56 protein-coding genes (1 of these 56 cut by a window edge) are annotated in these 115343 nt (G+C 72.7%); 12 read left to right on the forward strand and 44 right to left on the reverse strand.

Annotated features, from left to right (window positions below):
• Window positions 1-136 precede the first annotated feature (136 nt).
• Window positions 137-700: a hypothetical protein gene (locus ACQUFX_RS12515; RefSeq protein ID WP_428966937.1), complete on the reverse strand. Its 564-nt coding sequence runs from the start codon at window positions 698-700 to the stop codon at window positions 137-139.
• A gap of 217 nt (window positions 701-917) precedes the next feature.
• Here ACQUFX_RS12515 and ACQUFX_RS12520 point away from each other — a divergent pair, with 217 nt between their 5' ends.
• The gene (locus ACQUFX_RS12520; RefSeq protein ID WP_428966191.1) at window positions 918-2144 is read left to right on the forward strand and encodes a trypsin-like serine peptidase; all 1227 of its coding nucleotides are present in this window, start codon (window positions 918-920) and stop codon (window positions 2142-2144) included.
• 135 nt (window positions 2145-2279) lie between these two features.
• On the opposite strand, the gene ACQUFX_RS12525 is transcribed toward ACQUFX_RS12520, so the two are convergent.
• Window positions 2280-2870 carry a TetR/AcrR family transcriptional regulator gene (locus ACQUFX_RS12525; RefSeq protein WP_428966192.1) on the reverse strand — a complete coding sequence of 197 codons (591 nt, stop codon included), beginning with the start codon at window positions 2868-2870 and terminating at the stop codon, window positions 2280-2282.
• A gap of 71 nt (window positions 2871-2941) precedes the next feature.
• Between ACQUFX_RS12525 and ACQUFX_RS12530 the strand changes: the two genes are divergently transcribed.
• Entirely contained in the window at window positions 2942-3991 is a 1050-nt protein-coding gene (locus ACQUFX_RS12530) for a zinc-binding dehydrogenase (protein ID WP_428966193.1), read from the forward strand.
• 74 nt (window positions 3992-4065) lie between these two features.
• Here ACQUFX_RS12530 and ACQUFX_RS12535 read toward each other — a convergent pair whose 3' ends face one another.
• On the reverse strand, window positions 4066-4905 hold the full coding sequence (locus ACQUFX_RS12535) for a helix-turn-helix transcriptional regulator (protein ID WP_428966194.1): 840 nt from the start codon (window positions 4903-4905) through the stop codon (window positions 4066-4068).
• A 197-nt stretch (window positions 4906-5102) separates the two neighbouring features.
• On the opposite strand from ACQUFX_RS12535, the gene ACQUFX_RS12540 reads away from it, so the two are divergent.
• The gene (locus tag ACQUFX_RS12540) at window positions 5103-6047 is read left to right on the forward strand and encodes an SDR family oxidoreductase (protein WP_428966195.1); all 945 of its coding nucleotides are present in this window, start codon (window positions 5103-5105) and stop codon (window positions 6045-6047) included.
• A 25-nt stretch (window positions 6048-6072) separates the two neighbouring features.
• On the opposite strand, the gene ACQUFX_RS12545 is transcribed toward ACQUFX_RS12540, so the two are convergent.
• The 9 genes from ACQUFX_RS12545 to ACQUFX_RS12585 all read right to left on the reverse strand — a co-directional run bounded on the left by ACQUFX_RS12545 (window position 6073) and on the right by ACQUFX_RS12585 (window position 16793).
• Window positions 6073-8007: a TOMM precursor leader peptide-binding protein gene (locus tag ACQUFX_RS12545; RefSeq protein ID WP_428966196.1), complete on the reverse strand. Its 1935-nt coding sequence runs from the start codon at window positions 8005-8007 to the stop codon at window positions 6073-6075.
• Window positions 8004-10004, reverse strand: a complete 2001-nt coding sequence (locus ACQUFX_RS12550) for a TOMM precursor leader peptide-binding protein (RefSeq protein ID WP_428966197.1) — start codon at window positions 10002-10004, stop codon at window positions 8004-8006. Before ACQUFX_RS12550 ends, ACQUFX_RS12545 begins: the two co-directional genes overlap by 4 nt.
• Window positions 10001-10885 (reverse strand): TauD/TfdA family dioxygenase, encoded by an 885-nt coding sequence (locus tag ACQUFX_RS12555; RefSeq protein WP_428966198.1) that lies wholly within the window; start codon window positions 10883-10885, stop codon window positions 10001-10003. The genes ACQUFX_RS12550 and ACQUFX_RS12555 overlap by 4 nt, the downstream gene beginning before the upstream one ends.
• Window positions 10878-12494 carry a nitroreductase family protein gene (locus ACQUFX_RS12560; protein ID WP_428966199.1) on the reverse strand — a complete coding sequence of 539 codons (1617 nt, stop codon included), beginning with the start codon at window positions 12492-12494 and terminating at the stop codon, window positions 10878-10880. The genes ACQUFX_RS12555 and ACQUFX_RS12560 overlap by 8 nt, the downstream gene beginning before the upstream one ends.
• A complete protein-coding gene (locus tag ACQUFX_RS12565; protein ID WP_428966200.1) occupies window positions 12494-13291 on the reverse strand; it encodes an ABC transporter permease in 798 nt (265 codons plus the stop codon). Before ACQUFX_RS12565 ends, ACQUFX_RS12560 begins: the two co-directional genes overlap by 1 nt.
• Before the next feature lies 1 nt (window position 13292).
• On the reverse strand, window positions 13293-14087 hold the full coding sequence (locus ACQUFX_RS12570) for an ABC transporter permease (protein WP_428966201.1): 795 nt from the start codon (window positions 14085-14087) through the stop codon (window positions 13293-13295).
• Window positions 14084-15109 carry an ABC transporter ATP-binding protein gene (locus ACQUFX_RS12575; protein WP_428966202.1) on the reverse strand — a complete coding sequence of 342 codons (1026 nt, stop codon included), beginning with the start codon at window positions 15107-15109 and terminating at the stop codon, window positions 14084-14086. The genes ACQUFX_RS12570 and ACQUFX_RS12575 overlap by 4 nt, the downstream gene beginning before the upstream one ends.
• A 19-nt stretch (window positions 15110-15128) precedes the next feature.
• Entirely contained in the window at window positions 15129-16478 is a 1350-nt protein-coding gene (locus ACQUFX_RS12580) for a glycosyltransferase family 2 protein (RefSeq protein WP_428966203.1), read from the reverse strand.
• Between the two features lie 114 nt (window positions 16479-16592).
• Entirely contained in the window at window positions 16593-16793 is a 201-nt protein-coding gene (locus ACQUFX_RS12585; RefSeq protein ID WP_428966204.1) for a hypothetical protein, read from the reverse strand.
• A 979-nt stretch (window positions 16794-17772) separates the two neighbouring features.
• On the opposite strand from ACQUFX_RS12585, the gene ACQUFX_RS12590 reads away from it, so the two are divergent.
• Window positions 17773-18447, forward strand: coding sequence for a hypothetical protein (locus tag ACQUFX_RS12590; protein WP_428966205.1), 675 nt, complete (start codon window positions 17773-17775; stop codon window positions 18445-18447).
• Window positions 18448-18701: 254 nt separating this feature from the next.
• On the opposite strand, the gene ACQUFX_RS12595 is transcribed toward ACQUFX_RS12590, so the two are convergent.
• The 14 genes from ACQUFX_RS12595 to ACQUFX_RS12660 form a co-directional block, all read right to left on the reverse strand.
• Complete coding sequence (locus ACQUFX_RS12595) at window positions 18702-19427, reverse strand: thioesterase II family protein (RefSeq protein ID WP_428966206.1); 726 nt, start codon at window positions 19425-19427, stop codon at window positions 18702-18704.
• A 114-nt stretch (window positions 19428-19541) separates the two neighbouring features.
• Window positions 19542-20273 carry an ABC transporter permease gene (locus ACQUFX_RS12600; protein WP_428966207.1) on the reverse strand — a complete coding sequence of 244 codons (732 nt, stop codon included), beginning with the start codon at window positions 20271-20273 and terminating at the stop codon, window positions 19542-19544.
• The gene (locus ACQUFX_RS12605; RefSeq protein ID WP_428966208.1) at window positions 20260-21213 is read right to left on the reverse strand and encodes an ABC transporter ATP-binding protein; all 954 of its coding nucleotides are present in this window, start codon (window positions 21211-21213) and stop codon (window positions 20260-20262) included. The genes ACQUFX_RS12600 and ACQUFX_RS12605 overlap by 14 nt, the downstream gene beginning before the upstream one ends.
• A 27-nt stretch (window positions 21214-21240) precedes the next feature.
• Complete coding sequence (locus ACQUFX_RS12610; protein WP_428966209.1) at window positions 21241-27162, reverse strand: beta-ketoacyl synthase N-terminal-like domain-containing protein; 5922 nt, start codon at window positions 27160-27162, stop codon at window positions 21241-21243.
• 2 nt (window positions 27163-27164) lie between these two features.
• The gene (locus ACQUFX_RS12615) at window positions 27165-30437 is read right to left on the reverse strand and encodes a non-ribosomal peptide synthetase (RefSeq protein WP_428966210.1); all 3273 of its coding nucleotides are present in this window, start codon (window positions 30435-30437) and stop codon (window positions 27165-27167) included.
• A gap of 92 nt (window positions 30438-30529) precedes the next feature.
• Window positions 30530-37285 carry an amino acid adenylation domain-containing protein gene (locus tag ACQUFX_RS12620; RefSeq protein WP_428966211.1) on the reverse strand — a complete coding sequence of 2252 codons (6756 nt, stop codon included), beginning with the start codon at window positions 37283-37285 and terminating at the stop codon, window positions 30530-30532.
• The gene (locus ACQUFX_RS12625) at window positions 37282-41988 is read right to left on the reverse strand and encodes an SDR family NAD(P)-dependent oxidoreductase (protein ID WP_428966212.1); all 4707 of its coding nucleotides are present in this window, start codon (window positions 41986-41988) and stop codon (window positions 37282-37284) included. Before ACQUFX_RS12625 ends, ACQUFX_RS12620 begins: the two co-directional genes overlap by 4 nt.
• Window positions 41985-46574 carry an SDR family NAD(P)-dependent oxidoreductase gene (locus tag ACQUFX_RS12630; protein WP_428966213.1) on the reverse strand — a complete coding sequence of 1530 codons (4590 nt, stop codon included), beginning with the start codon at window positions 46572-46574 and terminating at the stop codon, window positions 41985-41987. The genes ACQUFX_RS12625 and ACQUFX_RS12630 overlap by 4 nt, the downstream gene beginning before the upstream one ends.
• A complete protein-coding gene (locus ACQUFX_RS12635; RefSeq protein WP_428966214.1) occupies window positions 46571-47818 on the reverse strand; it encodes an ACP S-malonyltransferase in 1248 nt (415 codons plus the stop codon). The genes ACQUFX_RS12630 and ACQUFX_RS12635 overlap by 4 nt, the downstream gene beginning before the upstream one ends.
• The gene (locus ACQUFX_RS12640; RefSeq protein ID WP_428966215.1) at window positions 47815-57828 is read right to left on the reverse strand and encodes an amino acid adenylation domain-containing protein; all 10014 of its coding nucleotides are present in this window, start codon (window positions 57826-57828) and stop codon (window positions 47815-47817) included. The genes ACQUFX_RS12635 and ACQUFX_RS12640 overlap by 4 nt, the downstream gene beginning before the upstream one ends.
• An 89-nt stretch (window positions 57829-57917) precedes the next feature.
• The gene (locus ACQUFX_RS12645) at window positions 57918-59057 is read right to left on the reverse strand and encodes an acyl-CoA dehydrogenase family protein (RefSeq protein WP_428966216.1); all 1140 of its coding nucleotides are present in this window, start codon (window positions 59055-59057) and stop codon (window positions 57918-57920) included.
• Window positions 59050-59346 carry a phosphopantetheine-binding protein gene (locus ACQUFX_RS12650; RefSeq protein ID WP_428966217.1) on the reverse strand — a complete coding sequence of 99 codons (297 nt, stop codon included), beginning with the start codon at window positions 59344-59346 and terminating at the stop codon, window positions 59050-59052. Before ACQUFX_RS12650 ends, ACQUFX_RS12645 begins: the two co-directional genes overlap by 8 nt.
• Window positions 59339-60364, reverse strand: a complete 1026-nt coding sequence (locus tag ACQUFX_RS12655; protein WP_428966218.1) for an HAD-IIIC family phosphatase — start codon at window positions 60362-60364, stop codon at window positions 59339-59341. The genes ACQUFX_RS12650 and ACQUFX_RS12655 overlap by 8 nt, the downstream gene beginning before the upstream one ends.
• 109 nt (window positions 60365-60473) lie before the next feature.
• Window positions 60474-61328, reverse strand: coding sequence for a 3-hydroxyacyl-CoA dehydrogenase family protein (locus ACQUFX_RS12660; protein ID WP_428966219.1), 855 nt, complete (start codon window positions 61326-61328; stop codon window positions 60474-60476).
• Between the two features lie 1022 nt (window positions 61329-62350).
• Between ACQUFX_RS12660 and ACQUFX_RS12665 the strand changes: the two genes are divergently transcribed.
• A complete protein-coding gene (locus tag ACQUFX_RS12665; RefSeq protein ID WP_428966220.1) occupies window positions 62351-63091 on the forward strand; it encodes a methyltransferase in 741 nt (246 codons plus the stop codon).
• Window positions 63092-63215: 124 nt separating this feature from the next.
• On the opposite strand, the gene ACQUFX_RS12670 is transcribed toward ACQUFX_RS12665, so the two are convergent.
• Both ACQUFX_RS12670 and ACQUFX_RS12675 read right to left on the reverse strand, forming a co-directional pair.
• The gene (locus ACQUFX_RS12670; RefSeq protein WP_428966221.1) at window positions 63216-63845 is read right to left on the reverse strand and encodes a DUF1707 SHOCT-like domain-containing protein; all 630 of its coding nucleotides are present in this window, start codon (window positions 63843-63845) and stop codon (window positions 63216-63218) included.
• A gap of 214 nt (window positions 63846-64059) precedes the next feature.
• The gene (locus ACQUFX_RS12675) at window positions 64060-64743 is read right to left on the reverse strand and encodes a hypothetical protein (RefSeq protein ID WP_428966222.1); all 684 of its coding nucleotides are present in this window, start codon (window positions 64741-64743) and stop codon (window positions 64060-64062) included.
• A 55-nt stretch (window positions 64744-64798) separates the two neighbouring features.
• On the opposite strand from ACQUFX_RS12675, the gene ACQUFX_RS12680 reads away from it, so the two are divergent.
• Window positions 64799-65548 carry a MerR family transcriptional regulator gene (locus ACQUFX_RS12680; protein WP_428966223.1) on the forward strand — a complete coding sequence of 250 codons (750 nt, stop codon included), beginning with the start codon at window positions 64799-64801 and terminating at the stop codon, window positions 65546-65548.
• 122 nt (window positions 65549-65670) lie between these two features.
• Here the strand turns inward: ACQUFX_RS12680 and ACQUFX_RS12685 are convergent, their stop codons facing one another.
• Both ACQUFX_RS12685 and ACQUFX_RS12690 read right to left on the reverse strand, forming a co-directional pair.
• Window positions 65671-65985, reverse strand: a complete 315-nt coding sequence (locus ACQUFX_RS12685) for a hypothetical protein (RefSeq protein WP_428966224.1) — start codon at window positions 65983-65985, stop codon at window positions 65671-65673.
• Window positions 65986-66138: 153 nt separating this feature from the next.
• The gene (locus ACQUFX_RS12690) at window positions 66139-66708 is read right to left on the reverse strand and encodes a winged helix-turn-helix domain-containing protein (protein ID WP_428966938.1); all 570 of its coding nucleotides are present in this window, start codon (window positions 66706-66708) and stop codon (window positions 66139-66141) included.
• A 315-nt stretch (window positions 66709-67023) separates the two neighbouring features.
• Here ACQUFX_RS12690 and ACQUFX_RS12695 point away from each other — a divergent pair, with 315 nt between their 5' ends.
• From ACQUFX_RS12695 to ACQUFX_RS12720, 6 genes are all read left to right on the forward strand, one after another.
• A complete protein-coding gene (locus ACQUFX_RS12695; RefSeq protein ID WP_428966225.1) occupies window positions 67024-67821 on the forward strand; it encodes a thioesterase II family protein in 798 nt (265 codons plus the stop codon).
• 72 nt (window positions 67822-67893) lie between these two features.
• Window positions 67894-68106 carry an MbtH family protein gene (locus tag ACQUFX_RS12700; RefSeq protein WP_428966226.1) on the forward strand — a complete coding sequence of 71 codons (213 nt, stop codon included), beginning with the start codon at window positions 67894-67896 and terminating at the stop codon, window positions 68104-68106.
• Window positions 68107-68233: 127 nt separating this feature from the next.
• A complete protein-coding gene (locus ACQUFX_RS12705) occupies window positions 68234-68989 on the forward strand; it encodes a thioesterase II family protein (RefSeq protein WP_428966227.1) in 756 nt (251 codons plus the stop codon).
• A 43-nt stretch (window positions 68990-69032) separates the two neighbouring features.
• A complete protein-coding gene (locus tag ACQUFX_RS12710; RefSeq protein ID WP_428966228.1) occupies window positions 69033-76778 on the forward strand; it encodes an amino acid adenylation domain-containing protein in 7746 nt (2581 codons plus the stop codon).
• On the forward strand, window positions 76775-78001 hold the full coding sequence (locus ACQUFX_RS12715; RefSeq protein ID WP_428966229.1) for a cytochrome P450: 1227 nt from the start codon (window positions 76775-76777) through the stop codon (window positions 77999-78001). Before ACQUFX_RS12710 ends, ACQUFX_RS12715 begins: the two co-directional genes overlap by 4 nt.
• A complete protein-coding gene (locus tag ACQUFX_RS12720; protein WP_428966230.1) occupies window positions 77998-78519 on the forward strand; it encodes a hypothetical protein in 522 nt (173 codons plus the stop codon). The genes ACQUFX_RS12715 and ACQUFX_RS12720 overlap by 4 nt, the downstream gene beginning before the upstream one ends.
• Window positions 78520-78597: 78 nt before the next feature.
• Here the strand turns inward: ACQUFX_RS12720 and ACQUFX_RS12725 are convergent, their stop codons facing one another.
• The 14 genes from ACQUFX_RS12725 to ACQUFX_RS12790 all read right to left on the reverse strand — a co-directional run.
• Window positions 78598-79293: a hypothetical protein gene (locus tag ACQUFX_RS12725; protein ID WP_428966231.1), complete on the reverse strand. Its 696-nt coding sequence runs from the start codon at window positions 79291-79293 to the stop codon at window positions 78598-78600.
• On the reverse strand, window positions 79256-80290 hold the full coding sequence (locus ACQUFX_RS12730; RefSeq protein ID WP_428966232.1) for a GSCFA domain-containing protein: 1035 nt from the start codon (window positions 80288-80290) through the stop codon (window positions 79256-79258). The genes ACQUFX_RS12725 and ACQUFX_RS12730 overlap by 38 nt, the downstream gene beginning before the upstream one ends.
• On the reverse strand, window positions 80287-81951 hold the full coding sequence (locus tag ACQUFX_RS12735) for an AMP-binding protein (RefSeq protein ID WP_428966233.1): 1665 nt from the start codon (window positions 81949-81951) through the stop codon (window positions 80287-80289). Before ACQUFX_RS12735 ends, ACQUFX_RS12730 begins: the two co-directional genes overlap by 4 nt.
• A 73-nt stretch (window positions 81952-82024) precedes the next feature.
• Complete coding sequence (locus ACQUFX_RS12740; protein ID WP_428966234.1) at window positions 82025-95953, reverse strand: amino acid adenylation domain-containing protein; 13929 nt, start codon at window positions 95951-95953, stop codon at window positions 82025-82027.
• A 57-nt stretch (window positions 95954-96010) separates the two neighbouring features.
• Complete coding sequence (locus ACQUFX_RS12745; protein ID WP_428966235.1) at window positions 96011-96979, reverse strand: quinone oxidoreductase family protein; 969 nt, start codon at window positions 96977-96979, stop codon at window positions 96011-96013.
• A 16-nt stretch (window positions 96980-96995) separates the two neighbouring features.
• On the reverse strand, window positions 96996-97979 hold the full coding sequence (gene ilvE / locus ACQUFX_RS12750) for a branched-chain-amino-acid transaminase (RefSeq protein ID WP_428966236.1): 984 nt from the start codon (window positions 97977-97979) through the stop codon (window positions 96996-96998).
• Window positions 97976-98650 (reverse strand): RraA family protein, encoded by a 675-nt coding sequence (locus ACQUFX_RS12755; RefSeq protein ID WP_428966237.1) that lies wholly within the window; start codon window positions 98648-98650, stop codon window positions 97976-97978. The genes ilvE and ACQUFX_RS12755 overlap by 4 nt, the downstream gene beginning before the upstream one ends.
• Window positions 98651-98653: 3 nt before the next feature.
• On the reverse strand, window positions 98654-100600 hold the full coding sequence (locus ACQUFX_RS12760; protein WP_428966238.1) for a transketolase C-terminal domain-containing protein: 1947 nt from the start codon (window positions 100598-100600) through the stop codon (window positions 98654-98656).
• A gap of 23 nt (window positions 100601-100623) precedes the next feature.
• Window positions 100624-101427: an SDR family oxidoreductase gene (locus ACQUFX_RS12765; protein ID WP_428966239.1), complete on the reverse strand. Its 804-nt coding sequence runs from the start codon at window positions 101425-101427 to the stop codon at window positions 100624-100626.
• 13 nt (window positions 101428-101440) lie between these two features.
• The gene (locus ACQUFX_RS12770; protein WP_428966240.1) at window positions 101441-102487 is read right to left on the reverse strand and encodes an N-acetylneuraminate synthase family protein; all 1047 of its coding nucleotides are present in this window, start codon (window positions 102485-102487) and stop codon (window positions 101441-101443) included.
• Window positions 102488-102595: 108 nt separating this feature from the next.
• Window positions 102596-105073 (reverse strand): ATP-binding protein, encoded by a 2478-nt coding sequence (locus ACQUFX_RS12775; RefSeq protein WP_428966241.1) that lies wholly within the window; start codon window positions 105071-105073, stop codon window positions 102596-102598.
• Window positions 105074-105235: 162 nt separating this feature from the next.
• Window positions 105236-106516 carry a (3,5-dihydroxyphenyl)acetyl-CoA 1,2-dioxygenase DpgC gene (gene dpgC, locus ACQUFX_RS12780; protein WP_428966242.1) on the reverse strand — a complete coding sequence of 427 codons (1281 nt, stop codon included), beginning with the start codon at window positions 106514-106516 and terminating at the stop codon, window positions 105236-105238.
• Window positions 106517-106615: 99 nt separating this feature from the next.
• Window positions 106616-107374 carry an FkbM family methyltransferase gene (locus ACQUFX_RS12785; protein ID WP_428966243.1) on the reverse strand — a complete coding sequence of 253 codons (759 nt, stop codon included), beginning with the start codon at window positions 107372-107374 and terminating at the stop codon, window positions 106616-106618.
• Window positions 107331-115343, reverse strand: partial view of a non-ribosomal peptide synthetase gene (locus ACQUFX_RS12790; RefSeq protein WP_428966244.1) — the 3' portion only. The gene runs 2202 nt beyond the window's last position; 8013 of the gene's 10215 nt are visible here — the last part of the coding sequence; the start codon falls outside the window, past its right edge; the stop codon is at window positions 107331-107333. The genes ACQUFX_RS12785 and ACQUFX_RS12790 overlap by 44 nt, the downstream gene beginning before the upstream one ends.

A 115343-nucleotide genomic window follows, 5' to 3' on the forward strand; every position in this document is an offset into this window, starting at 1 on the left:
TGTTCACGAGTCGGGTGGCAGCTCGCGACCGTCCGGGCGGTGCCGCACGGGGCGTCCGGCGCGGCGCACCACGGCGACGTGACGGCGGACGACGCCACGCGGCTCCTCCGCGACACGGTGCTCGCGGCGCTCGCGGTCACCCCGTGAGGGTGACCACGAGGACGCCCACCCCGAGCAGCACGTCCAGGACGCCACAGAACTCCGCGAGGGTGCGCGGGACGACGCGCCCGGTGCGGTGATGCCACACGTCCCATGCCGCGTGCGCGAACAGGGCGACACTGACGACGACGCCGCCCGTGACGTGGTCGGCCCGTACGGCGAGGAGCGCCGCCGCCCCGAGGACGAGCATCGCCGCCGCCTGCGACGGCAGGGACCACGCCGGCCGCAGGCCCGCCCGGGCGGCCCCGACGACGGCGAGGCCGAGCGCCGCCGCGCAGATCCACGGCACGGGGTCGAATCCGGTGGGCGCGAGGCCGAGGCCGACGAGGACGAAGGTGACACCGAACGCCGCCCACGCGGCGGCGGGGCGTCCGGTCGCCGCCGCGGCGAGGTAGACGAACCCGGACGCCGCCACGACGGAGGCGGCCTGGCCGCCGTGCTGGAGCAGGAGCACGGTACCGACCGCGACCAGCGCCCCCAGGGCCACAGGCCACCGTCGCAGCAGGGTTCCGCCGGGCGTGGCCGCCATCGCGCTCTCCATCTCGAACACGCGGGTGCACGATGAACGGTACGTCGGCGGGCGGGTCCTGTCACGGGCCGACCGTCACCCCTCGGCCGGCACCGTGGGCGCCTCTGGGCCGGCCTCGACCCGGTCGCGCCGTCGTCATCACATTAAATAGATAGTCTTGCATGTATTGATCTCATCGAGTAAGAAGTCTTAAGGCTCGTTAAGGTGCTGGTTCCTGGGAGGAACGACGATGAGACATGCCCTGCAACGCCTCCGGTCGGCTGCGGTCACGCTCGGCGCCTGCGCACTCGGGCTGAGCCTGCTGTCGGTACCCGCCGCCGCGGCACAACCGGACGCCCCGCTCACGCCGCGCTCCGAGCGGGCCCCCGAATCGCAGCAGTTCGCGGCAGAGGGCGTGACCACCGTCGGCGAGCTGCGCACCGTCGCCGCCACCGCGTCCACCGTCCGCACCGGCCGGACCCAGGTCGTCCGGCACCCCGGCGCCACGTACATCAAGGTGCACGTCAGCTCGCTGCGCCTGGCCCCCGGCGACCACCTCACCGTGGCCAGCCCGGACGGCCGCGAGAGCTACCGGTACGACCGGAACCTCGACCGGTCCACCGGCTCGGACTACACCACCGACGGGCAGCCGGGCTTCTGGGCGATGTCGGTCACCGGCGACACCGCGGTGGTGACCGTGCACAGCCGTACCGGACGCGGCAGCGCCGTGACCGTCGACAAGTTCTGGCGCGGCTACGACCGGGCGGAGATCGCCCAGCACAACTTCTCCACCCAGTCCGTCTGCAGCACCGACGCCCGCCGCGACGTGGCCTGCTACCAGAGCAGCCACCCCACCGAGTACGCCCGCAGCACCGCCGTGGCGCGGCTGCTGATCAGCGGCGGCGGGATGTGCACCACCTGGCGGGTCGGCAACACCAACCGGATGCTGACCAACAAGCACTGCTTCTCGACCCAGGCCGCGGTCAGCGGCAGCGAGATGCAGTTCAACTACCAGTGCGCCACCTGCGGCGGGTCCAACCCGGGCGCCGGCACCAAGGTGAGCGGGGCCACCCTCTACGCGGTCAGCGCCGGCGGCTCCAGCCAGCTCGACTACGCGCTGTTCTCGGTGAACAACTTCGCCGCCATCCAGGGGTTCGGCACGCTGTACCTGGCGACGACCGCCACCACCACCGGCACCCAGATGTACATCCCCGGCCACGGTGACGGCAGCCCGAAGCGTCTGTCCATCTTCGAGGACAGCCAGAACGGCGCGCGGTGCACCGTCCGCAACGCCAACTACAACACCTGGAACATCAGCTACAGCTGTGACACCTCCGGCGGCAACTCCGGCTCGCCGGTGCTCAACAGCAGCCACCGGGTGATCGCCCTGCACCACCTCGGCGGCTGCCCGTCGAACCAGGGGGCGAAGGCCCATCTCATCTACAACGAGATCGCCAGCCTGATCGACAACGGCTGACCGCCGTCGGGTCGGGTGGGCTCCTCCGGGGCGCCCACCCGACCCGGATCCGTCGACCGGGTCGACACCGCGCCGGGCCGCGCCCCCTCGACGGGGCCTGCGGTACCGGCCCCGGCCAGCCGGTGGCACACCGGCCTACCGCGGTCCGTCCGTCCCGCCGGCCGGGAGGCGTGCCCGAACGAGGTCCCGGGCCAGGTCGGTGCCGGCGGACAGCGTGTCGAGGGTGAGTGGTTGCGTGGCGAGCGCGCCCTCGTGCAGCACGAGGAGCCACACGGCGAGGGTGGCGGGTTCCGCGCAGCCCGCCACGGTGGCGAGTTCCTCGAACAGGGTCCGCAGCCAGTGCTTCTGGTCGGCGGCGATGCGGTGTGCGGGATGGGACGGGTCGGGCAGCTCGGCCAGGGCGTTGATGAACGCGCACCCGCGGGTGTTGGCCCCACCCCAGATCGCCAGCGCGTCGAACGGCGCGGTGACCGCCTCGACGGGATCGTCGCACGCGTCGACGGTGGCCCGCACGAGCGACCGCCACCGCTGGTCGCGTTCGGCGAGATAGGCCGCCACGAGGTGGTCCTTCGCACCGAACTGGTTGTACAGGGTCCGTTTGGTGACACCCGAGTGCTCCGCGATGAGATCCACGCCGACGGCGGTGATCCCCCGGTGGTAGAACAGCTCCTCGGCGGCCGCCAGGATCCGCCGGCCCGCCGGTGTCATGACCTGCGCCCCCGGCACGAGACCCTCCTTCACTGATCGGTATACCCTGGTGGTTCACCGATCAGTGTACGTGCGAGGGAGGATGAGAGATGACCGCGCCGGAGACCATGCAGGTGGTACGGATCACGCGCCACGGCGGGCCGGACGTGCTGGAGCGGGCGCGGGTGGCCGTACCCACCCCACGGACGGGCGAGGTGCTCGTCCGGGTCGGCGCGGCGGCGCTGAACAACACCGACCTGTGGACCCGGGAGGGCGCCTACGGCCGCCCCGGGGACCCGACGGCGCTGTCGGGCTGGCGGGGCCCCATCGACTTCCCCCGCGTCCAGGGCGCCGACGTGGCCGGCCGGGTCGCGTCGGTCGGCCCCGGCGTCGACGAGAGCCTCGTCGGACGCCGGGTGGTCGTCGATCCGGCGAGCTACGACGCCGACGGGCCGGACGCCAACCCGGTGGGCCTGATGGGCAGCGAACGGGACGGCGGGTACGCCGAGTACGTCACCGCGCCGGCGGCACAGGTGCACGACGCGACAAAGTCCCCGCTCCGCGACGACCAGCTCGCGGCCCTGCCGACCGCGTACGGCACCGCGCTGGGCATGATCGAGCGCGGCCGGGTACGCGAGGGCGAGACCGTGCTGGTCTCGGGGGCCTCCGGCGGCGTCGGCGTGGCGCTGGTGCAGCTCGCCCGGGCACGCGGCGCGCGGGTCCTCGCCATCAGCGGTGCGGCCAAGGCCGATCCGGTACGCGACGCCGGAGCACACGACGTCATCGACCGCGCACAGGACGTCGTCGCGCAGCTCCGCGCCGCAGCCCCGGGAGGCATCGACGTCGCACTCGACGTCGTCGCCGGGGACCTCGTCCGCGAGGGCCTGCCGCTGCTGCGCGACGGCGGCCGGTGGGTCGTCGCCGGCGCGCTCGGCGGCTACGACGTGGCCTTCGACGTGCGCCGGCTGTACCTGCACAACACGCAGTTGATCGGCTCGTCGATGCACACCCCCGCACACTTCGCGCTCCTCATGGACCTGGCCCGACGGGGCGCGATCGACCCCGTCATCGCCGCGACGTTCCCGCTGCACCAGGCCGCCCGCGCACAGGAGGAACTCGCCCGCCGGCACCACGTGGGAAAGATCGTCCTGCGGCCGTAGGGGCACGCGTCTTCACGCACCACACCGGCGACGCCGCCGGGCAGGCACGGCGGTGACATCGGCCACCGCGCGGATCAGCGCAGGGTCTGCGCGCCGATGACGGAGAGCACCCGGAGCTTCTCGTAGCTCTCGCTGCCGGGTACGGCGGTGTAGACCAGCAGCGCGTGCGCCTGGCCCGGGTCGACCAACTGCTGGCAGTTCAGCTCCAGCAGGCCGACCTCGGGGTGGAGGAACCGCTTCACCTCGCGGGGACGTACCCCGATCTCGTGGTCGTCCCAGACCCGCCGGAACTCCTCGCTGCGGGCCAGCAGCAGATCCGCCAGGTGGGCCGCCCGGGAGCCCGGTCCCCGGAGGGTGACCAGCTCGCGCAGCCCCGAGGCCCACATCCGGCTCAGGAACGGGTGCTCCTCGGGCGCGTAGCGCCGCCGGACGGCGGGATCGGTGAACCACCGGTACCCCGCGCTGCGGGCCGGCCCGGTGTACCGGGTCAGGTCCCCGGTGAGGGCGACGCCCATCGGCGACTGGCGCAGGGTCTCCCCCAGCTCGGTGACGATCTCGGCGGGGGTGTCGTCCAGGCGGTCGAGCACCCGCAACAGGCCCGGACTGATGTGGTCGGTGGAGCTGCCCCTGGGCGGCGGGTGGTGCCCGGCCAGCCGGAACAGGTGGTCCCGCTCGTCGATCGTCAGGTGCAGACCCTGGGCGATGGCGGCGAGCATCCGGTGCGACGGCTGCGGACCGCGTTCCCGCTCCAGCCGGGAGTAGTAGTCGGTCGACATGTGGCACAAGGTCGCGACCTCCTCGCGCCGTAGGCCGTTGGTCCGGCGGCGCTGCCCGCGCGGCAGGCCGACGTCCTCCGGTTGCAGTGCCTCACGCCGGTTGCGCAGGAACTCCGCCAGCCCGGTGCGATCGATCACGAGGCTCCCCCTTCGAGTACTGCCTCGTTTCTAGCGCCCGCACCCGGCGGTAGCCACGGCCCACCGATCCCCCCGTCGGAGGCGCAGGGGTGACCCCGCGAGCCTGTGATCGGTAGGCCGTGGTTACCGCTCCGCATTGCGCCGACGATCGACGGCGGAACCCGACGATCGCACCGTCAACCGGAGGAGCATCAGCCATGCCTCGTACCCCGATCGACATCACCCTGCCCGACCTGTCCGGGAAGCGCGCCGTCGTCACCGGCGCGAGCGACGGGATGGGCCTGGGGATGGCCACCCGGCTGGCGGCAGCCGGCGCCGAGGTGATCCTGCCCGTCCGCAACCCCCGCAAGGGCGAGGCCGCGATCACCACGATCCGACGGGCCGCCCCCGGCGCGACGTTCTCGCTGCGCAGCCTCGACCTGTCCTCGCTGGAGTCGGTCGCCGCCCTGGGCGACACCCTGCGCGAGGAGGGCCACCCGATCCACATCCTGATCAACAACGCGGGCGTGATGCGACCGCCGAACCGGCAGAGCACGGCCGACGGCTTCGAGCTGCAGTTCGGCACCAACCACCTCGGCCACTTCGCGCTGGTCGGCCGGCTGCTCCCGCTGCTGCGCGCCGGGGGCGCCCGGGTCACCTCGCAGGTCAGCATCGCCGCGCGGCGCGGCCGGATCAACTGGGACGACCTGAACTGGGACCGCTCGTACCACGGCATGCGCGCCTACAGCCAGTCGAAGATCGCCTTCGGACTGTTCGGCCTGGAGCTGGACCGGCGCAGCAGGGCGCACGGATGGGGCATCACCAGCAACCTCTCCCACCCCGGGGTCGCCCCCACCAGCCTGCTGGCCGCCCGTCCCGAACTCGGCCGCCGCCAGGACGTCCCCCAGTACCGCCTGATCCGGGCCATGTCGGCGCGGGGCATCCTGGCCGGCACGGTCGAGACCGCGAAGCTGCCCGCGCTCATGGCCGCGACCGATCCGACCGCCAGGCCCGGTGTCCTGTACGGGCCCAGCGGCCCCGGCAACCTCGGGGGCCCGCCGGCCGAACAGCGGATGTACCCCCCGCTGCGCAGCACCGAGGAGGCCGCGCGGGTCTGGGAGGTCTCCGAGCAGCTCACCAGGACCGCGTTCGTCGCCGCCTGACCACCGGCCCCGTCCCCGACCCTGCTCAGGGGAAGGGGTGCGGAAAGGGGTTGATCTCCTCGGGAGGCAGCGGTGTGGACCGGTAACCCAGCCGTACCGGAAGCTCCCGGAGCCGGGGCAGGTCGACCCGCCGGTTCCGGTGCCCGAAGACCATCGGCAGGGTACCCGGAATGAGGACCTTGACGCAGGTGAGGTCGACGGTGGCCTGCTCCCGGGCCGTCTGCTCGACGACCACCACGTCCAGACCGCTGTCGAGGTACCGGCCCACGATCCACCGCAGGTCCTCGAGCAGGTCCGGGGCCGGCCGGTACCGCTTCGCGGGCGGGAACGCGGTCTCCATCGACACGATCTCGTCGCGCTGGTAGAGGAAGCCGAAGCGGTCCCAACTGGCCGGGGAGGCGGCGACCAGGGCATGGTCCTCCATCGACCGGACCAGGTCGGAGTCGGCGACCAGCCCGGGGGCGGTGGTGTCGGTGGCCACCATCTCCCGCGTGGCGTCGGCGACGCTGGCCAGCTCGACCAGCCCGGACCACAGCGCCCGTTCGGGGTCGAGGTGCGCGCCCGCGCCGCAGAACGCCTTGGGTTGACCCGACCGTCCCGTCTCGTCCACCAGCATCAACCAGAGCGCGGGCACCCCCTCCGGCATCGTGATGTCGAAGACGTGCAACCGGCTGCCGGTGGTCCGCTCCAGCCAGCGCACCAGCAGTCGGGTCATCGGGTCCGCGGAGGTCAGCGGGTCGACCCGGGGGACCGGCAGCCGGGCGAACCAGGTGGCCAGGAAGGCGTCGCGCTCGGCCACCTCGAAGATGCCGTGCAGGATGGCCTCCTCCAGGTTCCCGCCGAGCGCGCACCCGTTGGAGCTCTCCAGGCCGAAGGCCGTCGCGTGGGAGCCGTAGTAGGCCGCGCTCTCCGGGACCAGGACCGGGCCGCCCTGGCGGAAGGAGTACCCGTACACCCACTCCACCGGCAGGTCCGGGTGGTAGCGCACCGCGTGTGGGTGCGGCGGGTCGTCGGGCAGCCCGAGGGTCGGTGGTGCGACCGCACGCTCGGGGCCGAGCTCGCGGAACGAGGCGCGGACCCGGGTCCGGCGGGACCGGGGCAGGGTGCCGCCCAGCCGCTCCAGCGCCTCGGCGACGGCGACCGCCACGCTGGCGGGATAGCTGAACGTGCGCCCGTACCCGGACAGGTCGGTGCAGCACGCCGCCCCGCCGATGGCCGCGGCCAGGATCATGGGGTGGTTGTGGTGGATGGTCATCGACGAGATCAGGCCGGTCTCGACGTTGACCATGGTGTCCAGCAGCCGCTGGTGCTCGGCGGCGAGACTGCGGGCGCGGTAGTCGTCCGGCGCCGACTTGGGCCGGGAGACCAGGGTGAAGGTGCCCGCCTCGGGACCGTCGTCGGGCAGCGCCGAGCACAGCGGACACTCGGGGTCGGCGATGAACCGGTGCCGGCTGACCGCCAGGGTGGCGGTGGTGACCTCCAGGACCGCGTCGGCGCACCGGGGGGCGGCACCGCGCGCCACGCGCGCCAGCTCGTCGGTCACCAACGCGACCACGGTGGCGAGCACCGGCGGGCCGAGGACGGGGGTCGGGGCGGTCACGGACCCCTCGTACAGGCCCTGCCAGAGGGCCGACCGCTGGGGTGTGCCGGTGACCCGCGCCCGGCCCTCGCGGACCCGGACGCAGTGGTGGCACCCGGGCCGCCCGGCCACGGTGAACGGACCGATCCGGACGCCGCGCGGGGTCGGGTAGACCGGGAGGAAGTCCCGTCCGTCCTGATAGGCGGCGCGGGCCGCGTCCAGCACCTGGTCGGCCCGGTCGACACCGTCGACGACGACCAGGTCGACGGGACGGTCGGGGCCGCTCCGGAGCCGGTCCGTCGCCGCCGCCACGGCCTGGAACAGGAGGCCGTCCCCGTGGACCCGAACGGATCGCGTCGGCGCGGTGATCGTCTCGGTCATCCGATGCTCCCGGTGTTCGGCGTCAGCATGGCTTGGACAAGGAACGGGAGCACGTCCCGGGTGCCGGGGAGGTCGTCGACCGGCCGCAGGAGCAGCCGCTGCCCGCCGTCGGTCACCTCCTTCAGCAGGGGGGTGAGGCAGGCGTCCCAGTCGCCCGCGCCGGGGTCCGGGCCGATGTCCGCGCCGGCCGGGCTGCGTCCGGTGAGCCCGGCGACCGCCGCCTGCATCGCCTGCTCCAGGGCGGTGTCGGCGTCCGGCGCGGTGGTGTGGGAGAGCCAGCCGGAGGCGGTACCGACGAAGACCGTCGGGGTGCTGGCCGCGTCGCGCCAGGCGACCAGCTCGTGTCCGAGGACGTCCATGTCCGCCGCCATGGTCCGGACCGGCTCGGGCCAGTGGGCCGGGTCGAGTACGGAGCCGTCCGGGACCGCCGGGTCGGCCGGCGCGGCGGGCAGGTGGCCGGGGTCCGGTGCCGTCGCCGCCGCACGGCGCAGCCGGAGCAACGCCCGGCCCAGGGCCTCCGCCCAGGTGAAGCCGGCGGCGACCAGCGGCGCGGTGGGCTCCGCGGTGACGATGTCGCCGGTGGCCGGGTCCCACCAGTGGGGCAGGTCGGTGGCTGCCGCCGCGGCGGCGTCCGTCACCGTGGCTGCCGCCGCGGCGGTGCCGGTCACCGTGGCCGCCTGCGCGGCGAGCGCCTCCACCGCCGCCACCGCCGCACGGCTCAGCGCCTGCCGGCGGCTGCTCCCGATGGCGGTGACGGTCGTCGGCCCGGTCCCGGTGCCGGCCACGTCGGCGACGGTCGCCTCGATGCAGCTCACCGACATCTGCGACTGCCGACCGGTGCCGATGTCGAGCACCGGCCCCAGCCGGGGGTCGATCAGGGTGGCCACCCGGGTCGCGAACGTCTCGGCGTCGACCGGGGTCCGGGCAGCCATCACCGCGACCCGTTCGGCGAGCCCGTCCGCCGGCACCGGCCTGCGGCAGGAGCGGCAGCGGGGATGGACGCCGAGCAGGTGCTCACTGGTGACCGCCGTCTCCAGGTCGATGTGGGTCATGCGGTTGGTGGCGGTGGTCTCGGCGCCGACGGCGTGCCGGAAGTAGCCGAAGCCGAGCGCCGTTCCGACGAGCGCGGCCACCGGTGGGGTGAGGTACTCCGGGACGAGGTCCGGCTGGTCCTTCTCCAGCGGCGCGTCGCCGGACCGGCTGGTGCCGTGCACGCTCCAGACCGCGCATTCCCAGCAGCCGCCGGCAGCTCCAGCGCCGGTGGGGCCGACCCAGGCGCTGCCGGCGGTGGCGAGGGCGTGCAGCACCGGTACGCCGTGCGCGCGGGCCACCCGGTTGAGGCTCAGCGCCCGGCCGGCCATCAGCCGGTCGGTGCAGTGCAGGACGGCGTCGTACGCACCGACCAGGGCGGCCAGCGCGGCGTCGTCGGCCAGGGCACCGGCGAGGTCCGGGCGCAGACTCAGCTCGACGGTCGGGTCACCGGCCCGGCAGCGGTCGAGGATCCGCTGACAGGCCGCCGGGTCGGTGGGCGACTCGGCGGTGTCGACCAGGGTCGCCGTCCGCAGGCCGAGGTCGAAGAGGGTCTGGACCAGGGCGACCAGGCCCGCTCCGGCGCCGATGAGCAGCACCCGGCCGTTCCGGAAGGACTCGAAGCGGTGCAGCGGGGCGTCGGCGGCGTGTTCGGCGAAGGCGATCGCCTGCCGGTACCGGCTCAGCTCCCAGTCCTGGAGCCGGTGTGGCGGCTCCCGGTCCAGGTCACGGGCGAGGCCACGGTGCACGAGCATGGTGACCAGGTCGGTGACGAGCCGCTGGTGGTGCGGAGGCAGGCTCCCGGTCAGCTCCGCGACGGTCCGGCTGCCGTCCAGGTGCGGGGCGATCCGGCGGATCAGGCCGTACGCGGCCCCGCCGCTGATCTCGGTGCTGGTGGTGCCCGTCTCCAGGTAGACGCCGTCCTCGGTCGCCACGTACATCAGGTCGTCGCGCAGCTTGGCCCTCATGCGGTCACCTCCCGGTCGAGCATGCCCATCCGGACGAGAACGGTGCGTCCGGTGTCCTGGAACGCCTGGCGGCCGTGCAGGTACCGGGAGTTGTCGACGACCAGGACGTCACCCGCCCGCCAGGGGACGGTGACGGTGAGGTCCGCCGCCGCCGTGGCGGCGGCGGCGACGAGCTGGTCGTCGACCGGCGTCCCGGACCGGGTCCGCACCCGCAGCCGCTGGTCCCGGTACTCGTCCTCGCCCGGCCGGCTGATGAACAGGGAGTTGCAGAAGGCCGGGAGCGCGCCGAACCTGGTCGGCGGGGTGCAGCGGGTGCCGAAGCCGGTCGTCAGCTCCTCGTCGGTGAAGTCGACGTGGATCGACTCCCACGGCCGCAGGTACGGCTCCCACTGCCGCAGCGCGCGCCGCGCCACGGCCCGGTCGGTGGTGCCGAACATCTGCTGCCAGGCGGCGGTCGGCATCCGGCTCTCCCAGATGATCTCCAGCCGTGCGAACTGCTCCCGCACCGGCTCGGGCAGGGCGGCGAGCAGCGCGACCCCGTCGCAGAGCGTCGTGCCGCCACCGTCGGCCGCCGGCCGTTCGCAGAGGAACGTCAGCAGGTCCGGTGAGCCCGGGGCGTACGACGCCTCACGGTGCAGCGGCATCCCCCGGGTGCCCCGGGTGACCGTGGTGGTGGTCGGGTCGTCGCCGACGACGTCCCGCTCGTCGTGGAACGCGCCGTCGTACGGCAGTGGCGTCATCAACGCGTCGCCGAGCCGCACGAACGTCTCGCGCCGCCAGTCGCCGTCGCGCAGCAGCACCGCCCCGTGCCGGGCCAGGGTCGCCAGGACCGTGTCCGGCGCCGGTCGACCGGTCAGCACCGGGATCCGGTCGTCATCCATCCGAGATTCCTTCCGTGAGTCCGACGGCCAGCAGTCCGGCACGCGGTTTCGGGGCACCGAGCAGGAGCTGCACCACGGGGGTGTGTCCGGGGGGCAGTCCCAGGTGCGCGGCGGCGTCGCGGGCCGAGAAACCGCCGATCGGGCGGGCCGCCGCGCCGACCGCCTGGCAGGCCAGGGCGGTCAGTTGCACGACGGCGCCGGTGAGCAGGTGGAGCCGGCGGAACGCCACGGGTGTCAGGTCGGCCACCGGTGGGTGCCCCCCGGCGACGACGAAGACGGTGACACCGGCCGTGGTCATGCGGCGTTCGACCACGGTGGTGGTCGGGGCCGGCTGCCCGGTGCCGGCCGACGGCCACAGCAGGTGCTCTCGCGGGTCGTACCGGTACGCGCCGGCCGGCAGCCCGTCCACCTGACTGACCAGGCACCACAGCGACGGGCGCAACGGATGCCGGGACAGGATCTCCAGTGCGCGGGTGGTGGCCCGGTGGCCGCCGCCGTACGCGAGGATGTCGGCGAGTTGCCCGAGGCGCAGGCCCGGGGCGAGGTCGCTGGCCGAGGCCCGGCCGGCGGCGGCGGCGACCAGGTCCAGCGGCGTGACCTCGGGCAGCCGGAGCGGTGCCGTGGTGGGCGGCGGTGCTGCCACCGGCCCGGTCTCCGGCGGATGGGGCTGGGCGGGGCCGCCGGCCGGGACCAGCGCGTCGGCCCCGGCCGGGACGGCCCGGTGCAGGGCGACCGCGTGGGGATCGGCGTCGGCCAGGGCGAGCCGGTCGTTGGTCAGGCCGACCGGGTCCGGCGGCGGGGTCCGGTCCGGCGGGGTGCCGGTCCCGACCGTGGCGGTGGTGGGGATCTCGACCACCGCGTAGACGCTCTCCACCAGGCCGTCGAGCCCCAGCAGGTCGTCGGCCGGGCGCGGGTCGGGGGCCAGGTGGACGGTGCCGGCCTGCGCCGACGTGGCCACCTGTCCGAGCAGGACGCCGACGTCGATGGTGCCGAGCTGGTAGCCGAACGCACGGTACTTGCTGCTGTTCTTCCAGGGCCGGCAGGCCAGCAGCAGGGCGCTGCGCCGTGCCCCGTCCGCCGGGGCCGACGTCGGGCCCAGCAGCCGGTCGAGGTCGGCGACCGGGTCCCCGGCGCGGAGCAGTTCCAGGCAGTGGTGGACGTGGTCGTAGTGGTAGACGCCGGCGGGCAGCGCACCGGACCCGGCCCAGGCGAGGTAGATCTCGCCGGGATAGTAGGCGCCCCCGGACGGTACGGACCAGCGCAGGGTGAACCAGGCGGGCAGGACGCGGGCGAAGGCCGGCCCGCTCGACGGGGTGCCGGTCAACGCCGACAGCCCGGCGGAGGTGAGCATCTCCACCCGGCGGGGCCCGTAGCCCAGCAGCAGGGCGCTGATCCGGTCGAGGCCGGTACCGGTCAGCGGTGGCGCCCCCGGCCCCGGCCAGGGCAGCGGGGTGCGCGGGCTGCCCGGATAGCGCTTGCTCTGCGGCGGCAGGTAGGCCGACGGTGCCGGGTTGGGCTGGGTTCGCACCGCCTCCAGGTAGCGGGCGACGACGCCCCCGACCTCCTCGACGGCTCCCGGCCCGGGCCGGTTCTGTGGTTCAGGTGCCATCAGTTCCCCGCGCTCTCGTAGCGACGCAGTCCGGCCTCGAAGACCCGCCAGGCACCGAAAGCGCAGGCCAGCGCGACGACCGGGGTCAGCGTGCCGACCGTGGCCGGGACGCCCTTGTCCAGCAGTGCCGCGGCGGGGAAGTAGCCCACGAAGGCGACCGGGACGACGGTCAGCAGCGCCCGGACGCCCGTGCCGTAGACGGTCAGTGGATACCGGGCCAGGTCGCCGAGCATGTGCACGCTGACCGCGATCGAGTTCGACGGGCTCAGCAGCCAGAACGCCGCCGCGTTGGTGGCGAGGTTGACGGCGACCTTCACCAGCAGCCCGCTGGCCAGCAGGAGCCCCGCCCACAGCGCGGTCACCGGTGACCAGGCCACGTCGATCCGCCCGACCGCCGCGACCAGCAGCACCGTGCCGAACACGACGTTGCCCAGGCCGTTGACGCCGACCGCCGCACCGGTCACCTGGAGCACCACCGGGTACGGACGGACCAGCAGGTAGTCCAGGGCGCCGAGGTTCACCATCCCGCTCAACTGCCAGGCGCCCTCGAAGAACAGGGAGCCGATCCCCTCGGCGAGCATCACCATCGCGCAGACGCAGAGGACCTCCCACTGCGTCCAGCCCTGCAGGACGGGCACCTGCCGGAAGATCGTGGCCACGAAGACCAGCCCGGCCAGTTGACCCAGCACGGCGGCCCCGACGGTGAGCACCGCGTCGGCCCGGTACTCCAGGACGGCACGCAGGTGCGCCCCGAGCAGCCTGCGGTAGATCCGTACCGCCTCGATCGGCCCGCTCACGTCAGCCCCCGTGCACCACGAGCCGACGGACCGCGACGCGCCAGAGCAGCCGGGCGCCGCCCCAGAGCACCACGACCCACAGCACCTGGGTGCCGATCAGGGCCAGCGCCTCGGCCCCCCGGGCCTGGCCGAGGAAGATCAAGGCCGGGGTGGAGACGATGCCGGGGAACGGCGACCAGGCGCAGATCGCCTGGAGCCAGCCGGGGTACAGGGCGATCGGCACCAGCGCGCCGGAGAGGATGTTGGTGATCGCGACCCGGGACAGGCTCAGCCCGTGGAAGTTGCCCGTCCAGAAGCAGGCCAGCCCGACCAGGTAGACCAGCGCGAACTTCAGCGGCACCATCGCGAGCAGACTGAGCAGGAACCACCCGGCCTGGGCGGGGTCGGGAAGCGGCATCCCCCCGAACGCCAGCAGGAGCACCGAGCCCATCACGGCGACCACGACCAGCTCACCGACGAGGTAGCCGACCGACTCCGCGAACCGCGCCACCTGGTAGTCGATCGGCCGGACCAGGTCGAGGGCCACCGACCCGTCCAGCACCCGCAGGGCGATCTGCCCGTCGGTGAAGCTGGACAGCAGGGTGCCGGTCAGGAAGGCGACGAAGAGGTACGCCTTCATCTGGTCCCAGGACAGTCCGGCCAGCTCTCCCCCGGGTTCGGCGGCGAACAGCGCCCGCCACACCGCGAACAGCGCCACGGTCTGCACCGCGACCCCGGCGAGCTGGAGCAGGAACTCCCCCCGGTACACCAGGACGGTCGACCAGGCCATCCGGGCCAGGCTCAGGTACGGTCTCATGCCGGCGTCACCGGGGTCGGCCGGCCGAGGTCGCCCGCGTACGCCCGGCGGACCACGTCCTCGATCGACGGCTCGTCGATCCGCAGGTCGACGACCGGGACCCGGGCGGCCACCGCCGCCACGATCTCGCCCGCGCCGTAGCTCGCGGGGTCGAAGGCGACCGAGATGTGCCGGGGTGACGTCCCCGGGGACAGGTGGGTGCCCGGCAGGGCGGCGTCGAGGCTCGCGCTCCAGTCGGCGTCCAGTGTCAGGTGCAGCGTGCGCTGCCGGGCGACCTGCTCGCGGACGACGTCGATCGGACCGTCGAAGATGACCCGGCCGCCGTCGATGATCACCAGGCGCTGGCACACCTGCTCGATGTCACCGATGTCGTGGGTGGTCAGCAGCACCGTCGTGCCGGCGCGGCACTGGGCCCGCAGGAAGTCCCGGACCGCCTGCCGGGCGATGATGTCCAACCCGATGGTGGGTTCGTCGAGGAACACCACGGGGGGCGAGTGCAGCAGGGCGGCGGCCAGGTCGGCCCGCATCCGCTGGCCGAGGGAGAGCCGGCGGGCCACCACCGGCAGCAGCTCCCCCAGGCCGAGCAGGGCGTCGAACTCGGCGAGCCGCTCCTCGTACCGGTGGCGTGGAATACGGTGGATGTCGCGCAGCAGCGACAGCGAGTCACGGACCTGCAGGTCCCACCAGAGCTGGCTGCGCTGGCCGAAGAGCACCCCGATGTTGCGCGCGTTGGCGAACCGGTCGCGGTGCGGGACGACGCCGCAGACCTCGACCTGCCCCGCGGTGGGCTGGAGGATGCCGGTGAGCAGCTTGACCGTGGTCGACTTCCCGGCCCCGTTCGGCCCGACGTAGGCGACGGCCTCCCCGGCCCCGACGGTCAGGTCGATACCGTCCACGGCGGTGTGCGAGCGGTGCCGTGGCCGGACGAGGTGGCGCAGTGATCCGGTCAGCCCCGGCCGTTTGTCCGGCATCCGGAAGGTCTTGGTCAGGCCGTGGGCCTCGATCACAGGGGTGGGCGTCATCAGCGTCGTCCGGCTCGGGTCACTCGGTCGCGGCGGCCGGTGGGAGGTGCGGACGCAGCCGCAGCACCGTGCCCAGGCCGTCGACCTCGCTGACGGTGGTCCCGAACGCGGTCCGCAGGACCCGGGTGAGGTAGCCGAAGGTCGCCGCGTCCGGGTCGACCGCGCCGGCGAGGGCGGCTCCGGTGCTGACCAGGTGGACCTCCCCGGCGAGCGCGCCGGCGACGTTGAGGAACTGGCAGAGGTCGTCCCACCGCAGGTAGCGCCAGAAGTCGACGCTGACCACGGCGTCGAGGCTGCCCGGGGCGATCGGCGGGTTCATGCCGATCAGGTGGTGGTTGGTGGGGCCGGCCGGGGCGGCGTAGTCGAAGGTCAGGGCTCCCTCGGGCAGGGTGGTCCGGTCACTGCCGGTGCCGATCCAGAGCACCCGGTGGCCGGGCAGACACGGTCCGAGCCGCTCGACGGCGGGCCCGATCCGGCACGCCGACCGGGCCAGGCAGTCGGCGATCGACGCGCGGTAGTGCACCACCCGCTCCGCCGAGTCGTAGGCCTCCAGCATGCCGACGAACTCCCACTCCACGACGGGGTACTTCTCGGCGACGAGACCCCGGTTGTTCGCGAAGTCCTGCCAGTTCCGGTCGATGTTGCGGTGGTGGGGCAGGTGGTAGGCGGCCGCCGCGTCGTCGTAGGCGAAGTTGCGGTCGAGCAGCCCGAGATGCCGGTGCACCCGGTAGAACAGCTCGATGTCCTCCAGCCCCCAGCGCAGCCCGAACCGCTCGTCGAACCCACCGACCTCGTCGAACAGCGCCCGGGAGACCGAGACGTTGTGGGTGAACGCGAACAGCCATCCCGCCTGCAACCACTCCTCGCCGGCCGGGTGCCCGGCCGGGAACCGCAGGTCACCGCCGCCGTCGGCGCGTCGGTGCGGTACCGGGATGGTGGGCTCGCCGGCGAGCGCGGCGTTGACGTGGGGCAGCCCCAGTTCGTCGCGCCGCCCGATGAGGACGGCGGGCCGGCCGGGGTCCCGGTGGTGCTCCAGGTGTCGTGCCACCAGTTCGGGGGTGGCGTACGAATCGGAGTCGAGGAACAGCAGCAGATCGGCCGAGGCGTGCCGGACCCCCGCGTTGCGCGCCGCCGCCCGGCCCTGACGCTCGGCCAGTTCGACCAGCCGCAGGTTCAGTCCCTTGCCGACGTCGGCCACGTCGGTGTAGTCGCCGCCGTCACCGCCGTCGCGCACCACGATCACCTCGAACCGCTCCGGTGCCAGGCTCTGCCGGCGCAACGACCGCAGCGTCAGCTCCAGGCACTGGGCGTCCTCGTGCGTGGGAATCACCACGCTGAGCTCGACACCGCCGTTCACGTCGGAAGCCATTCCCCGAATCCCTCCCCGGATCCTCGTGTGCAGTCAGGGGTTGGGGCGCCGGCGCCGACGCCCCAACCGGCCGCCGGCACACCGCGTCGCGGCATGTCGGCGCCCACTACCCGATCAGTGGCAGTTGATGCAGCACCACTGGATGGGCCGACCGCCGCAGCCACCGCCGCAGCAGCTCTTGCCGTCGCTCGCGCTCTCGGTCACGGCGACGCTGCCGACCGGCGCCACCGCGTACAGGCCGGTCGACTGCTCGTCGCCGTCCGCCCACGAGACGTCGGTGGCGTCCACACCGGACAGATCGAGTGCTCCACCCATCACGAACCTCCTTCAGGTGAGGTGATCTTCGCGACGAGTGTAGGGAGCGCTCCCAGCGTGTCTACATCGAAGAATGATCACGGGGAGATAACATGGTTTAACAAAAGTTAACAGCTTCCTCCGCCTGCGCGGCGAGGCGGCGCGGTGCGCCGGCACGGCGGACCCAAGGCGCCCGTGTTCCCCGGACCGGCGCTCCGGGTCACGGGGTCCGTGGCCGCCAGGACCTGTCGATCCCGTGATGGGCCCGCTCGCTGGCCGCGCCCGCACCCGGACCGACCGCCACCGAGGCGCGGGCCGGAGAAAATGCGGACACCCGAGATGGATCGAGCTATTTCTATAGTACTGGTGGCCGCGCTGCGAATCTATCCCTACCGGTTCCGCCACCCGCAGGGGGCACCCATGATCCGAATCCGCCCCGGATACCGGCGCGCCACAGTCGCGGTCGGCGCCGCGCTGATCCTCACGGCCGCACCGATCAGCACCCCACCGGCCTACGCCGCTGTTCGGCCGACATTCCGCCGGCGGGAAGATCGGTGGCGCGGGCGGCGGGGGCCGGCGTGAGGAGTACGGTCAACGTCAGCAGGACGACCAGGACGCCTCGCGAGCGGCGCCGCCGAGCGACGTCCGGTGGGTGAACGGGTTTCAGGTGCTCGCCACGGCGTCACGCGTTCTCACGTTCTCAGGGTGTCCTGCGGCTTGCGTAGGCCGATCGAATCTTGTCCGAATCCTGACGCCTCCACCGGGCGACGATGCCCACCCGGGCGGGCATGACGTCAGTCGGTGCACATCCCCGACTGCGCGGGGGCATGCGGAGCGGGCACCGACCGGCGGCTGTCTGACCGGGCACCCCTGCGGCGGCGTCCCGGCGCACCGCCGGCGCCAGATGCCGCCATGGATCCATCGTGGTAAATTTCCAGCCGCAGCGGGCACACGCCACCCGGGATGCGGAAGCGGACACGGGAAGACTCCTGGAGGACCGATGGGTTTCAGCTTCGCTCGGGCCGCCGTGGCCGTCGCGCTCGTCGCCGGGGTCGTCCTGACGCCGATCACCGCCGCCAGCGCCCACCCCGAGGCCGACAAGATCAACCTGTACCCGCCGGTGCAGGGCTCCTCCACCTGGGACCGGTTCGGGCTCTCCGCACCCGCCTCGCACCACATCGTCTTCGGCAACTGGGGCTACCCGAACGACTGGTCGGTGGACATCTACCGCAACCCGGGCGCCACCGTGGTCTCCCCCTTCGGCAGCAGGACCACCTCCGGACACCCGGTCACGGTCACCGTGGTGACCGTGCGACCCGGCTGCGCCACCGGCAACCTCGCCGACGGCGGCTACCGCATCGGCCTGGAGGCCCGCGACAACACCACGGGTCAGATCCTGGCCAGGGCCGACGTCATGCACGTGACCAACAAGCCCGGCGGCATCGTGGTCGGCGCGACCGTCGGCCCCTGGACCAAGCTCGGCGAGACCGGCAGGTTCCGCTACTCAAGCTGCTACCAGGTCAACGGCGACAGCGGAGCCCACCTCCACCTCGAAGTGATCAACCAGCACCGGTACTCCTGCTACGTCCGCCGGGCCGCCAACACCGCCCTCACCGACGAGACCGTGATCGGAGTGGCCGGCACGCATCACGGCGCGCAGCGGCAGGCGTGCTGACGGTCACCTCGACGGCCGGACGCCCCGGCCGGCGGAAGGCCGACCCGGGCCCCGACCCGACGCCGGCTCCCCATCCCCTGGCCGGCCTGCCGGCGAGGCTCCCGGGACGTGATCCACCCGACCGGTGCGCGGTCGGCGGCGGAGCAGGCGATCCCGGGGGCCGCGTCGCGTCCCGCCCCGTGCTCGCGGCAGGTCGGACCGCTGGCCTGTGGGCGACCGGCCGGCACTGGGCACGGCCGGGCGCCCGGCCCACGTCACCTGGCCGAAGCCGCCTTCCGCTGCCACATCAGCTGGATCTTCGACTCCATGAACGCGGCGATCTCCGGCCGTCGCTCCTCGATGAAGAAGTGCCCGCCGTCGAACTCGGTGGTCGCCACGGGGCGCTCGGTGTACCGCTGCCACTGGTCGGTGACGACCCGGTCGGCACGGCCCTTCATCACCACGATCGGGCACCGCAACTGTTCGACAGCCACGTCCTGGTAGCCGCCCAGCAACCTCAGGTCGCCCCCGATGATCGGCGCGAAGTAGTTCATGAAGTCCGCGTCGGCCAGGTTCTCCTCGGTGAGCCCGCCGTAGTCGCGCAGCACCTTCTTGATGCCCTCCGGGGTGTCCAGATCGGACACCGCCTGGAACCCCCGGTCGCAGGGCGCGGCCGACCCGGAGGTGAAGAACATCAGCGGGGGGTTGTCCAGGCGTTGCTGGCACAGCTTGGCGACCTCGTAGCCGACGATGCTGCCCATGCTGTGTCCCCAGATGGCGTACGTCCCACGGAAGGAGTCCACCAGCTCGGTGAAGATGTCCCGGGCGAGCAGGGGCAACGACGCCGGCATCGGCGTGTTGGTCCGCTGTTCCCGCAGCGGGTACTGGACCACCCGGACGTCGATGCCGTCGCTGAACGCGAACTTCCACTTGCTGTAGTACAACGTCCCCGAACCCGCGTGCGGGAAGCACACGAGCGGGAGGTTTTCCACGATGCTCACTGGCACTCTTTCCTGTCCTGCTGTCGAGCCGTCGACCAGATCACCCGGATCGCCGGGGAACAACGACACGGCCACGGCCACAGCACCGCGTGGCCGCGTCGCCGACCGACACGGTCATGCCCTCTCCAGGAACCTCGCGGCACCGAAGAACCCGATCACCGTCCACGCGCCGAGCATGATGTAGCTGATCGGCTCCGCTTCGAACGTCGTGTGCGCCAACGACGCTCGCATCACTTCCGCCATGTGGTAGATCGGCAACACCTCGTGGACGGCCTGGACCCAGCCGGGCAACCGTTCGATCGGGAAGTTGATCGGCGAGAACATCAGCGAGATGAACGCGATGAGCTGCGACAGGGCCATGGCGAGCTCGGCCGGCATGACGAACGAGTAGCCGTACCCGATGGCGAAGCAGGACAGCACCATGAGCACGAAGGCCGGGACGATCGTCCACGAGATCGCGTAGCCGGGCTCGAAGATCAGGTGCGCGACGAAGACCGAGATGGCGATGGCCGGAACGGTGACCAGGGCCCAGATGCCGACATCGGCGATCAGGAACAGCTTGCGGCCGACCGGCAGCGCCTTGACGAAGTCGAGGTAGCCGGTCATCTTCGCGCCCGCGTTCTGCATCGGCACGGTGACCAGAGCCGTCATGATCAGCACGATCGTCGGCGCGCCGGTCGCCAGGTACAGCATGTCGCCGCCCTCCGGCGACCGCATCAGGTACGAGAAGCCGATCGCCACGCCGAGGGCGATCACGATCATGATGATCGAGAAGACGACCAGGTAGCTGCCCTGCTTCCGGGCCTGGAGTTCGATCACGTACTTGAGCTTGCTACCGGTTGACACCTTCGACCGCTCCCTTGTTGCCGACGAGTTCGATGTACATGTCTTCGAGGGTGATCTCCGTGAGGGAGTACTCCGCCAGCAGGCCGCCGTCGCGCTGCTCGGCGGCCCACTTGAGGGCCTCGGCGGCGAGTTCGCGCTCGAATGCGAGGGTCAGTTTGGCGTCCGCGACCTTCAGGCTCTCGCCCCAGGCGGGCTTGACGAACCGGTCCTCGGGCGCCGTGGCGACGGCTTCCAGCTTCATCCGGTTGCCGGCCGTCTCGCTCTTGATCTGGTGGACGTCACCCTGCGTGATCACCTTGCCCTCGTTGAGGATGACCATGGTGTCGACAGCGCTCTCGGCCTCCCGGATGCTGTGCGTCACCACCACGACGGCCGTGCCGTCCTTGGTCAGGTCGCGGATCGCGCTCCACAGGAAGCGCCGCCGGACCGGGTCGACGTCGTTCGTCGGCTCGTCCAGGATCACCACCCGACCGGGCGCGACGGCGGCCATGCAGAACCCGGTGAGGCGCAGGACCCCGCCGGAGAGCTTGTTGCCCTGCACGTCCGCCCACTGCATGATGTCGAGCCGCTCGAACAGCTCGGTCGTGCGCCGGTCCACCTCGTCGGCGCTGATCCCGCGCATCTGACCCATGACGCGGGTGACCGCACGGGGGGTCAGCTCACCGAGCGGGGTCTTGGACTGGGGCTGCACCGAGCACAGGTAGCGCCCCAGGTTCCGGTTCTTCGTGATGTCCTTGCCGTCGATGACGATCGAGCCCGAGTCGGGCTTCAACAACCCGAGCAGCTGGTTCACGATCGTCGTCTTGCCCGCGCCGTTGTGGCCGAACAGGCCGAACACCTCACCCGCGTCGACGTGCAGGCTCACGTCGTCGTTGGCCACCGTCCGACGACCCCGTGACTTATACGTTTTCGTGACGTGGTCCAGTTCGATTACAGCCATTATCATCCTCCCTCGGTAATCACACACTTAGCCGGCGGAAACGCGGCCAGTCAGGTACTCGACCTCGTCATCCAGAATGCGGACCAGCTCGTGTGGGTCCTCGACCCACTTGCTCAGGAGGAGCAGATCCAGGCGTCCGTTGCCGACCTTCGAGACACAGTAGCAGTCCGCATAGTCCAGTTTGGCCTGATCGTCGGTCAATTGCGCGAGCGTCATGTCCCAAATTGCGTCGTATTCGTCCTCGACATTTCCGACAAAGTTCAGCAAGCACGTCGGCCGGAGTGTTTTGCCCATCACGGACAGTACTTTCCGGTGCTTCACAATCGACCGGACGTTCTGCACCAGGTTCAGGAAGCTGACGTTGTTCTTGTTCATCATGCGGACCTTGTCGGTGATGATCCCGTCGAGGTCACGCATCGTGTCGCGCTCGGCGGGCACCAGCACGGGGAGGCTGCCGAGGACCATGCCCATCACCTCGGAGTAGTCCTTGTCCTCGAACACGCGCGACTGCAGGAGCGTGATCAGCGCCACCTTGTCGATGTCGAGCAGGCGGCCGACGACGCGGGCGTAGAGGTGCACGACCAGGTAGAACAGGTCCGGCTCGGTGCCATCGGCGTTCCGGAGCCGGTCCAGGTCGACCGAGTAGCGGACGTCCCGGATCGGGCTGTTCGCGAACCGGGCCGATCTCTCCTGGATGGTCTTCGCGTACCGGACGTACTCCACCAGGTCGAACTTCTCGATCAACTCGTCCGAGGTGATGTCGACCGGGCCCTTGGCGATCTGGTCCTGCAGGTGCCGGTAGCTCTTGGCGATCGGCATCGCCCGACCCGTGCCGGCCATCAGCTCCTCGTAGCGCTTGAGGAGGTCGCCCCGGAACAACTGGCCGGACGCCGCGTCGAAGATCGAGTGGTCGAACTGGAACAGCAGGTCGTGCGAGCGGTCGTTGTACGTGATCAGGACGACCTGGTACATCGGCTTGTCGACGACCTTGAAGTCCATGCTCCACTCGCGCTTGACCAGCTCCGCCCGCAGCTCCTCCTGCTCGTGCGGCTCCAGGCCGGACATGTCCAGGCGCGGCAGCGCGATGACCTCGGGGGCCTCGAACTCCTTCCACCGGAACCGCCCGAACGACCGGGTCAGGAAGCTGCGCATGAGCCCGTGCCGCCCGATCACGTCGCACAGCGCCTGCTGGAGCACGTCGAGGTCGACGAGCTCACGGAGCTGGATCAGGTAGAGCTGGAGGCGCGACTCGGTGGCGAAGTGCTGCTTCTGCATCGCGCTGATCGGGTACGTCCACTTCACCGGCTGGGCGCCGATGGACCTGCGCAGCTCCTCCTGCCGGCGGTCGATCTCGTCGAAGACCGCGGCGTAGCCGCCCGGGTAGGACGGTAGCCCCGCGCTCGCCCTGAGCGCCTCGAAGTCCAGGCCCATGCCGATCTCCTCCGGGCCCCCCGCGACCACGTAGTGCGGCACGAACTCGGTCGGCACCCGCAGCTCGGTGAACTCCCGGACCACTCGCTTCTTCAGCTCGTCGTCCAGGCCGGCCACGGCCAGCACGACGAGCGTGTCCTCGTCCCGTCCCGACTTGACCTCACGGAAGACACACGGCGCGCCGAGGCGTTGTTCCAGCAGCACGGCGAGGCTGTCGAAGGACATGTCCTCCGGTCCGCCGCGCGCCACGGTCCGCTCGATGAAGGCGGCGAGCCCGGCGATCGTCGGGTGGTTGTAGACCTCCTTGGCGAGGACCTTGTAGCCGTTCCTGTCCAGCGCGTTGGTGAACTGCACCAGCTTCACCGAGTCGAGGCCGATGTCGAAGATGTCCGCGCGGCCGTCGATCTCGCTGAAGCCGAGCAGCGTCCGGATCTCACGCTCGATCACCGCCGCGATCGCCTGCCGCTCGTCGGCACGGCCGGACTCCACCTCGACGTCCACCAGTTTGGCCGCCGCCTGCGCCCCGAGGAGGTCCATGCCGTGGTAGGCCGTGCGGATACCGCCGTCGCGCATCCTGGGCAACAGGTCCAGGACCGAACGGTCGGCCTCCCGCAGGTCGGCGAACGAGTAGAGCCGCGTGACGCCCGCTTCGGTGCCGCCGCGCTCGTTGTCGGCGAACCAGGTGGTGACGTGCCGGTCCCACCCGTCCCGATCCAGACCGGGCCGGGACAGGACGTAGCAGGGAATCCGCCGCTCCCGGCTCACCTCGGTCAGCAGGCCGAGGAGTCGACGCTGGTCGAGACCGTCGGTGGCGCCGTCCCGGCCGGGCGTGTCCCAGAGCACGACCTCGTCGACGGTGGGCAGGGCACGCAACCCGCTCGACAGCGTGCCGGCCAGCTCCTCCCACGTGGAACCGGTGACCACGGGAAGCACGGTGATCCGCTCGTCCACCACGCCGACCCGGGTCCCCGCGGAGTCCGGGCCGAGGTCGAACGGCAGGATCTCGACGGTACGGGCGGCGTTCGCCCCCGTCAGGTCGCGCACCACGTCCTCGATGTCGCGGCGACGACCGAGGACCACCGTCCGCGCCGCCCGTCCGGCCGCCGCGAAGGCGCCGTCCAGCGGGACCATCCGGGGCACGAGTCGCCGACTCCGCTCGTAGCGGACCGCGACGTCGTCGGGCCGGTGCGCCTCCAGCTCCGTCTGGAGGTGTTCGCGCCACGCCGCCCGTCCGGCACGGTCGGCGAGGGAATCGTCGCACCGGACGGCCCGGACCCGGAACGTCGGGTACTCGTGGTTGGCGCCGATGAGCAGGGGCACGAAATCGCCGCGAGCGCCCAGGAAGTCCCCGGTGTCCAGCACCACGACGTCCTTCACGCACCGTTCCCGCATGTCGGGGATGGCCGCGCAGAGTCCGCGCAGGGTGGTCACCAGCGACGGGTAGTCGGCCCGGTCCACCACGACCGTGTCACCGGCCAGGGCGTGCCGTTCCAGGTCGTCCAGCAGCCGCTTGAGGTCGTCGTCGTGACCGGGGCGGACCACCGCGCCGGATTGCCGGTCGAACCGGTACTGCGGGCCGAACGACACGTACAGCGTCCGCCAGTGCGCGATCCCGTCCAGCACGCGCTTGATCCCACGACGGTCGTCGGTCAGGACGATCAGGACCTTCGGCTGTTCCTTCCCGGTCGACGACGGGCGCATCGACGGTGCCCACGCCATCCGCGACGCGGGCAGCGGCCCGGTCGTGGCGACGGGACCGGTGACGGCCTGCCGGGCGGGCTGCACGGTCGCGACGCGCGGGCCGCCGTCGGTCTGGCCCTCCACCAGCCGCTGAAACTGTTCGATGTCGACCGGGTACTCGACCTTCTCGAACGGGTACAGCGGCAACGTCACCTTGCGCGGGAGGCGACCCTTGTGGAACGCCTTCCAGTCGAGCGAGACACCGTTTTCCCAGAGCTTCTTGACCGCACGGGCCAGGTGCTCCCCGTCCCCGATCTCCTCCATCCGGTGACGCAGCATGTTCACCGTGGTGACCTCGGTGTCCCGGGCGATGGCGCGCACGAACGACGACAGCGACTTGCCCGGTCCGACCTCGACGAACAGGGTGCCGCCGCGCTCCAGGATCGCCTCGACACCGGCGGCGAACCGGACCGTCTCGCGGGCGTGCGAGCAGTAGTAGTCGCGGTCGGTGGCCTGTGCCGCCGTGATCCACGTACCGGTCACGTTCGACAGGTACGCGATCTTCGGCTGGTGCAGGGTCACCTGGTCCAGCACCTCGCGGAACCGGCCGAGGATGGAATCCATGTACTGCGAGTGGTAGGCGTGGTCGGCCTCGATGTGCGAGAACTTGATCTCCCGCTCCGCGCACTGACGCTCGATCTCGGCGACGGCCCCCGGGGTGCCGGAGACGGTGCAGTCCTCGGGGCCGTTCACCGCGGCGATGGCCAACTCGTCGGTCAGCATGCCCCGGACGACATCCTCCGGCGCCCGCACGGAGGTCAACGCGCCCTCGACCGTCGTGTCCATCAGGCTGCCCCGGGCCTGGACGAGGCGGATGCCGTCCTCCAGCGAGAACACGCCAGCGACATAGGCCGCCGCCAGTTCGCCGGTGCTGTGCCCGATCATCCCCTTCGGCTTGAGACCCCACCCGATGAGCGTCCGGGCCATCGACGTCTCCAGCATGAACAGCAGGATCTGGGTGGTCCCGATGTTGTTGAGCTGTTTCTCCGCCGCCACGGAGTCGCCGAAGAAGACCTCGCGGGGCACCTCGTGGCCCTGGGCCGCGCTGATCGTGAAGCACTCGTCCAGGTACGCCCGGAAGTCGGGTTCGGTCTCGTAGAGGCCGCGGGCCATGCGCAGGTGCTGCGCGCCGAGACCGCTGAAGAGGAAGTAGACGTCGCGCCGCGCGTTCTTGTGGACCTGCGCGGAGGGCTCGTCGGCGTCCAGGGACTCCTGGAGCCGCTCCCGCAACTGCGCGACGTCACCGAACTCCACGGCGTAGCGGTGCGCGAGGCGGCGTTGGCGGTTCTGGAGGGTCCAGGCCAGGTCCGAGCCGTCGAGGTCCGGGTGCGCGGCCAGGTAGTCGACGAAGTTCCGCTTGATCCGCCCGATAGCGTCCGCGGACGTCGCCGAGACGACGAACGTGTTGTACGTCCGGCCCTTGGACGAGGCCGGCCTCGCCTCGGGTGCCTCCTCCAGCACCACGTGCGCGTTGGTGCCGCCGATGCCGAACGAGCTGACGCCGGCGCGCAGCGGCAGCACCTCGTCGGCCTTCGACCGTTTCGGCCGCAGTTCCTGCTGCTCCGCGACGACGTAGAACGGGCTGCCCTCGAGGTCGACGTTCGGGTTCAGCTCCTGGAAGTGCAGGCTGCGCGGCACGCTCCGGTGTTGCAGGATCTTGCACACCTTGATCAGGGAGGCGACGCCGGCACCCGTGTCGAGGTGACCGATGCTCGCCTTGAGCGAGCCGAGCCCGGTCGTGCCCGGCTCACCCGTGCCGAACGCCTTGCGCAGCGCCTCGATCTCGATCGGGTCGCCGAGCGAGGTGCCGGTGCCGTGTGTCTCGACGTAGGACACCTCGGCGGGGGGAACGTTGGCGACGCGGTAGGCCTTGCGGATGACCTCGGCCTGGCCCTCGATGCTCGGCGCGGTGTAGCCGACCTTGCGGTTCCCGTCGTTGTTGACCGCCGAGCCCTTGATCACCGCGTAGACGTGGTCGCCGTCGCGGAGCGCGGTCTCCAGACGTTTGAGCACCACGATGCCGACGCCGTTGCCCTCGACGGTGCCGGCCGCGTCCTTGTCGAACGGCCGACAGTGACCGTCCGGCGAGTGGATCATGTTCTCCTGGTAGCGGTACCCGTTCTTGTGCGGCAGCGTCAGCCCACTCCCGCCCGCGAGCGCGATCTGGCACGACCCGGTCCACAGGTTACGGCACGCCATGTCGATGGCGACCAACGAGGTCGAGCACGCCGTGTGCAGGGTGAACGCGGGGCCCTTCAGGTCCAGGGCGTACGCGATCCGGGTGGCGGCGAAGTCCTTGTCGTTGAGCTGCATGCCGGTGAACGTCATCCCGGACTCCAGGATGTGCCGGGTCAGGGTGTGCGTCTCCCAGGGGAGGTTGTTCGTCGCACCGAGGAACAGGCCGATGACCTCGGGCCGCCCCTCCGCCGAGTAGCCCGCGTCCTCCAGGGCGTGGAAGACCTCCTCGTGCAGGGCGCGGACCTGGGGGTCCAGCAGGGTGGCGTCGGCCGGGGCGTAGTTGAAGAACTCCGCGTCGAAGTACTCGATGTTCGGGAAGACACCCTTGGCCCGGACGTACCGCTCGTCGTCGAGCGCCGCCTTGGCCACACCCACCCCGAGCAGTTCGTCGTCGGTGAAGCGGGAGATGGCGTCGACGCCCTCGACCAGGTTGGCCCAGAACCGGTCGATGTCCTCGGCCTGCGGGAACCGGCCGGCCATGCCGACGACGGCGATCTCCAGTCCGGTCTCGCGGCGCTTGGTGGCCCTGCTCTCCGGCATGGTCAGAGCTCCTTCTCAAGATCGGCGGCGAGTTCCTCGGCGATTTCGTCCGCGATCTCGCGCAGCAGGGCGGTGGCGGAGAAGGCGTGCTCCTCCTCCTGCTCGGCGAAGGCGTCCTCGGCGTCGGCTTCGGGGTCGTCGGCGTCGGTGGTCGGGTCGTCGCCGCTGTCCGCGACGGCGAGGAAGGCGGCGAGGGAGGCGATGGAGGTGTGCTGGAAGAGCTGCACCAGCGGCACGTTCCGGTCCAACACCTTGCGCAGCCGGTTGTTGATGGTCAACAGGTTGAGCGAGTTGATCCCGAGGTCGAAGAAGTTGCGGTTCACGTCGATCGACTCGGCGGGGACGAGGTCGGCGATGATGTCGAAGAGGATCCGCGTCATGTCGGACACCGGTCCGAGATGCGGCGCCTCGGCGCGGGCCTCCGGCTCGGGGCGGATCTCGGCCAGCCGGGTCCGGTCGACCTTGCCGCTCTTGTTCAGCGGGATCCGGTCGAGCTGCACCAGCCCGGCGGGGATCATGTACGGGGCGGCCTGCTGCGCCATCTGCTGCCGCACCACCTCGGGCGCGATCCGCTTGCCGGCGACGTAGTAGCCGCGCAGGCTCTTCTCCCCGTCCACCTCGACGCAGATCACGGCGGCGTCCTCGACGTGCTCGACGGACCGGAGCAGGCTCTCGACCTCGCCCAACTCGACCCGGAAGCCGCTGATCTTGACCTGGTCGTCGGCGCGGCCGAGATAGTCGAGCGACCCGTCGGGCAGCTCACGGACGAGGTCACCCGTGCGGTAGAGGCGTCGGCTGGAGAGCGCCGGCACCGTGACGAAGGCGGCGAGGTCGAGGTCCGGCCGGTTGTGGTACCCGGTCGACACGCCGTCACCCCCCACGCACAGCTCGCCGACCGCGCCGGGCGGCAGCGGGTTGAGGCCCCGGTCCAGGACGTGGGCCGACGAGTGCGTCAGCGGGCGACCGATGGGAATCCGCTCGCGGAGCAGGTCCTCGTCCCGGATCTGGTACGTCGTGGAGAACGTCGTGTTCTCGGTGGGGCCGTAGCCGTTGGTGATCCGCAGGCTCGGGCAGGCGCTGCGGACCTTCGCGAGGTGCTGGACCGACAACGCGCTGCCGCCCACGACGAGGTGTCCGAGCCGGTCGAAGATCGCCGGGTCGTAGTCGCAGAGCTGGTTGAACAGCGGCGCGGTGAGCCACATGCCGGTCACCTCGTTGCGCTTGATCGCCTCGCGCATCAGGTCACCGTCGAGCACGTCGAGCTCGTCGGCGAGCACGAGGGTCCCGCCGAACAGCATCGTTCCCCAGATCTCGAACGTGCTGGCGTCGAAGGCGGGCGATCCGGTGAACATCAGGACCTGGCGGTCGTCGAAGTCGAAGAACTCCTGGTCCGCGAAGAGGCGCAGGATGTTGCGGTGCGTGATCTTGCAACCCTTGGGGTTACCGGTGGAGCCCGACGTGTACATGAGGTACGCCGTGGCGCCGTTCAGGTTGCGCTGCCGGGGAAACGGCGGCACGTCCCCGGTCGGCGGGTCGACGAGCAACACCCGGGCCGCCGCCGGCGCCCGGTCGGCGAACTCCGCCACGGTGCACAGGTCACGCACGCCTGCGTCGGTGACGACGTACTCCACCCGGGGCTTGGCGTCCTTGGTGTCGATCGGGACGTAGAAGTTCCCGTTCTTGAGCAGTCCGAGGATCGCCACGACCAGCTCCGGACGACGGTCCGCGAGCACGCCGACCGCCACGCCCGGAACCACGCCACGGCTCTTGAGTTCCCAGGCCACGGCGTCGGACCAGCGGTCCACCTCCGCGTAGCTGAACTCCCTGCCCCGCCACACCAGCGCGGTCTTCTCGGGGTGGGTCGCGGCGACGTCGGCGAAGACGTCCACCACGGACGAGTCCAGCATGGTGGAGTGCGGCGGCTGCGGCGCTGCGGCGTCCGCCGCCCGGCTGTCCCACAGGGCGATGTCGGCCACGCGTACCCGCGGGTCGCGCACCGCCGAGGTGAGGACGTTGCACAGGGAGCTCTCCAGCGCCTGGATCAACCCCGGCGCGTAGTGGTTCTCGTTGTAGGCGAACGTGACCGCGAAGTCACGGCCGGGGTTGACCACGATGTGCAGGTCGTAGCTCGTCCGCTCGAAGACCTCGACGCCGTCGAACGCGAGCCCGTCACCGGTGTCGTCGGCGAAGTCGCGCAACTGCTCGGACAACGGGTAGTTCTCGAAGGCCACGACGTGGTTGAGCAGCTTGTTCCTCAGCGGGGTGAGGCTCTGGATCTCGTGCAGCGCGTAGTGCTCGAAGGCACTCGCCCGCAGGTAGGACTGCTGCACCTCCCGGCACAGCCCGGTGAAGTGCTGGTCCTGCGTGGTCGTCACCCGGACCGGCTGCGTGTTGCAGAACAACCCCACCGCGTCGCCGATGCCGGTCATCTCGGTGCCGCGCCCGGACACGACGCTGCCGAAGACGACGTCGTCGGCGTAGGTGAACTTCTGCAGCACGACGCCCCAGGCGGCCTGGAAGACGGCGCTCTGGGTGACGCCGGCCTTCTGCGCGAACCCCTTCAGCTCCTCGTACAGCTCGGCGGGGAGGGTGAACTGGTGGGTCGCGCCACGGTACCCGCCGGGACGGGGGCTCGCGGGTAGCACGGCCTCGTTCTCGTAGCCCTCCAACGCCTCCGCCCAGTACCGCCGGGCGTCCTCGTCGAGCTGCCGCTCGTACCAGGCGACGTAGTCGCGGTAGGGCAGCGCCTCGGGCCGCGGCTGGAACGAGCCGGAGCGGGTCAGCTCCTCGTAGTAGCCCATCAGCGTCCCGAACAGCGGGCCGAGCGACCAGCCGTCCAGGATGATGTGGTGGAACGTGAACACGAGACGCCAGCGGCGGTCGGCCAGCCGGATCAGGGTCGCCCGCAGCAGGACGTCCGCGCTGAGGTCGAAGCCCTTCGCGCGGTCGGCGACCTTGAACTCCTCGACGTCCCGGTCCCGGTCGGGCCGGTCCCGGTAGTCGCGGACGTCGAGCTGCGGCGCCCACTCCTTCAGCACGATCTGGTACGGCTGGTCGGTGTTGCGGTACGAGAAGATCGTGCGCAGGGCGCTGTAGGTACGGGACACGCCCGCGAGCGCCGTACGCATGTGCTCGACGTCGACCTCGCCGCTGATCACGAAGTCGAACTGCTCCACGTAGGCGTCCGAGCCGGTGTCCACGGCGTGGCTGAAGAGCATGCCCTTCTGCATCGCGGCCAGGCCGGAGATGGACTCGATGTTGTCTCTGTCAACCATGAACCAGGCTCTCTACTTAGCACTGACGCGGTGTTCAGGCCGTGGTGTCCGGCGGCCGGTGCCGGGGGGTCGGATCGTCGTCACGCGGAAGGCTAGATCCCGCCTCCGACATCCAGCAGGATGTCGGCGAGCACGTCCTGACGGATCGGCGAGGAGACCTGGAATCCCCGTGGCTCACCGGACCTCAGGGCGTCCCGGACCTCGTGGAACGACTCCTCCACCGCCGCGACGATCTTCTTCGCGGTGCCGCTCGCCTCCCACGCCCGCGGGTACCGCACCTCGATCAGGAGCTCACCCCCGCTGCGGGAGGCGGTGACGTCGAGGGGGTGCGGCAGGTGGTGGTCCCCGTCGGTGGTGATGTCCACCGGCAGGTGGGTGACGGTGATGCCGTCGCCGCTGACCTGGCCGCCCAGGTAGTTGAACCCGACCTGCGGCCGGATGGCGGTCAGCGCGCTCCGTTGCGCGCCCAGGTCGGTGTCGAAGCGCAGCAGGGGGCCGAAGCCGGCGCCCTTGTCCGGCAGCCGGTCGAACGACTGCCGCACCCCGTCCATGGTGTCCGCCACGCTCCGCTCCACCTGGACCAGGTGCGGGAAGGTGCTGGTGAACCAGCCGACGGTCCGGGTGAGGTCGTGGTCGCCCGCGATCGGTTCGCGGCCGTGCCCCTCCAGGGTGAACAGCACCCGCTGCTGACCGGTGACCGAGGCCAGCGCCCGCGCGACGACGGTGAGGACGGTGTCGGCGTGGCTCGCGCCGTGCGCCTCCCGGGCGGCGTCGAACACCGAGAAGTCGTCGGTCTCGGCCAGTCGCACGACCGTCGCGGCGGTCTCGGACCGCTTCACGTCGCGCTCGGCGAACACCTCGCCCGCGTCGCCCGCGCCGCGCGCCAGGTCGAGCCAGTAGGGCAACTGGGCGCGGAAGCCGCCGTCCCGGGCGCGCTGCCGGACCTCGCTCGTCCACGCCGGGAACGGCATGGTCTTGGCGGGCAGCTCGGCGTCCGGGTCGGCGAGGCTGATGGCCAGGTCCTCCAGCAGGACACCCCACGACACGACGTCCACGGCCAGGTGGTGGATCGCGACGGCGAACCGGGCGCCCCCCTCACCCAGCCCGGCGGCCAGGCTGACGACCGGGCCACCGCACACGTCGACCCGCGCCTGCACCGTCTTCAGGTACTCGGCGAGGGCGTCGTCGGAGAGCCCGTCGGGTGCCTGTTCGGCGTGGACGAGCGTCGGGGCGTCGACGTCGCGCAGGCTGAGCCCGCCCTGTTCGTCCACCTCGACGCGGAGCATGTCGTGGTGGCGTACCAGCCGCTCCCCCGCCCGCACGAGCTGCTCCAGCGACACCGGCTGTGCCGGCGTGACCAGCAGGCACTGGTTGAACACCCGGGTCCGGGCGTCCGGGTCGTCGAGGAACGCGAGTTGGATCGGGCTCGCCGTGATCGCCCCGGTCTGCGGCGTCGGGTCGTACGCCCGCTGCGCGGTCCCGGTGTCGGCGGAGCCGGACAGCTTCTCGTCCAGCGTCCGGATGGTCGCGTTGCCGAGGAGGTCCGCGGCCTTGATGGCGACGTCCTGCTCGCGGAGCCGGGCCACGATCTGGATCGCCTTGATCGAGTCGCCGCCCAGCGCGAAGAAGTCGGCGTCGATGTCGTCCACCGGGACGCCCAGCACGTGCTGCCACGCGTCGGCGAGCACCCGCAGGGAGTCGCTCTCCGGCGCCGCAGCCGTCGGTCCCGCCGTGAAGTCGGGCTTCGGCAGCGCGGCCACGTCGACCTTCCCGCTCGCGTTCAGCGGGACCGTGTCGGCCTTGACGATGAAGGACGGCACCATGTAGTCGGGCAGCCGTCGGGCCAGGGCCGACCGCAGCGCCGGCTCGTGGTCCTGGTCGTCCACGTACCCGACCCAGAGGCACAGGCTCCTGCTGCCCTCGGTGGCCTCGTACAGACCCGCGTGCGCCCAGCGGACGTGGGGCTCGTCGAGCGCGACCTGAATGATCTCCGCCAGCTCGATCCGATAGCCCCTGAGCTTGATCTGCTGGTCGACGCGTCCGGTGTAGTAGAGCAGGCCGTTGGTCTTGAAGGTGACGATGTCGCCGGTCTTGTAGAGCCGCTCCCCCGGTACCGCCGGCGAGTACACGAACCGCTCGGCGGTCAGCTCGGGCTGGTTCAGGTAACCGTCGGACAGGCCGGCCCCACCGATGTACAGCTCGCCGTTGACGCCGACCGGCACCGGCTCCAGCCGCTCGTCGAGCACCCACAGCGAGGTGTCGTTGATGGCCGTGCCGATCGGGACGGCGTCGTCGGGGTCCAGCGCGTCGAGCGTGTGGATGGTCGCGAAGACCGTGGTCTCCGTCGGGCCGTAGGCGTGGCTGATCCGGCCCGGTCCGAGCAGGTCGAACGCCCGCTTCACGTGCGCCGGCGAGGCGATCTCGCCACCGAAGATCACTCTGCGGACGGCGCCGAGCGAGCCCGCCGCGTGGTCGATCAGCGCGTTGAACATCGCCGTGGTGATGAAGAAGCTGGTGACCCCGTGCCGCTCGATCGCGGCACCGAGCCGGTCGAGGTCCAGCACGGACGCCTTGTCCAGCAGCACCAGCGACGCGCCGTTGGTCAGCGCCCCGAACATGTCGTAGATGGAGCCGTCGAACGAGTACTCCGAGATCATGAGGAAGACGTCGCTCGGGTCGGCCGCGTAGAAGACGGACCGGTGGACCACCCGCAGCACGCTGCGCTGCCGGATCACCGACCCCTTCGGCACGCCGCTGGTCCCGGACGTGTACATGATGTAGGCCGCGTCGGCGCTGCTGCCCGGCAGTCCCGGGTCACCGCTCTCGGCCGTCGACTCCGCGAGGTGGTGGACGCCGACGATCCGGAGTCGCTCGGAGATCAGTTCCGCCGCCTGCCCGCTGCGGGCGTCGGAGGTGAGCAGGAGGCCGGCGCCCGCGTCGTCCACCATCACCCGCAGCCGCTCGGCCGGGAAGTCGGTGTTCAGTGGCAGGTAGAAGCACCCCGCCTTCAGCACACCGAGGATGGCGGCGACCATGTCGATCGAGCGGTCCAGCAGCAGCGCCACCGGTGAACCGGGCGTCACGCCCAGTCGGATCAGACCGTGCGCGATCCGGTTGGCCCTGGCGTTCAGCTCCCCGTACGTCAGGCTCCGATCGTCGGCGATCAGCGCCGTCCGGTCGGGGGCGGCGGCGACATGCTCCTCGAACAGCCGCGCGATACCGCGGGAGTCCAGCGGCGGCGCGGGTACCGTCGCGAACGTCCGGATCAGCGCGGCCTCCCGCTCGGGCATCAGGTCGAGCGTGCCCACGGGGGTGTCGTCGGCGGCGGCGAGGAAGGACCTGAGCAGCGTCGCGTAGCGCTCCGCGTAGAGCGCCATCGTCTCCTCGCGGAACAGGGCGGTGGAGTACTCCCACCCCAGCAGCAGCGCGCCGTCGGCCTCCCGGGTGCTGAGGGTGATGTCGTACTTGGCGCTGCCGTCGTCGAACTGCAGGGTCCGCTCGTCGTCGGGCTCCAGACCCATGTCGGTGTTCTGGTGCACGAAGCAGACGTCGAACAGTGGCCGGCGGCCGGGTACGCGGGGCGGGTTCAGCTCCTCGACCAGGGACTCCAGCGGGTACTCCTGGTGCTCGAACGCCTCCAGCACGGTGGTCCGCAGGCCGGCGAGGAAGTCGCCGACGCCGGTCGTCGGCGCGGCGGTGACCCGGATGGGCAGCGTGGTGACGAACATGCCCACGAGATCCTGGTAGGTCAGGTCGGGCCGGCCCATCACCGGCGCGCCGATCACGACGTCGCCCTGGCCGCTCAGCCGGGACAGCACCTGCTGGAACACGCCGAGCAGCACCATGTAGAGGGTGAGGTTGTGCGCCCGCGCGTACCGCTTGGCGGCCTCCAGCGTGTCGCCGTCCACGGACGCGAAGAGCGTCGCGCCCGCCGCGGTGGCGACCTCCGCCCGCTGCCAGTCGGTGGTGAGTTGCAGGGTCGGCGCGCCGTCGGCGAACCGGGCGACCCAGTAGTCGCGGTGCGCCACCATGTCGGCGCCGCCCTGCCGCTCGAGCAGGCCGCGGATCGCCGCACGGTAGCTCGACGGCAGCGGCGGCAGCGCGGCGCCCTCCGCGACAGCTCCGAGGTCCCGGAACAGGATGCCCATCGAGGTGCCGTCGGTGATGATGTGGTGGATGTCGATCGCCACGCACGACACGCCGTCGTCGAACTCGAAGTAGCCGACGCGGAACAGCGGGGCGCTGTCGAGCAGGAACGGGCGGACGAACCGCTGCATCTCCCGGCGGGCCGCGCTCTCGTGGCTGTCGCCGTCCGGGAGGGCGCCGAGCCGCCGGTGTTCGACCGCGACCGGCACCTGCGCGTGCACCCGCTGGAAGGGTTCCCCGTCCCGCAGGTGGAACGTCGAGCGGAGGCTGTCGTGCCGTCGCACCAGGACGCGCAGCCACTCCTCCAACTCGGCGGTGTCGAGCGTGCCGGGGCGGATCGTCAGGCCGCTGACGTTGTACGCCACCGACTCCTCGTCGACCTGGCTGGAGACGAACATGCTGCGCTGGGCGGCGGTCAGCGGCAGCTCGTAGGACTCGACGACGTGCTCCACGGGCACCGGGCGGCGGGCCGACCCGCTCAACCGCGACCGGACCAGGCTCTCGTCCACCCCGTGGGCGCGGATCACCACGTCCGCGAACTCGTCGAACGTCGGCTTCGTCAGCAGGGTGGTCGGCGGGATCTCGATGCCGAGCACCGCGTTGAGCAACTGCGTGATCTTCACGGACGAGATCGAGTCGCCGCCGAGGGCGAAGAAGTCGTCGGCGCCGCGGATCGTCGGGTAGCCGAGGATGCCGGACCACACCCCGGCGATCACGGTGCGGGGCACCGCGTCCGCGTCGGACTCCTGGAGCCCTTCGAGGTGCGGCGGCCGGGACAGGATGGACCGGAGCCGGTCGACCGGGTCGGCCGGCTCCGGCTCCTGCTCACCGGGCACCGGATGCGCCCGGACCGTCTCGTCCCACAGCCGCACGTGCTGGAACGGCTGGGGCGGCAACGGTACCCGCCGCACGCCCCCGTCCTGGTCGAGGCCGGCGAAGGGCCGGGCGCGACCCGCCAGGAAGGCGCTGACCGCGTCGCGGAGGTGACCGGACCCGGCACCGAACCGGGACGGCGCGTCGGCGCGCAGCACGACGCCGTCGTCCACCGGGGGCGAGTGGTCGGCCTGCTCCGGGTGCAGCAGCCGGAGCAACCCGTCGCGCAGGCCGGCACGGGTCTCGCACAGGACGACCGCCCGCACGGCCTGGTGCTCGCGGCCCACCTGCATGGTGAAGCACACGTCGGCCAGGCGGTGCTCGGGGTGGCGGTCGAGGTGCTCCAGGTGCAGCGCCGCGGTGCGGGCCAGCAGGTCCTCGCTCCGCGCCGAGATCGGGAAGACCCGCAGCCGGCGTGCCTGGTCGGGGACCGCCGCTCGGGCCGGCGCCTCCTCCAGCACGACGTGGCAGTTCGTGCCGCTCAGGCTGAAGCTGCTCACGCCGGCGCGGCGTGGGGTGTCGCCCTCCTCCCACTCGGTGAGCCGGTCGGCGACGTAGACCGGGCTGTTGGCCAGGTCGAGCAGTTCGTTCGGCACGTCGAAGTGGATCGACGGCGGAATGGTCCGGCGGTCCAGGCACATCAGGGTCTTGATCAGCGACGCCAGTCCCGCGGCCCCGACGGTGTGGCCGATGTTGGTCTTCACGGAGCCGATCGCGCAGAACTGCCGACGGGTGGTGAACTCGGCGAAGGCGCTGGTCAGCCCCTTGATCTCGATCGGGTCACCCAGCGTCGTGCCGGTGCCGTGGGCCTCGATGTAGGACACCGACTCCGGCGCGACGCCGGCCCGCTTCCACGCGCTGACCAGCAGGTTCTTCTGCGCCTGCGCGTTCGGGGCGGTGAGGCCGTTGCTGCGGCCGTCGTTGTTGACCGCGCTGCCGAGGAGCACGCCGTAGACGTGGTCGCCGTCGGCGAGCGCGCGCGAGAGCGGCTTGAGGTAGACCCCGGCCACGCCCTCGCTCCACACCGTCCCGTCGGCCGCCGCGTCGAATGCCCGCACCCGGTGGTCGGCGGACTCGGTCTCGTTGCCGAGGCTGGACGGCGACAGGAAGAGGTTGATGGCGGCGACGAACGCGGTGTCGCAGTCGCCGTTGCGGAGGGCCTTGACCGCCGCGTCCACCGCGACCAGGCCGGACGAGCATCCGGTGTCGATGACGGTGGCCGGGCCGCGCAGGTCGAACAGGTACGACAGCCGGCTGGCCAGGATGCCCGACCACGAGCCGGTGATGGCCGCGAAGTCCATTTCCGAGAGGAACGGCAGGTAGGACGTGATCAGCCGGTGGGTGTGGTCGTTGCCGACGAAGACGCCGGTCCTGGACCCGTACAGCTCGCTCCTGGCGTACCCGGCGTCTTCCATCGTCTCCACCAGCACCTCCAGGAGGTTGCGGTGGTACGGGTCGAGCTGCGTCGCCACGTGCGGCGGGATGCCGAAGTACTCCGCGTCGAACAGGTCGATGCGGTCCAGGTAGCCGCCCTTGCGGACGGCCGAGGTGCCGCCCTCGACCCGGCGGAGGTCGTCCAGACGCAGCGGCGGGAAGTCGCCGATCGACTCACGGCCGTCGACCAGGTTGCGCCAGAACTGCTCCTTGTCCGACGCGCCGGGAAAGCGGCAGGCCATGCCGACGACGGCGACCCGGTCGTCGGTGTCCCGGCCGTCGTCGCCGATCGCCCGGATGAACTCCTTCGCCCGGTCGACGTCCAGCGCCTCCTGCTTGACCTGCATGAGCAGGTACCGCAGCAGGTCCTTCTTGAGCTCGGCGTTCGACCTCATGCCTGGTTCCTCCCCGCACCGTCGGCGTCGGCGGCGAACATGGTGGTGAGCTCCGCGTCGCCGATCTCCGCCAAGACGTCCTGGAGTGACTGGTCCATATCCCCGAAGTCCGCCGCGCCCGGCTCGGCCGGCTCGGCCGGACCGGACTCCGCCGCGATGCGCTCGTCGATGTAGCCGGCGAGGCTGGCGACGCTCGCGTAGGAGTACAGGTCGGCGATGTCGATCCGGCCGGGGTAGACGTCCTCGACCCGCTGCAACAACTGCGCCGTCATCAGCGAGTTGCCGCCCAGGTCCTGGAAGCTCGCGTGGGCGTCGACCTCCGCCATGCCGAGCACCGCGCCGTAGACCGCACCGATCCTGAGCTGGGTCTGGTTCGGGTCGGACAGGCCGACGACCCGGACCTCGGTCGTCTCGCCGGCCGAGGACGCCCCGCCCGCACCCGCCCGCGCGACGGCGTCGGCGACGTCGTCGTCGAGCAGGAACGGCATCTCGTCCAGCCGTTCGTGCAGGACCCCGAGGTCGAACCGGGTCGGGATGACGCCGTCGGCCGGTTCGCGCAGGAAGTGGCTCAGCCAGGCCAGGCCGTCCTTCACGGTGAGGGCACGGAACGGCGAGTCGCCGTCGCCGATCCCGTACTGCACCGCCATGCCCACCTCGGACCAGGTCGGCCAGTTGATCGACAGCGCGCGGACGCCCTCGGCCCGCGCCCGCACCGCCAGGGAGTCCATGAACGCGTTGGCGCTGCAGTAGTCGCCCTGCCCCTGCCCGCCGGTGATCGCGGTGATGGACGAGAAGAACACCAGGAAGGCGCCGGGGTGTTCCTTCGCCAGTTCCACCAGGGCGATGCTGCCGTCGACCTTGGGCGCCAGCACGGCGTCGAAGACCGGGCGGGGCTTGTTCGCCAGGAACCCGTCGCCCGCCACACCCGCGGCGTGGACGATGCCGCCGAGGGTCACGGCCTCCTCCCGCAGGCGCGCGGCCAGACCGCGCACGTCGGCGTCCCGCGACACGTCGCACTCGACGTACTCGGCTCCGGCGATCTTCTCGACGCGCCGCGCGGTCTCCTCGGCCAGGGTCCTGCGGCCCAGCAGGATGATCCGCTCGGCGCCCTCGTTGGCCATCTCCTCGGCGATGCTGAGGCCGAGGCCGCCCGCGCCACCGGTGACCACGAACGTCCCGCCCCGGTACGGCGACTCGCCCGTCGCGTCGGCCGTCTCGGCGTACCGCAGGCGCCGCAGGTAGGTCTGCGAGCCGCGCACGGCCCGCAGCACACCGCCCGAGCCGCCCGTCGCCTCCCGCAGGAGGAAGTCCAGGTCCACGTCCGTCCCCGCGTCCAGCACGTCCACCAGCAGGTGCCGGTGCTCCTGCCCGACCACCTGCGCGAGCGACTCGGTGGCGGCGGAGTACGGATCGGTGACCCCGTCACCGGGCCCGACCTGCCAGGCGTGCCGGCCCAGGACCTTCAGACCACGGGCGAGTTTGACCCGGGACGCCACGAAGGCGCGGTACAGCTCGAACAGCGCGTCCACGCCGGCTGCCCGCCGCTGCCCGGGGGTGAGCGCCGCCTCGCCGGTGACGTCGGGTGCGGTGACGTCGGTGGCGAACAGGACGCCGTCGACCCCCTCCTGCCGCAGCCGTTGCGCCACCAGCCCCGCGCCGGCCTCGTCCAGGGCGAACACGTCCCGACCGGGGTCGGTCCGCTCGCCGACGTAACACGGGACGACCCGGTGCCCCTGCGCCTCGACCGCGGCGACCAGCCGCCTGCCGGCCGGGTTGTCCAGCACCACCGGCGCCCACACCCCGCCGCCGGTCGCCTCCGCCGCCACCCGGGGCACCGCGAGCCACTCGACCTGGAGGAAGCGGCGCGGACCGGCCAGGCTGAACCGTTGCCAGTCGACCTTCTTCACGGTGTAGTCGGTGATCCGCGCGAACGGCTCACCGTCCACGTCGACGAGGTCCACGTCGTAGGTGATGGTCTCGCCCTCGTGGCTGTCGTCGCGGACGGTACGGATCAGCGAGTAGAACGTCTCCGGCATGGGCCGGTGCAGGACGAAGCTCTTGTACATGTACGGCAGGAACGTCTCGCCGCTGTTCTGCGAGATCAGGTTCACCGCGTTGTCGAGCTTGGCCGGGTGCAGCCCGAACGTCTCGCTGGAGACGCCCTCGGGGAGGCGCAGCAGGGTCAACGCGCCGGTCTCGTGCTTCCACACCGCCCGGACGTTGTCCCAGCGCGCACCGAACTGGAACACGCCCGTGTCGGTCTCGGTGGGGTACGGGTCGGTCACCTCGACCGCGGCGCGCTTCTGGGCGTCGATGTCGACGGGTGCCGCCGGGCCGGCGTCGCCCAACGGGCTGATCCGACCCTCGACGTGCGTGACCCACTCGCCGTCCTGCGAGCTGGCCACCTGGAAGGAGTAACCCCGCTCCAGCCGGTCCAGCCGGGTTCGCACGGTCGCCTCCTCCCCCTCCTCGACGGCGAGGGGGACCAGGAAGAACACGTTGTCGAACCGCATGCTGCCGGTGTTCTCCACCGCGGCCAGCGCGGCCCGCGCCATCTCCAGGTACGTCGTGCCGGGCACCACGGGCCGGTGCTCGATGCGGTGGTCGGACAGCACCCAGTGCCGGTCGACCGACAGGGTGTTCTCGAACACGACCGCGGTGTCCGAGCGGCTGATCTCCACGCCCAGCAGGGGGTTGGTCTCGGTGCCGCCGAAGCTCCGCACGCTCGTGCGCATGGGCCTGGCCCAGTGGCGGATCTTCTCGAACGGGTAGGTGGGCAGGGGTACCCGCTGACGCGGCTCGTCGGCGTAGAACGCGGCGAAGTCGACGCGGGCGCCGCGGACGTAGGCGTCGGCCAGCTCGGTGAGGGCGGCGGTGTCGCCCCGCGAGCGGTACTCGGCGAGTGTGGCGTTGGCCGCGTCGGAGAGCCGCTTGCCGGTCTGGGCGGTGATGTCGCCGGGGCCCAGGTCGCTTCTCTTGTCGCTGACGACGGCGTGTACGCCGTGGTGGACGCCCTGCTGCTCGTCGGTGCCGAGACCGCGCCGCCGGAGCCGGTCGACCGACTCGGCCAGCTGCTCCTTCGTCGCCGCGATCACCATGACCCGGTGTTCGTGGTGACCCCGGCCGACGTTGGAGGTGTAGCAGATGTCGGCGAGCGACCACGGGCTGTCCGCCAGCACGGCCGCGTACCCGTCGAGCAGCTCCGTCAGGGCCGCCTCGGTCTTGGCGCTGACGGTGAAGCAGTAGCGCTCCCGTAGCTGCTGCCCGGCGCGGTAGCGGGGTGCCTCCTCCAGCACCATGTGGCAGTTCGTGCGGATGAAGCCGAACGAGCTGATCCCGGCCCGCCGGGGTTCGCCGTTGGTGTCCCACGGCATGAGCCGGTCGTTGACGTACAGCGGGCTGTCGGTGAAGTCGATGTAGGGGTTGGGCACGTCGAAGTTCGCCGAGGGCGCCAGCAGGCCGGATTCGAGCGACTTGACGACCTTCGCCAGCGAGGCCGACCCGGACGCGGCCACCATGTGACCCATGGTGGTCTTGAGCGATCCGATACCGCAGAACTGCCTGCGGTCGGTGTGCCGGCGGAACGCGTTGGTCAGGCCCTTGACCTCGATCGGGTCACCGAGAACGGTCCCGGTGCCGTGGGCCTCCACGTACGTGATCGTCTCCGCCGGCACGTCCGCCTTGGCCCAGGCGTCGAGGATGACCCGCTCCTGCATCAGCGCGTTGGGCGCGGTGATGCTGTTCGACGTGCCGTCGTTGTTGACGGCGGAGGCCTTGATGACGGCGCGCACGTGGTCGCGGTCGGCCAGCGCCTTCTTCAGCGGCTTGAGCAGCACGATGCCGGCGCCTTCGCCCCACAGGGTGCCGTTGGCGTGGGCGTCGAAGGTGCGCACGATGTCGTCGCCGGAGACCACGTTGTCCATCGTCGCGCCGGACAGGAAGCTGGTCTTCGGCTCGCCGCCGGAGGACAGGTTGATGCCGCCCGCCAGGGCCATGTCGCACTCGCCGAGCAGCAGCGACTGGATGGCCTGGTGGACGCTGACACTGCCGGCGGAGCACGCGGTGTCGGTCATGATGCAGGGGCCCTTGAGGTCCAGCAGGTAGGAGATGCGGCTGGCGACCATCCCCTCCCACGAGCCGGACAACTGCATCGGGTGCCGCTCGGAGAACATCCGGTAGTAGGAGTAGTTCGACTGGTCGCGGCCGAGGAACACCCCGGTCCTCGACCCGATCGCGCTCTCGCCGCCGTAGCCCGCGTTCTCCAGCGCCTCGTACGCCACTTCCAGCGCGATGCGCTGGTTCGGGTCCATGTAGTCCGCTTCGAGCGGGGGGATGCCGAAGAAACGGGAGTCGAAGTGGTCGATCCGGTCCAGGTAACCGCTCACGGAGTAGAGCCGGTCCAGGTCGGCCTCGTCGACCGGCCGGCCCAGCATGACCTCCGCGTAGTACGGGTTGCGGAGGATGTCGTACATGTCCTCCTTGCGGGACTGCGGATAGTCCCGGATGCAGTCCCGGCTCACCTTGAGGAACTCCCAGAACTGGTCGACGTTCTTGGCCTCGGCGAACCGACCGGCCAGTCCGATGACCGCGATGTCCTCGTGCAGGTTCGCTTCCGACAGTTCGAGCAGCAACCGCTTGGTGCGGTCACGGTCGATCTGCTTGTTGACGAACTGCTCGAGGATGAAATCCTTCACGCTGCTCATCTGGCGTCCGTTTCCTCAAGTTGGCCCTGGCTGCCGTCGACCGTGATCGCGCCCTGTTCCAGCAGGTCCAGTAGTTTGTCGATGTCGCCCTCGTCCGCCCTGGCTGCCGGCGGCGGCCCGTCGGCGACCAGCTCGGCCGGGTGCAGCCTGGCCCTCAGGCAGGCCACCTGGGCGGCGACGGTGGTGTGGCGGAAGAGGTCCGTGATGTCCATCAGACCCGGGTAGCGCTCGTCGTAGAGCTTCAGCATCTGCGCCGTCAGCAGCGAGTTGCCGCCGAGGTCACCGAAGTCCTCGTACGCGTCGAGCACGTCGAGGTCGAGCGCTTCCGCCCAGATCCCCGCGACGCCCCGTTCGAGGTCGCCGACCTCGTCGAGCCCGTGCACCTCGACGGAGCGCCCGACCGCGCTCCGGCCGGCGTCACGCGGCACCTGCCGGGTCGCCTTGCGCATCCGGCCGGGCATGAGCACCGGCGGATGGCCACCGGAGGTCATCAGGGCGTCGAGCAGGTCCACCGCCTCGGCGGTGTCCAGCGGCGGGAACAACTCGTCCTCGTCGGCCGCGTCCATGCGCTGGGCGATGCCGGTCTCGCGCCACGCCGGCCACTGGATGCTCAGGCCGGGCAGCCGCTCGCGGTCGCGGTGCTGCGCCAGGCTGTCCAGCACCAGGTTCGCCGCCGTGTAGTCGGACTGGCCCGCGTTCAGCAGGAGCCCGGCGATGCTGGAGAACGCGACGAAGTAGTCGGGCCGGTCCGCCAGCGTGGCCTCGTGCAGGTACACCCCGCCCAGCGCCTTGGGCCGGTAGACCGCCATGAACTCGTCGAAATTCTTCGTGTACAGGAACCCGACGCCGGGCCGCCCGGCGAGGTGCAGCACGCCGGATATCCGGCCGTGCCGCGCGCGCAGGTCGCGCACCGTCCCCTCGACCGCCCGCCGGTCGCCCAGGTCGAGCCGGACGACCTCGAACACGTCCAGGTCGCGCTCGAACTCCGACCACTCCGGCCGGGTCCCGGCCGCCCGGTCGGACCCGAGCAGGACGAGTTTGCGCACGCCCCGCCGGATCAGGTGCCGCGCCACGGCGGTGCCGAGGTCGCCCGTGCCACCCGACACGACGGTCACCCCGTCGCCACCGGGCAACGGCGCCCGGTCACCGTGGGGCAGCGGGATCGGCTGCCGTCTCACCTGCGGCTCGTACGGCTGCCCGTTGCGGTAGAGCAGGAACGGCGGCCGGTCGGCGGCGGTGGCCTCCCCCACCAGCAGCGCCGGGCCGGTGTGCTCGTCACTGTCGACGCACCGGATGCCGAGCGCCTTGTACTCCAGGGCCGCGACGCGCATCATGCCGAGCAGGCCGGCCTGGCCGGGGTGCAGCGCCGTCTCGTCACCGGTGACCGCGAGGGCGTTGTGCGTCAGGGCCACCAGGCCGCCGGCGAACCCGAGCTGCCGCTCCGAGATGAGCTTGAGCAGGCCCAACGCCCGTTCGACCGGCTCACTCGTGCCGTCGGCGAGCGGGGCCTCCCCGGCCGGCTGGCAGCCCAGCACGCCGAAGGCGAACTCGCGGCGCTCACCGAGCCGCTCGTCGCCGACCGCGTCGGCGACGTTCGACACCTGGACGCAGTCGTAGCCGGACGCGTCGAGGTGCCCCCGGAGGCCGGCGAACGTGGTACCGAAGTCCCCGCAGAGCAGGACGGTCCCCCGGCCCTGCCGGGCCGGCGCCGGCAGGGCGACGCGCCGGTAGGTCTGGACGTACCCGTACTCGCCGGGCCCCGTGACGTCGAGGTCGACCGCCGACTTGATGCAGTAGTTGTCCACCGTCAGCAGCACCCGACCGGTCGGGTCGACCACGGTCACGTCGAACGCGTACAGCGCACCGGCCACGGACTCGGGCCGCGTGCGGAAGTGGGCGAGCACCCGGGCGGGCAGTGAGTCGCGGACGGTCAGCACGCCGTAGGAGAACGGCAGGTACAGCCGTTCCTGGTCGTAGACGTTGCTCGGCGCGTTGATGACGGTGTCGAACAGCGAGGGGTGCAGGACGTAGTCCGGCAGCTCGGCCCGGTACCGCGACGGCAGCTCGAACTCGTACAGCAGCTCGGTCGACTCCGGGTCGGCGTGCCCGGCGCCCAACGTGGCGGTCCACCGGTCGCTGACGTCCAGCCCCTTGGCGTGGTCGGAGCCCTCGGGTTCCTGCAGCGGCCGGTCCAACCGCCGCCGCAGGCCCTCGACGTCGAGCGCCGCGACCGGCTCGGCGACGACGTCGCGGACCAGTTCGCCCCGGGCGTTCTCCACCCAGTCACCGTCGGCGCCCCGACTGGCGATGGTGACGGTGCTGATGTCGCCCGAGGTCTCGAAGATGACGTGCACCTCCTTCTCCTCGCCGTCGGCCACCGCGAGCGGGGCAGCGAAGAGAAGGTTGCGCAGCGTCACGTCCGATTCAGCCAGGCCGAGCCGCCGCGCCGACGTCACGACCATCTCGACCAGCCCGGTACCGGGCAGCACGCTGACGCCGTGGATGCGGTGTTCGGCCAGTTCCCAGAAGTTCTCGGGGGCGAGCCGGCACACCACGATGTCGCGGCGCAGCGAGCGCACCACGTCCGCGCCGTCGACCAGGCCCCGACGGCCCTGGTTGACGGGGTCGATCCAGCACGGGGTCCGCTCGAACGGGTACGTGGGCAGCGACGTCCGGCGGCCGCCCCCGGGCGCGGCCCGCTGCCAGTCGACCTCGGCGCCGCGCGCGTAGAGGGACGCCAACCGGCGCAGCGCGGCGCGGTCGGTCGCCACGGCGGTGGCGGCCACGACCCTCGCGGCCTCCCGGTTCAGCTCGTCGTGCTCGGCGTGCAGCAGGTCGTGCGGCTCGCGCTTGTCGCCCCGCTCCAGCACCAGGCGGAACGTGCCCCGGCTCAGGTCCGGATTCGCGCTCCCGCCCTCGCCGCCCGCGACGAACTGTGCCAGCAGCGTGTCGAGTTCCGCCCGGCTCCCGAAGACGAAGGCGGCGCGCACGCCGTGGTGCAACCGGCCGACCGACGCGGTGAAGGCGAGATCGGCGAGGTCCACCTCGTGCCGGGACAGGAATTCGCGGTACCGCTCGGCGAGCCTGGTCAACGCCGGGGCGTTCTGGGCGCTCAGCGGCAGCAGGAAGCAGGACGGCGAGCCCACGCCGGCACGGTCGCCGGCCGGCACCGGGTCCGCGCTGCGCAGCACGAGGTGACAGTTCGTCCCGCTCAGCCCGAAGCTGTTGATGCCGGCGAACAACGTCTCCCGCTCGTCGTCGGACCAGGCCACCGTCCGGTCGTTGACGAACACGGGCGTCTGCGCGAACGCGATGTTCTGGTTGGGCTCCTCGAAGTTGAGGCTCGCCGGCAGGACCCGGTGCTTGAGCGACAGGACGAGTTTGGCCAGCCCCGCGAGGCCGGAGGCGTTGTCCATGTGGCCGATGTACGTCTTGACCGTGCCGATACCGCAGAACTGCTTGCGGGCGGTCTGCCGGGAGAACGCCCGCTCGATGCCGCTGACCTCGACGGGGTCGCCGAGCCTGGTCGCGGTGCCGTGCGCCTCGATGAAGCTGACCTGCTCGGCCCGGACCCCGGCGTCGGCGAGGGCCTCGGTGATGAGGTCGGCCTGCGCGTCGGCGTTGGGCGCGGTGATGCCGTTCGACGCCCCGTCCTGGTTGACCGCGCCGCCCATGATCACGGCGTGGATGTTGTCGCCGTCGCGCCGCGCCCGCTCCAGTGCCTTGAGCACGAAGACGACACACCCTTCGGCGGCGGTGGTGCCGTCGGACCTCTGGTCGAACGTGCGGGTGTGCCGGTCCGCGGCCAGCGTGTCCTGGATGTCCTTGACGCCGATGCCGGACTCGTCGTCGGCGTCGACCGGCAGCAGGTCGGTCTTGACCGCGCCGACGATCGCCATCGAGCACTCGCCGTTCTGGATCGCCCGGTACGCCGTGTACGCGGCCACCAGGCCCGACGAGCAGGCCGTGTCCACCAGCAGCGACGGTCCCCGCAAATCCAGCAGGTAGGCGATCCGGCTGGCGATCATCGACCGGATGTTGCCGGCGACCGCGATCTCGGGCGCGCCGGGGTCGACCGCCTGGATGATCGCCCGGTAGTCCTCGCCGAAGTCGGCCGACATGCCCGCGTAGACGCCGACCTTCCCACCGCCGATGTCCTTGTTCAGGTAGCCGGCGTCCTCGAGCGCGGCCCAGGCGGTCTCCAGGAAGATCCGCTGGTTCGGGTCGATCGCCTTGGCTTCCTGCCGGGACAGCGAGAAGAACCGGTAGTCGAACTCGGAGACGCTGGGCAGCCGGGTGCCGCCGGAGTAGCGCTCGGCCGCGATCGGCAGCCGCACGCCGCGTGCGGCGAGGTAGGCGTCGACGTCGGCCCGTCGGGCTTCCGGCAGGTCCCGGTACCCCTCCTCGCCGCGCAGCAGCCCCGACCAGAACTCGTCGAGGTTCTCCGCCTCGCCGACCCGACCGCTCATCCCGATGATGGCGACGGGTTCGGCTCTGCGCCGTGGGCTGGAGCGCGTGACGAGGACGTCGGAACCGTCCGGGGGTCCCGTCAGGTCCAGGTCGTCAAGATCGAGCAGGGAGCTCATGTGGCGAGCGCCCCCGCGATCGTCCGGAGGCCGGCCTCACGGGTGCGGCGCAGGATCGACTCGATGCGCTCCCGCTGCTCGGCCTCGGGCACCCGCTTTGTCCGCATGATGGTGAGCAGCAGGTCCAACGCGGCCTGTTTCTGCTGGTCGGAGAGCGACTCCTGGTCGAGCTTGCTCAGCTCCTGGAGCTTGCGGTACGACAGGACGACGCCGTTGTGGTACTCGTCGGCGTCGAAGTTCCGGTTCCGGGTGGCCGCGGCGGCACCCAGGCACAGCCCGACCACCCCCGGCTCGCGCTTCCTCAGCTCGACGAGGTGGTCGAGCACCGCGCCGACCCGGTCGGGCTCCTCGTCCAGGCTGTACACCTCGCCCGAGCCGACGGCACCGGTGAGCATCTTCTTCAGGACCTGCTTCGGCCCGACCTCGATCCACACCGCCGCCTTGCGGTCCACGAGGGACGCCACGATGTCGCTCCACCGGACCGGACTGGTCAGCTGGACGGCCAGCGCCTCCCGGATGGCCTCGGCGCTCTCGTACGCCTCGCCGGTGACGTTGCTGTAGACCGGGACGGCGGGCTCGGCGATCGTGACCTCGTTCAGGGCCTTGGTGTACTCGGGCAGCGCGCCGGCCATGAACGTGCTGTGGAACGCGCCGGCGACGTTGAGCTTGACCGCCCTCCCCCCACGGTCCTCGAGGTGGGCGGTGATGCCCTTCAGGTCGTCCAGGGTGCCCGACAGCACGGTCTGCAGCTCGCCGTTGTAGTTGGCGACCTGCACGTCGTGACCCGCCGCGTTGAAGTCCTCGACGCACTTCTCCACGTCGGCGACCGGCATCCGCACCGCGGCGATCATCCCGGTGCCGCTCTCCGCGGCGCAGCCCTCCATCGCCTCACCGCGCACCTTGACCAGGCGTACCGCGTCCTCGAACGTCAGCGCGCCCGCCGCGAGCAACGCGGTGATCTCCCCCAGGCTGTGCCCGGTCAGGTAGGAGACCGGCACCTTCCGCCCCGCGGTCATCACCTCGTACATCGAGTAGCTGAGGACCAGCAGCGAGACCTGGGCGTACCTGGTCCTGGTCACCTCGGCGGGCGGCGCGGTGAAGCACAGGTCGGCGAGCGAGTATCCGACGATGTCGGACGCCTGCGCGAAGCGTTCCCGCACGCTCTCGTGCTCGTCGAACCACTTCCTGCCCATGCCCGCGAACTGGGAACCCTGCCCAGGAAACACGATCACGAGATCCTTCATGACTGTACCTTTTCCTTCGACGCGGACCTGCCCAGGATTCCGAGGACTTTCAGGTGGCCGCCCAGCAGCTGTTCCACCCGCGCGGGGTCCACCTCGCGGGCGTGGTCGATCCGGACCACGACGGGGTCGGCCAGGACGTCGATCGCGTACACGACGTCGAAGTGACGCAGGAGGTCGGCCTCCGCCACCTGCCGGGCGCTGCCGCACGCGACGGACACGGTGCGGTCGGCACCCCGGCAGGCGACGAACCGCTGGAGGTCGAGCCGGTCGTTGTGGTCGCGCTGCCGGCGGTAGTCGTCCAGCACGTCGGCCAGGTCGGCCGTGCCGGCGAAGTCGAACCGGATCACGGTCGCCCGGGCGTCGTCGTCGACGACGCACAGCGAGATGTCGTCCGTTCCGAGCACCTTGTGCAGGGTGACGGCGAGCGCGACGTGGGCCAGCTCCTCCGGCTCCTGCGTTCCGCTCTTGCGCAGCCGGCGCAGGGCGGTCATGGTCCGCGCGGGCAGCGCGGCCTCGACCCGGCCGTCGGCGGTGGCGTCGTGCGTGAACCACGACTCGGGCAGCCGGACACCGAAGCCGGTCAGCAGCACCTCGGCTTCCCGCCCGGCGAGCCGGGACTCCAGGAGCTTGCGGAGCTTCCCGATCGTCGGGTTCGCGAACAGGTCGCTCACGTCGAGCATGCCCGGGAACTGCTGGTGCAGCTCCTCCATCAGCAGGACCAGGCTGAACGAGTTGCCGCCGAGGTCGAAGAAGCTCTCGTCGGCGCTGATCGGAACGTCGCCGAGAACCGTGCGCCATGCCGTGACCAGATCCTGGGCGACGCCGGTGCCCCGCTCCTCGGGACGCCCCGGCTCCACCGGCTGGCCGGCCTGTGCCGCCAGCGTCTTGCGGTCGACCTTGCCGCTCGTCGTCATGGGGATGTCCGACACCACGGTCAGGGTCGCCGGGACCATGTAGTCGGTCAGCCGCTCGGCCAGCCAGTCGCGCAACGCCTCCGGCGCCAGGTAGCCGCCTTCGCGTACCTGATAGAACCCGCGGATGACCTGGCTGCCGCTCGGCAGGTCCTGGACGATCACCGCCGCGCCGGTCACCAGGTCGTGCCCGGTGATGGCGAGTTCGATCTCGCCCAGCTCGACCCGGTAGCCGCGGATCTTCACCTGGTCGTCCATCCGGCCCAGGCAGTGGACCTCGCCGTCCTGCCACAGCGCGCGGTCGCCGCTGAGGTAGATCCGGCCGTCCCCGAACGGGTTCGCGAGGAACCGCTCGCGGGTCAGCTCGGGCCGGTGCAGGTACCCGGGCGACACCCCCAGCCCCCCGATCCACAGGTTCCCGGTCACCCCCTCGGGCACCAGCCGGAGGTTGTCGTCCAGCACGTAGAGCGTGGTGTTGGCGATCGGGGTGCCGATGCTGACCCCGGTGTCCCCGGTGAGGTCCTTGACGCTCGACCAGATGCAGGTCTCGGTGGGGCCGTAGACGTTGTAGACGCCCAGCGACCGGTGCTCCCGCAGGCGCGGCAGCAGGTCCTCCGGGAACGCCTCGCCGCCGACGACGAGCTTGTCCAGCCGCGCCAGCGTGGCGCGCCCCGCCTCCGGGTCGGCGAAGAGCAGGCGCAACCGGGTCGGCGTCATCTGGAGGTACTCGACGCCGTTGGCCGCGACGAACGCGGCGATCTCCGCCGGCGTACGGACCTCCGACTCGCCCGCCACCACGACCGTCCCGCCGGTGACCAGGGTCAGCAGCGTCTCCAGCAGGTGGATGTCGAACGACGGGGTGGTGAGGCAGCCCACCACCTTCCGGTCGGCCCACCCGAGCGCCGCGGGCATGCCGACGAGGAAGTTCGCCAGCGACCCGTTCGTGACCGTGACGCCCTTGGGTGTCCCGGTCGACCCGGACGTGAAGATGACGTACGCCAGGTCGTCCGGCCCGCCCGGTGACCCGGCCGGCGGGGCCGGGTCGACCGGGGTGTCCGTCGGCAGGTGGAGCGCGAGGTCGCCGAGTTCCACCGCGGCGGCCAGCTCCTCGCCGCAGACCACCCTCGTGGGTTCGGCGGTGTCGATCACGAGCCGGAGCCGCTTCGCCGGGTCCTTCACGTCCATCGGGAGCCACGCGGCGCCGATCCGGTTGACCGCGAGCATCAGCGTGACCAGCTCGGGCGTGGGCGGCAGCAGGAGCCCGACCAGGTCGCCCCGACCGAGGCCGCTCTCGCGCAGCACACCGGCGTACCGGTGCACCCGCTCGGCGAGGTCGGCGTAGCTGACCTCCTCGCCGCGGTACCGGATCGCGGGTCGTCCCGCGTGCCTGCGCACCGCCGTGTCGAACATCTCGGCGAGGCTCGGCAGGTCCGCGACGACCGGCCCGGTGCCCAGGGCCAGGAGCCGGTCGCGCGTCTGGTCGTCCAACCGGGACAGGTCGCCGACCGTCTGGTCCGGCTCCCGCACCACCCGGGCGATCAGGTCGACGTACTGCTCGGCCAGCTCGGTCATCCGCCGCTCGCCGTACACGCCGGAGAAGTTCAGGTCGCCGAAGAGGCCGCCGTCGCGTTCGGTGAGCTCCAGGGCGAGCGCGAACATCGAACGGGGCACCGCGAAGTCCTCCGACGTGCCGTGCACGTCGCCGAACCGGTGCACGCGCTCGCGGGCGTTGGTGAAGGTGAACATCACGTCGAACAGGGCGTTGCGCCCGAAGTCCCGGTCGAGGTCCAACTCCTGGATCAGGACGTCGTACGAGTAGGGCGCATGCTCGACGGCGGCGAGGCTGGTGTCCCGCACCGCGCGGAGCAGGTCCGGCAGGCGGGTGTCCGCGGTGGCACGGATGCGCAGCGGCAGCGACTGGGCGAACATGCCGACGGTGTCGTCGAACGAGCCGATGATCCGCTGGTCCAGGGGGACGCCCACGCACAGGTCGTCGGTGTCCGCGGCGGTGGCCAGCAGCACCGACCACAGCGACAGGTAGAAGATGAACGGCGTGGTGCGGTGCCGCTCGATGACCGCCTTGGCCGCCTGGTGCAGCGCGTCGTCGATCCGGAAGTAGTGGTGCGTGCCGGTGAAGTCGTTGACCAGCGGGTACGGGGAGTCGGTCGGCAGGTTCAGCGGCGGCGGGACGGTGTCGAACTGGCGCAGCCACCACCGCCGGTGCTCCTGGTAGGAGGGCAGGGCGACGGACCGGGCCTGCTGCCGGACGAACGCCGGGTAGCCGTCGGACCGCACCCGCGTCAGCTCCCCCCGCGCGAGGTACTCGGCGAGGTCGGTGAGGAGGATGTCGATCGACCCGCCGTCGGCGATGATGTGGTGCAGCGAGAGCAGCAGGTGGTGGGTGCCGTCGGCGTCGATGACGATCCCGTAGCGCCACAGCGGCGGGGTCGCCAGGTCGAACGGCCGGTTCATCACCGCGACGACGTCCTCGGTACGCAGTCCGGGGTCGCGCCTGTGGTCGAAGAGGTGGAACTCCGGGGTGACCTCCGCCGCGAACCGTGCCGTGATGTCGGTCGCGTCGATCTCGTAGTAGCCGCGCAGCTTCTCGTGCTTGTCGGCGATCGCCCGGAACGCCTCGGCGAGCCGCTCCCGGTCGGGGGCACCGTCGAAGCGCAGACCGGCCAGGATCTGGTAGGCCTCGTTACCGCCGCGCATCCGCGACAGCACGTAGACCCGCTTCTCCTGCTCGGACACCGCGGTGGGGTCGAGCGGGGCGAGGTCGGCGGCCCGGGGGCCGGCGGGCAGGCCGCGCGGCGCGGTCGACGTCGACCGCCGGAAGTCGAAGCCGCCCCGGCGCAGCGCGTCGACGCTGGCGCGGATGGCCTCGAAGATGCGGTCCTGATGGTCGCGGGTGTGCGCCAGCGAGAAGAAGGCGGTCCGGCGTTCCCACACGTAGACGCCGTGGAACAGCATCAGCTTGAAGAACAGGTTCAGCGTCAGCGACATGTGGCTCATGTCGCGCGGGACGACCGTCTCGTACTTGTACAGCGACGCGAAGTGCGACACCTTCAGCGGCACTTCCTCCGCCTCGAAGTAGTCGTTGACGCGACGCGCGAAGTCGGCGGTGAGCTGGTTGACGGCGGCGAGTTCGGTGGCGCCCCGCTCGCGCAGGTAGGACAGCACGGCCCGGCACGCGGCCATCGTCAGCGGGTGCTTGCAGAAGGTCCCGGCGAAGAACGTCGTGGGGACCGCCGGCTTGGAGTCGTCCACGTCCGACCACGCGCCGCCGTCGACCGCGTCGAGGTACCTGCTCCGGCCGGCGATGATGCCGATCGGCATCCCGCCGCCGACGAGCTTGCCGTACAGCGACATGTCCGACTCGACGCCGAAGTGCTCCTGCGCGCCGCCCAGCGCGATCCGGAAACCCACGATCATCTCGTCGAAGATCAGCGCGATGCCGTGCTCGGTGCAGATCTCGCGCAGCTCCCGCAGGAACTCGGTGGGCTGCAACGTCGGGTTACGCGACTGGACCGGCTCGACCAGCACGGCGGCCAGTTCGGGGCCGTGCCGCCGGATGCGGTCCAGCGACTCGGCACTGCCGTAGGTGAGCACCATCGTGTCGTCGACCGCCGACTGCGGGATGCCGATCGAGGTGGGGATGCTGTCCTCGCCGTCGGCCTCGGCCAGCACCGCGTCGTAGCTGCCGTGGTACGAGGTGAGGAACCGGACCACCTTGTCCCGACCGCTGACGGCGCGGGCCAGGCGCACCGACACCATCACCGCCTCGGTGCCGGTGTTGCAGAACGCGACCCGCTCGGCGCCGGTCAGCTCGTGGACCAGTTCCGCGACCTCGCCCGCCATCCGGTTCTGCGGGCCCAGCTCGTAGCCGCGGTCGAGCTGGTCGCGGACGGCGTCGAGGATGAAGTCGGGTTGGTGGCCGAAGAAGTGGACGCCGTAGCCCATCGCGGTGTCGACGTACTCGTTGCCGTCCACGTCCCAGAACGTCGCCCCGCGTGACCGGGCCGACACGACCGGGTAGACCGTCTCCTTGATGCTCGGGTTGAAGTTCAGCGAGGCGATCCAGTCCGCCAGCACCTCGCGGTGCTGCCCGGTGTACGTCCGGGAGGAGGGTGTCCTCGCGGTGTACCGCGTCACGAAGTCGCGGATGAAGGCGCTCTGCTCGGCGGTGAGCCGGTCCTGGCTCAGCTCGATGTTGTTGCTGTACGTGCCGACCTTGCGGGCTGCGGGCGCCGGGCGGCGCTTCGTCACCTCCGGAGCGACCGGAGCGACCGGAGCGACCGGGGCGACCGGGGCGACCGGGGCGACCGGCGCGACCGGCGTCGCACCCGCCGTCGCGCCCGACAACACTGCCAACTGCTGCTGCATGATCTCGAGCTGCTGCCGGATGAGGGCTTCGACGCCGGGCGCCTGCGTGGCCGCCGGGTCGGGTCGACCGTGGGTCCCGGCCACCGGCGCGGCGGCGACCTGCGGCTCCGGGATCGCGGTCGCCGCAGGCACCGCCGGGGGCGTCGGGGGCGCCGGTGCCACCTCGGCGGGCCGGTGTTCGAGGACGAAGTCGGCCAGCAGGCCGGGCGTGTAGAGGGACTCGAAGAACGCCTTGATCGGGATGTCGATGGCGTACTCGGCCTCGACGCGCTTGCCCAACTGGACGAGCATCAGGGAGTCGATGCCCAGCGCGAAGAGCTGCACCGACTCGTCGATCGCGTCGACGCCGACCCCGGTGACCTGGCTGACGCACTGCTTGACGAACGTGAGTACCGGCTCGCGATCGGCCATCCGCTGGACACCGGTCCCTTCCAGTTCGGCGACGACGGACCGCGCCACGTCCTCGGCGACGGCCGACCGCGCCACGTCGGTGCGCGCCGGGGCGCGGTCGGAGTACCAGATCCGCTGCCGGTCGAACGGCGTGCGCGGCAGGTCGCGGACGAGGGTGCCGGCCGCGCCGGGCAGCCGGTCGTACTCCAGCGACCGGCCCCACCGCCAGAGTTCGGCCGCGCTCTCCAGCAACTGCCGGCAGTCCGAACGTCCCTTCCGCAGGCTCGGGACGACGATGGCGGTGTCCGCGAACTCCTGCGCGATCAGGCCGCCGACCGTGGCCGTCGCGCCGACCTCGACGAAGACCCGCGAGCCGCGGTCGATCGCGGCACCGACGGCCGCCCGGAACAGGACCGGCTCGACGAGGTGCCGGCTCCAGTACGCCGCGTCGATCGGCGCGTCCGCGGTGACCGGCTCGCCGGTCCGCGTCGAGATCCACGTGACGGCCGGCGGGTCGAACTCGTGGTGCCGGATCTGCTCGTACAGGTCGTCGGCGGCCTGGGCCATCCGGACCGAGTGGTACGGGTGCGAGACGTCCAGGCGCTCGGTGAAGATCCGCTGCTTGCGCGCGGCCTTCAACACCGTGGTCATGCTCTCGGCGGACCCGGCGACGGTGGTGTTCTCGGAGGCGTTGACCGCGGCGACGGAGACGTCGGGGTGGTCGGCCAGGAGCTGCTCCGCCCGCTCCCGGGAGCACAGCAGCGTCGCCATGGAGCCGTCGCCGGTCGAGGCCGCCACGACCCGCGCCCGACGGGTCACCAGGTCGACCGCCTGGGTGAGACTCATGACGGAGGCGAAGCAGGCGGCCGCGTACTCGCCGATGCTGTGGCCGATCACGGCCGACGGCGTGACGCCGAGCGCCTGCCAGTACCGCGCGAGCGCCAACCCCACCGCGAAGATCATGGGCTGCGTGTACCGCGGTGACCGGAACGACGCCTCGTCGTCGCCGAACATGGCCTCGATCGGGGAGACGTCGCCGATCCGGCGGAACACCCGGTCGATCTCGTCCAACTCGCGCCGGAACAGCTCGGCGTGCTGGTACAGCTCCCGGGCCATGCCCGGGTACTGCGTGCCCTGGCCGGAGAAGACGAACACCTGGCCCGGGTCCACCTGGTCACGGGTGGTCCCGGCGGCCAGCGCCGCCTCGACCGCGGCCGGGATGCCGGCGACGGAGTCGCAGACCAGCGCCGCCCGGTGTCGCAGGCCCGCTCGTCGGGTACCCAGCGTGTGGGCGATGTCGGCGAGGTCGGCGGTGGTGCCCTCGCTCCACTCGGCCAGGTTCCGCAGGGCGGTGCGCAGTCCCGCCTCCGACTTCGCCGAGACGGGCAGCAGGCGCGGCAGACCGGAGGACGCGGGCCGCGCGGGGCGCGCCTTCGGCTGGTACTCCTCCACGATCATGTGGGCGTTGCTGCCGCTGATGCCGAAGGAACTGATCCCGGCGCGACGCCGGCCGCCGGTCGGCTGCCACGCGATCTCGTCGGCCACCACCTCGATCGGGGTGGCGTTCCAGTCGATCAGGCGGTTGCCCTCGCGGAAGTGCAGGGTGGCCGGGAGGCGGCCGTGCCGCATCGACACGATCACCTTGCACAGCGCCGCCATCCCCGCCGCGGACTCCAGGTGCCCGAGGTTGGATTTGACGCTGCCGACGTACAGCTTGCCGGTCCGGCCGGCGAAGACCCGGGCCAGGGCGTTGAGCTCCTGCGGGTCGCCGATCGGCGTACCCGACCCGTGGGCCTCGACGTAGGAGACGTCCTCGATCCCGACGCCCGCCTCGGCCATCGCGGCCTCGACCGCGCGTTGCTGGGCGGCGCCGCTCGGGACGGTGAACCCACCGCCCTGACCGTTGTGGTTGATCGCCGATCCGCTGATCACGGCCAGGATGTCGTCGCCGTCGCGTTCGGCGTCGGACAGCCGCTTGAGGATGACGACCGTCCCGCCCTCGCTGCGGATGTAGCCGTCGGCGCCGTCGTCGAAGCTGCGGCACCGCCCGGTCGGGGACAACGCCTGCAGCCGCGACCACGACACGTGGCCCTCGGGGCTGAGGATCAGGTTCACCGCCGCGGCGACGACCATGTCGCAGCCGCCCTGCCGGAGCTCCCGCCCGGCCTGGTGCAGCGCGTACAGCGAGGACGCGCAGGCCGCGTCGATCGCCTGGCTGGGACCGGCGAAGCCGTAGCTGTAGGAGATCCGCCCGGCTGCCGAGTTGGCCATGTTGCCGGTGTAGGTGTACCGCTCGGCCGGGTGACCGAGGTTCTTGCCGACCTGGGTGTAGTCGTTGTTGTAGATGCCGACGAAGACGCCGACCCGCCGGTCCCGCCCCGCCGTGGCCGGGTTGATCCCGGCGTCCTCGAGCGCCTCCCAGGTCAGTTCCAGCAGCAGGCGCTGCTGCGGGTCGATCGACTCGGCTTCGGCTGGTGAGATGTTGAAGAACAGCGGGTCGAACTGGTCCACCTGGTCGAGGTAGCCGCCCTGGGTGGTGGTCACCTCGCTGGTGTCCAGGTCGCTGTGCGACCACCGGTCGGCGGGTACCTCCCGCACCACGTCGACCTTGCCGCTCAGCGTCTCCCAGAGCTGGTCGCGGGTGCTGATGCCGCCGGGCAGCCGGAACGCCATGCCGACCACCGCGACGGGCTCCGCGGAGAAGGAGCCCGGCGACACCGGGGCGGCGGTACGCGCGTGGGTCGGCTCGCGGCCCCGCTCGACCCGGCGGGTCAGCTCGTCGGTGAGCGCGTCCGCGGTGGGGTGGTCGATGATGAACGTGCTCTCCAACGAGACGCCGAGTTCCCGGGCCAGCCCGCTCTGGAGCTCGATCAACTGCATCGACGTGCAGCCCAGCTCGAACAGACTCTTGGCGTGGTCGTCCCGGGCCAGCTCGGGGCCGATCCCGAGCACGCCCGCGACCTGCGCGGACACCAGGCCCGCCAGCGACGGGCCGGCACCGGCCGGCCGGGCCGGCGCGGCGTGCGCACCGGAGCCGGCCGACGCGGGCGCATCCAGGTCGGACAGGTCGACCGGCCGGCCGCGCCCGGCGAGTACCGGCTCCCAGTCCACCGCGACACCCTGCACGTGCGCCTCGGCGAGCGAGGTCAGGAAGTGCTCGATGCGCTGCTGGTCGCGGCGCAGCGAGGTGAGCACCGGCACCGTCGCGCCGACGGCCTCCACGGTCTGCCGCGTGGCCAGGGTCAGCACCGGGTGCGCGCTGAGTTCGACGAACGCCTGGTAGCCGTCGGCCAGCATCGCCCTCGTGGCGCTCTCGAAGAGCATCGGCCGGCGCAGGTTGTGGTACCAGTACTCCGCGTCCAGCCCGGCGGTGTCGAACGTCCCGCCCGTCATGCCCGAGTAGAACGGGATGCCCGAGGTTCGCGGGCTGATCGACGCGAGCGAGGTCAGCACGGCGTCCCGTACCTCCTCGACGCGCGGCGAGTGCGCGGCCAGCGGCACGGACGTCACGTGCGCGTAGACACCCGCGGCGCGCAACTGCTCGGCGGCGAGGGCGAGGACTTCGCCGTCGCCGGAGACCACCACCGTGCGCGGCGCCATCACGCCGGAGACGTCGACGTCGTAGCCACGGCCGGCGAACCACGAGGTCACCTCGTCCACCGGCAGCGCCACCACGGCCATGCCGCCCCGGCCGGCCAGCGTCGACTGGGCGCGGCTCCACAGCACGGCGGTCTTCGCGGCGTCGTCCAGGGACAGCGCCCCGGACACGTAGGCGGCGGCGGCCTCGCCGATGCTGTGCGACACGACCGCGTGCGGCTCGACGCCGTAGGACCGCCACAGTTCGGCGAGCGCGACCATGATCGCGAACAGCACCGGCTGCACGACGTCGGTCTGCTGGTACAGGTCCGGGGAGTCCGACCTCAGCACGTCGACCAGCGACCAGTCCACGTGTGGCGCCAGCGCGTCGGCGCAGTCCTCGACGCGCCGGGCGAACACCGGCGCGGAGTCGAGCAGCTCCTCGGCCATACCGGGCCAGACCGCGCCCTGGCCGGGGAAGACGAACGCCGGGCGGGCCACGGCCGTCGCCGTTCCCCGCACCACGTGCGGACTCGGCCGCCCCTGGGCGAGCAGGCGCAGCGACGCGGCGAGATCGTCGCCGCCGCCCAGCAGCACGGCCCGGTGCGCGTGCGGCGGTCGGGCCGCCAGCGTGCGAGCCACGTCCAGGGGGTCGGCAGCGCTGTTCTCGACGAGGTCGCCCAACCGCCCGGCGATGTCGCGCAGCGACTGCTCGTTCGGCGCGCCGAGGATCCAGGGAATGGTCACCGGTGCCTCACCACCCGGTCACACGGGGTGCTTGCCATGACGGTCTCCGGGGTGTTCGCGACGCGCGGGATCGGACACGGTTCATCGCCCTAGGCCTTCCGGGCGAACTTCTTGTAGCCGACGTCGGCGATCAGGATCTGCTGCAACTGGGAGGTGCCCTCGATGATCTCGAGGATCTTCGCCTCCCGGAACAGGCGTTCCGCCGGGTATCCCGACCAGCACCCGTTCCCGCCCAGCACCTGGACCGCGTCCGACGTCGCGCGCTGGGCGATCGTGGACGAGAAGTACTTCGCGATGATCGTCTCCGTGGCCGCGTCCGCGTCGCGCCGCGCGAGCGACCGGCCCGCGCTGCGACACAGCTCCCGGGCCGCGGCGACGTTGGTGACCGTGTCGGCGACCATCTTCTGCACCAACTGCTGCGTGCCGATCTTGACCCCGAACTGCTCACGTCGCGTCGCGTAGGAGCACATCTCCTCCAACGCCGCCTGCGCCAGCGCCACACCAGCCCACGCGATGCTGTACCGGCCGTGCAGAAGGGCCGTGTTCACCACGAAGCCGAAGCCCGCGCCGACGCCTGCGATGAGGTTCTCCGCCGGCACCTCGACGTCGTCGAGCTCGACCTCCGCGATGTGGGTCGCGCGGTTGCCGAGGAAGCCGGACATGGGCCGGGTCCGTACGCCGGGCATGTCGCGCTCCACCATGAACGCGCTCGGGACGCCGTTGTCGGAGGCCAGCACCAGGAACAGGTCGGCGACACCGGCGAAGGAAATCCACTTCTTGCGACCGTTGAGGACGAACGAGTCGCCCTTGCGGATGTACGACGTGGCGACCGAGGCCGCGTCCGACCCGGCGCCCTCCTCGGACAGTGCGAAACAGCCGATCTTCTCGCCACGGGCGAGGGCGGCGAGGTACTTGCCCTTGAGCCGTTTCGACGCCAGATCGAGCAGCGTCCCGGCCACGATGGAGGTGTGGACGGTCAGCAGCGCCCGGGTGGACGCGCAGGCCTTGCCGATCGCCTCGGTGAATTCGCCGTACTCCAGCGGACCGAGGCCGAGGCCGCCCCACGCGGTCGGAATCGACGCGCCGAGAAAACCGTTCGCCGCCATCTTCTTGATGACGTCCTGCGGCAGGAACTCGTCACGGTCGAACTCCGCGGCGCGCGGCGCCAACTCGGTCTCGGCGAACAGTCGCGCTCGGGCGATGACGTCGGACCGTTCTGTGTCACTCACCGGCCGAGGCCTTCAGCTCACCGACCATGTCCGCGAGACGGCGGACCGAACTGAAGTTCTGCAGGATGATGTAGTCGTCCGGGACCTCGATGTCGAAAGTCGACTCGACGTAGTGCAGGAGTTGCATCGCGAACAACGACGTGAAGTAGCCGCGCTCGAAGATGTTGTCCTCGTCGTCCAACTCGACGTCCTGGAACGCGGTCATGTTCTCCCGCAGGTATCCCCGAATCTTTGTCGCCGCATCCGCCACCATCACGTCGGCCATGTTCGCCACCACCTCGTCACGCATCGATCTTTACCTTGATGTACCCGGGGTATTCCTGGCGGACCGCGAGATCGTTCTCGTACAGGTAGTCGTTGCCCTCGCGCCACACCACGCGGAAGTTCGCCAACTGGTAGGTCACCAGCATCTGGCGGTTCCGGTCGGTACGGCGGAAACGGGCGAAGAAGCGCTTCCCGTTCTCGGCGGCCCGGTTCAACAGGAAAGACAACAGGACCGTGCCCACGCCCTTGGACACCGTCCGGCACGACATCAGCAGGAGGTTGACCGTCCAGCGGTCGTCCTGCTTCTCCACCAACGCCACGCCGATCTTGCCGTACGAGCCGTAGCGGTCGGTCAGCTCGCACACCCAGAGGTCGTGGTCGGGGCTGCCCATCAGCTCCTCGAGCTGCTGGTACGAGTACTGGATGCCGGTGGAGTTCAACTGGTTGGTGCGCTCGGTCAGCTCGGCGAGCCGCAGCAGGTCGCCGTCCTTCGCCCGGGAGATCGTGAAGATCATGTCGAGCCCGCCGAGGAACTCGTCCGAGGCGCCCTGGTGGGCGAGTTCCGCCTCGTTGCGGGCCTGATCCTCCAGGTACATCTGCCGGCGGCGGGCGGCGTCCTCGGTCACCACCGGGGGCGACAGCCGGGGCATCGAGAGCATGGTGTCCAGCTCCGCCGAGTCGACCGTCTCGACGTCCGGGTGGACGAAGGCGACCTCGTCGCGCTCGAACGGCTGGTCGTCCACGAACATGATCGTGTCGATGCCGATGTTCAGCTTCTCCCGGATCGCCGCGACGGAACTGGACTTGCTGTTCCAGTTGATCTGCGGGTAGAGGAAGTACTCGGCGAGGCCGACCTCTTCGAGCTTGCGCAGCGCGTCGTCGTGGTTGTTCTTGCTGGCCACCGACTGGAGGATGCCGCGGGCGTCCAAGGTCTTGATCACGTTGACCACACCGTCGCGGAGGACGAGGTCATCGCCGGCAGACAGGGTGCCGTGCCACAGCGTGTCGTCGAGGTCCCAGACGACGCACTTCGCCATCTTCATGGATCGGAGTCCTCCAAGGGATCGCTGCTCGGCGGTGCAGGGGTTGACTGCATCAGGGACTCAGGGAGGTGTTTCAGCGGTGTGAGGAGGTCCAGTGGTGCGGGTGGGCTCAGCGGTCCGCGTAGGTGTAGAACCCCTTGCCGCTCTTGCGTCCCAGCAGGCCCGCGGCGACCATCTTCTTCAGCGTCGGGCAGGCGCGGAACTTGCTGTCCTGGAACTCCTCGTAGAGCACGTTCAGGGAGTTGACCACGGTGTCCAGGCCGATGAGGTCGGCGGTCTCCAGTGGCCCCATCCTGTGCCCGTACCCGAGCTTGAAGATGGCGTCGACCTGCTCCGGCCCGGCGACGCCGTCGTGCACCAGGAAGGCCGCCTCGTTCATGAACAGGTGCGACAGCCGGTTCGACACGAAGCCGGGCATGTCGTTGACCACGATGGACCGTTTGCCCAGCGACCGGACGAACTCCTCGGCCTGCTTGATCGTGTCGTCCGACGTGTGGTAGCCGCGGACGACCTCCGCGCACTCCAGCAGCGGGACCGGGTTCATGAAGTGGATGCCGACGACGTTCTGGGGCCGGGGGGTGCAGGCGGCGAGCTTGGTGATGGAGATGCAGCTCGTGTTGACCGCGATCCGCACGCTCTCGCCACAGACGTCACGCAGCGCGAGGTACAGCCGCTCCTTCGCGGCCAGGTCCTCGACGATGTTCTCGACGATCCAGTCGGCCCCGGCGAGTTCGCCGAGGTCGGCACCGTAGCGGATGCGGCCGAGGATCTCGTCGGTCTTCCAGGCGGCTGCGGCCGGGGACATCATCCGGAACTTCCGGACGAGCCGACGGAGATCGCGGGGTACGGCGGCCAGCACGTCGGGATCGTGATCGGACAGGATCACGTCGTAACCGTTGGCCGCGCACGTGATGGCCACGTCCTTGCCCATCACACCCGCGCCGATGACCCCTACTGTCGCCATTCTCTAGCCGCCCCCGGTAATGGTGGAAAAACGCACGCGTATCCACGCGGACGTCTCCCCAACATTCGTCTTCGCACATCAAGCAACGACGTCGGGCCTCATACCGACCCGGCGCTTATTTCACGATTACCCCGCTGTTCGGATCCACTCCACGAATAAGTGGAAACCGGCAACAGGCTCTCGCTCCCCCACCGTTGCGAGTTGTGTCAGGTTCAGAACTTCGTGCGACGGATAATACACAGAGCCCTGCGGGCCGTAAAGGCACAACCGGCACTACGGATGGTAGTCGTTCAATTGCGGACCGTCTCTGCGCGACATCGTCTACCCCACCTGGTGATCATGCCGGTAACAATTCACACTCACCCGGCCAGGACATACCACCGTCAAAGCAATCTGTTCCGCAGCAATAACGGTCAAAACCGGTCAGGAGTCGAAATACGTAGATGATCTACCTATATCCTGCGCTGCGATGAAATTTTCTTGATCCACAGGCGACGGACCACCGGGCCGCCGGGCAGCCCGCCTCGGCCTTCCCGCACGTCAACGGCCGGGACGCGCACGTCACCGGCCAGGACCGGTGCCGCAACCATGCCGCACCGTCCTCAATCGAGACGATCAGAGTGAAAGCACGCGGTTCACCACTCCTCGGCGGGCCGGTCCCGGGGGCAGCCGGGCCCTCGCGTGCGGGCAGCGGATCGGCGCCATCGGACTCGACGCGTTCACGCGCAGTTGGTCTCCTATTGAACACAACGCGCGATGCCGGTACCGAATCCCCGATGCGCGGCCCACCTTCATCACCCATAGCGACGCTCACTGCTCGGCACGCCGCCGGCCGCCAGTTTCCCGTTCCCCGTTCCCCTTTCACCGCCCGACAGCACCGCTCACTGCTTGGCAACAACACCGGGGGACGGTTACCGTGCCCCCAGCCGGCGCAGGGCTTTGCAGGTGCCGCAACCGGACCGGGCAACTGGCGTCACGCGTCGCCGGCCTCAATGACAAAATCCGAGCCCCGAGGAAGAATCATGGACCGAACGTTCGCTGACGACGTCGGCGATTGGCTGGTCGCCCAGGCCGACTCGCTCATCAAGGTCGGCGGCACCAAACAGCTCATGGGATCGACCTGGTCCGTGCTGCCCGAGGTGTGGCCTCCCGATCCGGCGACCGAGGTGTTCACCTCCGCGCTGCCCCTCGGTCCCGGCACCCGGTTCCTCGAGATCGGGTGCGGAGCGGGCGTGACGAGCGTGGTGGCCGCCATGCGCGGCTGCGAACGCGTCGTCGCGACCGACATCAACCCGGCCGCCGTCGCCAACACCGAGCTCAACGCCAAGGCGCACGACGTCGGACACAAGGTCGAGGCGCTGACCAGCGACCTGTTCCACGAACTCGGCCCCGAGGACGTCTTCGACCTGATCGTGTCCAACCCGCCCCTCGTCCGGGCGAGGGAGGACCGCGTCTACGACCGGCCGATCGAGCACTCGGTGTTCGACCCGGGCTACACCCTCCACCAGCGCTTCTTCCACGAGGTGAAACCGCACCTCGCGGCCGGCGGACACGTCTTCATGAACACCAGCGACACGATGGGTGATCCGTACTCCATCGTGGCCCTCGCGGTCCGGATGGGCTTCTCCGCGCGCAAACACCACTCGAACCGGATCGAGATCCCCGGGACGCTGATCGGGTGGACCCCCGCCATCGCCGCCGCCGCGGACGAGCGAGGTATGATCCACATCGATTCGTCGATCTACGAGTTCAAGCTGCTCTGAGCACGAGGAGGACGAGCCCGCACCGTCCACGGTGGGCACGGGCGGGGCGGCCCGTGCGGGGGTGAGATGCCCAGGTCGCCGACGGCCTGGGCAGCGCCTCCCTACCGGGGGGTGGTGACGGCGGCTACCGGCCGGAGCCCGGTGACGACTGCTGGCCCAGCAACCAACGGCGCCAGCCCACTACGTCCTTGCCCGAGCCCGTCGAACGGACCTTCACATCGCCCAGCAGGGTGTGCGCCCGGATCCGGATCCGCGGTGTTCCCGGCACCGGGGGGATCGGGGCAAGCTGGAGTTCACGGTCGCTGAGCAGGCCGATCCCGGCAAGCTCGACGTCCACCCCGTCGGGCACCGTTATCTTGATGTCACCCAGGAGGCTCCACGCCTCGATCTCCACGACGGCCTCGGCGCAGACAGTCGTCCGCAGGTCAAGGTGGACGTCGCCGAGCAGACTGAACGTCCGCAGCCGGGCAGGCAGCCGCCACCGCCCCACCCGCCGCTGGTCGCCGAGGATCGCGACCACGGTCGACACGGTCTGCGCACTCCCGACCGGAGGCGGCTGCACGACCACCCCGGCCGTCGCCCGCTCCAGATCCTCGACGCGCTCGGCCGCCCACACCGCCCCGACCCGATCGCTGAACTCCTCCAGGGTCAGCCGGCCCTCGCCGACCGCCTCCCGCAGCGCCGTCGCGGCGGCCTCCTGCTCCAGCTCACTCGGTTGCCGTGACAACTGCTCAGGTCGAGGCTCGATCTCCACCTTGTCGAGCCTACCGGCCCACACCCACCGCTCGTTGAGGGGTTCACGTCCGGCCGATCCGGCAGAGGGTTGCCGGGCCACCGGTCGACCACGTCCCCACAACCATCCGCGCTCCTGACGCTGGCCTCCGCATTGCTGCTGGTACGCCGCCAGGGACCCGAACCCCGAACCCGTCGGTGAAGAGTCCGCAGCACCATCTGGCCATGGCGGGGGTTCACCCCCGCGTGGTCGGCGGGGTCGTCCGGATCAACCACCAGCCCAGAGCGCCGTACCAGAGCATCACCGGGAGGTGGAGGCCGTAGCCGAGCTGCTCCAGCGACGCCGACGGGCCGTCGGTCCCGGTCGTCCACGGCAGCAGGACCGCGGCGAGGCCGGAGACCGCGGCGACCACGCCGGCGCGACGCAGCGCGGTGGGCAGCGGTACGCCGAGGGCGGTGGTCACGGTCGCGGCGACCCAGAGCAGCCCGGCCAGGTTGACCATCCACTTGGCGGTGAGGATGACCGCCCCGGCCACCGTGGCGGCCGTCGGGTCGGCGGGGTCGGCGGCCAGCTGGGTCAGCGCCAGGTTCCCGGCGTCGTGCAGCAGGCCCGCCAGGCCGGCGCAGGCCAGCAGCCCACCGGCCAGCGTCACCACCGGCGACCTATGCTCGGAAGGGCGGGCGGCGAGCACGAGCCCGGCCGCGAGCAGGGCGAGCCAGCCGACGACGTCGAGGCCCAGCCCGATCAGGTGCCACGCGACCCGGGTGTGCACGGCCGTCAGCACGGCGGCGGGGTCGGCCGGGTTCAGGGTCAGCCCCATCGGTACCACGAGGGCCACGCCCGCGAGCATGGCCACCAGCGAACTCAACAGCAGCGTGCCCGTCAGCCGGGCCGGGAAGCGGGAGTCAGCGGCATTCATGGCGGCAGGCTAGAACCCTGACGCAGGGGAAAGGTCAAGACAGGAGGACGGCCTCGTGTGGCGGATCGGGGAGCTGGCGCGGATGGCCGGGGTGACCGAACGCACCCTGCGCCACTACGACAAGATCGGGCTCCTCGCGCCGGCCATGGTGGACCGCGCCACCGGCTACCGGTGGTACGGGGTGTCCGAACTGGCCCGGCTGGAACGCATCCGGGGACTCCAGCACCTCGGCCTGTCCCTGCGTCAGATCACCGACGTCGTGGACGCCCCCGACACGCACCTCCGGCAGGCCCTGGCCGACACCGTGGCCGAGCTTCGGCGCGACATCGCGGCCAAGACCGCCGCCGTGGCGGCGGCCGAGGACCGGCTCGCCGCACCGACGTCCGTCCTGCCCCAGATGGCCACGGTCGGTGCGCGCCGCCTGCACGTCCGGCACCTGCGCATCGCCCATCCGTCGGCGCTGGCCGCCCTGTGCCCGCCACCGCCGACGACCCTGCTCACCTGGCTCGACGGGCGACCCACCGGGGACTTCGTCGCGGCCGTCACCGCCGACGGCGGAGGCGACCGACTCGATCTGCCCGCCCGTACGGTGGTGCGAACGGTCGTCCCACCGGCGACGGGGGTGGTCCGGGCCGGCCTCGACCTGTTCCACTGGCTGCACCGCCGTGGCCTGACCGTCGCCGGGCCCACCCTGGAGGAACACCTGGTCGACGCCGACCACACCGTCGCGACCATCCTGGAGATACCCGTACGGCCCGCGTCACCCGCGACCCGCCACGACACCGACCGGACTCGCCCACGCTGAACCGCCCTGGCGCTACGACCAGCAGGCGCACCGCCTGTCGCTGCACAGGGTGTCCCCACCGTGCGGGAGAGGCCGCGACGGTGACCGCAGCGTCGCGACCACCGGTCCCTCGGCCGAGGGCGTCAGCGGTGCGGTGTGCGCGCCACCTGCCGTCGACGGCGGTCCACGAGCACCGTGAGCAGCGACAGCGCCACCACGGCGACCAGGGCCACGATCCCGGTCGCCGGACCGAGGTCATGGCTGAGGGGCGTGTAGAGGAAGACCACCATCCAGAGCGCGGCGGACAGCAGCAGCCGGGTCACGCCGGCCATGAACAGGCGATTCCGGGCCTCGCCCCGCCGCGTGGCGCGCCACCCGCGCGCCACCTGCCAGAGCGCGTACACGCTCAGGGCGACGTTCGCTGCCACGACAACGGCGAACAGAGGGTCGTCAGCCACGTCAGCTCCCACGCCGGCCGGAAGGTCCGCCCACGGGCGCCACTGTACCGACGATCACCGCCGTCGGGTGCCCGGCACCGCCGCACGACAGGCGGATCGCCGACGGTACCGGCCGGCCCGGTCGGGCCCGCCCACCGCGCCGGTGGCCCCGGCTCAACTGGCCTGACGGCTTTCCGACCTCGGCCCGGGACGCTCATCGACGTCCCCGGTGGCCCGGGACGTCGCCTCGTCGGTCGCGAGTTCCAGCAGGTAGCCCCGGCCCCAGGCGGTCCGGATGACCAGTCCGAGCGGCAGCAGCCGGCGCCGCAGCCGCATGATGTGCAGATCGAGCAGGTTCCTCGTGGGCCGGACCACCCGGTCGGAGAGCCGTTGGGTCAACTCCTCCCGGTAGACCACGTCGCCGAACTGCTCGATCAGCATCTCCATCAACACGGCCTGGGCACTGGAGATCGTGATCGACGCGGCGCCCATGGAGAGCTTCCCGGCCGAGTCGAGAACGGGTAGGCGTCGACTGACGAGCCGGTTCTTCAACGTGATGACGCGGGCGTTGAGGTCGACCCGGGAGATGGGCGCACGCACCCAGTCCTCGATCGGGTCGTCGCAGATCGGCGGCTCAGCTCCCGCCTCGACCACCAGCAGTCGCGGGACGCCGTCGCGCCTCGCCTGGTTCCGCAGGTCGCTCTGCGCCGGCCAACGGACGAACATCACGCCACTGGGTGCCATCACAGCGCACCACCCTCCCGGTCGCCGGGCTGTCCGCGTACGACGGCATCCCACACGTCCACCAGCGTGTCCTTGGGGTGGTGCCCGGTCTCCGCGTTGCTCATCTCGTCCCTTCGCCGGGGGTCCGGCCGTCCCGTCGCCGGAGGTCCGCCGGAGCGGGCCGGGCCGATCCGCGCCCGCGTGGCGATGTCTGGATGATTCGGCGCGGGCCCGGTCGGGAGCATCCGTGATCAGCGCCGTTACGCCAGCCGGCGGGCCCGTAACCACGGCCATCGCGGATGTCGGGTCCACCACCGGCCGACAGGCTGGGCGGCGATGAGTGCCGACGGACGTATCCTGACCGGCCGCTGGATGCGGGTCATCCGGGCCAGCCCCGCGCCACGCCTGCGCCTGCTCTGCTTCGCCCACGCCGGCGGCAGCGCGAGCTTCTTCCGCACCTGGGCGCCCGCCGTGCCCGGGGACGTGGAGCTGGTCGCCGTCCGGTACCCCGGCCGGGAGGACCGCATCCTGGAGCCGCCGGCCACCACGATGCCGCAGCTGGCGGCACCGATCGCGGAGGTCGTCGCGGAGCTGCGCGGCGTACCCCTGGTGCTCTTCGGCCACAGCATGGGTGCCCTGGTCGCCTACGAGGTCGCCCGCCGGCTGCCTGCCCGGCACCTGACGGGCCTGTTCGTCTCGGGCCGGGCGGCACCCGGCGCGGGTGGGTCGGAGGGGCTGGCGACGGCCGACGACGACGCGCTGGTCGACTCCCTGACCGAGCTGGGCCACACCCCGGCGGAGTTCCTGACCCGGCCGGAGCTGCGGGACCTCGTCCTGCCCGCCTACCGGGCCGACTGCGGCATCGTCGAGGGGTACGACCGGGAGTGGGCCGAACGGGCCGCCGAGGCGCTGCCGATCCCCCTGACGGTCTACCACGGCGTCGACGACCGCGACGTCGACGACCGGGACGCCGCCGGCTGGGCGTCGGTGACCCGCTCCGACTTCGGCGTACGGGCCTTTCCGGGCGGACACTTCTACCTGGTCGAGCACGCCGACACGCTGGTGTCGGACCTGCTCTCGCGGGCCGCCGGACCGCTGCCGGGGCGGGCGGCCGGCACGGGCCGGACGGCATAACTGTGGTCATCCCCGATGTCCGCACGACGCCACCGGCCCGACCCTGGGGTGGCACCGCATCCCGACCGAGGAGTGAGCGTGAATCCCTTCGACGATCCTGACGGCGAGTTCCTGGTCCTGGTCAACGACGAGGGACAGCACTCGCTCTGGCCGTCCTTCTGCGACGTGCCGCAGGGCTGGCACGTCGCGCACGACCGGGACACCCGGGCCGCGTGCCTGGAGTACGTGGAGCGGAACTGGACCGACCTGCGGCCCAAGAGCCTGATCGAGGCGATGGGCGGGTGACCGGCACGGCGTGACCCGCCCCGGCACGGGTCGGCGACGGGAGGGCGGCGGGGATCGGACGCGCCGGGCGGTACCGCCCGGCGCGGCGACCCGGGCGACCGGGACGGCTACCGAGGAAGGCGGTGCGATGGGCCGGACACGGCACCGGGGCTGGCTGCGCCCCGTGACCCACGCCGTGGCCCCGTCCCTGCGCGTGGTCTGCTTCCCGCACTCCGGCGGGTCGGCCACGTCGTTCGCCGGATGGGCCGCGCTGATGCCCCCCGACGTCGAACTCGTGGCGGTGCAGTACCCGGGACGCGGCGATCGGTTCGTCGAGCCGCTGGTGGACGACGTCCCGGCGATGGCCGGTCACGCCGCCGCGGAGCTGCTGCGCCTGCCGGACCGCGACCAGATCCTGTTCGGGCACAGCCTGGGCGCGGTGGTGGCCTACGAGACGGCCCTGGTGCTGCGGGACACCGGCGCGGAGCCGCGTGCGCTCTGTGCCTCCGCGTGCCTGCCCCCGGGCCGGATGAAGGACCCGACGATCCACCTGGCACCCGACGACCGCTTCTGGGAGACCCTGTGCGGGCTGGGTGGCATCGAGCCGGGGATCGCCGGCAACGTCGAGCTGCGTGAGCTGCTGCTGCCGGCGCTGCGCTCGGACCTGCGGGCGCACGCGACCTACCGACCACGGCCCGGTGCCCGGCCGCTGTCGTGTCCGGTCACCTGCTACCACGGTGCCGGCGACCCGCTCGTGGAGGAGGCCGGGCTGGCGGACTGGGCCGCCGTCACCTCGGGTGGGTTCACGCTCCGGGTACGACCCGGCGGGCACTTCCACCTGGCCAGCGACGCCGGTGGGCTGATCTCGGACGTCCTGCGCCAGCGGTCCCGGCCGACGGGGTGAGCGCCGGGTGATCCGAAGCACCGACCGCGAAAGGGATACCTGGATGGGGCAGAGCCCTGTGACGTCCGCGCAGGAGGCCATGTGGCTGGCGCAGGAGTTCGCACCGGAGCGGCCGAACAACGTGGTCTCGTTGTGGGACGTCGACGGTGAGCTCGACGTGCCGCTGCTCACGGCGACGGTCACCACGGTGGTCGGCGAGGCCGGTGCCCTGGCGGTGAACTTCCGCCGCGACGACGACCGGCTGTGGCTGGTCCCCCGCGACCTGCGGACCTGGAGACCGTTCCACGTCGACGTGAGCGGCGCGGACGACCCGGCCGCCGCCGCGCGCGGGTTCGTGGCCGACCTGGCGGCCCGGCCGTTCGACCTCGGCACGGACGCGCTCCTGCGCGTCGGGTCGGTCCGCCTCGGGCCCACCCGGCACCTCCTGGTCCTGGCCTTCCACCACATCCTCACCGACGCGTTCGGGGTGCTCGACCTGCTGTCCCAGCGGATCGCGCAGGTCTACCGGGCCCGACGGGACCGCACCCCCGTCCCCGGCGACGTCGCGTGGTCCCCGGCCGACGCGGGTGAGGCAGACCGCCGGTACTCGTCCTCGCAGCGGTTCGCCGACGCCGAACGCTTCTGGCAGGGCTACCTCGCCGGGGAACCGACCGCGGCGCAGCTACCCACCGGCGTCCGGCCGGCGGCCGGCGCCCCGCAGGTGGAGGCCGGGGACTGGGACGCCCTCACCCGCCCGCTGGGCATGACGACCCGCACCACGACCGTCCCGGCCGCCGAGGTGGCCGCCTGGCGACGCGCCGCGCAGGCGTCGGGCACGACCGTCGAGGACCTGCTCGCCGCGGCGGCCACGGCCTACCTGCGGCACCTGTGCGACGTGACCAGACCGCTGCACACCATCACGGTCAACCACCGCACCGGTCCGCTGCGCCGGTCGCTCGGCCTGTTCTCCAACCGGGTGCCGCTCCAGGTCCAGGTCGCCCCCCGCACCAGCCTCGTGGACCTGGCCGGGGCCCTGCGCCGGGAACGCCTGGCCGTGCTCCGGCACGCCCGGCACGAGACCGCGCTGATCAGACGAGCCACCGGGCGGGCCGCCGACGCGCGCAGCCCGTTCGGCGCCATCGTCAACATCATCCCGTTCGTCGAGGCGCTCGACCTGGCGGGCAGCGTGGCACGCTTCGCCGGCGGCACCTTCGGCCTCGCCGACGAGATCATGATCAGCTTCTACCCCGACGGCACCCCCGCCAGCGACCTCCACGTGCGTTTCGACGCGCCGAGCACGCTGTACGACGAGCCGGACGTCGCCGGTCTGGTCAGCAGGTTCGTGACCTTCCTCCGCGCCACGATGGCCGACCCGGCGGCCCCCGTCGGCGACGGCGGCGCGCTCGACGCCGACGAACGGCAGGCGCTGCTGGCCCGGTGCGCGGGCCCGGCCGTCACCCGGCCGGACGTGACCCTGACCGACCTGCTGGAGCGGCAGGCCCGCGCCACCCCCGACGCGACCGCCGTGCGCTTCGGCAGCGACAACCTCACCTACCGGGACCTGGCCGACCGGTCCGGCCGGCTCGCCCGCCTGCTGACCGAGGCCGGCGCGGGACCGGAGCGGTTCGTCGCGGTGGCCATCCCCCGGTCGCTGGAGCTGGTCGTGGCGCTGGTCGCGGTGCTCAAGGCGGGCGCGGCCTACGTGCCCGTCGATCCGGACTACCCCGCCACCCGGGTACGGTTCATGCTCGCCGACGCGCGGCCCGTCCTGCTGCTCGGCGTCACGGAGACCGTCGCGGCGCTCGGCGCGACCGGCACCCCCGTGATCGCGGTGGACGAGGCACCGCTGGCCGACGGGCCGACGACGGTCACCCCCCACTCCACCGCGAACCCGGCGTACATGATCTACACGTCGGGATCGACGGGACAACCCAAGGGCACGGTCGTCTCCCACGCCGCGATCGTCAACCGGCTGCTGTGGATGCAGGACCGACACCCGCTGGACCCCACCGACCGGGTGCTGCAGAAGACGTCGACCTCCTTCGACGTGTCGGTCTGGGAGATCTTCTGGCCCCTGATCACCGGCGCCACCCTGGTGCTCGCCCGCCCGGACGGCCACCGCGACCCCGCCTACCTCGCCGAGGTGATCCACCGGCACGCGATCACGGTGCTCCACTTCGTCCCGTCGATGCTCGCCGAGTTCGCCACCCCCGACGCCGCCGCCTCCTGCACCAGCCTGCGCCGCGTCGTCTGCAGCGGCGAGGCGCTCCCCGCCGACCTCGCCGCCCGCTTCCACCGGCTCTTCGCCGTGCCGCTGCACAACCTGTACGGGCCGACCGAGGCCGCGGTGGAGGTCGCCTCCTGGCAGTACCGGCCGGACGCCACCACGGTCGCGATCGGCACCCCCATCGACAACCTCACCCTGCTCGTGCTGGACAGCGACCTGCGGCTCGTCCCCCACGGGGTACGCGGCGAGCTGTACATCGCGGGCGCCGGCCTCGCCAGGGCGTACCACGCCCGTCCGGGCCTCACCGCGCAACGCTTCGTCGCCAACCCGTTCGGGCCGCCCGGACAGCGCATGTACCGCACCGGTGACCTGGCCCGCTGGAACACCGACGGGGACCTGGAGTTCCACGGACGCGTGGACCACCAGGTGAAGATCCGCGGCTTCCGGGTCGAGCCCGCCGAGGTGGAGGCGGCGTTGGCCGCCCACCCCGGGATCTCGACGGCCGCCGTCCTCGCCCGGGCCGGCCGCGGCGCCGACGGCGCGGCCCAGCTGGTCGCCTACGTCGTGCCGGCGATCTCCCGCAGCGTCGGGCACGCCGACACGACCTGGGACCTGCACGCCGGTCTGGACCTCGCCGAGGTGCGGGGCTTCCTCGCGGCCCGGCTACCGGCGCATCTCGTCCCCGCCGCCGTCGTCGTCCTGGACCGGATGCCGCTGGGCACCAGCGGCAAACTCGACCGCAACGCCCTGCCGGAGCCGGAGTTCGTCTCGCGCACCTACCGGCCACCCCGGACGGCGCAGGAACGCCTCCTGGCCGACGCGTTCGCCCAAGTGCTCGGGCTGAGCCAGGTCGGGCTGGACGACGACTTCTTCACCCTCGGCGGGGACAGCATCCGCGCGATCCAGGTGGTGGCCCGCGCCCGCGCCGACGGCCTGACGTTCAGCCCGCGCACCGTGTTCGAGTGCCGTACCGTCGCCGCGCTGGCCGACGCCGCGACCCGCGACACCGCCGCGCCGACGCTCGCCGAACTCGACGGCGGCGGCGTCGGTCTGCTGCCGCTGCCGCCGATGGCCCGGCTGATCGCCGACCGCGGTCCCGGCCTGGACCGGCTGGCCCAGTGGCTGGTCCTGGAACTGCCGGCCGGGCTGGACCTCGACGGCCTGGTCACGACGATCGGCGCGGTCCTCGACCGGCACGACGTGCTGCGCTCCCGGCTGGTCGACGACGGCCTCCTCGTGCACCCGCCCCGGACGGTGCCGGCGGCCGGCCTGATCCGGCGGGTGTCCTGTCCCGGCGGGTGGACCGGACCGGCCTGGCCGGCCCTGCTGCGCGCCGAGGCGGCCGCCACGGTGCGGGACATCGACGCCCGGGCGGGACGGATGCTCCGGCTGGTGTGGTTCGAGCCACGGACCGGCGCACCGGGCCGCCTCCTGGTGGCGGCGCACCACCTCGTGGTCGACGGGATGAGCTGGCGGGTGCTGCTGCTCGACCTGGCCCACGCCTGGCAGCAGGTCCGGGTGGGCGCGGCACCGGTGCTGCCCGCCGTCGGCACCTCCCTGCGGCGCTGGCTGCGGGCGCTGTCCGACGAGGCGGCGCGGCCGGAACGCGCCGCGGAACTACCGCTGTGGCGCAACCTGCTCACCGGAGCGGCCCACCCGATCGGAACCCGACCGCTGGACCCGGCGGTGGACGTCACCGCGCACACCGACACCGTCCGGATGTCGCTGCCCGCCGACCTCACCCGGGCGGTGCTGACGTCGGTACCCCGGGCGTACCGCAGCGGCGTCGACGACGTGCTGCTCACCGCCCTGGTCGTGGCGGTGGCCCACCACCGGCGCGGCAGCACCGACGCCCCCATGGTGGTACGGCTGGAGGGACACGGGCGGCACGAGGATCTCGTGCCCGGCGCCGACCTCTCCCGTACCGTCGGCTGGTTCACCAGCCTGCACCCCGTCAGGTTCGACCTCTCCGGCATCGACGTCGACGAGGCGGTCGCCGGCGGACCCGCCGCCGGGGAGGCGCTCACGCGCGTCAAGGAGCAACGACGCCGGCTGCCCGCCGACGGCAACGGCTACACCCTGCTGCGCTACCTCAACGACGACACCGCGGCGGAGCTGCGCCGCTACCCGGCGGACGACATCGGCTTCAACTTCCTCGGCCACTTCGCCGCCGACGCCCCCCGGGCGGGTGACCACGCCGGCTGGACCCCCGCCCCGGAGTGCGACGCGCTGGTGGCGGCACCCGACCCGGCGATGCCCGCGCTCAGCGCGTTGGAGGTCAACGCCCTGGTGACCGGCGTCGGCGACGACGCGCTGCTCACCGCCCTGTTCACCTTCGCCACCGGGGTCCTCACCGCCGACGAGGTCCGCGACCTGGCCGGCACCTGGTCCACCGCCCTGCGCGGCCTGCGGACGCTGGTGGCCACCGGCGGGACCGGGCTCACCCCGTCCGACGTGCCGCTGGTGCGGGTCACCCAGGCCGACCTGGACACCTGGCGGCAGCGGTTCGGTCCGCTGGGCGACGTGTGGCCGCTCACCCCGCTGCAGGCGGGCCTGCTGTTCCACACGATGCTCGGCGACCCGGCCGCCGGCGCGTACCAGACCCAGTTCGTGTTCCGGCTCACCGGCCCGGTGGACCCGACCCGCCTGCGCGCCGCAGGCCAGGCCCTGCTCGACCGGCACCCGAACCTGCGGGTGGCCTTCCCGTCGGCCACCGACGGTGAGCCCGTACAGGTCGTCGTGGACGACGTCACCCTGACCTGGAACCACCTGGACCTCACGGGCCACCCCGCAGCCGAGGAACAACTCGAGGAGATCCTCACCGCCGAGCGCACCACCCCCTTCGACGTCGACCGGCCACCGCTGCTGCGGCTCACCCTCGTCACGATCCGACCGGACCGGGCCGAACTCGTGCTCACCGCCCACCACGTGCTGTTCGACGGCTGGTCGGTACCGCTGATCGGGCGGGAGCTCATGCGGTCGTACGCGGCGCCCGGCCGCGACCTGACCGCGTCCCCGGCCGCCGGCTACCACGACTTCCTGCGCTGGTTGTCGCGGCAGGACCCGGTGCGGTCGGCGGACGCCTGGCGGGACGAACTGGCCGGGGTGACCGAGCCGACCCTGCTCGCGCCGGGCCCCCGCCGGCACCGCGCCGGCAGCGGCGCGGTGACCGCCGCGCTGTCCAGCGAGGACGCCGTCCTGCTCGCCCGCCGCGCCGCCGCGCTCGGCGTCACCGTCAACACCCTCGTCCAGGGCGCGTGGGCGATCGTGCTCGCCGGACTGACCGGACGCGACGACGTGGTCTTCGGCGCGACCGTGGCGGGACGGCCGGCCGACCTGGCGGGCGTCGACGACGCCATCGGCATGTTCATCAACACCGTGCCGGTCCGGGTGCGGTGCGCACCCGCCGACGACCTGCCGCACCTGCTGCGACGCCTGCAGGACACCCAGGCCGCGCTGGGCGAACACCACCACCTCGGACTGGCCGACATCCAACGCCCGACCGGACTCGGCACGCTGTTCGACACCCTCATGGTGTTCGAGTCGTTCCCCGTCGACCGGGCCGGCGGCGCGGCCTCGGAGCTGACCGTGACCGGTATCCGACCGCACGCCCCGACCCACTACCCGCTGACCGTCATCGCCGCCGCCGACCCGCTGCTCCGAGTGACCCTGCAGTACCAGCACGACGCCCTCGACCGGCGCGAGGCGGCCGCCGTCGCCGACCGGCTGACCCGGGTGCTGCGGCAGATCGCGGCGCGACCACGCACCACCGTCGGCGCGATCGACATCCTGACCGACGACGAGCGCGACCGGGTCCTGCACCGCTGGAACGACACCGCGGCCGAGGTACCCCACGCCACCGTCGCCGACCTGATCGCCGCGCGGGCCACGGCGACACCGGACGCGGTCGCCGTCGAACACGACGGGCACACCCTGACCTACCACCACCTCGACGAACGGGCCAACCGGCTGGCGCACTGGCTCATCGGGCGCGGCGTCGCCCCCGAGTCCCGGGTCGTGGTGCTGCTGCCCCGGTCGACCGACCTGGTGGCGGCGCTGCTGGCGGTGGGGAAGGCCGGCGCCGCCTACGTCCCGGTGGACCCCGGGTACCCGGCCGCCCGGATCCGCGCCGTGATCGAGGACAGCCGGCCGGTGCTGGTGCTGGATCCACCGACACTGGCCGAGGCCGACCTGTCCACCCACCCCGGCCACCCGCCCCGGGTGCCGGTCACCACCCGGCACGCCGCCTACACGATCTACACGTCCGGCTCGACCGGCCGCCCGAAGGGGGTGGTCGTCGAGCACGGCGCACTGGTCAACTCGCTGGCCGGGATGCAGCGCCTGCTCGCCCTGACCACGGCGGACCGGCTCCTGGCGGTCGCCACCGTCGCCTTCGACATCGCCGCGCTCGAACTCTTCCTCCCCCTGCTCGCCGGAGCCCGGGTGGTGCTGGCCGACCGGGACGACATCGTCGACACCCCGGCCCTGCTCGACCTCGCCGAACGGACAGGGATCACCGTCATGCAGGCCACCCCCGCGCTCTGGCGGGTGCTCGCCGCCCACGCCCCGGACCGGATGGGCGGGCTCCGCGTGGTCAGCACCGGCGAGGCCCTGCCCGCCACCGTGGCGGAGGCGCTGCGCACGCACACCGCCCAGGTCACCAACGCCTACGGCCCCACCGAGACCTTCTACACCACCGCCACGCACCTCGGTCCCGGGAACGCCGGCACACCACCGTCCGTCGGCCGTCCGCTGGTCAACTACCAGATCCTGATCCTGGACCGGACGCTGCGCCCCGTACCGCCCGGGGTGACCGGTGAACTCTGGATCGCCGGGCAGGGCCTCGCCCGCGGCTACGCACAGCAACCGGCGCTGACCGCCGAACGGTTCGTCGCCAACCCCTTCGGCGGCCCCGGTGCGCGGATGTACCGCAGCGGCGACCTCGCCCGCTGGACCGCCACCGGTGAGGTCGAGTACCTGGGCCGCACCGACCACCAGATCAAGCTGCGCGGCTTCCGCATCGAACCGGCCGAGATCGAGCGGACGCTGACCCGGCACGCCGCCGTCCGCCACGCCACCGTCATCGCCCGCGAGGACCGGCCGGGCGAGCCGCAGCTCGTGGCCTACCTGGTACCCGAACCCGGGGCGGCGCCGCCGACCACCCGGCAGGTACGGGCACACGTCGCCGAACTGCTGCCCGCGTACATGGTCCCGGCCGCGGTCGTCGTGCTGCCGGAGCTGCCCCTGACCCCGAACGGGAAGCTGGACCGCGCGGCCCTGCCGAGCCCGACGCCCGGCGGCGACGGGTACCGCGCCCCGACCACCGCGCAGGAGGCGACGTTGTGCCGACTCTTCGGCGCGGTGCTCGGCGTCGACCGGGTCGGCGTCGACGACGACTTCTTCGCCCTCGGTGGGCACTCGCTGTCCGCCACCCGACTGATCGCGCGGGCACGGGCGGAACTGGGGGTGGAGATCCCCATCCGGACCCTGTTCCGCTCCCCCACCGTCGCCGACCTCGCCCGTCGCCTGGGCGAGATGTCCATCCCCGCCCGGAAGCCGCTGCGCAGAATGGTCGACCAGTGACGGCCGCCCCCGGCCCGGACCGGATCGCCACGGGCGGCGTGTTGGCCGACCCGGACCTCGCCCGCGACGGCGACCCCGAGACGCTCTGGGCCCGGCTGCGCGCACAGGGCCCGGTCCACCGGGTGGAGCGCGACCGCGACTGGTTCTGGGCGGTCGTCACCCACGCGGAGATCCTGCGCGTGCTCCGCGACCACACCCGGTTCACCTCCGAACGCGGGATGCGCCTCGACGACAACCCCGAGGCCACCGCCACCGCCGCCGGGAAGATGCTGATCGTCAGCGACCCACCCCGGCACGGTGAGATCCGGCGGGTGGTGAACTCCGCGTTCACCCCGCGAGTCGTCGCCCGGCTGGAGCACACCATGCGCGCGACCGCCGCCCGGATCGTCGACGAGGCGCTGCGCGACGGGGGCTGCGACCTCGTCCGGGTCGCCGCCCGACTACCCGCCTCGGTCATCTGCGACATGCTGGGCGTACCCGCCGAGGACTGGGACTTCATGGTCGAGCGGACGACCGTGGCCTTCGGCCCCACCGGTGGCCGCGCGGAGACCCTCACGGTGGCCGAGGCCCACGCCGAGATCCTGCTCTACTTCGAGGAGCTGCTGACCCGGCGCCGGCGCGAACCCCGCGAGGACCTGATCAGCACCCTGATCGCGGCGCGGATCCGCGACGTGCCGCTCACCGACGAGGAGATCCTGCTCAACTGCGACGGGCTGCTCTCCGGCGGCAACGAGACCACCCGGCACGCCACCGCCGGCGGGCTGCTCGCCCTGGCCGCCGCACCCGAACAGTGGTCGAGGCTGCGACGCGACCCGGCCCTGCTCGGCCCGGCGGTGCAGGAGGTGCTCCGGTTCACCAGCCCGGCCACGCACGTGGTACGGACGGCGGTGGTACCGGCCCGGGTGGGCGGACACCTGGTCCGGCCGGGCGAACGCGTCGCCGCGTGGCTGGCGTCGGGAAACCGGGACGAGGCCGTCTTCACCGATGCCGCAACCTTCGACGTCACACGCACGCCGAACCCGCACCTCGCCTTCGCCGCCGGCACGCACTACTGCCTGGGTGCCGCGCTCGCCACGACGGAACTCACCGCGATGATCGGCGAGGTGCTGAGCCGGGTGGAGCGCGTCGAGCCGGCGGGCCCGGTCGTCCGCACCCGCTCGAACCTCGTCCGTGGCTACGACTCGGTCCCGGTCACCCTCGTCCCCCGGAAGGACCGCCCGTGACACCGAACTGGTCCACCGTCCCGCTCACGGCGGTGCACGACTGGCACCGCACCACGGTCATCCCCCTGCTGGCCGTGCCGGACAGTGCCGCGCTGAGCCGCCTGCACACCGCCGCGCTGCACGGCGACCCCGGCACCGAGCAGGACTGGGTCGCGGCGCTCGAACCCTGGCTGACCGAGGTCTACCGGCGCGCGTACGCCGCCGCCGAGGCCCGCGCCACCAGCTACGCGACGGCCTACGACTACCTCACCTCCCGAGGTGCCCCCGCAGCGGAGGCGGCCGCCCAGGCCGGCCAGTACGCCGAGCACTACGTCGCCGCCCACGCCGAGTCGTTCGCGGGGGTCAACGCCCGGGTGAACGCGGTCGCGGTCGCCGCCGCGTACGCCGCAGGCGACGCCGACGCCCACGCGGCCAGCCACCCCTACGCCCGCGCGAACGCCTACCTGCGTGCCGCCGGAGCGGAGGCCGGCCCGCGCCTCGCGGACGGACTGACCCGGAGCCTGACCCGGGCGGCGTGACCCGCCCGCACGGTCTCCGGCGGACCGGCCGCCGCCCTCCTCGTCGGGGGCGGCCGGCCGGCCCGCTCGGCGGCCGGCTCAGAGGCCACGGTCGAGGAGATCGGCCAGGACCAGCCGGCCGAACGCCAGGTTGCCGTGCACGAAGTCGTCCGGATCGCACAGCTCGGGGCGCTGGAAACCGGTCTCGTCGGTGACCCGGGACCGCAGGTCGGGCACCTCCACACCGAGCCGGAGCAGCTCGCGGCGGATGCACTGCTGCGCGCCGAAGAAGACCTCGGGGTCCGCCTCCGGCGGCACCCGCTGCGGCGGCATCACCCCGAGGACCCGGACGCCCATGCCCCGGATGTGCCGGTAGAGGTCGAGCGTCTGGCGGTAGTACGTCGTGATGATCCCCTCGAAGAGGCCACCGCCGATGAACCCGGGCGGGAAGCCGCCGGTGGCGTCGCGGTAGATCCGCCAGTTCTCGACGGCCGCGACGACGTGGACGCCGAACCCGAGGGTCGAGACCACCGGGACGCGCAGGTCGCTCATCCGGGCCACCCCGAGCACGGCCAGGAACTCCCGGTAGTGCTGCTCGGTGGCCGGTTTACGGAAGACGACATCGCCGTCGCCCAGGTCGTAGAAGGACTCCGGGTACCGGCGGCTGATATCGAGCGGCCCACCGGCGAGGGCGATCCCCGCCGCCTGGGCCGCCCGCCCGATCGGTCCCGCGTGCGAGTCGCCCAGCAGCAGGAACCTAGCGGGGGCTGTAGTAGTCGAGGACGGCGTCGTCACAGGGATCCCCTCCGATCTGAGTGCCGGTGCGGCGGGGCCGGGCGGCGGGGCGGCCGGCGAGCGCGCCGACGAAGTGCCGCACGACGAAGTCCACGCCGTCCGGGGTGACGGTGCGCAGGTTGGGTTCGAAGAACGCGGCCCGGGCCGGAAAGCCCGCGACGATCTCGTACGACGGGAAGTAGTCGACGTCGTCGCGCTCGGCGGCCACCTGACCGACGGCGGCCCGCAGCACCGACTTCGCGTGCACGGTGGCGGTCAGCACGTGCCCACCCGTCGCGGTCGCCGTCAACGGCACCGGCGACACGGTCAGCACGACGCGCAGGCCGGGATTGGCGGCGCGACACAGGTCCACGATCGCCACCAGGTCCTCGTACACCTCGGCGAAGGTGAACTCGTGGAACACGTGCCGGTCGGGGTCGAACTCCCCACGGACGGTGCCGGGGCAGACGGGATAGGTGTCGCCGCTGGCCGCGTCGCGCCACGACTCGGTCAGCCCCACGGTGAAGATGAGGACGCTCGCCCCGGTGACCGCGCGGCGGATCGCCGCGAGGGTGGTGAGCCGGGACTCGAGCATCTCCTCGGCGCTGGCGAACCCGGCCGGCTCGATCGACGGCCGGAACGGGTCGAAGAACCGGCCCTCCCCGGCCCACGCCTCGGTGGGCGGTTCGGCCCGGCCGAGGGCCCAGGCGAGCCACTGCCGGGCGACGGCGGCGGTGTAGATGTTGCCGGTGCGGAAGGAGAAGGCCCCGTAACCCCTGGCCCGGCGCTCCGGACCGGTCAGCCCCGGTGGCGCCGGCTCGGCGTCCCACCAGTTCCAGCCACGGTCGAGCAGGGCCCGGCCCAGGTTCGCGGCGAAACAGGAACCGGCGGTGATCACCGGGTCGTCCTGGCCGATCGCGAACGCCGGCCGCCACAGGTCGCTGATCCCGGCCATCCCCGGCTCGGCGACCGCCGCCCGCCAGAACGCCCGTGCCGGCATCGACTCGTACGGGTTCACGGCGTCCCTCCGTCCTGGTGGATCGCGGTCGACGCCTCGCCCAGGTGCGGCGGCCCGACGGCGGCGTCGTGGTCGGGGCCCGGCACCACGCCGACCGGCCCCGGCCGGTGCTCCTCCCCCAGCCGCCGCCAGGCGGTGACGACCACGCCGTCCCCCTCCCCGCGTGACGGCGGGCCGGCGGCGGCCAGGAGCGCGGCCTCGTCGACGGTGCCGTCGTCGGTCACCGGCAACGCGTCGACCCGGTAGGTGCGGCGCGGGCGCAGCGCCGGCGGCAGGGTGTGGGTCAGGTGCCGGTCGTAGTCGCCGTACGGCACCTCGTGGCGCAGCACGACGTAGGCGAGCAGTTCGCTGCCCCCGGCCGCCGGGTCACGGCGGGCGCAGACATGCGCCAGCAGGACGCCCGGGTGGGTCAGGATCTGCCGCTCGACCTCACCGGGTTCGACCCGGCAGCCGCACACCGTCACCTGCCGGTCGGCCCGGCCGACGACGACCATCGTGCCGTCCTCGTCGAGCCGCACCAGGTCCCCGGTCCGGTAGTAGCGCCGGCCCGCCCGCCAGGCGAGCCGGACGAAACGGCAGCTGGTCTCCTCGGGCAGATTGCGGTAGCCCGCCGCCACCCCCTCCCCGCCGAGGTACAGCTCGGCCTGCTCGCCCGGCGCCGCCGGCCGGTCGCCGGCCACCGCGAGGGCCTCGGTGCCGGGCAGGGCGAGCCCGATCGGGACCACCTCCCCGGTGACCTCGCGGTCGATCGGGTGGCTCAGCGCCAGGGTGGTGCACTCGGTGCGGCCGTAGACGTGGTGCAGCCGGGTGGTGCTGTCCGGGTTGTCGCGGTACCAGCGGCGCACCAGCGACACGTCGAGCTGCTCGCCGCCCACCAGCACCTGGTCGGTCGCCGCGAAGCAGGCGGGCTCCTCGGCGACGACCGCGGCGAACAGCACGGTGGTGACGAGGACCGTGTCGATCCGCTCCCGCAGCAGCGCGGCGCGGAGCAGGCGTGGCGTCCGCGCGACCGGGTCGGCGACGATGACGCAGCAGCCGCCGGTCAGCAACGGCACCCACACCTCGAAGCTGAGCGCGTCGACCGCCGGGTCGGCCAGGCAGGCGAACCGCCGGCCGGCACCGAACTCCAGGTAGCCGGGCTCCGCCAGCCGGAGGATGCCGCCGTCGCGCACCTGCACGCCCTTCGGCCGACCGGCGGTACCCGACGTGTAGAAGAGGAACGAGCAGTCGGCCGGGGTGCTGTCGGGCGTCGGACCGGTCTCGGTCGCGAGGAGATCGTCCGCGGCGGCGCAGGTGACCCGGTGGGGCAACCCGGCCGGGACGGTGCCGTCGTGCACGACCATCGTGCAGCCGGCGTCGGTCAGGATGTGGTGGCTGCGCTCGGCGGGATTCCGCGCGTCGAGCGGGACGACGACCCCACCCACGCGCAGGATGCCGAGCATGGTGCCGACCAGCTGCCAGGACCGGGGCAGGCAGACGGCGACCGCCTGACCCCGCCGCACGCCGAGTCGCCAGAGCCCGAGGGCGACCGCCGCCGCGCAGTCCGCGAGCGCCGCGTAGTCGAGCTGCCGGTCACCGTCCACGACCGCGAGGGCGTCGGGGTGACGGCGACTGCGGGCCAGCACCCGCGTGGCGAGACCCCCCGACACGGAGCCGGTCACGAGCGCGCCGCCGCGCTACCGCCGCCGAGCCGGTGGCGGAACCCCGGGCACGTCCCCGCGACCCACAGCCGGATCACGACGCCTCCTCCGGACGGCGCATCCGCCGCAGCGCGGGCCGGGCGCGGGGAGCCGAGCCGAGGTCGGCCGCCAGCCGCTCGACGGTCGGGCTCTGGAACAGCGTCCGGATGGGCATCTCCACGCCCAGCGTCGCGCGGACCCTGCTGGCCACCCGCATCGCCAGCAACGAGTGGCCGCCCAGGTCGAAGAAGCTGTCCTCGACGCCGACGGCGGGCAGGCCCAGGACCTCGGCGAAGATCGCGCAGAGGGCCTCCTCGCGCGGTGACGACGGCCCCCGGCCGGTGGCCGTGAAGCCGGGCGCGGGGAGCGCCTCCCGGTCGATCTTCCCGTTCGCCGTCAACGGGAAGGCGTCCAGCTCCACCACGGCCGACGGCACCATGTGGTCCGGCAGCCGCCGCGCCACGAAGTCCCGTACCCCGGCCGCGCTGCCGACCACGTACGCCACCAGGCGCGTGCCCGCCGCCGCGTCCTCCCGCGCGACCACCGCCGCCCGCGTGACGCCGACGTGCTCGGCGACGACGGCCTCGACCTCGGCCGGCTCGACCCGGAACCCGCGGATCTTGACCTGGTCGTCGGAGCGCCCGACGAATTCGAGAACCTCGCCGGGCGTCCACCGCACCACGTCCCCGGTGCGGTACATCCGGCCGCCCGGCGTGTACGGGTCCGCGACGAACCGGAGCGTGGTCAGCGCCGCCTGGCCCAGGTAACCACGGGCCAGACCCGCCCCCGAGACGTACAGTTCACCGGCGACCCCGGGCGGGACGAGCCGCAGCCGGTCGTCCAGCACGTAGACGCGCGTACCGGTGATCGGCCGGCCGATCGGCACCGGCCCGTCGCCGTGCAGCGGGTCGCTGATGGTCGCGCAGACGGTGGTCTCGGTGGGGCCGTAGGCGTTGATCATCCGCCGGCCCGGCGACCGGGCGGCGACCAGCTCGGCGGGGCAGGCCTCGCCCGCGACGACGAGCGTGGGCACCCGCACCGTGTCGGCGGGCAGGGCGGCCAGCGCCGACGGGGTGACGGTCGCGTGGGTGATCCCGGCCGCCTCGTCCGTCAGCACCTCGTACGGGCTGTCGGGCGGCCCGAGGACCAGGGTCGCGCCGGTGAGCAGCGCGCCGCACAGCTCCCACACCGACGCGTCGAAGCTGGGCGAGAAGACCTGCGCGACCCGGCTGCCGCCGTCGATGCCGAGATGGTCGACCTGGGCCGCGACCAGGTCGGCGATGCCGCGGTGGCTGACCACGACACCCTTGGGCGCGCCGGTCGAGCCGGAGGTGAAGATGACGTAGGCGGCGTGCTCCGGCAGCGGCCCCACCGCCGGCGCGGTGTCCGGGTACTCGCCGGTGCGGGTGACGGTCCGGCGGTCGTCGACGACCATGGCGGGTTTCAGGCCGGTGAGCAGCCGGTCGATCCGCTCGGCCGGATAGCCCGGATCGACGGGTACGTAGGCGGCGCCGGCCTTCATCGCCCCGAGGACGGCGACGACGAGGTCGATCGACCGGGGCAGGACCAGGGCGACGAGGTCGTCGAGGCCGACGCCGCAGTCGGCGAGCAGGTGCGCGAAACGGTTGGCGCGGCGGTCGAGTTCGTCGTAGGTGAGCTGCTCCTGACCCTGGACGACGGCGACGGCGGCCGGGGTGCGCCGGGCCTGACCGCCGAACAGCTCCGGCACGGTGGCCGGCGGGACGTCGCGGGTGGGGCCGCGTCCACGGTCGAGAAGCCGGTTCCGCTGGGCGTCGTCGAGCAGGTCGATCCGGCCGGCGTGCCGGTCCGGATCGGCGACGACCGTCCGCAGCACGCGCAGCAGGCCGGCGACGATCATGTCCACCGTGGAGGCGTCGAACAGTTCGGCGGCGTAGACGATCCCGCCGGTCAGGCCGGCGGGTGCACCGTCCTGGTCGAAGCGTTCGGTGAGCTGGACGTTGAGGTCCAGTTTCGCGGAGCGGGTGCCGGGGGTGAGGGGGTCGATCCGCAGCCCCGGCAGGTCGAGGACCGGTTCGGCGTTGTTGTGCAGGGCGAGGACGACCTGGAAGAGCGGGTGCCGGGCCATCGACCGGGCCGGCGACAGCTCCTCCACGAGCCGCTCGAACGGCACGTCCTGATGCTCGAACGCGGCCAGGCCCACCTCCCGGACCCGACCCAGCACCTGCGCGAACGTCGGATCACCCGACAGGTCGGTCCGCAGGACCAGCGTGTTGACGAAGAAGCCGACCAGGTCGTCCAGCGCGTCGTCGGTACGCCCGGCCACCGGCGTGCCCAGCACGATGTCGTCGCCCGCACCGAGCCGGGACAGCAGCACCGCCACCGCCGCCTGCAGGACCATGAACATCGTCACGCCCTGCGACCTGGCCAGCCCGGCCAGCGCCGCGTGCAGGTCCGCGGGAATCTCCACGGCGGTCACCCCACCGGCGTACGACGCCACGGCGGGCCGGGGCCGGTCGAACGGCAGCGTCAGCTCCTGCGGCGCACCCGCCAACACCCCCCGCCAGTGGTCCACCTGCCGCTGCAGCAGACCACCCGAGTCCAACAGGTCCCGCTGCCACAGCGTGTAGTCCACGTACTGCACCGGCAACGGCGACCAGCCCGGCGCGTTCCCCTGCCGCCGGGCCCGGTAGGCCGTGGAGAGGTCCCGCCACAGCGGACCCATCGACCAGCCGTCCCCCGCGATGTGGTGCATCGCCAGCACCAGCACGTGCTCCCGCTCGCCGGTCACGGCGAGCGACGCCCGCAGCGGGGCCTCCGTGGCCAGGTCGAACGCATGCTCCGCCGCCGCCGCGATCTCCTCGGCCCCGATCTCGGTCAGCGCGGCCGGCGGGTCGTCGAGCACCGCCTGGTGGGGCTCGCCGTGCACGGCGGGGAACACGGTCCGCAGCACCTCGTGCCGGCCGACCACGTCGCGCAGGGCCGCCCGCAACGCCGCGACGTCCAGGTCGCCGGTCAGCCGCAACACGAACGAACTGTTGTAGGCGCTGCCCCCGTCGATCTGGTTGAGCAGCCACAGCCGCAGCTGCGCGTACGACAACGGCACCCGGTCGGGGCGGGCCACCGGCCGGACCCGGGGCCGGACCTCCTCCCCGCCGGAGGCCCACTCGGCCAGGCCCGCGACCGACGGCGACTCGAACACCACCCGCAGCGGCACCTCGACACCGAGCACCGACCGGATCCGGGCGACCAGCCGCATCGCGAGCAACGAATGACCGCCCAGGTCGAAGAAGTTGTCGGTGACCCCGACCGCCGCGAGCCCGAGCACCTCGGCGAAGAGCGTGCCGAGCAGCTCCTGCCGCAACGTCGACGGCGCACGGTTCTCGGTCTCGTACACCGGGACGGGCAGGGCGGCCCGGTCGAGCTTGTTGTTCGCCGTCACCGGGAGCGCGTCGACGACGACGACCGCGGCCGGCACCATGTACTCCGGCAGCTGCCGCGCCACGTGCTCGCGCACTCCGACGCCGCTGCCCACCACGTAGGCCACCAGGCGCTTCTCCCCGGGCTCGTCCTCGCGGACGACCACCGCCGCCTGGTCGACGCCGGGGTGCCCGGCGACGACCGCCTCGACCTCGGCCGGCTCGATCCGGAAGCCCCGGATCTTCACCTGGTCGTCGGCCCGGCCCACGAACTCCAGCACCCCGGCGGCCGACCAGTAGGCCACGTCACCGGTGCGGTACATCCGCTCGCCGACGCCGGTGAACGGGTCGGCGACGAACCGTTCCGAGGTCAACGCCGGACGGTCCAGGTAGCCACGGGCGACTCCGGCACCGGCGACGTACAGCTCGCCCCGGACGCCCGGCGGGACGGGCCGCAGCAGGTCGTCGAGGACGTACACCCGGGTGTTGTCCATCGGCCGGCCGATCGGCAGGACGGAACCGACCCGGGCGGGGTCGGTGAACTCCACCTGCACGCCGCACAGGGTGATCTCGGTGGGGCCGTAGAGATGGCGTACCCGAAGGCCGGGCAGGGTCTCCAGGACCCGGCGCACCGCGCGCGCGGAGACCACGTCACCGCCGGTGAGCACCTCGTGGACACCGGCGAAGACGCCCGGGTCCTCCTCGGCGATCACCCGGAACAGGCCCGCGGTGAGCAGCATGTGGGACAGCTTGTGCTCGGCGATCAGGGCCCGCAGGGTCGCCGTGTCGAGCTGCCCCTCCGGCGGGACCACCACCCGGCCGCCGGCCAGCAGCGGCGCCCAGATCTCGTAGGCGGTGGCGTCGAAGGAGTACGGCGAGACCAGCAGGCTGCGGGCCGGGACGGTGAAGTCCCAGCAACTGTCGGTGGCGAGCTGGACGAGGTCGCGGTGGGTGGTGGCGATGCCCTTGGGGACGCCGGTCGAGCCGGAGGTGAACATGACGTACACGAGGTTGCCGTCGGTGGTGGCGGTGACCGGGGCGGTCGCCGGCCCGGCGGCGAAGGAGTCGTCGTCGACGATCAGCAGGTCACCGGTGGCGACGTCGCGGGCGACGTCCGCCCAGTGCCGGTCGGCCAGCAGGGTCACCACGTCGTGGTTGCCCAGGACGGTCCGCATCCGGGCCGGTGGGGCCTTGGCGTCGAGGGGCAGGTAGGCGCCGCCCGCCTTGAGCACGGCCAGCAGGGTGACGACGAGGTCGGTGCGGCGGTGCATCAGCACGGCGACCAGCGAGTCGGGCCCGACACCACGGTCGACGAGCCGGTGCGCGAGACGGTTGGCACGGGCGTCGAGCTCGGCGTAGGTCAGGGCGCCCCGGGCGTCGACGGTGGCGACCGCGTCCGGGGTCCGCCCGGCCTGCGCCGCGAAGAGGCCGTGCACGGTACCGGCGGGGACGTGGTGGGCGGTGTCGTTCCACTCGACCAGCAGCCGGTGACGTTCGGCGTCGTCGAGGAGGTCGATCGCGCGGACCGGGATCGTCGGGTCCGTGGTGACGGTGCGCAGGACACGGACGAGCCGCTCGACCAGCGTGACGACGGTGGAGTGGTCGAAGAGGTCGGTGGCGTAGACCGCCCAGCCGGTCAGGCCCGCCGCGCCGCCGTCGGGGCCGACACGTTCGAGGAGCTGGAAGTCGAGGTCGAACTTGGCGGTCACCGGGCCGGCGGGCACCCGTTCGACGCTGGTACCGGCGAGTTCGAGGACCGGTTCGGCGGTGTTCTGCAACGCCACGAAGACCTGGAAGAGCGGGTGCCGGGCCATCGACCGGGCCGGCGACAGCTCCTCCACGAGCCGCTCGAACGGCACGTCCTGATGCTCGAACGCGGCCAGGCCCACCTCCCGGACCCGACCCAGCACCTGCGCGAACGTCGGATCACCCGACAGGTCCGTCCGCAGGACCAGCGTGTTGACGAAGAGCCCCACCAGGTCGTCCAGCGCGTCGTCGGTACGCCCGGCCACCGGCGTGCCCAGCACGATGTCGTCGCCCGCACCGAGCCGCGACACCAGCACCGCCACCGCCGCCTGCAGGACCATGAAGACCGTCACGCCCCGCGACCGGGCCAGCGCCACCACACCGGCGTGCAGGTCCGCCGGGACCGTGATGTCCACCATGCCCCCGGCGTACGACGCCACCGCCGGCCGGGGCCGGTCGAACGGCACCGTCACCTCCTCCGGCGCACCCGCCAACACCCCCCGCCAGTGGTCCACCTGCCGCTCCAGCAGACCACCCGACCCCAGCAGGTCCCGCTGCCACAGCGTGTAGTCCACGTACTGCACCGGCAACGGCGACCAGCCCGGCGCGCTCCCCTCCCGCCGCGCCGCGTACGCCACCGACAGGTCCCGCCACAACGGCCGCATCGACCAGCCGTCCGCCGCGATGTGGTGCACCGTCAGCGTCACCAGCCGCGCCCCGCCCGACACGGGGGCCACGGTCATCCGCACCGGGTACTCCTCGGGGAGGTCCCCGGTCGACGGCGGCTCCAGCACCACCTGACGCGGCTCACCGGCGACCGCCGGGTAGACCGTCCGCAGCACCTCGTGCCGCCCGACCACGTCCCGCAGCGCCGCCCGCAGCGCCGGCTCGTCCAGGTCGCCGGTGACCCGGACCGCGACCGTGATCTCGTACAGCCCGCGCTGTCCCGTCAGCTCACCGAGGAACCACAGCCGCCGCTGCGCGAACGACAGCGGGACGACGGCGGGCCGGGGCACCGGCCGGACCCCGGGCCGGGCCGGCTGGCCACCGGCGGACCACCGGGCCAGGGCGGCGACCGTCGGCGACTCGAACACCATCCGCAGCGGCACCTCGACACCGAGCACCGACCGGATCCGGGCGACCAGCCGCATCGCGAGCAACGAATGACCGCCCAGGTCGAAGAAGTTGTCCGTGACCCCGACCGCCGCGAGCCCGAGCAGGTCCGCGAAGACGGCGCACAGCAGCTCCTCCCGGGGCGACGACGGGTCCAGCCGGTCGGCGCTGGCGTACACCGGCGCGGGCAACGCCGAGCGGTCCAGTTTCCCGTTCACCGACAGCGGCAGCGCGTCGAGCTCCACCACGGCGGCCGGGACCAGGTACTCCGGCAGTCGCCGCGCCACCTGCTCCCGTACCCCGGCGGCGCTGCCCACCACGTAGGCCACCAGGCGCTTCTCGCCGGGGCTGTCCTCGCGGACGACGACCGCGGCCTGCGTGACCCCGGGCTGCTCGGCGACGACCGCCGCCACCTCGGCCGGCTCGATCCGGAAGCCCCGGATCTTCACCTGGTCGTCGGCGCGGCCCACGAACTCCAGCACCCCGTCCGGGGACCAGCGCACCACGTCGCCGGTACGGTACATCCGCCCGCCCACGACGAACGGGTCGGCGACGAACCGCTGCGCGGTGAGCCCCACCTGGCCCAGGTAGCCCCGGGCCACCCCCGCCCCGGACACGTACAGCTCGCCCGTCACCCCCGGCGGCACCAGCCGCAGCCGGTCGTCGAGGACGTGGACGCGGGTGTTGTCCAGCGGCCGGCCGATCGGCAGGACCGCACCGACCTCGGCGGGATCGGTGAAGGCGAGCTGACTGGTCGTCACGGTCACCTCGGTCGGACCGTACAGGTGCCGGACGGTGATCCCCGGGACGGTGTCGAGGACGGCGCGCACCGCACGGGCCGGGACGACGTCCCCGCCGACGAGGACCTCCCGCACCCCGACGAAGGCCGTCGGGTCCTCCTCGGCGAGGACCCGGAACAGGCCGGCGTTGAGGTTGACGACGGAGACCCCCTGCCCGGCGACCATCGCGCGCAGCACGGCCGCGTCGAACCGGTCGTCCGGCGCGACCACGACCTGCCCGCCGGTGAGCAGCGGCACCCAGATCTCCAGGGTCGCCCCGTCGAACGACTGTCGTGACCGCAGCGGCAGCCGCAGCGCGTCGCCGGCGGGCCAGCACCGGTCGCGGGCGAAGTTCACCACCGCCCGCTGGGTGATCGCGATGCCCTTGGGCGTGCCCGTCGAACCGGAGGTGAACATGACGTGGGCCAGGTTGTCCGGGACCGCCGTGCCGGGCGGGCAGGTCCGGGGGCCACCGTCGGCCAGGTCGGTCAGGTCGGCGCCGGTGAGGGTCAGCACCGGCCCGGCCGCCGCGAGCAGGGCCCGCAGGTGCTGCTCGGGATGGTCGGGATCCAGCGGCAGGTACGCGCCGCCGGCCTTCAGCACGGCCAGCAGCGCCACGACCAGCTCCGCGCTGCGCGGCATCAGCACGGCGACCAGCGAGTCCGGGACGACGCCCCGGTCCCGCAGCAGCCACGCGAGCCGGTTCGCGTCGGCGTCCAGCGCGGCGTAGGTCAGCCGCCGGTCACCGTCGACGACCGCGACGGCGTCCGGAGCGCGGGCGACCTGCTCGGCGAAGAGCTCGGCGATGGTCACCTCGGGGATGTCCCGGGCGGTGTCGTTGCGCCGGGACAGCAGCTCGTCGCGCAGGTCACCGTCGAGCGCGTCGACCGAGCCGAGGTCCCGCCCGGGTTCGGTCTCGAGTGCCCGCACGACCGCGGCGGTCGTGGCGCGCAGGACGGCGACGACGACCTCCGGGTCGATCGGGGGCACGGCGTGCACGGTGAACCCGAAGCCGGTGCCCAGGTCCTCGACCGACACGTCCAGCGGGTAGTTCGTGCGCTCGCGGACCGCGACCAGGTCGAAGCCGACCCCGGTGCCGGTCAGGAACGTCTCGTTGTAGCGGTAGTTGAACAACGCGGTGAACAGCGGCGCGGGCGCGGCCACGCCGCTGGCGCGCTGCGCCAGGCCCAGCGGGGCGTGCTCGTGCCCGAGGGTCTCGGCGAGCTGGGAGCGCATCACCCGGACGGCGTCACCGACGCCGACTCCGGCGACCCGGGTGCGTACCGGAACGGTGTTGATGAACAGGCCGGGGACCCGGTCGCCGCCCGTTCCGGCCTGCATCCGGCCGAAGAGGACGGTGCCGAACACGACGTCGCCCCGGCCCGACATGGCGGCGAGGGCCCGCGACCACACCACGTGGAACACCGTCGCCGGGGTGACACCCAGCGTCCGGGCCGCCACCCGCATCCGGGCGGCCAGGCCGTCGTCGAGCACCGCCCTGGCGTGCCGGACGTCCCGGCCGTCGCCGTGCACGTCGAGCACGCCGAAGGGTGCCGTCGGCTCGGTGACGTCCCCGAGCAGCCGGGTGAAGTAGGCGGTGTGCTCCTCCCGGCTGACCCCGAGCAGCGCCTGCGCCACGAAGGCCCGGTAGGGCAGCGGCTCCGGCAGGTCGGCGGCGCGGCCGTCGAGGACGGCCCGCGCCTCGGTCAGCATCACCTCCAGGGTGGTGTGGTCCTGGGTGAGGTGGTGCATCCGCAGCAGCACGTGGGTGCCGTGCACGTGGGCGGCCATCAGCGGCGCGCGACGCAGGTCCAGCGGCGGCAGCTCCGCGTCCACCAGGTCGACGCCGGCCAGGTCGTCGACCACGGTCACCGGGAGGACCGCCCGGCGGTGGACCACCTGGACGGGGTGGGTGATGCCCTCCCACTCCAGCGTGGTCCGCAGGATGTCGTGTCGGTCGATCACGACCTGCAGGGCGGCGATGAAGGCGGCCACCTCCTCGGCTGAGCCGAACCCGAGGACGAGCCGCACGACGTACGGGTCGGTCGTGCCCGCGGTCGCGTCGGCGAGTCTGTGGTGGAAGAAGAGCCCCTCCTGCAACGGTCCCAGGGGGTAGACGTCCGCGACGGCGGCGGCACCACCGTCGATCCCGGCGACCACCGTGGCCAGCTCGTCCCGGGACAACCCGGCCAGGGGAACCATCGCGGGCAACACCTCGGACGCGTCCGGCGGGACGAACCCCTCGGCGACCGCCACCTCCCGGCCACCGGCGACCGCCGCCAGGCGTTGCGGCGTCGGCGCCTCGAAGAGCGTCCGCACGTCGACCGGCACGTCCCGGGAGCGCAGCCGTTCGACCAGCGTCACCGCCAGCAGCGAGTGCCCGCCCAGGTGGAAGAAGTCGTCGGTGACACCGACCGACGGCAGGCCCAGCACCTCGGCGAAGACGGCACAGATGATCTCCTCGCGCGGTGTCGACGGGCGGCCCCCGGACGTCTCGTGGACCGGCGCCGGCAGCGCCCGCCGGTCCAGCTTCCCGCTGACCGTCAACGGCAGCGCGTCGAGGACCACCACCGCCGACGGCACCAGGTAGTCCGGCAGCCGCCGCGCCAGCTCCGCGCGCACCTCGGCGCCGCCGCCCACCACGTACGCCACCAGGCGTTTGTCCCCCGGCGAGTCCTCCCGGACGACGACCGCCGCCCGCGTCACCCCCGGGCAGGCCGCGACGGCGGCCTCGACCTCGGCGGGTTCGATCCGGAAGCCCCGGATCTTCACCTGTTCGTCGGCGCGCCCGACGAACTCCAGGACCCCGGCGGCGGTCCACCGCACCCGGTCACCGGTGCGGTACATCCGCTCCCCCACCGCGTACGGGTCGGCGAGGAACCGCTGCGCGGTCAGCCCGGCGCGGCCCCGGTAGCCACGGGTCACCCCGGTACCCGCCACGTACAGCTCACCGGGCACCCCCGGCGGAACCGGCTGGAGCATCCCGTCCAGCACGTAGACGCGGGTGTTCCAGAAGGGCAGCCCGATCGGCACCGGTCCGGCCGGGACCGGCTCGCCGGGTTCCACCCGGTGGTCGAGGCAGTTCACGGTCAGCTCGGTCGGGCCGTACGCGTTGACGACCAGCACGTCCGGGTGCCGCTCCCGCCAGCCGGCCAGGGCCTCCCCGGTCAGCGCCTCACCACCGACGAGCAGGGCACGGCGCGGCGAGACCTGCTCGGGCAGGGTGCCGAGCAGGGCCAGGTGCGACGGGGTGACCTTCATGAAGTCGGCGCCCGCCGTGCGGGCGTCGTCGTCGTGCAGCTCCGCCAGGTGCACCGTCCCCCCGGACACCAGCGGCGTGTAGAGGGCGGTGACGGTGAGGTCGAAGGCGACCGAGGAGTGCACCAGCGCCGTGCCGTCCACCCCGGGGTAGACGGTCCGGGCCCGGCACAGGTAGGCGGCGAGGTTGCGGTGCTCGACGACGACACCCTTGGGCCGGCCGGTGGACCCGGAGGTGTAGATGACGTAGGCGGCGTGCGCCGGGCGCAGACCCCGGTCGCCGACCGGCCCGGTGCCCAGTCCCGCCAGGTCGGCGGGGCCGACGCCGCCCGGGACCACGCGGTCGCTGAACACCACGGCCGGTCCGGCGTCCGCGATGGTGTCCAGGACCCGCTGCTCGGGATGACCGGGGTCCAGCGGCAGCAGCGTCCCGCCGGCCTTGAACACCCCCAGCAGGGCGGCCACGAGGTCGCTGCCCCGCTCCATCCACACCGCCACCAGGGACTCCGGGCCGACGCCCCGGTCGACCAGCAACCGGGCCACCTGGTTGGCCCGCGCGTCCAGCTCGGTGTAGGTCAGCGCGCCCCGGCTGTCGGTCACGGCGACGGCGGTGGGGGTCCGCGTCACCTGGTCGGCGAAGAGCTCGGTCACGGTGGTGGCGGGCACCGCACGGGCCGTCCGGTTGCGCCGCACCAGCAGCTCGTGGCGTTCGGCCCCGTCGAGCAGGTCGATCCGGCCGACCGGACGCGACGGGTCGGCGCTGACCGCGTCCAGCACCCGCACGAGCCGGGTGACGATCCCCTCCGCGGTGTGCCGGTCGAACAGGTCGGCCGCGTAGAGCAGCCCGCCGCCCAGCCCGACCTTCTCGTCGAACTGGAAGCTGAGGTCGAACTTGGCCCCCAGGTCGCCCGGGGGCAGCGCCTCGACCCGGAGGCCGGCGAGGTCGGGCAGCACCTCGGGGGTGCTCTGGAGCACCACCATGACCTGGAACAGCGGGTGCCGGGCCAGCGACCGTACCGGCGACAGCTCCTCGACGAGCCGCTCGAACGGCAGGTCCTGGTGCTCGAACGCGCCCAGCCCGGCCTCCCGGACCCGGCCGAGGACCTCCGCGAAGGACGGGTTGCCGGCGAGGTCGGTACGCAGCACGAGGGTGTTGACGAACGACCCGACGAGGTCGTCGAGGGCGGGATCGGTGCGGCCGGCGACCGGGGTGCCGATCGGCAGGTCCGTGCCCGCGCCGAGCCGGGCCAGCAGCACGGCGACCGCCGCGTGCAACACCATGAACATCGTCACGCCGTGCGATCCGGCCAGCGCGGTCAGTCTCGCGTGCAGGCCGGCCGGCACGTCGATCGGGACCAGCCCACCCCGGTGCGACGGCAGCGCCGGGCGGGGCCGGTCGACGGGCAGCGGCACCTCCTCGGGAAGATCCGCCAGGGCGTCGCGCCAGTAGGCGACCTGCCGGGCGTACAGGTCCCCGGATCCCAGCAGCTCCCGCTGCCACAGGGTGTAGTCGACGTACTGCACCGGCAGCGGCGCCCAGCCGGGCGCGTGCCCCTGCCGCCGCGCCGCGTACGCCGTCGACAGGTCCCGCCACAGCAGCCCCATCGACCAGCCGTCCCCGGCGATGTGCCGCACCGTCAGCGCCAGCACGTGCTCCCGGTCGCCCGCCCGGGTCAACGAGGCCCGCAGCGGCAGGTCCTCCGGCAGGTCGAAGGGGTCCGGCGGCGTCTCGACGACCCGCTGGTAGGGCTCACCGGCCACCACCGGGTACACCGTGCGCAGCGCCTCGTGACGGTCGACCACGTCCCGCAGGGCGGCCCGCAGCGCCGCCACGTCCAGTTCCCCGACCAGCCGCACCGCGCTCGGGATGTCGTACAGGCCGTCCGACCCGGTCAGCTCGCCGAGGAACCACAACCGCCGCTGCGCGAACGACAGCGGCACGATCCTCGGCCGGGCCCGCCCACCGGCGCCGGCCCACGCTGCCAGCGCGGCGGCCGTCGGGTGGTCGAAGACCACCCGCAACGGCACCTCGACCCCGAGAGCCGAGCGCACGTCGCCCACCAGCCGCGCCGCCAGCGGCGAGTCACCGCCCAGGTCGAAGAAGCTCTCCGTCGCGCCGACCGACGCCCGACCGAGCACCTGGCCGACGAGCGCGCACAGCACCTCCTCCAGCGGCGAGGACGGGCCACGGCCGGCGGTCCCGGACCCCGGCGCCGGCCCGGCCGGGCGCTCCCGCGCCCCGTCCACCGGCCGCAGGCCCTCCCCGGGCCGCCCGGTGCCGTTGCCTGCGTCGACGACCGGCGGCGTCCCGGCCGGGACCGCCGCGACGATCGCGGCCTGCGGGGCCTGCGGATCAGCGGCGGCCAACCGGTCCAGCACGCCCACGAACCCCTCGGCGTGCGCCGCGAGCGCGGCACCACTGTAGAGCGCGGGATTCGCCGCGAGGTCGAGGCGCAGGCCCGCGCCGACCCGGCGCCGGTCCTGGACCACGAACGACACGTCGTCGACCGGCCCGTCGGTGATGCTCGAGACGGTGGCCCGCGCGCCCGCGAAGGCGATCCCCTGCGGGGGCGACACCACGTCGACCAGGGGCCCGTAGAGCCGACGGTCGGGGTGCGCCGCGCCCCGGTCGCGGCTCATCCGCTCGATCCCGTACCGCTGGTGGCCCAGCGCCTCGGCGAGCCGGTCACCGGTGTGCCGCAGCAGCCCGGCGACGGACCCTGCGGGGTCGACGGTGAGCCGGACCGGCAGCACGGTCGAGACCGCGCCGGGGGTGGCCGCCACCTCGTCGCCGTACCGGACCGCCACCGGCACGCCGAGCACGACCTCCCGGGCGCCGGTGCGGCGCGCCAGGTAGAGGGCGGTCGCCGCGAGCACGACGGCGGACCACCGTACGCCGTGCCGGCGGGCGCCCTCGAACAGCCGGTCCGTGTGCGCGACCGACAGCTCCCGGACGTGCCGCAGGGGTACGCCACCGGCCGAGGCCATCCGGCCGGCGAGGGTGACCGGCTCCGCGACGCCAGCGAGTTGCTCGCGCCAGTAGCGCCGGTCCTCCCCGAACCGGGCGCTGCGGTGGTAGACCTCCTGCGCGCCGAGCAGGGCGCGGATACCGGGCAGCGGGGCGCCGGGGTCGCCGCCGGTGACCAGGGCGGTGTAGAGCGCGGCCATCCGGCGTGCGGTGACCAGGGCGCCGTGGCCGTCCTGCACGCAGCGGTGCACCACCCTGGCCCAGGAGAAGCGGTCGCCGCCGGCCTGGAAGAGGGTCGTCGTGACGTTGGGGCCGGCCGCCAGGTCCGCAGGCCGGCCGGCCTCGTCGCGGGTGTGCCGCAGGACGGCCTGCCACGGGTCGGCCTCGCCGCTGACGTCGAGGGTCCGCACCGGGGCGGCGGCACCGAGGAACTGCCGGGGACCGTCCGGGGTCTCGACGATCCGCAGCCGGGTCGTCTCGTCCTCGGCGACCAGCAGCGCGGCGGCCCGGCGGAACAGCGGGACGTCGACCGGCCCGTGGATCTCGACGACCTCACCGCGCCAGTACTCGACGCCGTCCCGGCGGAGCCGGTGGACGAACCACATGCCCTCCTGCGCATCGGTCAGCCGAAGGGTTCGATCACGAGCAACAGTCACGCGATGCACTCCTGGCGTAGTGTCCGATGTCCGGGGCCCTGACCTGTCTGTGATGCTTCGCGTCACCGCCCGGGGCGAACAACGTCGAATCCCGCCGTTACGCCGTGACGCCGCACCGGCGGGTCACGGGATCAGCAGCAGCTTCCCGCTCGTCCGCCGCGACTCCAGCGCGGCGTGCGCGGTCGCCGCCGCCCCGAGGGCGTACCGGCCACCGATCCGCAGGTCGATGACCCCGTCGGCGAGCCACCGCAGCACCTGCCCCGCCCGGCCGAGCAGCTCGGCCCGATCGGCGGTGTAGTGCACGAGGTTGGGCCGGGTCAGGTAGACCGAACCGGCCTCGTTGAGCCGCTGCGGCGCCACCGGCGCGACGAACCCGCTGGACTGGCCGAAGAGCGCCAGCGTGCCCCGGGGACGCAGGCTGGCGAGGCTCGCGTCGAAGGTGGCCCGGCCGACCCCGTCGTAGACGGCCGCCGCCCCCGCACCCGCGGTGAGCCCCCGCACCCGTCCGGCCAGATCCTCGCTCGGGTGCAGCACGTGGTCGGCCCCGGCCGCCGCGGCGAGCCGCATCTTGTCCGGTACGGACGCCACCGCGACGACCGTCGCGCCCCGCAGCTTGGCCAACTGCACCAGGAGCAGCCCCACACCCCCCGCCGCGGCGTGCACGACGACGGTGTCGCCCCGCTCGATCCGGTAGGTGTCGTGCGTCAGGTAGTGCGCGGTCATGCCCTGCAGGGCGACACCGGCCGCCTGCTCGAAGGACACCCCGTCCGGTACGGGCACCGTCCGGGCGGCGGGCAGCACCACCCGCTCGGCGTAGCTGCCGCCGGTGCCGTCGACCCAGGCCACCCGGTCACCCGCGCCGACCTCGGTGACCCCGGTGCCGACGGCCTCGACGACTCCCGCGCCGTCGAGACCGGGCACGACCGGCAGCGGCCTCGGGTAGAGCCCCGACCGCACGTACACGTCGTGGAAGTTGACGCCGCACGCCCGCACCGCGACCGCCACCTCACCCGGGCCCGGCACCGGATCGGGTCGGATCTCCGCCCGGAGCACCTCGCTGCCGCCGTGCTCCCGCACCGTCACGACCCGCACGGACGTCCCACCCCCGTCACCGGGGCACCTCCGTGAGCCAGCCCGGCCGGGCGGGCAGCACACCCCGGACGGTGTCCGCGTAGGCGCGTTCCAGCCGGGCCGTCACCGGCCCGGTGCCACCGTCGCCGACGACGAGCCCGTCGATCGTCCCGACCGGCAGCACCTCCCACCCGGTCCCCACGAAGAACACCTCGTCGGCCAGGGCCAGTTCGGTGCGGTCCACCTCCCGCTCCTCGACCGGGACCCCGAGGTCGCGCAGCAGGTCCAGCACCGTCGACCGGGTGATGCCGGCGAGCAACGCGCTGGTCAGCGAGGGGGTGACGACGGTTCCCCGGCGGACCAGCGCGATGCAGGCGCCGGCTCCCTCGGACACCTGGCCCCGGTCGTTGAGCAGCACCGGCCAGTCGTGCCCGTTGACCCGGGCCTCCATCACCGCGAGCCGCCCGTTGTGGTAGTTGGAGAAGGCCTTCACCCGGGCCGGCAGCTGGGAGTCACCCGGTCTCGTCCAGGTGCTCACCCCGGCCCGGCAGGCCCGCTCCCGGAAGAGGTGGCTGGTGAACGGCCAGGTGTCGATGACGACCTCGCACTCCACCCCGGCCGGCACCATCTGCTCCCGGATCAGGCCGCGCGGGAAGGCCCACGGCCGGACGTACGTGTCGTCGCGGTACCCGTTGGCCCGCAGCGTCTCCAGCACCGCCGTGCGCAACTCGTCCGGCGGGAACGGGATGACGGTGCGGCACAACCGCGCCGACTCGTACAACCGCTCGAGATGGTCGTCGAGGCGGAACACCAGCAACCGGTCCCCGTCCACGGCGCGGTACGCCTTGATCCCCTCGAAGACGGCCGCGACCGAGGCGTGCCCGACGGAGGTGACGTGCACGGTCGCCTCCCGCCACGGCACCAGCGCCCCGTCGCGCCAGATCCAGGTCGCGGGCGCCGCCGAGGGGTCCGCGAAGGAACCCAGCGCCCCGCCGGGTCGGTGACCCTCCACCGTGGTCACAGGTGCCCGAACTCGGCCAGCAGCTCGGGCAGCGACATGCCGGAGGCGATCTTCTCGCGGACGATGCGTTCCTTGTCGATCTGGGCGTGGGTCGCCTCCAGCACCGCCTCCGCGTCGCCCGCCGGGACCACCGCCACCCCGTTGACGTCGGCGACGACGATGTCCCCCGGGTGGATCACCTCGCCGCCGACCACGACCGGCACGTTGACCTGCACCGGCTCGGTGCGCCCGTGCACCGCCGACGGCGAGGCCCGGGGCACCGTCGACCGGTACCAGACCGGGAAGCCGAGGTCGCGGATCTCGTCGACGTCGCGGATGGCGCCGTCGACGATGCTGCCCGCGACCCCCGCCTTCTGCGAGAGCGTGGACATCAGGGCCCCCCACATCGCGGTCGTCCGCGACTGCCGGGCGGCCAGCACCACGACGTCGCCCGGCTGGGCCAGGGCCAGCACCGGCATGCAGTCCACCAGGTCGTCGATCGACAGGTTCACGGTCAACGCGGGCCCGGCGATCCGGTGGGTGTCGGTGACGGGGGTCAGCCCGCCGATGCCGCCGTCGCGGGCGCGGGCGTCGACGACCAGGCAGCTCGGGCTGTACTCCGCCAGCACCCGCCGGAAACCGTCGACGTGCGCGGCCGGGGGACGGATGAGTTCGTGGCGCGCGGTGTGCACTGCTCAGCTCCTTCTGGTGGGACGGGACGGATGCCGATCGGGAGCCGGGGACGACGGCCAGGCCCGGACCACCGCGGCGAGCTGCTCGGCGTGCAGCCCGTGCGCGTGCAGCGCCTCGTCGTCGGTGCCGCAGACCGGCACCCCGTTGACGCCCAGGCCCCGCAGCCGCGGCGGCGTTGGGAGGTCGAGTTCGAGCAGGGCACGGCCCACGGTGTCCGCGTGGCCGCCGTGCCCGAGGTGGTTCTCCACCACCAGGATCCGGTCGGCCGCCCCGGCCAGCCGGCCCAGCCAGCCCGGATCGACCGTGTTCAGCCAGGGCAGGTCGACGACGGTGAGGTCGACGCCCTCCGCCGCCAGCACGTCGGCGGCGCGCAGCAGCTGGCCGAGCACGAGCGGGCCGGCGCCGAGCGCGACGGTCCGGCCGCCGGGGCGCAGCACGGCACCGTGGCCCGGTGCCGGCAGCGGGTGGCGCAGCGCGGCGACCTCCGGGGGGACGGGCGTACTTTCCAGCCGCAGGTAGACGCTCTGCTCGGCGGTCGCGCAGAACCCGACGGCGGCGCGCACCTGCGCGGGTCCGGCGGGGGCGAGCACCAGCAGGCCCGGTACGGCGCCGACGGCTGACACGTCGCGTACCGCCTGGTGTGAGTGGCCCGGACCGGCGGGCAGCACCCCGGCGAGTGACCCCACGTAGACGATCCGGCGGCCCTCGGTGGCGTTGTTGTAGATGTGCTCGTTCGGCCGCGCGTGCAGGAAGCAGGAGAACGAGTGCACGAAGGGGAGCAGACCGGCGGCGGCGAGCCCGCCCGCCATCGACACCATGTCCTGCTCGGCGATGCCGCATTCGACGAGCCGCTGCGGGAAGGCCTCGGCGAACGGGCCCAGGCCGGTGTCCAGGAGCAGGTCGGCGTCCAGGGCGACGACGCGCTCGTCGGTCGCGGCGAGCGCGGTGAGTGCCTCGCCGTACACCTGGGGCAGGCGTGGGGCGGTGCCCGCCGCACGCCGTGGCAGGTCGGTGCCGGCCGGCCGGAGCGGATCCAGGCCGTGCCGCGCGAGCACCTCGTCGGCCGCGGTGACGAGCTGCTCGTGGGCGATCAGGTACTCCGACAGGGCCGGGGCTCCGCTGTGGTAGCGGTACCGCCACTCGCCCTCGGGCATCGAGGTCGCGGCGAGGAGCTCGCACCCCGCGCCCTTGACCGTGTCGGCGATGATCACGGCGGGCCCGGCGCCGAACCGCGCGGCCCGTTCCCGCAGCGCGCCGCCGACCTCGGCGCTGTCGTTGCCGTCGCAGCGCAGCACCCCCCAGCCGAAGGCCCGGAACTTGGCGACCAGGTCACCGAGGTCCGAGACGTCCCGGACCCAGGTGTCGGACTGCAACGTGTTGTGGTCGACCAGCACGGTGAGCTCGTGCAGGCCGGCGTGGGCCGCGCCCGCGAGGGCCTCCCAGTTCTGGCCCTCCTGCAGCTCGCCGTCGCCGGTGAGCACGAAGACCCGCCGGGACCGGCCCCGGATCCGGTCGCCCAGGATCAGCCCCTTCGCCTTCGACACGCCCATGCCCAACGACCCGGTGTTGAACGGCATCCACGGGGTGTGCACGTCGGGGTGCCCGGGCAGCCCACCGAGGCGGCGCAGCCGGTGCAGCAGGCCCTCGTCGAGGACGCCGAGTCCGATCATGGCGGCGTAGAGACCGGGGACGTCGTGGCCCTTGGAGGAGAAGTACAGGTCGCCGTCGGCGGTGAACGGCCGGCGCAGCTCGGCCAGCAGGAGCCTGCTGACGACGTCGGCCGCGCTGAAGCTCGACCCCAGGTGGCCGGAGCCCGCGCGCATCACCGCGTAGAGGGTGTTCACCCGGCACATCGCGGCGAAGGCGGCGCACCGGTCACCGGTCCCGTCGATTCCGGCGAGCACGCGGGTGAACTCGGAGGTGGGCAACCAGCCCGGGTACGGTCCCATCGGCAACTCCTCCCGGTCGCCGGTCACCAGCAGCTGAATCCGCCGTCGACGAGCAGCTCGGTGCCGGTCACGTAGGCGCTCATGCCCGATGCCAGGAACAGCAGCGGGCCGGTGAGGTCGCCCCGCAGGGCCATCCGGCCCAGCGGTGTCCGGGCGCTGAACCGCTCCCGGAAGACCTCGTCCTGCTCACCGAGGACCCCACCGGGCGACAGGGTGTTGACCCGTACGCCGTGCGGCCCCCACAGGGCGGCCAGGTAGCGGCTCAGCGCCGCCACCCCCGCCTTGGACATCCCGTAGGCGGGCGGTTTGAGGAACGGTGGGTCCATCGGCAGGTGCGCGTAGAGCCGGGGGTCGGGGGCCAGCCCCCCGTAGAGCGAGCCGATGTTGACGATCGACCCCCTGCCACGGCTCGCCATGTGCGACCCGAAAACCTGGCAGACCCGCAGGGTCCCGAGCGCGTTGACCTCCAGCACCTCGGCGCTGGGCGCGTCGGGCAGGTCACCGAAGAGCCGGCTCTGCCCGTCGGCCGACGGCGGCTGGTCGATGCCCGCGTTGTTGACCAGGATCGTCGGTGGTCCCGCCACCGACACGCACCGCCGCAGCGCCCGGTCGAGCGCGCCACGGTCGGTGATGTCGGCGCCGACCAGGGTGAACCGCTCGCGGTCCCCGCCCGCCAGCGCCTCCTCGAGCCGCCGGGAGGCGGTCTCGGCCAGGTCCAGCCCGACCACCCGGGCGCCGGCGTCGAGCAGCGCCCGCGCCCAGACCGGCCCGAGCCGGCCGAGGACGCCGGTGACGACCGCGACCTCGCCGGTGAGGTCGATGTGCATGGCACGGCTCCGTTCAGCGGGTCGAGTCGGACCGGAAGCTCTCGTCGGCGGCCATCGGGGCGCGCACCCGGCGCCCGACGAGGTCGCCCAGCAGGTAGGGCGGCAGCCCGTCGCCCGGCGACTTGATGGCGATGTCCGCGCCGGTGAGCAGGTGCCCGGCCGGCAGGTCGCGGGCCGCCACCAGCTTCTTGCCCATCTTGTGCAGCGCGGGCAGCTCTGCCGGCAGCCGGCGCTTCTCCCCCGTGCCCAGCGACTCGCGGGTGACGCGCAGGTCCTGCACCAGGCGTTCGAGGTCCGGCGGCTCCAGCGAGAAGTGCTGGTCGCTGCCGGGCCCACGACGGTCGAGGGTGAAGTGTTTCTCCACCACCCGGGCACCCAGCGCGTAGGCGATGCTGCTCGCCGCCGTGCCGGTGTCGTGGCCGGAGAATCCGATGACCAGGTCGGGGAACGTCTCCCGCAGCGTGGTGATCACGGCCAGGTGCAGATCGGCCGGTACGGCCGGGTAGATCGCGGTGCACTGCAGCAGGGCGAGGTTCGCGTTGATCGGCACGATCGTCTCGACCGCGCGGACGACGTCGGCCAGGTCGGCCGCGCCGGTGCTGACGATCAGCGGCACGCCGACCTTCGCGGCGTAGGCCAGCAAGGGGGTGTTGGTCAGGTCCGCCGAGGCGATCTTGATGGCGGGCACGCCCAGCTGGGCCAGGAAGTCCACGCTCGCGACGTCGAACGCGGTCGCGATGAAGTCGATGCCGACGGCGGCGGCGACCTTGGCCAGGTGCGTGTACTCCTCCAGCCCCAGTTCCAGGGCGGTCCGGTGCTCGCCGTAGGTCGCGCCGTAGCTGTTCACCCCCGGGTAGGGCATGTCGTACATGCTCGACACGTACAGGTTGGGATTGTCGCGTTTCTGGAGCTTCGCAGCGGTGGCCCCGGCCCGGGCGGCGGCCCGGACCAACGTCTCGGCGGTGGCGAGATCACCCTCGTGGTTGTGGCCGATCTCCGCGATCACATAGGCGTCCGTCGTGTCGGAGATCTCGCGGCCGCCGATGGTTAGAGTGCGCATCGCCCCCCACTCACAGTCGTTGACGGATCCCCCGGTGCGGTGGCCCCGTGCCCGATACTGCTGGCCGGTGCGGGCCGGGGGCATCTGCATTCGCCACCGTTACGGCGGTCACGCGGATCGCAACGACGGCGACGGGCCGGGCCCCGCCGCGGCGGCGCAGGACTGGTGTTGCGCGCCCCACGCGGCGAGGTGGCTGCGCGACCGCAGCCCCAGGGTTGACCGGATGTGGCTGAGGTGGGTCTCGACGGTCCGCACCGACAGGAAGAGGCGGGCGGCGATCTGCCGGTTCGTCCGTCCCTCCACGACCAGGGCGACCACCTCCCACTCCCGGCGGCTCAACGACGCGCCACCGGCCACCTCCGGGGTCCCGGCGGGGTTCCCGGCCGACGACCTCAGCAGTCCGAGCGTCCGCGTGGAGACCTGGTGCCGTGGCAGGTCCCGGCCGGAGGTGAGGGCGGCCTTCGCCCGGGCGGCGGGCACCTTCCGGATCGCCTCCGCGGTGGCGGCGGCCACCCGGTCGCGCCACCACGCCGGAGCGTACGGTGCGCCCAGCCGCCGGGCGACGGCGATCAGGTGCAACCCCAGCTCGTAGCGGCCCGACCGGACGGCGGCGACGGCCAGCCCCTCGATGGTCACGCCCGCGTCGACGGACCGTTCCTGGAAGGACTGCAACGAGCTGGTGAAGGCGGCCTGCGCGGCGCCGAGCTGACCGTCCTCCAGCGCGATCAGGCCGGCGGTGGTGTGCAGGTGTTCGCGCAGCCACCGGGGCACGCCGGCACCCTCCAGGTACGGTCGGGCGTTGGCCAGGACGTCCGCGGCCCGTGTCACGTCACCGGTCTGCAGCAGGACCCGCGCGAGAGCGCTCTGCCCGGCGCCGGTCATCAGCGCGTCGGTGCGGGCCCGGCTGATGCCGAGGCACTCGCTCAGGTCGGCGAGCGCCCGCGCGGGCTCACCGGCCTCGGCCAGCAGCACCGACCGCACCAGCAGCAGCCGGCTCAGCAGCGCGGGCCGGGCGGGGCCGTCCCGTTCCACCTGGACCGCGTCGTGGGCGAGGCGCAGGGCGGTCTCCGCGTCGTCGTTGCGGGCCGCGAGGACAGCGGCTCCGCCGACGGCCACGCTGCGGTACCGGGACCGGGGGCTGACCCGGCGCAGCGTGTCGGGCAGCAAGCGGTCGGCGTCGGTCCGCAGTCCACCCCAGACCTCGGTGCAGGCCAGCGCCGCCGCCAGCAGCAGCTGCCGCTCGTCGGTCGGGTCCACGAACATGCCCAGCGCGGCGGCGAAGTTGTCACTCTCGGCCACGATCGCCGCCAGCGCCGCGGCGGGAACCACCGCCGTGTCGCACAGCGGGGCCGCCAGGGCGGCCAGCCAGCCGATCAGGCGTTCCTGGATGGCCCGGACGTCGTCGCGGACCACCAGCAGCTCGCGGGCGTAGACCCGGATCGACTCCAGCATCCGGAACCGGGCCCGGCCCTCACGGTCGGCACAGGAGACGATCAGCGACTTGGCCTCCAGGTCGGCGAGCAGCTCCGGCACCGCCGCCGCCGGGACGTCGGGACCGGCCGCCACGGCGGTGACCGCCTCCGGCGAGAACTGCCCGGACAGCACCGACAAACGGCGGAACAGCGCCTGCTGCGCCGAGGTGAGCAGCTCGTACCCCCAGTCGAACGCCGCGCGCATGCCGCTGTGCCGCTTGTCGGCCGTCCGCCAGCCCGCGGTGAGCAGGGCCAGCCGGTCGTCGAGCCGGGCGTGGATCTCGGCGGGCGGGAAGGACCGGACGAGCCGGGCCGCCAGCTCGATGGCCAGCGGCAGACCGTCGAGCCGGGCGCAGATGCTGGTGACGTGGGCGGCGTTCTCCTCGGTCAGCTCGAACCCGCAGGTGACCGCGCGGGCCCGGTCGACGAAGAGCCGGACCGCGTCGGACCGGGGATCGAGGGTGGCCGCGCCGCCCGCCTCCGGGTCGGGCAGGCTCAGTGGCGGCACCGGGCAGACCAGCTCCCCGGGCAGCCGGAACGCCTCCCGGGTCGTGGCCACCACGCGCAGGACCGGCAGCCGCACGAGCAGTGTGGTCAGCATCGGCGCGCACGCGTCCAGCACGTGCTCGCAGTCGTTGAGCACCAGCAGCCGGTCCCGGGTGTCCGGGCCGGGCTCGGGCGGGCCCGGCTCCGCCTCGTCGACGGCGACCCCCATCGCCTCGGCGATCCGCTCCGCGATGTCGGCCGGTGCGCGGAGGTCACCCAGCTCGACGACGACCACGTCGCAGCGGCTGCCCCGGCGCTCCTGGTCGGCGAGCTCCACCGCCAGCCGGGACTTGCCCACCCCCGCCGGACCGGTCAGGGTCAGCATCCGGGTGGTCCGCAGCAGCCTGCGCAACTCGACCAGCTCGTCGACGCGGCCGACGAAACTGCTCAGGTGCGTCGACCGTGGGCCGGAGCCGGCGACCGTGGCACCGCCGACCTTGCGGCGCAGCCGGTAGGCGCGCTGCCGGCAGGCGTTCGAGCAGTACCGGGCCGAGGTGCTCGATGCGACGGAGCTCGATCGGTCGATCTGCTTCCTGCACGTCTCACAGGCCACGATGGATTGGGTCACGACCTAGCCTTCCCCCCAGTCGAGCGCCCGTGCTCGAGCCTCGATCACAGCCGGGAGCGTCTCGCTCGCTGCCACCAATCATTGCGGCGGAATCAGCGCGCCGGCAAGAAGTTTGTCGATGTTTGCCCCGAGATGGGGCAGATGCTGCCCCTGGGGCACCGGTCAGTGGAATGCGGCCACCTTGTCGAGGACGTCGGGGCTGTAGGCGCGCACCGCCTGCTCCAGGGCGTACTCGGCGAGGTAGTGACGGAAGCCGTCGACGGGCTCCTCGGCGAGGTTGAGCATCCGGCGGTTGGTGGCCACGGCCGGGGTGGCGAGGTCCGCGACGGCGGCGTCGATCGCGGCGTCCACCGCCGGCTCGTCGACCACGTCGTCGAAGAAGAAACCACCCTCGGGCTCACCGGCCCGGATCCGCGCCCCACCGAGGATCAGGCGGCGGGCCGCCCGGGAGCCCACGAAGCGGGTCAGCCGGAGGTTGGCCACGCCGGGCACGATGCCCTCCCGGGCGGCGGGCAGGCTGATCCAGGAATCACGGACGGCGATCACTCGGTCACAGGTTAACAGGATCTGGGCGCCGCCCCCGATGGCGAACGTGTCGACCACCGCCAACCAGGGCTTCTGCACCGTCCGGGGCCGTACACCGGCGACCCCGCGTACGATCTTGCTCAGGTACCCGAGCTCGCGGCGCAGCAGGAAGTCGATGAACGAGATCTCGCCCGAGCGCAGGTGCTTGAGGTTGATCCCGGCGCTGAAGACCCGCCGGCCGGCGTAGCGGGGATGGGTCATCGGGCCGCCCCGTAGCACGCCCACCCGGGTCGCCGGATCCAGCAGCACCAGGTCGACGGCCGTCTCCACGTCGGCCACGTGCAGGTTGTCCTCGGCGTTGAGGCAGCCGACGTTCGTGATCGTCACGTGCCCGGCGGAGCCCCGCCGCTCCACCCGGGCCGCGTCGAGCTCGACCCGGCCCGTCCTCTCGTAGCGCTCCCGCAGTCCCACCGCCCGCGCGGTGGGCCGCAACATCGCCTCGACCAGGTGCGCCCCCGCGACCGGCGCGGACAGCAGCGCGTGGAAGAGGATCCCCTGGTCGATCTCGCGCCCCTCCTTGGCGGCCTGCGGCCGGCCGGCCTCCTCGGCCATCTGCGCGGCGGTCGGCGCCAGCCCGGGAAAGGCGACCCCCGCCCGGTGGGCGAGCTCACCGAGGCGGGGCGTCGTGGTGCGGCGGGCGGTCAGGTCGTCGTACACCGACTCGGCGTGCAGGCCGAGGAACTCGGACCGGAACCGGCGGGCGTCGGCGTGCACCGCCTCGGCCCGGGCCTGCTCGTGCGCGGTCCGGTCAGGCCGGCGCGGAAGCGCCGCCAGCTGCCCGTCCTTCCGTCGCAGGTAGCTCTCCGCTGCCCGGCGGTCCAGGGTGAAGTCGCCGCACAGCACGGGTGCAACATCCATGAGTCGCAAAGCTATCCCCGGCGAGCCGCGTCAACGCAGGGATACGATCCGTAACGGGGGCAAACACCGACGCTGCCCCGGCTCGCCGGCACGCCGCCCTCAGACCGGCCGGCGGGCGGTGACGAGATAGGTCCGGATCTCGGGGTAGACCATCGGGGACGGCTCCACCTCGCAGCGGAACCCGCGCTCCGTGAGCAGCGCCCGGGTCGCCTCCAACCGGGAGTGCAGGTCCTGCACCTCCGCCACCACGTTGTCGATGCCCGGCCAGTGCTCCGGCGCGATGCCCCGCAGGATCTCCAGCTCGGCCCCCTCGGCGTCCACCTTCAGCAGATCGACGTGCGGCAGCCCCGACAGGTGCGACGACAGTCGGCTCAGCGGCACCGTCACCCGCTCGGCCCGGTACTGCTCGACGAGGTCCCAGTCCGGGTGACGGCGGGCCACCGCGTCGATCTGGAGCTGCTTGTCCTGCGGGTAACGGGTCGAGTTGCCCGGCAGGTTCGGGTAGTTGACCATCGTGATCTCGGTGCCGTCGGTGTCGCCCAGCGCCTCCCGCACCACGGTCACGTCCCGCAGGCCGTGCAGCGCGATGTTGCGGCGCAGGTACTCCGCCGTGGCCGGCACCGGTTCGAAGGCGAGGATCCGCGCCTGCGGCCAGCGCCGCTTGGCGAAGACCGTGAAGAGGCCGATGTTCGCGCCCACGTCCACGATCGCCGGCTCGTCCCGCAGGGTGAACCGGTCGTAGCACTCGTGCCGGAAGATCTCCTGGTACTGGAAGTCCGCCTCGTGCTCGCTGGGCGCGTACATCTCGAGTTCCTCACCCAGGACGAGCAGTTCCCTGCTGACGGTGGGGTGCTGCATGGCTCACTCCTAGGCTTGTCAGGGTGGGGAGGGGCGCGCCGGGACCGGCCGACACCGCTTCGGCGAAGAGCTCGAGGCGGTGCAGGAAGGCCTGCGCGGTGGTGCCGATGAGTGCCTCACTGAAGCCGAACTTGATCCACATACCGCCCGGCACGGCGTGCGTGCCGCAGGCGATCTCGGCCTGCATGTCCAGCAGCATGTCCGCCTCGGGCCGGACCTCGAGCTGCGCGGGCCGCGGGCCGGCCGGCTCCGCGCCCGGCACCGCCGGCTCCGCGTCCCAACAGTTGAAGAGCACGAAACCGTCCGGGAACCGGCCGACGCCGGCACCGATCTCGGCATGCAGGTCGAGCATGTCGCGGACGTCGAAGTCGGTACGCGCGGCGGCCTCCGCCCGCGCCGCACGGGCCCGGTCGAGCAACTCCCCGAACGAGCAGCCGGCGGGCACGTCGAGCAGGATGTGCGACGGCAGCGACTGCGGGGCGACGTAGGAGACACCGGAGAACCAGTGCCGCCGGGCGTGCAGCGTCCGCAGCAGCACCCGGGGCTCACCGGTGTGCGCGGCCAGCAGGGCCGCCACCAGCGTCTCCAGCACCGCCGGCACCGCCGCCGAGCACTCCTTCGCCACCTGGTCGACCGCCTGCTGCAGGCGCCACGAGATGCCCCGCACCTGGGACACCCGCAGCTGTGACCGTGGCTGCCCCGCCGTGAGGTAGATCCGGGGCGCCCGCTCCAGCAGCGACCGCAGGTACCGCATCGCCTCCGCGCCGGCCGCCGCCGCGGTGGGGGTCGCCTCCTCCTCGGCCAGCTCTCGCGGTTGCCGAACCGGTGGCAGGCCGTCGACGGACGCGCCGGCGAGAGCCGCGCGCAGGCAGTGCCGGAACTCCGCTTCGAGGGTGGTGAGACCGAAGGTGTCCACCGCCATGTGCGAGATCCCGCCCGCGACGGCGACCACCCCCGCACCCGTACGGATCAGTTGCACCTGCAACGCCGACGCGGCGAACGGATCGAGGGTGGCCGCGGCGTCCAGCACCTCCGCCGGCCCGCGGTCCGTCAACGCCACGGGTACCGGGCCGGCGGGATCGATCCGCTGGCGGACCCGCCCCACCGGCGCGGGATTGCCCGGCCCCACCGGTGTCCCGGTGTCGTCGAGGTAGACCGTGCGCAGACACTCGTGCCGGTGCACCAGATGGTCCAGGGCGCGGCGCACCGCCCCGGGCGGGCAGGGTTGCGGCAGAACCCAGTGCACCGGCACGATGCCCGCCTCCATCGTGAACCCGTTGCGCCGGAAGTGTTCGTAGATGCCCCGCTGACCCCAGGTCAGGTCGTAGAGGTGACCGGCGACCGGCCCGCCGGAGCGCGTCGGCGCGCCCGTCCGCGCCTCCCGGCTCGCCGCCGCCGCCAGGTCCGCCAGGGTCGGCGTGGCCGCCACCATGCGGACGTCGCAGTCCAGCCCGCCCGCCCGGATCTGTTCGGCGACCCGCACCGCGAGCAGCGAGTGACCGCCGAGCGCGTAGAAGTTGTCGTGGCGGCCGACCCGGGCGACGCCGAGCGTCTCGGCCCAGATGTCGGCGATCAGCCGCTCGACGCCAGCGCGCGGGGGCTCGTAGTCGGCTCGCGCGACGGCCCCGGCGTCGAGGTCGGGCAGGGCCGCCCGGTCGACCTTGCCGTTACGGGTCAGCGGCAGCGAGTCCAGCGCCACGAACGCCGCAGGCACCAGGAAGGCCGGCACCCGGGCGGCCACGTGGTCGCGCAGCACCGCCGGATCGATCCCGTGCTCCCCCGCCGGCACGCAGTAGGCGACGAGCCGGTCCGCCGCGACGACGACGACACACGCGGCGACGGAGGGGTGCTCGCCCATCCGGGCCTCCACCTCGCCGGGTTCGGCCCGGAAACCACGCACCTTGAGCTGGACGTCGTTGCGGCCCAGGAACTCCACGGTGCCGTCCGGCAGCCACCGGCCGAGGTCCCCGGTGCGGTAGAGCCGGGAGCCGTCGGCGGCGTACGGATCGGCGACGAAGCGGGCGGCGGTGAGCGCGGGCCGGCCCAGGTACCCCTGGGCGAGCCCGGCGCCGCCGAGGTACAGCTCACCGACCACGCCGGGCGGCACCTGACGCCCCCGGGAGTCCAGCAGGTGCACGTGCCGTCCGGCGACCGGCCGGCCGATCGGCACGCTGTCCCACCGCCCCGCCCTGATCCGGTGGACCAGCGCGAAGGTGGTGCTCTCGGTGGGCCCGTACCCGTTGAGGAACACCGGCGGGGCACCGGAGCGCAGCACCCGGCGCACACTCTCCGGGTCGAGGGTGTCCCCACCGGCGATCAGGCACCGCAGGCCGGCGAAGACGTCACCGAGCTGCTCGCGGTACTGGTGGAACAGCCCGGCGGTCAGCCACAGCACCGTCACCCGCGCCGCGGTGAGCAGCGCCGCGAACCGGTCGGCGGCCAGCACGTCCGACTCGTCGACGACCACCACCCGGGCACCGTTGAGCAGCGGCGCCCACAGCTCCCAGGTCGCCGCGTCGAACGCCGGGTTCGCCGCGAAGGCGACCGCGTCGTCGGGGCCGAGCGACAGGAAACCATTGTCCCGTACCAGCGAAACGATGTTGCGGTGCTCGACCACGACCCCCTTCGGCACCCCGGTCGACCCCGACGTGTACATCACGTACGCCGCGTCGGCGCCACCCACGGGCACCCCCGACGACGCCACCGGAGCCCCGGCGCGCAGCAGCGCGGTCAGCGTCGCCTCGTCGAGCAGCAGGACCGGGTCGGCGTCGGCCAGCGCCCACCGCCGCCGCGCCGGCGGGTCCGCCGGATCCAGCGGCACGTACACCGCCCCGGCGCGCAGGATGCCGAGCAGCCCGGCGACCAGGTCCACGCCCCGGCCGGCGCTGACGGCCACCCGCGAGCCGCGCCGGACACCGGCCCGGACCAGGCCGGCGGCGATCCGGTCGGAGAGCGCCGCCAGCTCGGTGTAGGTGACGCTCCGGTCGCCGTGCTGCACCGCCACCGCGTCCGGGGTCGCCCGCGCCTGCCGGGCGAACGCCTCGGGGACGCTCCCGCCGACGCCTGTCGCCACCGGCGGGCTCGGCACCGCCGGCACGATCTCCAGCCGGTCGAGTGCCACGTCGTCGCCGCCGGTCAGCGCGGTCAGGGCCCGCCCCAGCAGCGCGCACACCTGCGCCGGGTCGATCGGGGACCGGGCCTGCACGGTCACGACGAGGTCGTCGCCGCTGTCGTCCACGGAGGTGACGAGAGGGTAGTTCGTGCCGCCCGCGCCGCCGAGCGTGGTGATGCCCGTCCAGCTCTGCGCTGCGCCGCCGGCCTGCGGGTCGTGCCGCCTGACGTTGAGCAGGCTGGTGAACAGCGGCGTCCCGGCGGGCACCGCGCTGCACCGTTGCGCCTGCGCCAGGGGTGCCTGCTCGTGCCGGATCAACCCGGCCACCAGGCGCTGGACCTCCCGCAACCCGCTGCCCACGGTGTGCCCGGCGGGGTCGACGCGGATCGGCAGCGTGTTGACGAACAGGCCCAGGGCCCGCTCGGCGCTCCCGCCGACGTGCATGCGACCGGAGAGCACCGTCCCGAAGACCACGTCGTCACGGCCGGTCAACCGGCCCAGCACCAGCGCCCACGCCAGGTGCACCACCGCCGCGGTGGGGACCCCGCAGCGCCGGGCCAGCTCCCGGACCGCCCGGCCGTCGGCGGCGCCACGCGCCTCGGTCAGCGCCGTACCGTCGCCGTGCACGTCCAGGATGCCGTACGGGGCGCAGGGCTCCGACACCCCGGCCAGCAGCTCGGTGAAGAACCGGTCGTGGTCCTCCGCCCGGCCGCCGGCCACCACCTGGGCCACCGCCTCCCGGTACGGCACCGGCCGCGGCAGCTCCCGGCCCGCCAGGATGGCCGCGACCTCGGAGTGGACGACCGCCATCGAGGTGTGGTCGCCGACCAGGTGGTGCAGCAGCACCCGCGCCAGCCACCGCTGTCCGTCCCCGTCCCAGGCCAGCAGCACCCGCAGCAAGGGAGGCCGCGAGGGGTCCATCCGCACCGCCCCGGTCAGCCGGGCGAGCTCGACCTCCTCCACGGCCACGGTCGCGTGCCGCCACACCGCCTGCACCGGATGCCGCAGGCCCGCCCAGTGGAACGACGTCCGCAGGATGTCGTGCCGCTCGACGACGGCGTTCAGCGCGGCCAGGAAGGCGTCCAGCCGGTCCCGGGTGTCCACCGCGAGCAGGTGGGAGAGCACGTAACCGTCGGACTCCGGGGCCAGCAGGTGGTGGTAGAGGATGCCCTCCTGCAACGGGATGAGGGGATGGATGTCCTGCAGGTCGCTCGCGTTGCCCGCCGCGATGCCGTCGATCTCCTCCGGGGTCAGCCCGGCGAAGGGCGGCAGCTCGGCGACGACCGGCCCGCCGGGCAGCCCGGCCGCCAGCCCGGCCACGGTCGGGTGGTCGAAGACCATCCGCACGGTACGGTCGAGCCCCCGGTTGCGCAGCCGCTCGACCATCGTGAGGGCCAGCAGCGAGTGCCCACCCAGGGCGAAGAAGTCGTCGTACCGGCCGACGTCGTCGACCCCGAGCAGCTCGGACCAGACCGCCGCGATCGTCTGCTCGTCGGGGCCCTCCGGCGGTGCCCAGCCGGCCGGGGCGTCGGCGTCGGCCCGCGACCCCGGCCTCCGCTCCCGGTCCTCGGCGCGGCCGACGTACTCCAGCACCCCACCCGCCGACCACCGCGCCACGTCCCCGGTGCGGTACATCCGCGCGCCGGCACCGAACGGGTCCGCCACGAACCGGCCCGCCGTCGACCCGGACGGGTCCCGCCAGCCGTGCGCCAGCCCCGCCCCCGTCACGTACAGCTCCCCCGCCACGCCCGCAGGGACCGGCCGCAGCCGGTCGTCGAGCACCCGCAGGGCCGCATCCGCCGGGGGGCGTCCCGCCACCACCGGGGTCGCCCCGGTGGGGTCGTACACCGGGGTGACCGGCACCGCCCGCCAGGCCACCTCGGGCGGCGCCACCGCACCGAGGCACCCGAGCGCCCGCAGGTCCGGGCACGCGCCCGCGTCCGGCGACTGGGCGAGGGTCCGCAGCGCCGACGGTACGACCTGCGCCACGGTCACCCGCCGCGCGGCGATCGTCGCCGCCAGGGCGCCGTCGGCGCGGGCCACCACCAGGGTCGCCCCGTGCAGCAGCGGCCAGACGTGGTCGACCGGGGTCGCCACGAGCACCCGGTCGGTGGCCGACAGACCGAACCCGGCCTGCCACGCCGCCGACCGGCTCAGCACCGCCCGGTGGGACAGCACCACACCCGGCGCCGCCGGGTCACCGAGGTACGCCGGATGCTCCGCCGCGACCCCGGCCCCGGGGCACCCGGCCCCGACGGGTCCGGCCTCCGGTAGGTCCGCCTCGGACAGCGGCGTGCAGCCCGGCGCCGGACGCGACGACAACACCACCACGGGCCGGGCTTCGGCGACGACGTCGAGCACCCGCCGCTGCGGATCGTCCGGCTCCAGCGGCAGGCAGGCACCCCCGGCCCGCCACACCGCCAGCATCGCCACGACCAGGTCCGCCGACCGGTCCAGCCACAGTCCGACCGGCGACCCCGGGCCCACCCCCCGACCGCGCAGCCACGACGCCAGCCGTCCCACCTCGACGTCCACCTCCGCGTACGTCAGCCGCCGCTCGCCGTCGACCACCGCCACCGCGTCCGGCGACCGCGCCACCTGCGCGGCGAACACCTCCCCCAGGGTCGCCGCCCGCCCCCGCCGGGCCGGGTCGTCCGGGACGGGGGTGGCGACCACGTCCACCAGGGCGAGGTCCCGCCCGGGCACGTTCTCCAACGCCTCGACGACACCGAGCGTCGTCGTGCGCAGCACGGCGCAGACCACCTGCGGGTCGATGGGCGCGACGGCGTGCACGCTGAACCGGAAGCCCGCGTCGCCGAGGTCGTCGACCGAGACGTCGAGGGGATAGTTGGTGCGCTCCCGGCCCGCGACCACGTCGAAGACGGGAGTGACGTCCCCGCCGTAGCGGTAGTTCAGCAGGGTGGTGAACAGCGGCGTCGGCGCGGTCACGCCGCTGACCGGCTGGGCGAGCCCGAGCGGGGCGTGCTCGTGCACCATCGCCTCGGCGAGCTGGGCACGCATGGCGCCGACCGCGTCGGCCACCGCGACCCCGGCGACCCGGGCGCGGACGGGCAGGGTGTTGAGGAACAGGCCCGGTACCCGGTCACCGCCGGCACCGGCCCGGAGCCGGCCGAAGACCATCGTGCCGAAGACGACGTCGTCGCGGCCCGACATGGCGGCGAGCGCACGCGACCAGACCACGTGGAAGAACGTCGCCGGGGTCACCCCCCGACGACGGGCGGCCTCCCGGACGCGGACGGCCACGTCCTCGTCGAGGACGGCCCGGGCGTGGGTGGCGCCCCGGCCGTCCCCGCGCACGTCGAGCACCCCGAAGGCCGCTGTCGGCTCGGTGACGTCGGCGAGCAGCCGCCGGAAGTAGGCGACGTGGTCCGCCCGGCTGACCCCGGACAACGCCTGGGCCACGAAGGTCCGGTAGGGCAGCGGCGCCGGCAGGTCGGCGGCCTCGCCCCGCATCACCGCGCGCACCTCGTCGAGGACCACGCCCAGCGCGGTGTGGTCGAGGATCAGGTGGTGCACCCGCAGGAGCACCCGGACGCCGGCGACGTGCGCGTCCATCAGCGGCGCCCGCCGCAGGTCCAGCGGCGGCAGGTCCCGGTCGGCCGGGTCGGCGACGCGGGTGAGGTCGTCCGGGCCGAGCTCGGTGACCGGCAGGGTCGCGTGCCGGTGGACGACCTGGACCGGATGGGTCAGCCCCTCCCAGGCCAGGGCGGTGCGCAGGATGTCGTGCCGGTCGATCACCGCCTGCCAGCCGGCGAGGAAGTCGGCGACCTCGGCGGCGGAACCCAACCGGACCACCAGCCGCAGCTCGTACGGGTCGCCCCCGGCCGCGTCGCCGAGCCGGTGGTGGAAGAACAGGCCCTCCTGCAACGGCGCGAGGGGGTAGACGTCGGCGACGTTGCCCACGCCGCCGCAGGTCGCCGCGCCGACGGCCGCCACCTCACCGGCCGGCAGCCCCGCCATCGGCACCATCTCGGGGGTGAGCACGGTGGCGTCGGGCGGCACCGCCGGCTCCGGAGCGGTCACCTCCGGCTGACCGGCCACCGCCGCCAGCCGCTCGACGGTGGGCGCCTCGAAGAGGGTGCGCACGTCGACCGCCACGTTCCGGGCCCGTAACCGCTCGACCAGCGTGACCACCAGCAACGAGTGGCCGCCGAGGTCGAAGAAGCTGTCCGTGACACCGACCGAGGCCAGCCCCAGCACGGCGGCGAACTCCGCGCCGATGATCTCCTCCCGGAGGGTCCGCGGCCCCCGCCCGGTCGCGTCGAAGACGGGCGCGGGCAGCGCCGCGCGGTCGAGTTTGCCGTTGACCGACACCGGCAGCGCCTCGAGCTCCACCGTCGCGGCCGGCACCATGTTCTCCGGCAGGCGCTCGGCCACGAAGTCGCGCACCCCGTCGCCGTCACCGACCACGTACGCGACCAGCCGTTTCTCACCGGGCTCGTCCTCGCGCACCACCACCGCCGCCCGGCGCACCCCGGGGCAGGCCGCGACCACCGCCTCGATCTCACCCAGCTCGATCCGGACCCCGCGGATCTTCACCTGGTCGTCGGCGCGGCCGACGAACTCCAGCGCCCCACCCGCCGACCACCGCACCACGTCCCCGGTGCGGTACATCCGCCCACCGGCACCGAACGGGTCCGCCACGAACCGGCCCGCCGTCAACCCGAAGCGGCGCAGGTACCCGCGCGCCAGCCCCGCACCCGTCACGTACAGCTCGCCGGCGACGCCGGGCGGGACGAGCCGCAGCCGGTCGTCGAGCACGTAGGCGTGGGTGTGCGCGACCGGCCCACCGATCGTCACCGGGTCACCGGCGTCGATCAGCGCCGACGTGCAGTA

The organism is Micromonospora fluostatini, from assembly GCF_050410825.1.
GTDB lineage: Bacteria > Actinomycetota > Actinomycetes > Mycobacteriales > Micromonosporaceae > Micromonospora > Micromonospora rosaria.

What these genes read in the sequence shown, in the direction of transcription:
- ACQUFX_RS12515 (WP_428966937.1), bottom strand. Translation starts at nt 700, where the DNA reads ATGGAGAGCGCGATGGCGGCCACGCCCGGCGGAACCCTGCTGCGACGG.
- ACQUFX_RS12520 (WP_428966191.1), top strand. Translation starts at nt 918, where the DNA reads ATGAGACATGCCCTGCAACGCCTCCGGTCGGCTGCGGTCACGCTCGGC.
- ACQUFX_RS12530 (WP_428966193.1), top strand. Translation starts at nt 2,942, where the DNA reads ATGACCGCGCCGGAGACCATGCAGGTGGTACGGATCACGCGCCACGGC.
- ACQUFX_RS12540 (WP_428966195.1), top strand. Translation starts at nt 5,103, where the DNA reads ATGCCTCGTACCCCGATCGACATCACCCTGCCCGACCTGTCCGGGAAG.
- ACQUFX_RS12545 (WP_428966196.1), bottom strand. Translation starts at nt 8,007, where the DNA reads ATGACCGAGACGATCACCGCGCCGACGCGATCCGTTCGGGTCCACGGG.
- ACQUFX_RS12550 (WP_428966197.1), bottom strand. Translation starts at nt 10,004, where the DNA reads ATGAGGGCCAAGCTGCGCGACGACCTGATGTACGTGGCGACCGAGGAC.
- ACQUFX_RS12555 (WP_428966198.1), bottom strand. Translation starts at nt 10,885, where the DNA reads ATGGATGACGACCGGATCCCGGTGCTGACCGGTCGACCGGCGCCGGAC.
- ACQUFX_RS12560 (WP_428966199.1), bottom strand. Translation starts at nt 12,494, where the DNA reads ATGGCACCTGAACCACAGAACCGGCCCGGGCCGGGAGCCGTCGAGGAG.
- ACQUFX_RS12570 (WP_428966201.1), bottom strand. Translation starts at nt 14,087, where the DNA reads ATGAGACCGTACCTGAGCCTGGCCCGGATGGCCTGGTCGACCGTCCTG.
- ACQUFX_RS12575 (WP_428966202.1), bottom strand. Translation starts at nt 15,109, where the DNA reads ATGACGCCCACCCCTGTGATCGAGGCCCACGGCCTGACCAAGACCTTC.
- ACQUFX_RS12580 (WP_428966203.1), bottom strand. Translation starts at nt 16,478, where the DNA reads ATGGCTTCCGACGTGAACGGCGGTGTCGAGCTCAGCGTGGTGATTCCC.
- ACQUFX_RS12585 (WP_428966204.1), bottom strand. Translation starts at nt 16,793, where the DNA reads ATGGGTGGAGCACTCGATCTGTCCGGTGTGGACGCCACCGACGTCTCG.
- ACQUFX_RS12590 (WP_428966205.1), top strand. Translation starts at nt 17,773, where the DNA reads ATGGGTTTCAGCTTCGCTCGGGCCGCCGTGGCCGTCGCGCTCGTCGCC.
- ACQUFX_RS12605 (WP_428966208.1), bottom strand. Translation starts at nt 21,213, where the DNA reads ATGGCTGTAATCGAACTGGACCACGTCACGAAAACGTATAAGTCACGG.
- ACQUFX_RS12610 (WP_428966209.1), bottom strand. Translation starts at nt 27,162, where the DNA reads ATGCCGGAGAGCAGGGCCACCAAGCGCCGCGAGACCGGACTGGAGATC.
- ACQUFX_RS12615 (WP_428966210.1), bottom strand. Translation starts at nt 30,437, where the DNA reads ATGGTTGACAGAGACAACATCGAGTCCATCTCCGGCCTGGCCGCGATG.
- ACQUFX_RS12620 (WP_428966211.1), bottom strand. Translation starts at nt 37,285, where the DNA reads ATGAGGTCGAACGCCGAGCTCAAGAAGGACCTGCTGCGGTACCTGCTC.
- ACQUFX_RS12625 (WP_428966212.1), bottom strand. Translation starts at nt 41,988, where the DNA reads ATGAGCAGCGTGAAGGATTTCATCCTCGAGCAGTTCGTCAACAAGCAG.
- ACQUFX_RS12630 (WP_428966213.1), bottom strand. Translation starts at nt 46,574, where the DNA reads ATGAGCTCCCTGCTCGATCTTGACGACCTGGACCTGACGGGACCCCCG.
- ACQUFX_RS12635 (WP_428966214.1), bottom strand. Translation starts at nt 47,818, where the DNA reads ATGAAGGATCTCGTGATCGTGTTTCCTGGGCAGGGTTCCCAGTTCGCG.
- ACQUFX_RS12650 (WP_428966217.1), bottom strand. Translation starts at nt 59,346, where the DNA reads ATGCGTGACGAGGTGGTGGCGAACATGGCCGACGTGATGGTGGCGGAT.
- ACQUFX_RS12655 (WP_428966218.1), bottom strand. Translation starts at nt 60,364, where the DNA reads ATGAAGATGGCGAAGTGCGTCGTCTGGGACCTCGACGACACGCTGTGG.
- ACQUFX_RS12660 (WP_428966219.1), bottom strand. Translation starts at nt 61,328, where the DNA reads ATGGCGACAGTAGGGGTCATCGGCGCGGGTGTGATGGGCAAGGACGTG.
- ACQUFX_RS12665 (WP_428966220.1), top strand. Translation starts at nt 62,351, where the DNA reads ATGGACCGAACGTTCGCTGACGACGTCGGCGATTGGCTGGTCGCCCAG.
- ACQUFX_RS12675 (WP_428966222.1), bottom strand. Translation starts at nt 64,743, where the DNA reads ATGAATGCCGCTGACTCCCGCTTCCCGGCCCGGCTGACGGGCACGCTG.
- ACQUFX_RS12690 (WP_428966938.1), bottom strand. Translation starts at nt 66,708, where the DNA reads ATGGCACCCAGTGGCGTGATGTTCGTCCGTTGGCCGGCGCAGAGCGAC.
- ACQUFX_RS12695 (WP_428966225.1), top strand. Translation starts at nt 67,024, where the DNA reads ATGAGTGCCGACGGACGTATCCTGACCGGCCGCTGGATGCGGGTCATC.
- ACQUFX_RS12705 (WP_428966227.1), top strand. Translation starts at nt 68,234, where the DNA reads ATGGGCCGGACACGGCACCGGGGCTGGCTGCGCCCCGTGACCCACGCC.
- ACQUFX_RS12710 (WP_428966228.1), top strand. Translation starts at nt 69,033, where the DNA reads ATGGGGCAGAGCCCTGTGACGTCCGCGCAGGAGGCCATGTGGCTGGCG.
- ACQUFX_RS12760 (WP_428966238.1), bottom strand. Translation starts at nt 100,600, where the DNA reads ATGGGACCGTACCCGGGCTGGTTGCCCACCTCCGAGTTCACCCGCGTG.
- ACQUFX_RS12765 (WP_428966239.1), bottom strand. Translation starts at nt 101,427, where the DNA reads ATGCACATCGACCTCACCGGCGAGGTCGCGGTCGTCACCGGCGTCCTC.
- ACQUFX_RS12770 (WP_428966240.1), bottom strand. Translation starts at nt 102,487, where the DNA reads ATGCGCACTCTAACCATCGGCGGCCGCGAGATCTCCGACACGACGGAC.
- dpgC (WP_428966242.1), bottom strand. Translation starts at nt 106,516, where the DNA reads ATGGATGTTGCACCCGTGCTGTGCGGCGACTTCACCCTGGACCGCCGG.
- ACQUFX_RS12785 (WP_428966243.1), bottom strand. Translation starts at nt 107,374, where the DNA reads ATGCAGCACCCCACCGTCAGCAGGGAACTGCTCGTCCTGGGTGAGGAA.